Source organism: Microbacterium sp. NPDC087589, from assembly GCF_044743635.1.
GTDB lineage: Bacteria > Actinomycetota > Actinomycetes > Actinomycetales > Microbacteriaceae > Microbacterium.
This window is the reverse complement of sequence record NZ_JBIUWV010000003.1, coordinates 224863-336725: the sequence shown is the minus strand read 5'-3', so window position 1 is coordinate 336725 and position 111863 is coordinate 224863. Positions and strand designations below refer to the sequence as shown.

Here is a 111863-nt window from a genome sequence, read left to right as displayed (position 1 = left end):
ACCGCGCTTGTTGACGTCGGTGCGGTAGCCGTCGGGCAGCGACGAGATGAACTCATCCGCCCCGACCGCGCGGGCAGCCGCGCGGATCTCGTCGAGCGAGGCGTCGGGCTTTCCGAGCGCGATGTTGTCGGCGACCGTGCCGCTGAAGAGGTACGCCTCCTGCGTCACCATGACGATGGCGCGACGGAGATCCTTCGGGTGCAGGTTGCGCAGGTCGACGCCGTCGAGCGTCACCTCTCCGATCGACGGGTCGTAGAACCGGGAGATCAGCTTCGCCAGCGTGGACTTCCCTGCTCCGGTCGTGCCCACCAGAGCGATCGTCTGCCCTGCAGGGATGTCGAGTGAGAAGTTCGGCAGGATCGTCTTCTCGCCGTTGTAGCCGAACGTCACCTCGTCGAACTCGATGTGTCCACGCGACTCCCAGAGGTCCACCGGCTTCTCGGGATCCGGAACCGTCGGAACCTCCTCGAGCACGCCGGACACCTTCTCCAGCGCCGCTGTGGCGGACTGGTAGGAGTTGAGGAACATCGCGATCTCCTGCATCGGAGCGAAGAAGTTGCGCACGTACAGCACAGCCGACAGCAGCACGCCGACGGTGAGCGCCCCCTCGGACACACGGATGCCGCCCCAGAGCACGACGATGCCGAGAACCAGAGCTGCGACGCCCATCAGACCGGGCTCGAACGTGCCGAACAGCAGCATCGAGCGGCGATTGACGTCGCGGTACTCCCCCGCGATCTTCTGGAACGTCATGTCGTTGCGGGGCTCCTTGCGGAACGCCTTCACCGCGCGGATACCCGTCATCGTCTCGACGAACTGCACGATCACCTTGGCGCTGATCACGCGCGACTCTCGGTAGACGAGCTGCGAGCGCGAGTAGAACCAGCGCATCAGGAAGAACAGCGGCACGCCGCCGATCGCGAGAATGAGCCCGGACTGCCAGTCCCAGATGCACAGCGCGATGAACGTGAACAGGCCGAACAGCACGCCGGAGACGAGCTCGTTGAGCCCACCGTCGAGAAGCTCCTTGATCGAGTCGAGATCGCTGGTCTGGCGCGAGATGATGCGACCGGACGTGTACGACTCGTGGAACTCCAGGCTCAGGCGCTGCGTGTGGAGGAAGATCCGCTTGCGGAGGTCCAGCAACACCGCCTGAGTGAGCTTGGCCGCGATGATGACGTACCAGGCGATCATCGCCGCTGCGACAGCACCAGCGAGGAGGTAGATCCCGCCGATCATGAAGGTCGGCATCCAATCCGCGCGCTCGAGCACTGCGGGCAGGGCCCGGTCGAGCCCGATGCTGATCAGGATCGGGCCGGCGACCTGGAGCGCCGTCGAGATCACGAGCACGGTCGCAGCGAGCGCGATCTGCGCCTTCAGCGGGCGCACGAGCGAGCCCAGAAGTCGAAGCGACCGACGGCGGATGGCCCGGCTCTCCTCCTTGGTGTAGCTGGAGCGGTCTTCGTCTTGGGTTCCGGTGATCGCGGAGCTCATCGCTGCACCTCCTTCTCGGTGATGATGTCTTCGTCGGCGGCAGCCTCGCGGATCCCGTCGCGGACGGTGTCTTCGATCTCGGCCTGCTCATCGCGGATGATCGGGATCGCGCCCGTGCGCGCCGCCTCCTCTGCCTCGAGGCTGGAGATGACATGCCGGTAGTGCCTGCTCGTCTTGAGAAGCTCGCTGTGGGTGCCGACGGCAGTGACGCGGCCGGCTTCGAGCAGCGCCACCCGGTCGGCGAGGGCGACGGTCGACGGCCGGTGGGCCACGATCATGGCCGTGGTGTCGGCCAGCACGTGTCGCAGCGCTTCCTCGACGAGTGCCTCGGTGTCGACGTCGAGCGCCGACAGCGGGTCGTCGAGCACGAGAACCTTCGGGTTGGCGGCGACGGCCCTGGCGAGCGCCAGACGCTGTCGCTGTCCGCCGGAGAGACTCAGCCCTTCCTCGCCGATGACGGTCTCGACACCCTCGGGCAGCGAATCCACGAAGGCAGCCTGGGCGACGCCGAGCGCCTCGCGCAGCACGCGCTCGCCCTCCTCGCTGTGCACGTCGAGGTCGGCGCGCCCCAGCAGCACGTTCTCACGAACGGTCGCTGAGAACAGCGTGGCGTCTTCGAAGGCCATCGCGATGTGCTGGCGCAGCTCGGCGAGCGGCAGATCCCGCACGTCGACGCCGTCGAGCGTGACCCGACCGCCGGTGACGTCGTACAGACGCGTCGGCAGCGTGGTCAACGTGGTCTTGCCACTGCCGGTCAGCCCGACGAGTGCCATGGTCTCGCCCGGTCGCAGCACGAGGTCGATGCCGTCGAGCAGGTCGCGCTCGTGAGTTCCTGCGTCCTGGTACCGGAAGTGCGCCGCCTCGAAGGCCAGTTCGCCGCGGGGTTCCGCGATGTGCACCGGGTTCTCGGGGTCGGTGATGGAGTTCGTCTCGGAGTAGATGTCGAACACGCGATCGGTCGCGGTGCGCGCGTCGAGCATGAACGAGAACAGGAATCCGATCGACTCGATGGGCCAGCGGAGCACCACGGCCATGGCGAAAAACGCGAACAGTTCCGCCTGATCGATCTCGCCCTGCGAGATCAGCCAGATGCCGGACATCAGGCTGAGGCCGAAGGCGATCTGCGGCATGAGGTCGAGCCAGAACCAGATCGACGCGATCGCGCCTGCCTTGCTCATCTCGGTCTCGCGCAGTGTCTCGGCCTGACGGCTGAAGCGGCCGAGGGCGTGCTTGCCCCGACCGAAGGCCTTGAGCACGCGGATGCCGTGCACGCTCTCCTCGACGCTCGTCGCGAGGTCGCCGGCCTGGTCTTGGCTGCGGCGGGTGAGCGCACCGTAGCGCTTCTCGAAGAGGTAGCCACGGATCCACAGCGGGATCGCCGTGACGATGAAGATGACGCCCAGCAGCCAGTGCCAGCGGAACAGCAGCACCGAGCCGATGATGATGGTCAGCACGTTGACGACGAGCAGCACGAGGCCGAATGCCAGCCACCTGCGGATCAGACCGATGTCCTGCATCATGCGGCTCAGCAGCTGCCCCGACTGCCAGCGGTCGTGGAACGAGACCGGGAGCGTCTGCAGGCGCGAGTAGAGCTCGGTGCGCATCGTGTACTCGACCTGCGTCGCAGGGTAGAGCACGAACTGGCGGCGCAGCCAGACCATCAACGCTTCTCCGATCGCGAGACCGAACACGGCGAGCGCACCCCAGGCGATGGCGTCGATCGCACCGGTCTGCACCGGTCCGCGGATGATCTGCTCGAGCACGATGGGGATCATCAGGGCGATGATCGCGGCCACGAGCGCGCTGGCCGCGCCCCCGGCGAGCCGCCAGATCACGGGCTTCACGAAGGGCTTCAGGCGCCACAGCGCGGCCGGTGTGGAGAGGGAGGACGAGGAGGAGGCGTTCTGCGATGAAGGCGAGGAGGACATGTCTCTCAGACGAGTTTCGTGTGGGTAAGCGGTTGCTCAAGGGGGCGGACGCAGCAACGGACTCTCAGAGTCCGGCATCCGGTGAGGTCGTGCGTGTCGGAAAGTGGCTCTAGCGGAGCGGGCGCACCGGGGTCGAGCCGAGAGCGGCGATCTGCACAGCGGCGATCGATGTCATGGTGTCCTCCTCAGGGGCTCGGCTATGTCGTCCCGGTCGGTGCGACAGCCCACCAGCCTATTCCTGTGAACAAGCTGAGCGCAAGAGAGATTCCCGATTCCTCGACGTCGTCCTCCTCTGGCGACGTCGAGCGCAGTTCTCAGCGCCGAGCCGCAGTGCATCTGCGCGGGCAGACGACTCTTCGACTCACCCCCGCGCGGCTTCCCTCTTCAGCAGACTCGCCTTGACGTCGAGCCCCCACGCGAACCCGCCGAGCGTGCCGTCGGAGCGCAGCACGCGGTGGCACGGCACGAACAGGGCAGGAGCATTGCGGGCGCAGATCGAAGCCGCGGCACGCACCGCGCGGGGGTTGCCGAGCTGCGCCGCGAACGAGGTGTAGGTCAGCGGCTCCCCCGGCTCGATCTCGCGCAGCGCCGACCATCCGGCGAGCTGCAGCACCGTGCCGGTCTGCTTCACCGCGACCGCATCGATCGCAGAGAGGTCTCCTGCATAGAACGAGAGTGCCGCGGCTGCCGCATCGGTGTCGCGCTCGCGCACCTCCGTGGGTCGGCTCCTGGTCGAGAGGCGGCCCACGATCGTCGCCTGATCAGCCGTCCACCCCGAGGAAAGCACTCGCTGCTGCTCGTCGGCGAGGATGGTGAACGGTCCGTCCGGGGTCTCGATCGTCTGGATGATGGCGTTCATGAGGTCTCCTTCACAAGGGTGGTGGTCTGGGACGTGCGCGTCCGTCGCACGGGCCGGGCCGGTGCTGCACGCCAGAGGTGAGCACTGAGATAGCTGCGCCACGGAGCAGTGCGCTCCGCCCACGCGACAAGCGGCAGCGGATCGCCCGGGAGTCCGGACGCGGCGGCCCCTGCGCGCAGTGCGACGTCACCCGGGAGCAGCACATCGGGGTCGCCCAGAACGCGCATCCGCACGTAATCGGCCGTCCAGGGACCGATGCCCGGCATCGCGAGCAGCGCGGCTCGCTGCTCGACGCCGTCGTCTCCGACCGTGAGCGGAAGCGAGCCGTCGGCGAGAGCTGCAGCTGCACCGACGATCGCCCTGATGCGAGCCCCCGGCCCGCGCAGCACCTCGGCCCCTCGCTCGGCGATCGCCGACATCGTGGGGAACAGGAGCCCCTGCTCCGTACGCTCTCCCAGCGCCTCGGTCAGGGCCGTGAGGGCGGTGCGAGCGGCGACGACCGTGATCTGCTGACCGACCATCGCGCGGATCAGCATCTCATGCGGATCCGCCGAACCGGGCACGCGGATGCCGGGAGTGCGCGCGACGAGCGGAGCGACCTCCGGGTGTGCACTCAGCGCCTGATCGACCGCGAGAGGGTCGGCGTCGAGATCGAAGATCCGTCGCACGGTCGACACCAGCGGAGCGAGGTCGCCGAGCTGCGCGACGCGGGCGCGCAGGTGCAGTCGCTCCGTCGCATCCTGACTCACCTCGAACCACGCGGGTCCTCCCGCCATGCGCAGATGACGCGCGAACGACGTGGCCGTGGCTGCTTCGACCCCCGACACGGCACGGGCCGACATCCACTGGTGGACGCCCGACGCATCGAGAGGTCCGCGATACGGGAGCACGAGATCGATCGCGCCGGGAGCCGCCGATGCCGGCATCTTCCGACGTGCCCTGAGCTCGCCCGGCGTCAGGTTGAACACCTCGCGGATCGTGTCGTTGCACTGTCGGATGCTCGCGAAGCCCGCAGAGAACGCGACATCGGAGATCTGCATGTCCGTGCCGACGAGCAGCATCCGCGCCGTGTGAGCCCGATGCGCCCGTGCGAGGGCGAGCGGACCCGCACCGAGCTCGGTAGAGAGCAGCCGAGTGAGGTGCCGTGTCGAATAGCCGAGGCGCACGGCGAGGCCGGACACCCCTTCTCGTTCGACCACGCCCGATGCGATCAGACGCATCGCCCGAGCGGCCACGTCACTGCGCAGATCCCAGGCGGGTGAACCGGGGGCAGCCTCAGGGAGGCAGCGCTTGCAGGCGCGATACCCCGCCTCGTGGGCTGCGGCGCTGGTCGGATAGAAGGTGACGTTCTGCGGCTTCGGCGTGCGGGCGGGGCAGCTCGGTCGACAGTAGATGCCGGTGGAGCGCACCGCGGTCACGAACTGACCGTCGAAGCGAGTGTCACGTGCGCTGATCGCACGATATCGCTCGTCGAAGTCGGTCACGGGGAAGGTCATGGCTCCACTCTGTCACGCACCACCGACACCGGCTGGCGGAAATCGGACATCGCTGTGGAGCCCCGATCCTGCCCCTGCAGGCAGCGCGAGACCCCTCGCACCGACGTCGGTGCGAGGGGTCTCGAAGGCGCTTCGGCGCTGAGGCCGCGCGTCTCAGTGGAAGAAGTGACGCTCTCCGGTGAAGAACATCGTGACGCCGGCCTTGCGCGCGGCGTCGACGACCTCTTCGTCGCGCACCGAGCCACCGGGCTGCACGATCGCCTTCACGCCCGCGTCGATGAGCACCTGCGCGCCGTCGGCGAAGGGGAAGAACGCGTCGGATGCCGCGACCGACCCCGCTGCTCGGTCACCGGCGCGCTCGACGGCGAGCCGGCACGAGTCGACGCGGTTGACCTGGCCCATGCCGACGCCCACCGTGGCGTTGTCCTTCGCGAGGACGATCGCGTTCGACTTGACGGCGCGGCACGCCTTCCATGCGAAGATCAGGTTCTCCATCTCCTCGTCGCTGGGACGCTCGCCCGAGACGAGCTCCCAGTTCTTCGCGACCGACACGATGTCGTCGGGGAAGCGGTCTGCATCCTGCAGCAGAAGTCCTCCCGAGACCAGGCGCACGTCCATGCGCTCCTGCTGCCAGTCCTGCGGCAGCTGCAGCAGACGCAGGTTCTTCTTCGCCTTGAACACCTCGAGCGCTGCAGGCTCGAACGACGGCGCGACGATGACCTCGGTGAAGATGTCCTTGAGGTTCTCGGCCATCTTGAGCGTCACGGTGCCGTTCGCGGCGATCACGCCACCGTACGCAGACACGGGGTCGCACTCGTGCGCACGGATGTGGGCGCTCGCGATCGGGTCGAGGGCGTTGGGAGCGGTGGTCGCGATGCCGCACGGGTTCGCGTGCTTGATGATCGCGACCGCCGGCTTCACCATGTCGTAGGCGGCGCGCAGTGCTGCGTCCGCATCGACGTAGTTGTTGTACGACATCTCCTTGCCCTGCAGCTGCGTCGCCTGAGCGATGCCGTGGCCGCCGACGCGCGTGTAGATCGCGCCGCGCTGGTGCGAGTTCTCGCCGTAGCGCAGCGTGTTGAGCAGCTCGGCCTGGATCGTGAGGTGGGTGGGCAGGTCCTCGCCCTCACCGAGCGTGCCCTCGGCGAACCAGGAGGCCACCGCCGTGTCGTACGCGGCGGTGTGGGCGAAGGCGCGGGCCGCGAGTTCGCGACGCTGCGTCAGCGTGGTGCCGCCGTTCTCGATGGCGCTGATGATGCCCTGGTACGACTGCGGCGAGACGACGATCGCGACGTTCGCGTGGTTCTTCGCCGCAGCGCGAACCATGGCGGGCCCGCCGATATCGATCTGCTCGACGACGTCGTCGCCTTCGGCGCCAGAGGCGACCGTCTCGACGAAGGGGTAGAGGTTCACGACGACGAGCTCGAACGGCGCGATGTCGAGGTCGGCGAGCTGACGCTCGTGGTCCTCGAGGCGGAGGTCTGCGAGCAGGCCACCGTGGATCTTCGGGTGCAGGGTCTTCACGCGACCGTCGAGCATCTCGGCGACCCCGGTGACGGCGGCGACATCGGTCACCTCGAATCCTGCCTCGCGGATCGTGGACGCGGTCGAGCCGGTCGAGACGATCTGAACGCCTGAGCCGGCGAGCGCCTCGGCGAGCACGAGCAGATCGGTCTTGTCGCTCACCGAGACGAGCGCCCGGCGCACCGGGACGGTGTCGCGGTCTCGATACAGCGAATGGTCGTGGCGGGGTCCGGCCATGATGGGCTCCTTCGTGCGAGGGGGGCGTGCGTGGATCGGTTCAGGATGCGGGGGTCAGCGAGAGCTCGCCGGTCGCGATGCGACGCACCACGTCGATGAGCAGTCGGCGTTCGACGGGCTTGATGCGCTCGTGCAGGCTGTGCTCGGTGTCGCCTGCGACGACCGGCACCCTCTCCTGCGCGAGGATCGGCCCGGTGTCCACGCCGTCGTCGACGACGATCACGCTCGCGCCGGTCTCCGAGACGCCCGCGGCGAGCGCGTCGCGCACCCCGTGTGCGCCGGGGAACTCCGGCAGGTAGGCGGGATGCGTGTTGATCAGCCGGGGCGCGAGGTCAGCGACGAGAGCGGCGGGTAGCAGACGCATCAGACCGCTGAGCACGACGAGGTCCGCGTTCCAGACGGCGAGCTGACGGCCGAGCTCTTCGCCCCACGCCTCGCGTGACTCGTGCTCGTGCCATGGAACCGTGAAGCTCGGGATGCCGAACTCCTCGGCGTGGGCGAGGCCGTCGGCTTCGCGGTCGGCGCCGACGACCACCACCCGCGCAGGGAAATCGGGGTGGCGAGCAGCCTCGAGGAGGGCGCGAAGATTCGAGCCGGTGCCCGAGATGAGAACGGCGACCGTGAGCACGCGCCCAGTCTATCGGGGCTGGCGTCCGGGCCTGACCCGCGTGTCAGCCGACGGGATCCCCCGGGTCGCGCTTCGGCAGCCGGAGTCCCCCCGCGGCGTCGAGCGGGGCGGTGTCGTGGTCGGACGATGCGTCGGGCCAGCCGACCATCGCATCGCCGGACTCGCCCGAGACGGCGTCGGATGCCGTCATCTCGGCGACCCACCGGTCGGTGCGCTCTTCTGCCAGCTCGTCCCGGTTCCGGGGCGACAGCAGCAGGATCGCCGCGCCGAGCAGGACCTCTCCGCCCAGAGCGAGGGCGAACGGCAGCGCCGCAGGTCCGGCTTCGGCGAGCCGCCCGGGGCCCATCGACCCGCCCGCGAGCAGGGCGGCGACCGCGGCGACCGCGGCGGTCAGTACGCCGATGCCTGCGGCGATCACCGCACGAGGAGCCATTCCGAGAGGCGTTCCCTCCCAGACGAGGCGTGAGCGGACGGCCCATCCTGCGAACGCTCCGGCTCCGATCGGGAGGATGATCACGATGAGCATCCAGATCGACGTGCTCTCGGGAAGAAGGCCGAGCACGGGGATCCCCGGCACGACTCCGAGATGGGTGCCCGCGGGAGACACGGCAGTGCCGACTCCCACCGCGAACCCGGGGCCGGCGAGCCAAGAGGCGGCCCAGACGATGATGGTGGGCAGATAGACGAGATGCCCGAGCGTGATGACCCCGGCGCCGAGCGCGTCGACTCGAGCGGCCTGGAACAACGCCACCATCTCGCCGCCCCGTGCCGCGACGAGAACGGCGACGGCCACCGCTGAGACCGCGGTGACCCCCACGACCGCGAAGGCCGCACCGCGGACCGCGGCGCTCGGCACCGGCCCCCAGTCGCCCCACGAGTCGACGACATCGTGGACGCGGTCGAGGATGCCGCCGTCGCCGTCTTCCCAGGCGATGCGCAAAGACCCGCACACGGCGCCCACGAGATAGACGGCGGTCGGCAGCAGGATGCCCTCCGCGACGGACGTCTCGACCGCGGCGAGGTGCGAGGTCAGCGCGACTCCGGTTGCTATCGCCGCGAACGCGAGGGACCCCGAGAGCGTGCCGAGCAGCCACGCGCCGGCGCGGGCGGCACGGGCGCCGGAGCGAGCCGCGAACAGCAGAGTGAAGATGAGGAACGCGAGCGGAGCCACCGAGAGGGTGAAGGCGGCGGCGTCGGGCGCGATGCCTGTGGCGCGCAGCACCTCGGGCGACACTTCGATGCTCAGCGGCACGCCGTGGCCGAACTGCCACAGTGAGCCGGTGAGCGGCCAGAGGGCTCCCCAGTCGGCCGTGACTCCGAACGAGAGCGTCCAGAGCAGGGTGAGCGGCGCCAGCAGAACCACGAGACCGACCGCCGCAGCGATAGCGGCGTCGAAGGCGGCGAGGAGCGCGACGAGGAGGCGTTGCATATCGAATCGAGACTACGACGAGAACCCTGTCGTCGCCTGGGGGCGCGCGCTACTCGCGCGACACGATATCGTCTCCTGCGGAGGTTTCCCGATGACAACTGCCCCGTCCCCCACCCGCTCTACGGCCGAACCCACGAACGCCCTGGACCGCTTCTTCGAGATCAGCAAGCGCGGATCCACGATCGGCACCGAGATCCGAGGGGGTCTGGTGACGTTCGTCACCATGGCCTACATCGTGATCCTCAACCCGATCATCCTGTCCGGCTCGGCCGATGTCACAGGCGCGACCCTCGAATTCAGCGCCGTCGGCGCCGCGACCGCTCTGACCGCCGGCGTGATGACGATCCTGTTCGGTGTCATCACCCGCCTGCCCTTCGGCTTCGCGGCCGGCCTCGGCATCAACGCGTTCGTCGCGTTCTCGGTCGTCGGTCAGGTCACCTGGCCCGAGGCCATGGCGCTCGTCATGATCAACGGTCTCGTGATCGTGCTCCTCGCGGCCACCGGCCTTCGGAAGATGATCTTCGACGCTGTGCCTTTCCAGCTCAAGATCGCGATCACGGTCGGCATCGGCCTGTTCATCGCCTTCATCGGCTTCGTGAACTCCGGCTTCGTGACCGCGACCGGCAGTGCATCCCCGCCCGTGGGCCTCGGTGTCGGCGGGTCGGTCGCGACCGTCCCGACCGTTCTCTTCATCGTCACGCTCATCGTCACCGGCGTTCTGGTCGCCCGCAAGGTCAAGGGCGGGCTGCTCATCGGCCTCGTCTCCGGAACGGTCCTGGCCGTGATCGTCGAGGCGATCTGGCACCTCGGCGCCGCAGCCGACGACAACGCAGGGGGCTGGGGACTCACGGTTCCCACGCTCACCGGATCGCCGTTCGGCCTGCCCGACCTGAGCCTGATCGGCGCCGTCGACTTCAGCTTCGACTTCAGCAAGGTCAGCCTCGTCGCGATCGTGATGATCGTCTTCACCCTGGTCTTCTCGAACTTCTTCGACGCCATGGGCACCATGACCGGTCTCGCCAAGGAAGCCGATCTCGCGAACGAGAACGGCGACTTCCCCCGCATCAAGTCGGCGCTGGTCGTCGAAGGTGTCGGTGCGATCGTCGGTGGTGGCACGTCGTCGTCGTCGAGCACCGTGTTCATCGAGTCCGGAGCGGGTATCGGAGAGGGTGCGCGCACCGGATTCGCGAACCTGATCACCGGTGGCATGTTCCTGCTCGCGATGTTCCTCACACCGCTCACGTCGATCGTGCCGACCGAGATCGCCGCCGCAGCGCTGGTGATCGTCGGAGCGATGATGATGGCCCAGATCAAGTACATCGACCTCACCGAGTTCAGCGTGCTGCTGCCGGTGTTCCTGACCGTGACCGTGATGCCGCTGACCTACTCGATCGCCAACGGAATCGGCGCCGGCTTCGTCAGCTGGGTGCTCATCCAGGCGCTCTCGGGCAAGGCCCGCAAGATCAGTCCGCTGCTGTGGATCGTCGCGGCCGGCTTCGTGGTGTTCTTCGCGCGCGGACCCATCGAGGCACTGTTCGGCGTCGCCTGAGCGACCGATGAACAGCGGGGGGCGGATGCTGCGGCATCCGCCCCTCTGCAGTCCCTGAGCTCAGCGAATGGGGTGCAGCCCGTACGGTGGCGGAGCGTCCGCCGCCAGGAGCCGACGGTATCTCGACAAGCGGCTCTGGAACACGACGCTGACGACGATGAACGGCAACGGTGCGAGTAACCAGATCACACCGTACCCGCCGGTCACGCTCATGAGCACGGTCAGCGCCACCCACAGTCCGGCGAGAATCCACGAGGTGCCGGCGAACAGCCGGCCGCGGCGCAGGAACGCCGCGGCGGTCTGGGGCGAATCCACGCCCGATGGTGCCCGCACCACGACGTCGTCCGTCCAGCCGGCTCCGTTCCACCAACGCAGGAGCGACGGATTGAGCGAGATCGCGTACCAGCCAGCGGGAGGGCCCGACACAGGGATCACCGGGCACTCACCAGGCGAACCGCGAGTTGGGCCACTCGGTGATCTGCGCCCCGCTCAGCACACCCGTCAGCGTGTCTGCGCGTGACTGCGATGCCGGCGCCGTCAGCAGCACGCCGATCGCCGACACGATGACCCCGATGATGCCGATCACGAGCCCGACGACCGCTCCCACGCCGGTCACGCCCGTTCCGAGAGTCACGGCGACGCCTGCGACAGAGACGCAGTAGCCGATGGTCGCGAGAAGGTTCTCGGAGTACCACGAGTCCTGCGACGAGGCGCTGTCTCGCAGCACTCGGATGAGCGCGTCGATCGGTGCGAGGAGATCGGAGACCTGGTCGCGCTGTTCGTAGAACGCCTCCGAGTAGCGGTCGACGATGGGAGAATCCCAGGCGGCGTCTTTCAGTCCGTCCATCTCTGAGATGTCGGCGTCGGTCTCGAGCCCCGAGAACGCCGCACGGACTCCGTTCTCGAGACGCGTCGCCTCCTCTCGCAGCTGAGTCGGCATCCCCCACTTCGCGACCTCGTCGCGCATGAAGTTCACGGACTCGCGGAGGATCGTCAGCTGGATCGTGACCGTGGTGAAGGCGGCTTCGTAGGCGGCTTCCTTGGCCCAGTCCGGGTAGGGAACACCCATGAATTCGAGCTTGTCGGCGGCATCGCGCAGCACGCCGGGCAGAATCCTCTCGATGTCTGCGATGCCGGCGAGCGTGTCGTCGAGGACTCGGATGATCTCGCGCCCGAGCGCTTCAGGATGCATCAGGAGCCCGCTTTCGCCACGACGGCTTCGGTCTGCGCTTCAGCCTCTTCGTACGCAGATGCGACGCCCTCCAGGCGGTCTGCGACCGCCTGCATCGCCCTCGCGCCAGCGCTCACCTCGCGACGGAGGTGCCCCAGCTTCGCGACGTAGTCAGCTCTCACCTGAGCGAAACCCGGCTGATCCGAGAACGCCCATGGGTCGAGTGTCGAGCCGAGGTCGGCGTCTTCGGCGGTGAGCCGCGACGACCAGTCCGTCCACCTGGCCACGTCTGCGCGCAGGGCGCTGACGTCGACCGCGAAACCATCACCCATCAGCATCCTCCCGATCGAAAGCCGCATTCACCCTCGACATCACCGCCGCTTCCATCTCATCCAGAGTGGCTGTCGAATACCATTCCGCAGTGAAATGGACCGCGTCGAGGCAGCCCAAGCGCATGCTCACCGCGACGTCCGGAGCGGGGTAGGTGTGCAGATCGCCGAAGAGATCAGCGACGTGCAGATCCTTCGCGATCTGCAGCGGACTCTGCCCCTCGCGGTAGCGCGCCAGCATGTCAGGGGTGCCCTGCACCGCCGCCGATCTCGGCGTCCGCTCGATCGCCATCTGGATCGCATGCGTGACGGACGCCGCGAGCTCGAAGACTCCCGGCGAGGTGAGTCCCGACGCGATACGGATAGCCGAGATCCGCTTGCCGTCGACCGAAGAGACGTCGACCTTGGCGGTGCTGACCTGCGAGAGGCCCTTGATCACCTGGCTCTCGATGTCCGCCATGGTCTTGCGATAATCGGCGACGGATTCCGTATATCGTCGCTGCAGCGCTGCGAGCCTGTTGCGACGCTCCGAATCGTTCAGGTCCATCACGACGATCGCGCTCTCACTCTGCCCCGCAGAGGTCTCGGAGCCTCTGCTCAGTGGACGTGTAGATGTGGAGCACTTCGCCCAGCGCTGCGATCATCCGTTCGAGCTCTTCGCGACGGACCTCGCCGTCCTGTGCCCATGACTGCTGAGCGGTGCGGAAAGCCTCGGCAGCGTCACCCTCCCACAGCTGGAGAAGGAACTCCGATTCGGCGTCGAATGTCTGCAGCGACAGGTTCAGATCAGAGAGGTCCTCGATGAGACCATCGATCGCAAGCTGAATACCGTCGAAGTCGACCTCGATTGTCCCCGCCACGCTGTCGACGCTAGCAGATCGTCCACCGTCTGGAAGAAACCGCCTGCGTTCGGTCATGAAAGAAGGCCCCGGAGTGGAGTCCAGGGCCTTCTCTTCGAGTATACCGCTTAGAGCGACTCGACGATCGCGCGCATCAGATCGGCCGTCTCGGACGGCGTCTTGCCGACCTTGACTCCGGCGGCCTCGAGGGCCTCCTTCTTCGCCTGAGCGGTGCCTGCCGAGCCGGAGACGATGGCGCCTGCGTGACCCATGGTCTTTCCCTCGGGAGCCGTGAAGCCCGCGACGTAGCCGACGACCGGCTTGGTGACGTGCGCCTTGATGTACTCGGCCGCTCGCTCTTCGGCGTCGCCGCCGATCTCGCCGATCATCACGATCGCCTTGGTCTCGGGGTCAGCTTCGAACGCGGCAAGCGCGTCGATGTGCGTCGTGCCGATGACCGGGTCGCCGCCGATGCCGATGGCAGTCGAGAAGCCGAGGTCGCGCAGCTCGAACATCATCTGGTAGGTCAGGGTGCCCGACTTCGACACGAGGCCGATCGGGCCCTTGCCGGTGATGTTCGCGGGCGTGATGCCGACGAGCGCCTCACCGGGGGTGATGATGCCGGGGCAGTTCGGCCCGATGATGCGGGTCGTGTTGCCCTTGCTCTGCGCGTAAGCCCAGGCCTCGGCCGAGTCGCCGACCGGAACACCCTCGGTGATCACGACGAGCAGCGGGATCTCGGCATCGATGGCCTCGATCATCGCGTCCTTGGTGAAGGCGCCGGGCACGAACGCGATCGACACGTCGGCGCCGGTCTCCTTCATGGCCTCGGCCACGGAGGCGAAGACGGGGAGCTCGACGGCGTTGCCGTCCTTGTCGGTGTGCGAGACCGTGGTGCCGGCCTTGCGGGCGTTCACGCCACCGACGACCTGGGTGCCGGCCTTCAGCATGAGCGCCGTGTGCTTGGTGCCCTCGCCGCCGGTGATGCCCTGGACGATGACCTTGGAATCCTTGTTGAGGTAGATCGACATTTCTTTAGTCCTTGTGTCTCTCTGCGATCAGGCGTTGGCGAGTTCGGCGGCCTTGTCGGCGCCCTCGTCCATGGTGCTGGCGAGCGTGACGAGCGGGTGCGCGTACTCGGCGAGGATCGCGCGACCCTCGTCGACGCGGTTGCCGTCGAGGCGCACGACGAGCGGCTTGGAGGCTGCGCTGCCGAGGGTCTCGAGAGCGCCCTTGATGCCGTTGGCGACGGCGTCGCACGCCGTGATGCCGCCGAAGACGTTCACGAACACGCTCTTGACCTGCGGGTCGCCGAGGATGACGTCGAGGCCTGCGGCCATGACCTCGGCCGAGGCGCCACCACCGATGTCGAGGAAGTTGGCGGGCTTGACGCTGTTGTGGTTCTCACCGGCGTAGGCGACGACGTCGAGCGTCGACATGACGAGTCCTGCGCCGTTGCCGATGATCCCGACCTCGCCGTCGAGCTTCACGTAGTTGAGACCGCTCTTCTTGGCCTTGGCCTCGAGCGGGTCGGCTGCGTCCTTGTCTTCGAGCGCTTCGTGCTCGGGGTGACGGATCTCAGAGGCGTTGTCGTCGAGCGTGACCTTGCCGTCGAGAGCGATGATGTCGCCCTCTTCGGTGCGGACCAGCGGGTTGACCTCGACGAGAGTCGCGTCTTCGCCCTTGTACACGTCGAAGAGCTTGACGAAGACGTCGGACACCTTCTCGACGAGGTCTTCGGGGAAGTTGGCGGCGCGGGCGATCTCGACGGCCTTCGCCTTGTCGATGCCGGTCAGCGGGTTGACCTCGACGCGTGCGAGTGCCTCGGGACGCTCGACTGCGAGCTCCTCGATCTCCATGCCGCCCTCGACCGAGCAGAGGCTCAGGTAGGAGCGGTTGGCACGGTCGAGCAGCACGGAGAAGTAGTACTCCTCGGCGATGCGCGCACCCTGCGCGACCATGACGCGCTTGACGACGTGGCCCTTGATGTCGAGTCCGAGGATGGCCTTGGCCGCCTCGTATGCCTCTTCGGGGGTCTTCGCGACCTTGACTCCGCCGGCCTTGCCGCGACCACCGGTCTTGACCTGGGCCTTGACGACGACGACTCCGCCGATCTTCTCAGCGGCTGCCTTCACCTCCTCAGGGGTGTCGGCGACGATGCCGGCGAGGACCGGCACTCCGTACTTTTCGAAAACGTCTCGTGCCTGGTACTCGTACAGATCCACTGTGGTTCCTTCACTGGGCTGCTGTCTGGTAATTCTCTCGATGTCGAGACATCGACCAGTCGCCCAGCCTACTACCTCGAACTGAACGCCTGACGGACGCAAGCGGGCCCTGTCTCCCCATGACGACCACAGCCGTGTCGACCGAAGCCGAGGTCTAGGCTCGTCCCATGCACGAATCCGCAGAACTGCGCACCGGCGTCGTGGCCGCTGCACTCGAGCTCTTCGCATCACAGGGCTTCGACCAGACCTCCGTCGAGCAGATCGCGAAGGCCGCAGGGGTCTCGCGTTCGACGTTCTTCCGCCAGTTCGGCGGCAAAGAGGACGTCGTCTTCGCAGACCACGAGGTGCTGCTCGAGCAGCTGCGGACCTTCCTCGCCGAGGGACATGACGATCCCTGGGGCGCGGTGTGCGCGGCATCCGAGTCGGTCTTCGCCCACTTCGCGCACGACCCGGAGCTCGCGCGCCGCCGCTATCAGATCGTCCGCCAGGTGCCGGTGCTCCGCGAGCGCGAGATCATCACGGTCTTCCGCTACGAGCGCCTGTTCGACGACTACCTGCGCAGCTCGCTTCCCGGCATCGACCCTCTGGATGCCGTCGGATTCTCCGCGCTCGTCACCGCCGTGCACAACCACGTGCTCCGGCAGCTGCTGCGTGGCAAGAAGAAGGTGCCGCTCTCGACGCTGCAGACGGCGCTCGCCGACGTGCGCCGCCGCTACGGCGTGCCCTCTGAGGCTGCCACCGAGGCGCCGGACGACGTCGTCGTCGCGGTGTTCCCCCGTTCGATGCCGATCGCCGAGGTCACCCGACGCCTGCGCACGCAGCTCGACTGACCGCGTCTGACTCCACTCGAACGGAGTCGTGGAACCGAGTGTCGAGGAGTACGATACTTGGTGTCACGAAGGAGTCACCATGAGCACCGCAGCCTCCCCCCTGCCCGGCGAGCGTGTCTCGTCGTACGACATCACCGGACGACAGGACAGCGACTACTACGCCGTCTTCGCCGACATCCCCGAGGCCGATCGCGCTGCCTGGGATCGTGCCAAGGCGTACATCGACGAGGTCGGCCCGCAGATGGCGGATGCCTGGGACCGTGCCGAGTACCCGCTCGACGCCGCCCGCCGCATGGGCGAGATGGATCTGGTCGTCGACGGCATCGAGCATCCGTCCCTCACTCACCTCTCCCCTCTCGCTGCGGGGCTCGTCAACATGGAGATCTCCCGCGGCGACGGGTCGCTCGGCACCGTGCTCGCCGTGCAGGGAGGGCTCGCACTGCGCACTCTCGCGCTCTTCGGTTCACCCGAGCAGCAGGAGAAGTGGCTGACGGCGCTCGCCGACAGCTCAGTCTTCGGCTCCTTCGCACTCACCGAGCCCGACCACGGGTCGGACTCCGTCTCGCTCGAGACCGTCGCACGCCGCGATGGCGACGAATGGGTCATCCGCGGGGCGAAGAAGTGGATCGGCAACGGCGCCTCTGGCGGCATCACGTTCGTGTGGGCCCGCGTCGACGACGAGACTGCGGCCGAGCACGGCGCCGTGCGGTGTTTCCTCGTCGAACAGGACACCCCCGGATACACCGGGACACCGATCCGCGGCAAGGCATCTCTCCGCGCCATCCACCAGGCGCACATCGTGCTCGACGACGTGCGGGTGCCGCTGGACTCCGTGCTGCCGGGGACGAAGAGCTTCAAGGACGCCTCGGTCGTGCTCTACGCGACCCGTTCGGGCGTCGCCTGGTCGGCGCTCGGTCACGCCACCGCCTGCTATGAGGCCGCGCTCGCCTACTCGACGCAGCGCATCCAGTTCGGCAAGCCGCTGGCCAAGTTCCAGATGGTGCAGGAGCGTCTCACCCACATGCTCGAGGACCTCACCGCGATGCAGCTCTACTGCCGCCGCCTCGCAGACCTCGAGACCGCGGGCGAGCTGCGCCCCACGCAGGCGTCACTGGCGAAGTTCCACAACACGCGCGCGGCACGGCGCGTGGCGTCCATCGCCCGCGATCTGCTCGGCGGCAACGGCATCCTGCTCGAGAACGGCGTGATGCAGCACATGGCCGACATCGAGGCGATCCACACCTACGAAGGCACCGAGAGCGTGCAGGCCCTGCTGCTCGGACGCGACATCACCGGGATGAGCGCCTTCGCCTGACCTGACGGTCAGCGACCGCGGGGGTCAGTCGCAGCCGCAACCCCCGGCAGGCGTCTTGACCATGAAGCAGACGTCGCACACACCGTAGTCGCGCTCGCTCGTCTTCGTCGCACGCTCGGCCTTCGGCGCCGCCGCGACTCGAGGAGTCGTGGTGCGCTTCGCCTTGACCGGAGCGATAGGTCGGAACTCGCTCGGGTGCGTCACGAAGAAGTACGGGGCACGGCCCTCGCTCGGCCGCAGACGCAGGGGCGTCGAGCCGACGACGACGACCTCGTCTTCGGCGAAGCCGTTGGTGTAGGTCTTGCCGATGTGCAGCGAGGCTCCCTCGCCGCGGCGGATCGCCTCGATGTAGCGGCCTCGGTCGATGTAGGACGAGATGCCGACGGCATCCGTGATCGCCGTGATGAACTCATGGTTGTCTTCGGCGATGCGGTGCGCTCGGAGCGCCTCCGCGAGGGTTCGGTACGGACGGGAGTTGCCTGTGGGGGTCGGGCCCTGAACTTCATTCATTTCCTCAAGGATCTCACGCCCGGGCATGGAAGACTGGCCGAATGGCACGCGCGACGATCATCGGCTCCGGACCGAACGGCCTGGCGGCCGCCGTGACCCTCGCCCGTGCGGGCTACGAGGTGCGCGTCCTCGAAGCGGCGGACACCATCGGCGGCGGAGTCCGCACCGCCGAGTCGACCCTCTCCGGCTTCCACCACGATGTCTGCGCCGCGGTGCATCCGGCTGCACTCTCGTCGCCGTTCTTCCAGGCGTTCGGCCTCGCCGAGCGGGTCGACTGGATCCTTCCCGACATCTCCTACGCGCACCCGCTCGACGGCGGCAGAGCCGGCATCGCGTGGCGCGACATAGAGCGCACCGCGGCGGCGCTCGGCACCGACGAGCGCGCCTGGCTGTCGCTGCTGCGCCCGCTCAGCAGGCATGTCGAGGGTGTCGTCGACTTCACCGGCAACCAGATGCTCCGGGTTCCCCACGAGCCGATCACGGCTCTCCGATTCGCGCTGCGGATGCTCGAGCAGGGCACCCCCCTGGCCCGCCGCGCGTTCCGCACCGAGGAGGCCGCCGGCCTGATGGCGGGCGTCCTGGCGCACGCGAACACTCCTCTCCCCTCCCTCGCGGGCGCCGCCGCCGGGCTGCTGCTGGCCGCGCAGGCGCACGCCGGGGGATGGATGTACCCGCGAGGCGGCGCGCAGAATATCGCCGACAGCATGGTCGCCGACATCGAGGCGCATGGCGGAGCCGTCGAATCAGGCGCCCACATCGCAGACCTGGCATCCCTCGATTGGGGAGACCCCGCTCGCGGCGACCTTCTGATGCTGAACACGTCTCCCCGGCTCACCCTCACCCATCCCGACATCCCCGCGTCGTATGCGCGGGCGATCCGCAGCTATCGCTACGGCCCGGCCGCCGCGAAGGTCGACTTCGCTCTCGACGGACCGATTCCCTGGACCAACTCCGAGGTCGGGCAATCGCCCACCGTGCACATCGGCGGGTCGGCGGCCGAGATCTGGGAGAGCGAGAACGACGTCGCCCGAGGTCGCATCAACGATCGACCCTATGTGCTGTCCGTGCAACCGTCGGTCTTCGATCCGAGCCGAGCCCCCGAGGGCAAGGCGGTGCTGTGGGCGTACATCCATGTGCCGCTGGGTTCCGACCTCGACGCCACCGAACTCATCACCAGTCAGGTCGAACGGTTCGCGCCCGGATTCCGCGACCTCATCCTCGCGCACCACTCGGTGCCCGCGTCGTCGCGCGAGGCGGTGAATCCGTCCGAGATCGGCGGCGACATCCTGGGCGGTGCCTTCACCATCCCTCAGGCGCTGCGCAGACCAGTGCTCGGCACGGCCCCCTGGCGCATGCCGATGCACGGCGTGTATCTCGCTTCGGCATCGACCCCACCGGGGCCGGGGGTCAACGGCATGGCCGGATGGCACGCTGCCCGAACGGCGCTGAAGGATGCGGGCACCCGCGTCTCGCTCGGCGATCTGTTCGGCTGACAGTCCCGAAGTCCCCCTTCTGCCGCAGCGCCGCCGACGCCAGGATGGACCCATGCGCTACGAGATCCCCTCCCCGATGCTGGCGAAGGCGGCAGCATCCGTTCCGGACCCGGCGAAGTCCACCGGCGGGCTGCTGTTCGAGCCCAAGTGGGACGGATTCCGAGGGCTCATCGCCTGGGACGGTGACAGCGTAGAGATCGGCTCCCGCGGAGCGAAGCCGCTGACCAGGTACTTTCCCGAGCTCGTCGAAGCGATCCCTCGGCTGCTGCCTGGCCCATGCGTGCTCGACGGAGAGATCGTCGTCGCGACCGGGTCGGCGGGCGCTCAGCGACTCGACTGGGAGGCGCTGAGCCAGCGCATCCACCCGGCAGCCTCACGGGTCACCAGGCTGGCGGCGGAGACGCCGGCGATGTTCATCGCGTTCGATCTGCTGGCAGTCGACGACGAAGACCTGCTGAGCACCCCGTTCGCCGAGCGGCGCGAGCGCCTGGAACGGCTGATGGCCGGAGTCGGGCATCCCCTGCACATCACGCGCACCACGCGCGATCGTGACGCGGCCGTGCAATGGCTCGCCGAGTTCGAGGGGGCAGGACTCGACGGAGTGGTCGCCAAGCCGCTCGATCAGCCGTACGCGCCGGGCAAGCGCACACTCGTCAAGATCAAGCACGCCCGCACGGCCGACGTGGTCGCGCTCGGATACCGGGTGCACAGATCGGGATCGGGGGTCGGGTCGCTGCTCGTGGGCCTCTACGATTCCGACGGCATGTTGCGACAGGTCGGCGGCGTGGCCGCGTGGAGCGATGTGCGCCGCAGGGAACTCGTCGAGGAGCTCGCCCCGCTGGTGGAGCGCGACCAAGCGGGTGATGCCGTCACCGGAGAGGGCGAGCGCTCGCGCTTCAGCGGATCCAAGGACGTGTCCTTCGTGCGGTTGCGACCGGAGCTCGTGCTCGAGGTCCGCTACGACCAGCTCGAGGGTTCGCGATTCCGGCATACCGTGCAGTTCGAGCGCTGGCGGCCCGACCGGGACGCCCGCTCGTGCACGTACGACCAGCTCGACACCGTGACCGGATACGACCTGGCCGAGGTGATCGGCTGAACCTCACTCGTCGATCGGGTCGCCGTTCGCGTCCCAGTTGGCCTCGACCTTCTTGCTGGGCTGCACACGCGGTGGCTCCCCCGGCATCTTCGGGAACTCGGGCGGGAACGACAGCTCGCCCAGGCCCGCCTCCTCGTCGCGCTCCCACCACTCGAGGAGTGTGTCGATGCGCCCCGGGTTGTCGTGCATGCCCGCCCAGGGATCACCGACCTCGTCGAGTCGGCGCGGGATGCTGCGCACCGTGAACGCGGCGGGGTCGAGGCCGTCGAGTTCGCCCCAGTGCACCGGTGTCGAGACCGTGGCTCCGGGGAGCGCACGAGGACTGTAGGCACCGGCCATCGTGCGGTCCCGATTCGCCTGATTGAAGTCGATGAAGACCCGCTCCCCCCGTTCCTCCTTCCACCAGCTCATCGTCACCTGCTCGGGCGTCCGACGCTCCAGCTCTCGGCCGGCGGCGATCACGGCGTGCCGCACCTCGAGGAACTCGTGCGTCGGTTCGATCGGGGCGAACACGTGCAGCCCCCGGTTGCCACTGGTCTTCACGAATGCGTCGAGGCCGACCTCGCCGAGCACCTCTCGCAGCGCGTGCGCGGCGCGGACGGCATCGGCGAAACCCGTTCCCGGTTGCGGATCGAGGTCGATCCGCAGCTCCACCGGGTTGTCGGGGTCGGAGGCGAGCGACGCCCACGGGTGGAACACGATCGTGTTCATCTGCGCTGCCCAGACGATCGCGCTGGGTCGGTTGAGCACGATCTGCGGATGCCGTCGCCCACTGTTGTAGGTCACCGTGACGGCGTCGACATAGTCCGGCGTGCCCTTGGGCGGGTTCTTCGAGAAGAAGCCGTCGCTGCCGATCCCATCGCGGAAGCGCTCGAGCGAGACGGGACGGTTGCCGTTCGCCGCGAGGAACGGAGCGCTGACGCGCTGGAAGTACTCCGCGAGCTCGGCCTTCGTGATGCCGTCCTTCGGCCACACCACCCTGTTCGGGCTGGAGAGCATGACTTCGCGCTCCCCATCAGGATCGATGACGGTCAGGGGCACGCGTTCTGAGGCCATGCTCCGACCCTAGGGGGCGGGTGCGACGCGCGGAAGGCCGTCAGTCGTCGATGTCGATCGCCAGGATCAGCACGGAGGTGAGCGCGTCGCGCTCGACCACGACGCTGGGCCCGGCCGGGTCGATGATGACGCCGGCCATGTCGATGTGGCTGGACAGGATCTTCGCCAGCTGCAGAGGCTCGAACGGCAGCGGTCGGTCGCCACGACCGAGCGCGAGCACCTCGAGTGGATGCGAGAACAGCTGGAGGAACCGCTTGCCGTCAGGAGTCTGCGCCTCGGCGATGCCGACCTGTCCTCCGGGGTTGCCCTCATTGACAGCGACCCACATGCGCTTCGTCGCCAGCGCCTCGCCGACCTTCGAGGCGGTGTCCTGTTCGCGCGGGGCGGCGATGAGCGACTTGACGGTCATGTCGACATCCGCCTGATCGAGGGCCTTCTGCAGCAGCTCGGTCGGGAACACCACGCGGTGCGGGGCGGAGGCGTTGTCGACGATGAGGCCTGCGAAATCTCCGGAGACGACCTGCTGCAGAACCGAGGTGACGGGTTGGGCGACGGCCGAGGTCGCCGTAGGATCCTTCTCGAGCTGCACGGAGTCGCGCACCGCGGCGGCCGAGCTGAACGCCAGCATGAACTGCCGCTCGCCATCGCGCACCACCGCGACCGCGAGGGGCTTGCCCTCGCTGATCTGCGCACGAGCATCGCCGTTCACGCGGATGTACATGTGGCCCTGCAGCGCCTGGCGGAGAACACCGAGAAGCTGCTCGTTGGTCGCGCCCTGCTCGACCTCTTTGAGCGATTCGCGCAGCAGGACGTTGTCCTTCATGCCCGCGACGGTCTCGGTCTGCTCGGGCGGCAGAGCAGGTGCCAGTGGGAGCTTGCGCTCGGGCTCGGCCACGGGCGCAGCGGGAGCAGGCGCGGTGGTCGGTGCAGCGGTCGGCGCAGTGGTCGGTGCGGCTGCGGCGGGAGTCGCGTCAGGATCGGGCAGCTCGACCTCGGGTCCGGCCTGCGCGCCGACACCGCGGAACGCCTGCACGGAGATCCCGATGGTGGGCGTGACCTCGGTGGCTTCGGAGGGTGCCTCCGCGGCCTTCGGAGCGTCGACGGTGGATTCCGCGGTCTCGGTCTCGGTCTGGTCGGCGACGACATCGTCGTCGGCGGACTTCTTGCGGCGGGAGAACAGGGCCATATCAGCCAGCCTAACCCGCCACCGGGCTAGATCTTCTCGATCGGCGCGACCTTGATCAACAGCTTCTTCTGGCCGGCGGAATCGAAGCGCACGTGCGCGATGCGCTTGGCCCCCTCTCCCGTCACCGCGTCGACTCTTCCCTCACCGAAGTCCGAGTGGCGGATGCGATCGCCGGCGGTGAGCTCGAGATCGCCGTTGTCGCGCATCTTCGCCGTCACCCGGTTGGGGAACTTGTCCATCGCTGTCGACAACGGCTTGAGCGAGTCACGTCCTGGCAGCTGCTTCACGCCGAAGCGGTCGCTCGAGCCCGAGCCGCCGAACCCGCCACCCCGGCGAGCGTTGAGCGCGCGGGACTGCATGCCACCGCGGGAGTTGACGTCGCCCGGCGACTGGCGCCAGTCGATGAGCCCGGCGGGGATCTCCTGCAGGAAACGGCTGGGCATGGCGACCGAGACTTCTCCGAACTGCGCCCTGGTCATCGCCAGCGACAGGTGCAGACGCTTGCGTGCGCGGGTGATGCCCACGTAGAAGAGCCGACGTTCTTCCTGTGGGCCGCCCGGCTCGCCGGCCGAGATGCGGTGCGGGATGAGATCCTCTTCGACGCCGGTCACGAACACCGCGTCGTACTCGAGCCCCTTCGCGGTGTGCATCGTCATCAGGGACACCGAACCCGACTCGTCGTCGAGGTCGTCTGCGTCCGAGACGAGAGCGACCTCCGTCAGGAAGTCGACGATCGTCCCGTCGGGATTGTTCCTCGCGAAGTCCCGGGCGACCGCGACGAACTCGTCGAGGTTCTCGACACGCGCCTCATCCTGAGGGTCGCGGCTCGCGCGCAGCGCGTCGAGGTAGCCGCTCTTCGACAGCAGCACGCTGAGTCCGTCTGCGACGGCGGTGGGTGCGGGCACCTCGCCGGAGGCGGGGAGCATGATCTCGGTGGCTTCGGCCAGCACGGCGTCGAGCTGGGCGATGCCGGCCTGGATCTTCGGGCCGAAGCCCAGCTGCGCGGGCACGGACAGCGCCTGGCGGAAGGTGATGTCGTGCTCCTCGGCGAAGCGGGCGATCGCCGTCTCGGTGACATCGCCGATGCCGCGGCGGGGCTTGTTGAGGATGCGTCGCACCGCCATCTCGTCGGCGGGGTTCGCGACGGCGACCAGATAGGCGAGGGCGTCTTTGATCTCGGCACGCTCGTAGAACTTCGTGCCGCCCATGATCTTGTAGGGCACGGCCGAGCGGATGAAGATCTCTTCCAGGGCGCGGGACTGCGAGTTCGTGCGATAGAAGACCGCCATCTCGGAGTACGGCATCCCGGCACGGTGCAACGCCTCGACCTCGTCGGCCACGAACTGCGCCTCATCGTGCTGCGAGTACCCGGTGAAGCCGACGATCATGTCACCGTCGCCCTTGTCGCTCCAGAGCTTCTTGTCCTTGCGGTCGAAGTTGTTGCCGATCACGGCGTTCGCTGCGGAGAGGATGTTCTGGGTCGACCGGTAGTTCTGCTCGAGCAGCACGACGCGCGCACCGGGGAAGTCGCGCTCGAACTCGCTGATGTTGCGGATGTCGGCGCCGCGGAAGGCGTAGATCGACTGGTCGGAGTCACCCACCACGGTGAGCGAGGCTCCGCCCACCTGGGTCCCTGAGCCCGCCGAAGGGTCGGGTTCGAAGATCATCATGCCGTTGGAGGCATACGGGTCTGGGCTCTCGCCGGTCACCGGCCGCGTGAGCTCGTGGATGAGCGCGTATTGGGCGTGGTTCGTGTCCTGATACTCGTCGACGAGGACATGACGGAAACGACGACGGTAGGTGTCGGCGACCTGCGGGAACGCACGGAACAGGTGCACCGTCTGCCCGATCAGGTCGTCGAAGTCGAACGCGTTCGCCTTCTGCAGCTGACGTTGGTAGTCGGCGAACAGCTCGACGAAGATCCGCTCGGCCGGGTCGCTCATGTTCGCCTGACGCGCGTAGGCGTCGGCGTCCGACAGCTCGTTCTTGAGTTTCGAGATGCGGGACTGCACGGCACCGGGGGTGAGCCCGTAGGCGTCGGCCTCGTGCTGCTTGACCAGACGCTTGATCAGCGCGCGCGAGTCGCCCGAGTCGTAGATCGTGAACGACTTGGTGAACCCGAACTGCTGGGCCTCGCGCCGGAGGATCCGCACGCAGGCGGAGTGGAACGTCGAGATCCACATGCCCCGAGCGGCCTCGCCGACGATCGCCTCGACACGCTCGCGCATCTCACCGGCCGCCTTGTTGGTGAAGGTGATCGCGAGGATCTGGCTGGGCCAGGCCTCTCGTGCCCTCAGCAGAGAGGCGATGCGGCGGGTGAGCACGCTGGTCTTGCCCGAACCGGCGCCAGCCACGATCAGCAGCGCGGGTCCGCGATAGGTCACCGCCTCGAGCTGCTGCGGGTTGAGGCCGGCGAGGAGGTCGTCCTGTCCCTGCGCTCCGGTGGAGCGAGGGCCGACGGACCCGGGAACGATGAGGGGGGCTTCGGTCATGGCTCTACGAGTCTAGGCCGCGCCACCGACACTGCCGGCGGGACGGCGAGTGCGCAGAGACGATGAAGCGCCGACCGCGTTCGACGACTCCGCACGAAGACGGGCTGGTGCACGAGTCATCGTGCACCAGCCCGTCTTCGTGTCGATGCGTCGTATCAGGACGAGTGACGACGTCGGCGGGCGACCAGAGCGCCGGCGATGACGAGCATCAGCGCCAGGGCGATCATCGCAACCGGAACCTCGGAGCCGGTCGCAGCGAGCCCGCTCGGGGCAGTGACGCCGTTTCCGTCGCCCGGATTCGCGCCCGGGATCGCACCCGGGTTCTCACCAGGGTTCTCTCCCGGGGTCTCACCAGGGATCTCGCCCGGGATCTCTCCGGTCACGCCGGGGAGGGTGCCGACGCGCAGCGCCTTCGATGCGAAGCCGTCGGCGAACCACCAGACCGGCCGCTCGCCGTCGACCGACAGCGAGGCCGGAGCCGTCGCGAATCCCTCATTGTTGATGTCCGGCATTCCGGCGGGGCGGGCGAAGTGCGCGAGCCCCGGCTGAGCAGTGCCGTTCAGAGTGATCTGCGCCGACTGGCCCTGGCAGCCGTCATCGCAGACCGCCCACAGCACGTCGAGCACGCTGTCGTAGTCGAGTGCCATGACCCCGGTCAGCCCCGGGGCGATCTCCGAGACCACAGTCGCCTGGCCGTCGCCGCCGAGCGCGAACGCATACACGTGACCGTTGTCCTCGACCGCCACGAAGAAGAGACCGCCACCGTGGCCGGCATAGTCGGCAGGGTCATACGCCGTGCCGCTGTTGATGTCGAAGAGTGCGCCCTCGAGTGCGCTGTCGGGCACCCACTGCACCGCCTCCATGCCGAGGTTCGCTCCCACGTCCGGCAGCAGCGCGGTCAGATCCCACTCCTGCTCGGCGACGAGATCACCGGCGGAGGCCTCGGGATCGACCTTGAGGAGGATGTTCTGGTTCACGCCCTTGGCACTGTTGTCGCGCTCCGAGGCGACGTAGACCGCCCCCTCGCCGTCGACGGTGATGCCCTCGGTGTCGGGGCCGGCAGCGCCCGGATCCGAGGCATCCTTCTGGAACCGCACGCGCTTGCCTGATTCCCAACCGGGGATCTGCGAGAAGGAGCCGTCGGCGTGGGCCTCGAGCTTCCAGATGCGCCCATCGCCGTTGTCGACGGCCCAGAGGAACGATCCGTCGGCGGTCTCCTGCACATCGAGCCCCGAGCTGTCCTCGAGGAAGGTCGGAGCGGTGTCGAGCACCCGGACCTCGGCAGAGCCTGGCCACGGCGCGACCTCGATCTCTCCGGCACAGATGTTGGCCTCGCCCTTGGTGCTCTCCGCGGTGACGGCGAACGCTCCGGTCACGTCGGGGCAGCGCCCCCAGGTGGTCGCGGCGTGCCCTTCCCACGTGGTCGAATCAACGACCAGACCGTCGTCGAACAGGCGCACGGTGTCACCGCCTCCCAGGCCGAAGCCGAGATCGGCGCCCTCGATGACGAGATATCCGCCCGCACCGATCGTGGTGCCGGCCGGGATCGCGTAGGAGTGCGTGTCATCGTCGTCCTTCACGACGATGCCGGAGACGTCGAGGACGGATGCCGTCGGGTTGACGAGCTCGACCCAGTCGCCCGGCGAGCCGCCGTCGGACTCGACCTCGTTGATCCGCACCGCGTTGCCGCACGCGTTGGCCTGTCCCTTGGTCGACTCGGCGATGTCGATGAAGTCTCCGCTGCCGTCCGCGCAGCGGGCGAGGACGCCTGCCGCGTGTGCGTCGTACACGTGCTCATCGACGACGTTGAGGTTCGCGTCGCGCACCGTGGCCGTGTCGCCGTTGCCCAGGCCGAAGACGAAGTCCGTCGGCTGATCGAAGACGAAGTACGCACCCGGTTCGAGAACGGTTCCCGCCGGCAACGGCGTCGTTTCCGCGGCGTGACCGACCGGATCGCCGTCCATGAGCGTCCACCCTGAGATGTCGACCGCCGTGCTGCCGGAGTTCATGACCTCGACCCAGTCGGTCGCATCACCGTTGGACTCGATCTCGTTGATCACCACATCGGGCATCACGCAGGAGTTCGAGCCGCCCATGGTCGGGTGGGCCAGCACGAAGGCGCCCTCGCCGTCGGGGCAGCGCGCGAGAGTCGCCGCGATGGAGTCGCCGTCGATCGCGGCGTGCCCCTCCCAGGGAAGAGTGTCGTCGATCAGCGCGCCGCCGGCGTCGAACAACCGGATGCGGTCGGCGCTGCCGATCCCGATCGGATCGCGGAACGCGGTCTCGGCGCCGTCCACGAGGCCGATCGTGCCCTCCTCGACCACGAGGAACGCGCCTGCGGCGATCTGCGTTCCTGGCAGGAACTGCCAGCGGTGGTCGTCGGAGTTGTCGCGGATCTCATAGCCCGAGATGTCGAGTGCGGCGTCTCCGGAGTTGTAGAACTCGACCCAGTCCGCGGGCTGCGAATCGACCTCGTTGATGACTATCGAGCCGCCGAGAGGGGTGTCCGAGGCGAACACGTTGGCCGTGCCCTTCGTGGACTCGCTGGTCTCCGCCCACTCGACCGTGCCTGCGACCTCGCGGGCACCCCACGTGACCGCGGCGTGAGCAGTCCAGGAAGTCTCGTCGACGAGCGTCGCGCTCGGGTCGAACAGACGAACCTGGTCGTCCTTTCCGAGACCGAAGGTGAACCCGTCGACGCCGGAGCCCGCTTCATCGAGCACGAGGTGAGCGCCGGGTTCGACGAGCGTCCCTTCGGGGAACACATACGACTCGTCGTCGCCGTTGTCTCTGACGACGAAGCCGCTCAGATCGACGACGACGTCGGAGGTGTTGACGAACTCGATCCAGTCTCCGGGAACGCCCCCGCTGGATTCGACTTCGTTGATCCGGATGCCGAGTTCGGCTCCGGTCGCGGCGAGGGGCACGGCGAGCAGAGCGGCTGCGCTGAGCGCGCAGACCGTCGTGACCGCAGCCGCGGAATGCAGGCGGGACATGGGGCTCCTGGGGGAATCAGACGGGTACGACTCCACATCAGCGATGCCGCATGGCCGACGGACGACCCGCGGGTGCACGGATGGTGAACGCCCGGTGGCGGTTCACCGTCGGCCCGAAGCGCGGCCGCCCGACGGACGGGATCGCCTCCCGCGGCCAGCACCGACCCGGCAGACGCCCAGCCGCCGATGCGAGAATCGGGCGGTGCGCACGATCCTCAACATCATCTGGCTGATCTTCGCCGGCCTCGGTCTCTTCCTCGGCTACATGCTGGCGGGCATCCTGCTGTGCATCCCGATCGTGACGATCCCCTGGGCCATCGCCTCGTTCCGCATCGCCCGCTACGCGATCTGGCCGTTCGGACGGGAGATCGTCAGCAAGCCGACCTCCGGAGTCGGCTCGTTCCTCGGCAACGTGCTCTGGGTGATCCTCGCGGGCTGGTGGCTGGCCATCGGCCACATCGTCTCGGGCCTTCTGCTCTGCGTCACGATCATCGGCATCCCGATGGGCATCGCCGACTTCAAGATGGTGCCCGTCTCGCTGATGCCGCTCGGCAAGGAGATCGTGTCGCGTCGAGGCGCGTTCGACCGCACCCTCTGAGCGAAGGCCTCAACTGCGGAAGAAGCTGACGCCGAGATCGGGGTGGTCGACGAACACCCCATCGACGCCGGTGCGGGCGATCACGTCCCACTCCGCCTCGTAGTCGCCGTAGGCGTTCTTGCCGCCCGCTCCGCGGAACTCCGCCGAGAGGAAGGCGTTCTCGGGTCGGCACGTCCACGTGAAGACCGTGAGTCCTCGGGCATGAGCGTCGGCGACGATCGTGTTTCCGGCGGCGAGCAGCATCCGCTTGTTCACGCTGATGCCGTCGACCTGACCGACCAGTCCGTCGAGGCCGTGCGGAGTGACCGTGGCCCTGTAGGTCAGCGCCTGTGTGCCCCGCGCGACCAGAAGGTCGTAGGGGCGCCCCGAGGCCTCGATCAGGTAGATGTAGGAGGCGGCGATCCCCCGCGCCTTGAGCTCGCCGAGGATCGTCGACTCGAAGCACTCGATGATGAGCGGAAGCTCGCCGTCGGCCCACCCGGCGGCTCGCAGATCGCGCTCGATCAGTGGCGCCAGATCGAGGCCGATGCTCGCGAAGTAGGTCGCGTGCTTGACCTCGAGGACGACGCCGATCTCCCGCCCGTGCTCGATCGACCCGTCGCGCACGATGTCGAGCACGTCGGTGAGCCGCAGGATGGCCTGCGAGCCGTTGAAGGTCGCGCTCGAGAGCCGCACTTCGGGCAGCCGTTCGCGGCTGCGCAGCGTCGACAGCTCATCCCACGTGAAGTCCTCGGTGAACCATCCGGTTAATGCCTGGCCGTCGACGCGCTTGGTCGTCTTGCGATCCGCGAACTCCGGATGATCGGCGACGTCGGTGGTGCCGGAGATCTCGTTCTCGTGCCGCACGATGAGCACGCCGTCCTTCGTGGCGACGACGTCGGGCTCGACCGCATCCACCCCCATCGCGAGAGCGAGCTCGTACGACGAGCGACTGTGTTCCGGACGGTAGCCGGGCGCACCGCGATGCCCGATCACGAGAGGCGATTTCCTGGGCACGCTCTCAGCGTAGGACACCCTGATGACCCTGTATTCCGGGTATCGTGGAGGAAAGCGACCTACAACCACTTTGGAGTAAGGCCCACCATGAGCAACTTCGCCTTCAACAACCCGGCGTTCCAGCAGCAGGACCCGCGAAACGTCGCGACCTACCCGGGTGCCCCGCAGGGCGCTCAGGGTGCGCAGGCCGCGTCGTTCCAGCACGGCACGATGGATGCCGCCGCGAACGCGCAGCTGGAGGGCATGTACGCCGCTCCCCCGGCCGGCGCTATCGAGACCGACCGCATGTCCGTCGAGGACACCGTCTGGAAGACCGCCGGACTTTTCGCCATCCTGCTCGTCACCGCGGCCGTCGGCTGGGTGTGGACGCTCGGCGGCCTGGAGCGCAACCCCTACCAGGGTGTCTCGATGATGCCGTGGATCATCGGCGCACTCGGCGGTTTCGTTCTCGCCATGGTGATCACGTTCACCTCCCGCAAGAAGGTCCGCCCCGCACTGATCTTCGCCTACGCGGCCTTCGAGGGTCTCTTCGTCGGTGGCATCTCGGCGTTCTTCGAGGCCATCTGGCCCGGCATCGTCATCCAGGCGACCCTCGCGACCGTCTCGGTCGTCGGAGTCACCCTGGCGCTCTTCGCGAGCGGCAAGATCCGCGCCTCGAAGAAGGCCACCAAGATCTTCATGATCGCCATGGTCGGCTACCTCGTCTTCTCGCTCCTCAACCTCGTCCTGATGTGGACAGGCGTCCTGCCCCAGGGCCAGGCCTTCGGTCTGTACAGCGCGGAGATCATGGGCATCCCGCTCGGCCTGATCATCGGCGTCCTCGTCGTCATCATGGCGGCCTACTCGCTGGTGCTGGACTTCGACCAGATCCAGCAGGGCGTCCGCAACGGCGCTCCCCGCAAGTACGGCTGGCTCGGCGCCTTCGGCATCATGGTCACAGTCGTCTGGCTCTACGTCGAGATCCTGCGGATGATCGCGATCATCCGCGGCAGCAACTGACGCGAATCACTGAAAGAGGCCCGTCTCCCTGGGGAGGCGGGCCTCTTCGCATACCTGAGGGTCTCAGCGCAAGGGGTTGGCTGATAATCAGCTGGGAGGGCACCATGGATCACACGAGCCCTGGCACCCCGGGGCTCACGAAACAAAGGAGCTGAACATGAGCTTTCTCGGATTCCTTCTTCTCGGCCTCATCGCCGGAGCAATCGCGAAGCTGATCCTGCCCGGAAAGCAGGGCGGCGGATGGCTCATCACGCTGCTGCTCGGCGTCGTTGGCGCACTGCTGGGTGGCTGGCTCGGTTCCGCCATCTTTAACGTCGACATGGGCGGATTCTTCGATATCCGTTCCTGGCTCCTCGCCATCGGCGGCTCGATCGTCGTGCTGCTGATCTACGGTCTGATCGTCGGACGCGGCAGCAAGGCCCGCAGCTGACACACCGCAATACCTGAACCGCCCTCCTCTCCAGCGTCGCTGGCGAGGAGGGCGGTTCTCTGCATACCGGTATCGTGCTCAGCGCTCGTCGGCCTTCGCCCGCAGCAGAGCCCGCTCTCGATCGTTGCCCGCGAGCGACGCGGCCACGGCGAACTCGCTGCGAGCTTCGTCGTCACGCCCGAGCCGCAGCAGCAGCTCGGCCCGTGTGGCGGGAAGCAGGTGGTATCCGGCCAGGGCGCCCGAGGATGCGAGCCGGTCGATGATCTGCAGAGCGGAAGCCGGCCCCGTCGCCATCGCGACGGCCGCCGCACGATTGAGCTCGACGACCGGCGACGGCGCGATGCGGCCGAGCGCCTCATACAGGACGACGATGCGATCCCAGTCTGTCTCGTCGATCGATGCGGCGACCGCGTGACATTCGGCGATGGCGGCCTGAAGACCGTAGGACCCACGACCTGTGCCGAGAGCATCCGCGGTGCCCAAGGCCGCGCGCCCGCGAGCGATGCGGCCGCGGTCCCAGCGACGTCGGTCCTGATCGGCGAGCAGCACGGGGTCGCCGTGCGTGTCCACCCGGGCGGGGAACCGTGCGGCGGTGAGCTCCATGAGGGCGACGAGGCTGTGCGCGTCACGCTCGCGCGGCATCAGAGCCGCCAGCACGCGTGCGAGCCGGATCGCCTCGAGGCTCAGCTCAGATCGCATCCAGTCGGGCCCACTGCTGGCCGCGTGGCCCTCGTTGAAGATCAGGTACAGCACGCCCAGGATCGCCCCCAGCCGCGCCGTGTGCTCTTCGCGCGGCGGCATCTCAAAGGGTACGTTCGCCGCGGCGAGGGTCTTCTTGGCCCGCACGATGCGCTGCTGCACGGTCGCCGTCGGCACGAGGAAGGCCCGGGCGATCTCCTCGGTCGACAGGCCACCCACGACGCGCAGGGTCAGGGCGACCTGAGCCTCGCGTGAGAGCACCGGGTGGCACGAGATGAAGATCAGGCGGAGCACGTCATCGTCGACGGCATCCGGATCCCATGGCGGTGCGTCCGCCGCCTCTGCCTGCTCCCGCTCGAGGTCGTGGCCGAGCACGGCCATTCGAGCGTCCAGCCGTTCTCGCCGGCGCCAGCCATCGATCGCCTTGCGCTTCGCGACTGCCGTGAGCCACGCTGCCCCGTTGCGCGGCACTCCGTCGACAGGCCACTGCTGCAGGGCATCCAGCAGAGCCTCCTGAGCGAGGTCCTCTGCGAGGCCGAAGTCACCGACCACACGCGTGAGCGTCGCGACGATCTTCGCCGACTCGATGCGCCACACGGCGGCGACGGCTCGCCGCGCACCCTCGTCGGGTGCGGAGCGAGCCGCCTCGCGGTGCCGAGAGTCGGTCATCTCACTGCTGGGCGCGCTGCGCCTGCTCCTCGCGCCAGCCGGCTTCCTTCTCGATCCACTCGTTGTCGGCCGGGAAGTCCGACTCATCGGTCACGCGGCGCACCTCGAGGAACGAGCCCCTGCCGAGCGGCGCCCGGCTCGCCCATTCTGCCGCCTCTTCGCGGCTGGACACCTCGAGGATCCAGAAGCCGTTGAACAGCTCCTTCGTCTCTCCGTAGGGGCCGTCGGTGATGAGCGGCGTCTCGGCGCTGAAGTCGACGACGAACCCCTCGGCAGCGTCACTGAGCCCCTCGCCGGCAGCCAGCACGCCTGCCTTGATCATCGACTCGTTGTACTTGCCCATCGCCTCGATGACCTGCTCGAACGGCATCTCCTTGTACGCCTCGACGGCCTCGTCGTTCGAGCGCATGATCAGCATGTACTTCATGGTGTTCTCCTCGGTGGTGGGGCCGCCTGTCGACCCTCTCAATGAAGACGTCGAACGCGGATGCGTCAGATCGACATCCACGCCGAAAAAAGTTCTGAGTCTGTCTCGAGACGATCAGCCGAGTTCCTCGACGGCCCTGCGGATCGCGTCGGCCGAGGCCTGCAGGAGGGCTTCCTCGTGGTCGCTCATCGGCGTCTCTGCCAGCGGAACAGCGCCGGCCGCGCCGACGACAGACGGCACCGAGAGCGCCACTCCGTGGATGCCGTACTCACCGTCGAGCACCGTCGCGACCGGAAGCACGGCGCGCTCATCGTGCAGCACGGCCTCGGCGATGCGGGCGCAGCTGACGCCGATCGCGAGGTTCGTCGCCCCCTTGCCGCGGATGACCGCGTAGGCGGCGTCGCGCACCTCGATCGCGATGCGGTCGAGCTCCTCGGTGGTGAACGGCTCATCGGCGGGCCAGTCGAGGATCGGCACCGACCCGATCGTCGCGTTCGACCAGAGCGGGAACTCGGTGTCGCCGTGCTCGCCGACGATGTCGGCGTGCACGCTCGCGGTGCTCACGTTCGCGCGATGCGCGAGGCGCCAGCGCAGACGTGAGGTGTCGAGCACCGTGCCCGATCCGAACACCCGATGCGGCGGAAGCCCCGAGACGCGCTGCGCGACGACGGTCATCACGTCGGCGGGGTTCGTGACGATGATGAACACCGCGTCCGGAGCGCGCTCGACGAGCTGCGGCATCAGCGTCTGGAGCAGCCGTGCGTTGATGCCCGAGAGCTCCATGCGGGTCTGCCCTGGCTGCTGTTTCGCCCCCGCGGTCACCACGATCACGTCGCTGCCCTCGACGACGGTGAGATCGGAGCCGCCGCTCACCGCCGCCGACGTGAACTGCGTGCCGTGCGCGAGATCGAGCACCTCGGCGTCGACCTTGTCGGTGGAGATGTCGTAGAGCGCGACCTCGGCGGCACTCCCCCGAATCAGCGCGGCATAGGCCACGCTCACCCCCACGCTGCCCGCACCGATAACCGTGATCTTCGTCCGCGCCTTGGTCATACGCTCATCCTGCCCGAAATACCGCGAACGGGCACGGACCGTGATGGTCCGTGCCCGTTCGACGTCACCTGCGTGGGAGTTCCTTCGTCACTCCCACTCGCCCGCTGGCGCGGTCGAGTGCCACCAGTGCCTACGCGAGTGGGAGTTCCTTCGTCACTCCCACTCGATGGTCCCCGGCGGCTTCGACGTCACGTCGAGCACGACGCGGTTGACGTCGCGGACGCCGTTGGTGATGCGGTTAGAGATCTTCGAGAGCACGTCGTACGGCAGCCGAGTCCAGTCGGCCGTCATGGCGTCTTCACTCGACACCGGACGCAGCACGATCGGGTGTCCGTAGGTGCGACCGTCGCCCTGCACGCCCACCGAGCGCACATCCGCGAGCAGCACGACGGGGCACTGCCAGATGTCCTGGTCGAGGCCCGCCTTCGTGAGCTCCTCACGCGCGATCGCATCGGCCTCGCGCAGGATCTCGAGGCGATCCTGCGTGACCTCGCCGATGATGCGGATGCCGAGGCCGGGCCCGGGGAACGGCTGGCGGCCGACGATCGCCTCGGGGATGCCGAGCTCGCGGCCGATCGCGCGGACCTCGTCCTTGAACAGGGCGCGCAGCGGCTCGATGAGCTCGAAGTCGAGGTCGTCGGGGAGCCCGCCGACGTTGTGGTGCGACTTGATGTTGGCCGTGCCTGCGCCGCCACCGGACTCGACGACGTCGGGGTAGAGCGTGCCCTGCACGAGGAACTTGACGGGTGCGCCACCCGAGGCCTTCGCCTCGGCGACCAGGTCGAGCTGCACCTTCTCGAAGGCGCGGATGAATTCGCGACCGATGATCTTGCGCTTCTCCTCGGGGTCGGTGACGCCCGCGAGGTGACCGAGGAAGACGTCTGCCGCGTCGACCGTGATCAGACGCACGCCCGTGGACTCGACGTAGTCCTTCTCGACCTGCTCGCGCTCTCCCTTGCGCAGGAGGCCGTGGTCGACGAAGACCGCCGTCAGCTGGTCGCCGATCGCCTTGTGCACGAGGGCGGTCGAGACCGCCGAGTCCACGCCGCCCGAGAGCGCCGAAATGACGCGTGCATCACCCACCTGCTCGCGGATGCGCTCGACCTGCTCGGCGATCACGTTGTCGCTGTTCCAGTCGGAGGCGAGTCCGGCACCCTTGTGCAGGAAGTTCTCGATCACGCGCTGGCCGTGGTCGGAGTGCTTGACCTCGGGGTGCCACTGCACGCCGTAGAAGCCGCGCTCCTCGTTCGCGAACGCCGCGACCTTGGTGGCGTCGGTCGTGGCGAGCACGTCGAAGCCCTCGGGCGCCTTGGCGACCTGGTCGCCGTGGCTCATCCAGACGTTCTGCTCGGCCGGCTGCCCGGCGAGCAGCGTACCGCCGTCGCCAGAGATGACGGCATCCGTCGCGCCGTACTCGCGGAGACCGGTGTTCGCGACCTCGCCACCCAGAGTCTGCGCCATGTACTGGAAGCCGTAGCAGATGCCGAGCGTGGGCACACCCAGATCGAAGACGGCGGGGTCGAGGCGGGGAGCGCCCTCCTCGTACACCGACGACGGACCACCCGAGAGGATGATCGCGACCGGGTTCTTCTCGGCGATCTCGGCGGCCGTGGCGGTGTGCGGCACGATCTCGCTGTAGACACCCGCCTCACGCACTCGGCGGGCGATCAGCTGAGCGTACTGCGCGCCGAAATCGACGACGAGTGCGGGGCGCTGCTGGGTCTCGGACTGCTCGGTCAACGGGCACCTTCCGTAACGGGGGTGGAGGCCTCAGCGGCCTCACGGGTGGCGAGATAGGTCTTCACTTCACGGGCGACGATGGCCTCCATGAAGAAGGACAGCAGCGGGATGACTCCGCCGAGCGCGAGCAGGATGAACCGCGGGAACGGCCAGCGCATCAGGCTCCACACGCGGAAGCACGCGAACAGGTACACGACGTAGAACCAGCCGTGGGCGACGAGGATGAACAGCGACACGTTGAATCCGTCGCCGAGGGAGGTCATCTCGCAGGAGTTCGTCCAGGGTGCGAAGAGCGACCACCACTGGCAGTCCGCCCCGGCGAGGACGCCGGCGAACCACACGGGCCCACCCGACCCGCCGACGAACAGTTCGAGATGGATCGGCGTGTACTTCAGCACCATCTCGGTGACCAGCAGGAGCAGCATGACTCCGGTGATGATCGACGCGATCTGGTAGAACTTCAGCGCACCACGGATCGCCGGAAAGCTGGCGACTTTCGGTTCGGGCATGACTCCAGTCTAGCCGGGGAGAATCCGCGTCGATTCCGGCTCAGGGAGCCGGCGGGCGTGCCACGAGCAGCTCGCCCGCGCCGGTCGCATCGAGTGCTCCGGCAGCGTCCGGCACGAGGAGCGAGGAGCCTGCACGAAGCCTGCGCCCGTCGATCGTGACCTCTCCGTCGCTCATGATCACGATCGCGAAACCGCGTCCGATCACGGTCGAGCCGTCGACGGGTATCCGCTCGAGTCGGAAGTACTCGTCGGCAGCCGCGGGAAACACGGATCCTGACTCGGGGGCCCTGCCTACGAGCATCCCGAGCTCCTCGCGTGATCTCGCCGCCCTGTTCACCGCGGCGAGCGCGAGGGCGAACCCGAGGCCGAGGTGCCCGACAGCTGCGCCGTCGATCGCGAAGTCGCCCCATTCGAGCAGGATCGACAGGTCCTCCGGCTGCTGCAGCTCGAGCAGCAGCACACCGGCCCCGATCGCATGCAGCTCGCCCGGCGGCACCCAGACGACGTCTCCTGCAGCCACCTCGACCTCGTGCAGCAGGCCGAGCAGCGTCGTCGCGTCCTGTCGCTCGACGAGTGCGGCGAGATCAGCCGCCTCGAGGTCCTGACGCAGGCCGACGTGCACCGTCCCACCCTGCAGGATGTACCAGGCCTCGGCCTTTCCATGCGCGCGGCCGAGATGCGTCGCCGCGAAGTCGTCGTGCGGATGCGCATGCACGGGCAGCCGTTGTCCGGCGTCCAGCAGCTTCACGAGCAGTCGTGTGTCGGCACCCCACCGCGCGACGTGATCGCCACCCAGCCAGGTGGCCGGATCCTGTTCGACGGCGTCACGCAGCACGCGTCCGTCGGGGAGCGTGGTGAGACCGAGCTCGGGGTCGCCGTGGACGGTGGTCGTCGAGCCGATCCAGTCCTCGGGCTCCCGAGGCGCGTCACCGTGCTCTCCTCGGAACGCACTGATGCGCGCGCCGCCGCGGTAGAAGCGCTCGGCCGGACGATTCGACGGCAGCAGGATGGGGTTCATGCGTGCTCCTTCGATCGCACGGCTCCCGCGAGGAAGCCGCCGACGAACGTGTCTCCGAGACCGACAGTGGTGGGGGATGCGACATCGAGCGAGAATGCCGCGACACCCACGGCATCCGGCAGAGCGGCCTCGACCGCGGCGACGAGTGCCTCTCCTCCCCCGTGCCGGGGCATCGCAGCCGTGTCCTCGACGTCGGCTGCCCTCAGTGCGTCGCCGACGCGGTATCGGGTGGCGGCGACGCGAACGGCGCTGTCGAGGGCGGCGCGGTGCCGACCGGCTTCCGGCCCTGTCGCGATCGCCCAGTACCGGGTGTGCACGACCAGCGCCCGCGCCGGGATGATCATGTGCGCCTCACGGAGGGCGCGGATGACGTCGGCCGGATCGAGGAGGTTCACCGCTCGCCCCAGATACTCCTGCAGCTCGTCTTCGTTCATGCCGTAGACGTCGATCTGCGGGAGCAGGCGCGCACGGACCGTGGCGGCGAAGTCGCGCGAGTAGAACCCTGCGTCCTCGTAGTAGACGAGCGAGTCAGCCGGAAGGCTCTGCATCGCCCGCTGCACTTCGGCCAGTCGGAGTTCGAGCAGGTCGTGATCCTGCATGGTGTTGAACCCCGAGACCAGGAAGACGCCCGCGTCGGTGAGAGCGGACGCGAGATCGGCGGAGAGCAGCATCCGCCTGTTCGGTGGATCGTTGGCGAAGATCAGTCGGTTCGGTGCGGGCGAGAGCACGTCACCGTCTGTGAGCCGCACGTGGGCACCGACCGGGTACTGCACGATGAGGTGCGGATCGAGCGTGTCCTCGGTCGCCGACGAGACGTACGAGATCGACTCCGGCAGCAGCCGGCGCACGTTGTCGTCGATGCTGACGAGGTGCTGGACGCTCGGGATGCCGAGCGCATCGAGCACGAGGCCTGCCCGCACACCGGTGCCCCCGAGCGTGATCGAGTACGCGAAGTGCGACACGAAATCCTCGATCACCTGGGACGATGCGACGAATCGCTCCGCACCGGTTCCCGAGGCGACGAACGCCAGCACTGCGACCAGCAGTGAGCGTTCGTCGGTGATCGGCGCCATGGTGGTGAGTTCGTGCCGCCGCACGCCGTGCGCGTGCGCCAGTCTGTCGAACACCGTCGAATCCCACGAGAGCTCGTAGTCGACGGTGCCGCCGAGTCCGAGTACGAGCGTTCTGTCCACGTCGCCGATCACCCTTCCGAAGTCGAGGTTCAGTACAGCGATGCCTTGCCGTCTGCGCCGAACAGGTCGATCTTCTCAGCAGCCGTGGCCTTCATGGCCTCGAGCGCCATCGGCTGGATCGCGTTCGGCTCGCGCAGACGCTCATCGGTGCCGAGGATCTCGCGCATGCGGTTGTGGTAGGAGACCTTGATGTCGCTGGAGATGTTGATCTTGTTGACGCCCAGCTCGACCGCGCGGCGGAGTTCGGCATCCGGATTCGACGAGCCGCCGTGCAGCACCAGAGGGATGCCGATCGCCGCCTTGATCTCTTCGAGCAGATCGTGGCGCAGCTCGGGGTTCTTGTCGCTCGGGTACAGGCCGTGCGAGGTGCCGATCGCGATGGCGAGGCTGTCGACCCCGGTCTCCTCGACGAAGCGCACCGCGTCGGCCGGGTTCGTATAGATGATCTCGGCCGCGCCCGACTCGCCGTAGCTGTCGTTCGCGCCGATGGTGCCGAGCTCGCCCTCGACCTGGATGCCCACGGCGTGCGCTGCGTCGACGACCTTGCGGGTCAGCGCCACGTTCTCGTCGAACGGCAGCAGCGAGGCGTCGATCATGACCGAGGTGAAGCCGGCCCTGATCGCGGTGATGATCTGCTCATAGCTGCCGCCGTGGTCCCAGTGGATGGCGACAGGCACGCTCGAGCGGTGTGCCCGGGAGTGCATCGCCGCGATCAGATCGGTGGTGATGTGAGACACCTCATCGGGGTGGATGGCGATGATGACCGGGGCGGCCTTCTCCTCGCTGATGTCCATGACGCCGTTGAACATCGCCCAGTCGCTGATGTTGAACGCCGGAATGGCGAAGTTGTTCTCGTTGGCGACATCGAGGATGGATTTGCCGGTGTAGAGCACGTGTTTCTCCTGTTTCGTGGTGGTGGTGTGTCCGACGGACGACGTCAGCTCTTCACGGACCCCGCCGTGAGACCGCTGATGAAGTACCGCTGGAAGATGAGGAAGAGGATGAGCACGGGGATCGACCCGAGCACGCTCATCGCCATGATCTGGTTCCACTCGTACGAGTGCTGGCCCATGAGCAGCTGGATGCCGATCGGCACGGTGCGCATGTCGATGGTCCGCGTCAGAGTGAGTGCGAACAGATACTCGTTCCACGCGATCATGAACGTGTAGATGCCGACCGAGACGATGCCGGGCACCGAGATCGGCACCAGGATCCGCCAGAGCGCGGTCATGGACCCGGCGCCGTCGACGCGGACGGCCTCGTCGAGCTCCTTCGGCAGCGTGTTGAAGTAGCCGGTCATCATGATGATCGCGTAGGGAAGCGTGAACACCATGTAGGTGAGGATCAGGCCGAGATACGAGTTGTACAGCCCGAGCGCGACCATGAGTCCGAAGTACGGGATCAACAGCGTGATCGGCGGAACAGCCTGCACGCTCACGATCACCACGTTCAGGATGCGCTTGCCGCGGAACTCGAACCGGCTGAACGCGTATGCCGCCTGGATCGCCACCATCAGGGTGAGGATCGTGACCGACCCGGCCACGATGTAGCTGTTCAGGAAGAACCGCATGGTCTCGGGGTTCGTGAAGATCGCGATGTAGGCGTCGAACGAGAAGGTGTCGGTGATCAGCCGCGGGGGCAGCTCGAAGATCTGGGTGTTCGACTTGAACGAGCTCGACAGCATCCACAGCACGGGGCCGGCGGCGAAGACCGCGCCGATGATGAGACCGATGGTCAAGCCGGTCTTCGCGACACGGCGCTGATTGACGGCGGTGAGAGCCATGATCAGTCCCTCGCTTTCTGGTGACGGACGTAGAACACGGCGAGCACCATCGACATCAGCAGGACCAGCACCGCGGAGGTCGCCGCGAGCGAGAAGTCGTACTTGGCGAAGGCGAGCTTGTAGGTGAAGGTGCTGAGGACCTCTGTGACATCGATCGGTCCGCCACCCGTGGTCATCCAGATGAGGGCGAACTGCTGCGAGGTCCAGATCAGGTCGAGCAGCACGAGGCTGATGATGATGGGGCGCAGCTGCGGGATGGTCACGTTCCAGAACCGCTGCACGCTGTTCGCGCCGTCGACTGTCGCGGCCTCGTGCAGTTCGGCGGGGACCCCCTGGAGCCCTGCGAGCAGGCTCACCATGAAGAAGGGGTAGCCGGCCCAGATGTTGATGAAGATGATGGTGCCCAGTGCGAGCTGCGGAGAGGCGAGCCACTCGATGTCGGTGTTGAGCAGGAAGTTCACGACGCCGTTCGGGGCGAGGAGCATGCGCCAGAGCACGGCGATCACCGCGACCGTGAAGAGCCACGGCAGGACGTAGAGGGCTCGGAAGATCGAACGCGAGAACCGTCCGAGCAGGGGGCTGTTGAGCATCATCGCGAACGCGAGCCCGAGCACGAGGTGGGCCGCGACACTCGTCACCGTGAAGAGGATGGTGTTGCCCGTCGCCTTCCAGAACCCGGGATCCGAGAGGATCTCGACGTAGTTCCGGATCCCGACGAACTCGGGCGACTTGTTCAGGATCACGTTGTCCTGGAACGAGTACCCGATCACCATCACGATCGGGATGATCATCAGCACGAACAGCAGGATGATCGTCGGCGAGAGGAACCCGTACGACTCCGTGGTCTTGCGCAGCTGTCGGCGTCGCCGCGACAGCGCGACCCCTGTGACGATCACCTCGGTGTCGTCGGACATCTTCAGGCTCATGGGAACCGGTGCTCCTTGGTTGGTCGGGTGCCGCACCGCACTCGTCGCGATGCGGCACCCCGTTCAGGTGGGGAGACGGAGGATCAGAACTCGCCGACCCACTCCTCCTGTGCCTTCTGGAGCGCGTCGTCGATCGACTGCTGCCCGTCGAAGGCCGACTGCAACTGCTCTCCGAGCTGACGCATCAGCTCCTCGGCGACGGGGAGCCCGGTGAACTCGTTCGCGGGGTAGCCGGCCTGATAGATCTCGAAGGCCTGTGCGAACAGCTCATCGTCTTCGACGAATGCGGGAACCGATGTCGAGTTGCCGGGGAAGGCGTTGGCCATCGTCGAGAGCTCGGAGTTGGTCTGCTCGCTCATCAGGAATTCGACCAGCTTGAACGCGGCCTCCTTGTGCTCCGAGTTCTCGGCCACGCCGATGCCCCAGGATGCGTAGGGAATGCCCCGCTCGCCGTCGTAGCCGTCTTCTGCCGGCAGCGCCGAGATCGAGAACTGCAGGTCGGGGTTCGTCTCGCGGATCAGGTTGATGTGCGCCAGCGAGTCGATCATCATTCCGACGCGGCCGTTCGTGAACTCCTCGACCTTGTCCTGCTCCTTCATCGTGAAGGACCCCGAAGCGATCGACCCGTCGTCCCACATGCTGCCGATGAAATCGACCGCAGAGGTCACGTCGTCGTTCGTCAGATCGGGCTGCCCGTCCTTCAGCATCGAGCCGCCCGAGGCCCAGACCCACGACATGACGTCGTTCTGCACGCCGTTCGGCGCCTCCAGAGAGAGCGGGAGGACCCAGCCTGAGACGTCGCCGCCGAGCGCCGAGACCTTCGACGCCGCATCCGCGAACTCCGTGCGGGTGGTGGGCGGAGCAGTGACGCCCGCCTCTGCCAGCAGGGTGTCGTTCGTGAACATCGGGTAGACGAAGTTCACGACCGGGATCATGTAGGTGCTGCCATCGACCTGGATCTGGCTGGCCAGCTCGCTGTCGTCGTAGTCGTATTCCTCCATGAGAGCGCTCAGGTCGGAGATGACTCCCTGAGAGGCGAAGTCGTTGACCCACGCGCCGTCGAGGCCGACGACGTCGGGCATGGTGCCGGATGCGGCTCCGGCGAAGAGCTGCTCCTTGGTCGATGCGTACGGTCCGCTCACGAGCTCGACCGTGATGCCGGGGTTCGCGTCTTCGAACTCGTCGATGAGCGCCCGGAACTCGCCGTCGGGGAGTTCCGGCTCCCACCACTGCGCGAATTCGATCGTGACGTCTCCGCCATCCCCGCCGTCGGTTCCGCTGTCGCCCGCCGCGCACCCAGCCACGGCCAGGACTGTCACGGCTGCTGTTGCGGCGCCGGCGAATGTGAGAATGCGTCGCCCTCGTCCCACTGTGATCATCACTTCTCCTCTTCGAGATCGTGCCGCATACGTGCTTCGATGCTTGTTCATGCGGTTTTGAGCAATGTTATGCCGTCATTTGCGGGAACGTCAAGCACTTCTTTGCGCTATTCGATGGATGTACTCACAGGTTTTCCCCCACATCGTTGTCCTGGCGGGCGCTGCAGGCGAGATCACCACCGCATCCGATCTGCGGTTTTCTGCTGAACTGTGCCGACTTTCTCGCTTCTATGTGCTAGAGATGTGTGCATGGAAGCAACAGCACCGTCGCCCAAGCGTCGCCTCCCGGCGGGCCGGAAGGCGGATCTCGCCTCTTATGTCGAGCAGGTGGGAGAGGTGACCGTCGGCGGCCTCGCCGAACACTTCCACGTCTCCATCGACACGATCCGCCGCGATCTCGACCAGCTCGACCGCGAAGGCGTCGTCATCCGCACGCACGGAGGAGCCGTCAGTGCGGAGGGGCAGCTGAAGGACCGAGCGCTCGACGTCCGCCTGCGGATGCAGACCGAGGAGAAGGAGACGATCGCGCGCCTCGCCGCGGGGCTCATCGACGACGGAGCGGTCGTGATGCTCAACGCCGGAACGACCACACTGGCCCTTGCGCGGGCGCTCCGCAACCATCGGGACCTCACGATCGCCACGAACAACCTGCGCATCCCCGCCGAGATCTCCCCCTCCGCCTTCCGTGACCTCTACGTGTTCGGCGGCGCCGTGCGGGCGATCACCCAGGCCACCACCGGACCCGTCACGTTCATGATGACGCCGGGAGGACCGGAGGTCGACATCCGCTGCGATCTGGCGCTGATCGCCGTGGGTGCCATCGACGAGGCCGGCTTCTCGACGTCGAACATGGGCGACGCGAACATGATGGCCGAGATGATCCAGCGTGCCGACCGCACCGCCATCCTCGCCGACTCGTCGAAGTTCGACCGACGACTGTTCGCCCAGGTCACGACCCTCGATCGGGCCGACTACCTGGTCACGGACGCCCCGCCCTCGCCGGACTTCGCCGCAGCGCTCGCCCAGGCGGAAGTCGAGATCGTCACGCCCTGACGCGGCGCCGTCGCAGCGAACGACGAAGGCCGCCGGGATCGCTCCCGACGGCCTTCGTGTGGGTCAGGCGGGTGCACCGCCCGGCGAGGTCAGAACCAGCCGTTGATGAGATCCCACAGCCAGTCGATGATGCCGCCGATGATGCCGCCGATACCGCCTGCACGGTTGACGGTGACCGTCGCGGTCGCCTCATCTCCGTCTGCCTGCGACACTGCGACCGTGTACTTGCCAGGCTGCGTGCTCTTGGGCACCGTCACGGAGGTCGAGAAGGTGCCGTCGGCCTTGACCTGGACGGAGCCGACCTCGACGGCCGATCCCCTCTTCGGTCGCAGCTCGACGGTCACGGTCTCACCCGGCAGGTAACCCTCACCCGTGACCGTGAGCTTCTTGCCCGCGGCCACCTTCGACGAGCCGAGGTCGATCGAGCCGGCGAACTCGACCGGTTCTTCGCCCGCGATCGTGAACGGCACCTGCACAGTCGTGCCCGTCCCGGCGACGGCGACGGTGAGCAGCTGCTCTCCGAAGACGCCCGACGGAACGGTGAAGCCGAGCGCCGCGCGCCCCGCCTCATCGGTCGTGTCGACGATCGTCGGGTCGACCGCACCCGCGGCGAGCTGCGTTCCGCCGAGCGACAGCGTCACCTCGCCCGGCGCCTGCTCCCCCGCACTGAACGCCAGAGACGAGAGCGCGACGGTCACCTGGTCGCCGGCGCTGTAGCCGTCGGCATCCGGGGCGCTGACCGAGACACCCACCGCGCGCTGCGCGAGGTCGGGAGTCGCAGTCTGGTTCGCGTCGAACCAGTCGACCATCGACTGCAGATCGATCTTGCCGGTGTCGCGCTTGCCCTCGCCCTCACGGAAGGTGAAGAAGTTGTCTCCACCCGCTGCCAGGAACGAGTTCGCGGCGACCGTGTAGTTCGCTGCCGGATCGATGGGTGCGCCGTCGAGCGTGATCGAGGTGATCCTCGAGCCCTGGGCCGCGGCGGGGTCGTAGGTGTAGACGAGCCCCTTCGACACGCCGAGCTTGAGGAACGGTCGAGCCGAACCGGCCGGCTGCCACTGCTCTTCGAGCACTCCCTTCAGCTGCTCTCCTGTGAGCGACAGCGTCACCAGCGTGTTGGCGAACGGCTGCACCGTCGCCGCCTCGCGGTAGGTGACGTTGCCGTTCGGGTCGTTCGCGTTCGACGAGGCGTACGTCAGGTTCGCTCGGATGCCTCCCGGGTTCATCAGCGCGATGTCCGCACCGGTGGACCACTTCTGCACGTCGGCGACGAAATTGCCGATGGTGGACTCGCCACCGCGGTTCTCCGAGCCGTTCGTCTGACGAGCGCGGTTGAAGTCGGCGGTGATGTCTCCGACCTTGACCGCGCCGAGCACGTCTGCCTCGGCCTTGGCCTTCGCGACGATGTCGGCGACCTCCGGAACCGCCGGGTACAGCGCGGTTCCACCGGAGGTGAGGGGCTTGATCTCATTGGTGATCGAGATCAGGTCCTTCGTCTTCGGGTCGACCTGGAGGTTCATGAGACCGAGGTTCTCGCCGTACTGACCCGCCGAGATGACCGGGCGGCCGTCGATGACGTGGTTGTACGCGAGGTGGGTGTGAGCCGACACGATCGCGTCGACGTCTTCATCGACCCCGTAGACGATCTCGCCCAGAGGCGAGTCCGGAGTGATGCTCGACAGCTCGGCGCTGGATGCGCCCTCATGGACGAGGAGGATGACGACATCCGCCTCTCCGTTGGCTGCGTCTCCGTCGCGGAGGTCGTCGGCCACGGCGTTCACCGAGTCGACGATGCTGCGCACCTCGAGATCAGCGATGCCCTCGGGGGACACGAGCGAGTCGAGGTCCTCGGTGACTGCGCCGACGAAGCCCACGCGCACGCCGTCGAGTTCCTTCACCCAGGCCGGTGCGAGCGCAGGCTCACCGGTCTCGGTGACGAACACGTTCGACGAGATGTACTCCCAGTCCGCGCGGTCCTGGACGCGGTCCCGCAGGTCTTCCCAGCCCTGGTCGAACTCGTGGTTGCCCGCAGCACTGACGTCGAGACCGGCGGCGTTGAGCGCGTCGATCGTGGGGTTGTCATCGTTGATGAACGAGGTGAACGTCGAGGCGCCGATCAGGTCGCCGACACCGGCGAAGATCGTGTTCGGGTTCTCCGCGCGGAACTGCTGCACCGCTCCCGCGACGACCGCCGCGCCTGCGGCAGCGCCGTCGGCTTCGATGCGCCCGTGGAAGTCGTTCATCGTCACGACGTCGATGCTCACCGGCGGGATCTCCGACGAGACTCCGACGATGATCGGGTCGTGGTCGCTGGAGCGGAACGGCGTGCCCGCCTCAGTGGCGCCGAACGCATAGCCGCGATCGCTCCACTCAGGAGAGTTGATGCTCCACATCCCTGCGCCCGTGATGGACTCCGCCAGCGACGGCGAGGCGAGCACGTGGTCGAGCGAGCCGAGCTCGCCGTCGAACGTGTACGTGTGCTCGCCCGGCGCCTTGTCGCGCGCGACGTCGCTCCAGCCCTCGCTCGTGAAGACCTCGATCGGGTCTTCCATCGAGTAGGCGTTGAAGTCGCCGATCAGCAGGATGTCGCTGCTTCCCGTGGTCTCCTCGATCTCCTCGGTGAATCCCTTGAGCGAATCGGCCTGCGCCACACGATCGGCGTTGAAGAAGCCCTGCCCGTCTGCAGGCTCAGTGCCGCCGCCCTCCGGGGCCGACTTGGACTTGAAGTGGTTCGCCACCACGGTGACGATGCGGCCGTCGATGTCGAACGCCTGTGCGATCGGCTCGCGGGCGTTGTTCCACACGCTCTCGTCGGTCACGGTCAGGCTGTCGCCGACCGTCTCGACAGCATCCTTCTTGTAGATGATCGCGTTGGTGATGAAGTCGGTCGTGGTCGAGTCGTTCAGCTCGTCGGGGGTGCGGACGTAGTCCCACTCCTCGCTGCCGATCGCCTCGTTGAGTCCATCGACCAGGTCGGCCAGTGCCTCGTCGAGTGTTCCGCCGAGTTTGATCGAGTTCTCGATCTCCATCAGCGACACGATCTCGGCGTCCAGCCCGTTGATCGCCGCGACGATCTTCGACTTCTGGATCTCGAACTGGGCCGAGTTCGCCGCTCCCCGGGCGTTCGCGTTCTCGCTCTTCAGCGTCGTGAAGTAGTTGAAGACGTTGAACGATGCCACCTGCACATCGCCGCCCACGACCGGAGCCGAGTCGGCGCGGGGGGTCGTCGCCTCGAAGCCCACCTTCAAGTCAGCGGCCGAGGTGCTGTCGATCGGCACGACCGGCTGCAGACGCCAGTCGTCGAAGCCGTATTGGAGCACGTACCCGTTGTCGCTGAAGTCGACGGTGTCGCCGTTGCGGACGACGAGGTCCTTGGTGAAGTACGGCTGGTCATTCGGGTGGCCGCTGTTCGAGACCTGGATCGACCATCCGTCGTCGAGCAGGATGCGGTTGGCCCGATTGGCCGCCGCGATCGCGGAGGCCTCGGCGCCGGGGCGCGCGGTCTCGGTGCTCTTGACGTTCAGGTCAGCGCCGGCGTTCAACCAGAGCGTGCCGAAGTTGTAGAGCTGGTGGCTGGAGGCGACCCGGTAGGTGCCTGCGGGCGCCACGTACATGTTCTCGTACTGCTCGCGGTCGGTGCCGACAGTGGCGTCGGGAAGAGGTGTGACCTCGGGAACGCCCACCGCTGCCTGCACCACCGAGATGCCGGCGAGCGATGCCGGGTTGAGCTGCGTCTGACCGAAGTACTCGCTGACCGAGCCGGTGATCGAGACGAGGTCACCGATCGCGAGCGTGGGAGCGAGCGCATTGAGGAAGACGAAGACGCCGTCGGATACTCCCGGCGTGGCGTCGTTCGCCCCGCCGGAGCCCTGGGTCTGGATGACGATGCCCTTGTAGCCGCCGGTGCGGTAGTCGGCCGTGACGACACCCTCGACCGTGACGGTCTGGCCGTTCAGCGGCGAGACATCGGTCGTGCCCTGCACATCGGCGATGGACACCTCAGTCGGCTCGGGGTCGGGCTCAGGGTCGGGATCGGTGCCTGGATCCGTGCCGGCGTTCTGCGGCGTGATGGTCGGCGACAGGCTGAAGTCGGCCTTGTTGTCGTCGGTGTCCTTGCCGCCGGCGCGGTTGAGCGACTTGACGTCGGTGTTCCCTGCAGGCGGCGTCGCCGCGGCGGTCTCGAACGTGTTCGAGGTGCCGTAGCCGAGCACGTCGATGACGCCGTCGACGCCCGTGACCGAGCCGGGAGTCAGCGTGATCGCTGCCGTGCCCTCGACGAGTGCGAGCGTGCCGTTCGTGCCGCTCGGGTTGAGAGTGCTCACGGTGTCGGCCGCAGGCAATGCGGCGCCGTTGGCTCCGTTGCTGCCTGCCTGCACGAGATAGTGGCCGCCGGCGGGGATGACGCCGGTCAGCGGTGCGACGCCGTTGGAGGCCGCCGTGCCCGTCGCGGATCGGTACTGCAGCGAGAGTCCGTCGAGAGTGACGGGCGTCGCCGTCGGGTTGTAGAGCTCGATGAACTTGTTCATGAACGCCGCACCGGCACTGCCTCCGGAGAGGTACGCCTCGTTGATCACGACCCCGGTTCCCGAGACGTCTGCGGCGGCTGGCGCGGCGATCAGGGCGCTGGCGCCCAGTGCGGCGACGCAGGTGGCGGCGAGAACGCCGAGACGCCCCCGACTTCTGCGGTCTGACCCGGGAACCTGGCGGTTCGCGGCGTCGGGAGCGGACATCATCTGTGTTGTCTCCTCGGGTGTGGTCTGGCGGCGGCTCTCGTGAAACCGCGGCTGTGCGAGCTCTCAGCTGACGCACATGTGAGCGAGCATACGGAGGCCTTCGGACAACCTCAACGGAGTTTTCCGATTGGTAACCAACCCCTCACCGAACGTCCGAAGGCGCCCCTGACGAAGGTGGAACATCGTGTGAGCACGCGCTCAGATGCGCGCACTTCGCCGCGCGAATGCGGGTCGAGTCAGGCGGGATCGCCGGCAGCGGCCAGGGCGTCTTCGAACTCCTCGACCTCTCGCTCCCACTGGTCCTTCGCGAGTCGATACCAGAGGTAGAACGCGAACCCGGCGAAGATCGCCCACTCTGCGGCGTAGAAGATGTTGAGCCAGTTCACCGGCGACTGCTCGTCGGGCGCCGGGGAGGAGATGTCCGTGAGACCCGCCGTCGCGGCGACCGAGGCCAGGTAGGGACGATAGACATCGAGCTCGTCGATGTCGTGCCAGTGACTCAGGAGCGCAGCGGTCGACATCCGGTCCATGCGCTGCGGATCATCCTTCGGCGGCAGGGACGGTCCCTCGTCCGAGATGACCCGTCCGATGATCGATGCGTCCGCGTCACCCTCGTTCAGCTCCACCACGGCCTCCTCGGCGACCGCCCGGTCAGCGGTCCAGCCGATGGCGACCGCTATCGACGCGCGCTCCGCGACCCGCAGCTGACCGGTCACCCAGTAGCCTTCGGCGCCGTCGTTGAATCGGCTCGACACGATGAGGAAGTCATCGGGGATCCAGGTCCCCGCCGTCTCGATCTTCTGCCCGACGAGCGGTTCGGGCAGATACTGCCCGGGCTCGACGACGTCGGTCAGCGGACGCACCTGCTCGGTCGCGCCGGCAGGGGGCGGATCCGTCTCGATCGCCCGCTCGAGCTGCCATTGGCCGAGCCACGCGAACACGCCCGCGACCACCAGGCACAGCACGAGCATCCCGATCCAGCGCCCCCGGAGCATGACCTCGCGAAGGGTAGGCGGGAACAGAGCAGCAGAAGTCACGGCGGTCGTGCGCGCCTCAGGCCTCGTACGGTGCGAGGACGACCTCGACCCGCTGGAACTCCTTGAGGTCGGAGTATCCCGTGGTGGCCATCGACTTGCGGAGCGCCCCGATCAGGTTCGACGTGCCGTCGGCGACGGGGGCAGGACCGTAGAGGATCTCCTCGAGCGTGCCGATGCCGCCGACCTCGACGCGGCGGCCGCGCGGGAGCTTCGGGTGGTGCGCTTCGGGACCCCAGTGGAAGCCGCGACCGGGTGCGTCCGTGGCGCGGGCGAGCGCGACGCCGAGCATGACCGCGTCTGCACCCATCGCGAGAGCCTTGACGATGTCGCCGGACGTGCCGACGCCGCCGTCTGCGATCACGTGCACGTAGCGTCCGCCCGACTCGTCGAGGTAATCACGACGAGCGGCGGCGACGTCCGAGACGGCCGTGGCCATCGGAGCATGGATGCCGAGAGTGGCCCGGGTGGTCGATGCCGCTCCCCCGCCGAATCCGACGAGGACGCCGGCTGCTCCCGTGCGCATCAGATGCAGTGCCGCGGTGTAGGTGGCGGCGCCGCCCACGATGACGGGAACGTCGAGGTCGTAGATGAACTTCTTGAGGTTGAGCGGTTCGTCGACGCTCGAGACGTGCTCGGCAGACACCGTGGTACCGCGGATGACGAACAGATCGACGCCGGCCGCGGCGACGGTGTCGTAGAACTCCTGCGTGCGCTGCGGAGTCAGGGATCCTGCGACGGTCACGCCGGCCTCGCGGATCTCGGCGAGGCGCTGCGTGATGAGCGCCGGCTTGATCGGCTCGGAGTAGAGCTGCTGCATGCGCGCGGTCGCCTCGCCCTCGCCGAGGGCGGCGATCTCGGCCAGAAGCGGCTCGGGGTTCTCGTAGCGGGTCCACAAGCCCTCGAGATCGAGGACGCCGAGTCCGCCGAGCTGTCCGAGCATGATCGCCGTCTGAGGGCTCACGACGGAGTCCATCGGCGCGCCGAGCACCGGGATGCCGAAGCCGAAGGCGTCGATGGTCCAGGCGGTCGACACGTCCTCCGGGTTGCGGGTGCGCCTCGAGGGCACCACCGCGATGTCATCGAACGTGTACGCGCGACGCGCACGCTTGCCTCGGCCGAGCTCGATCTCCATGGTCACCACCCCAGACTACCGGGCGCACGCGATGACACCGACGGCTGGGAGACTGAGAAGGAACTCGGGAGGCAATATGTCGGATTCCTTGGAGGTCGCCGTCATCGGCGGCGGCGTGATGGGCCTCGCGACCGCATGGGAGCTCACCCGGCGAGGGATGAAGCCCGTGGTCTTCGACCGTTTCGCCCGCGGACACCACCAGGGCGCATCGCACGGAGCGACCCGCAACTTCAACAACGCCTATGAGGAAGAGCATTACCTCGACCTGCTCGTGTGCGCGCGCGAGGGGTGGGATGCCCTCGGGCAGGCCGACGGCGAGCCGCTGCTGCGTCTGCACGGCCTGGTCACCCACGGCGATGTCGATATCGCCGCGATCGGGCGGCGTCTGATCGAGCGCGGCATCCACGCCGAGATCCTGACGGCCGGCGAGGCATCGACGCGCTGGTCGGGCATGCGCTTCGGCGATGACGTGCTGTTCTCCCGCGACGCAGGCGTCGCCCGTGCATCCGCCGCGCTGGGCGAGCTCGAGCGCCGCGTCGTCGCGGCGGGAGGCGAGGTGCGCTGGGAGACCCCCGTGACGCGCGTCGAGGAGAGCGACGAGGGCGTCGACATCGTGCTGTCCGAGAGACGGATGCGGGCAGACGTCGTCGTCGTCACGGTCGGCGCCTGGACCGAGCGGATGCTGCCGGGCATCCGACTGCCGCGCTTGAAGGTCACCGAGGAATTCCCCGGGCACTTCCTGCCCGTGGACGGATCCGCCTGGCCATCCTTCAACCACTACGTCGACACCGACCGCTATCCGGCCACGGTGTACGGCATGCCGACGCCCGGCGAGGGCGTCAAGGTCGGCTTCCACCGCGTGGGCGACGTCGTCGACCCGGACGCACGCCCGCACGCCGTCACGCATGCGCAGGCTCTCGCGGACTACGTGCGCGAGTGGATGCCCGGTCTCGATCCGGGATCCGCGGTGCCCGTCAGCTGCACCTACACCTCGACGGACGACAGCACCTTCGTGCTCGATCGGCGGGGTCGGATCGTGGTGGGTGCGGGCTTCTCGGGGCACGGCTTCAAGTTCGCACCGGGAGTGGGATCCGCTCTCGCGGACCTCGCGCTCGATCCGTCCGCTCTCGCGGCAGCGCCTTTCCGCCTGCCCTGAGTCAGCGCGCCCGCGTCACGCGACGCTCGTCCCACACCGGAACGTCGGACTCATAGACCTCGCCGTCCGACCCGAACACGAGGAACCGGTCGAACGAGCGCGCGAACCAGCGGTCGTGGGTGACCGCGAGCACGGTTCCCTCGAAGCGCTGCAGCGCGTCTTCGAGCGCCTCGGCGGACTCGATGTCGAGGTTGTCCGTCGGCTCGTCGAGCAACAGCAGGGTCGCGCCCGAGAGCTCGAGCAGCAGCACCTGGAAGCGCGCCTGCTGTCCGCCCGAGAGCGACTCGAAGGTCTGCTGCGCCTGACGCACGAGCCCGTAGCGGTCGAGCGCCGAGCTGGCTGCGTCCCTCGGCATCCCCGCCCGCCGTTCGTCTCCTCGGTGCAGGATCTCGAGCAGAGTGCGGCCGACGAACTCCGGATGCGCATGCGTCTGAGCGAACAGCCCCGGCACGACGCGCGCACCGAGCATGGCCCGGCCGCTGTGCTCGACCGGCGAGAGCTGCTCGCCAGTAGAGGTCACGTGACCCAGAGTCGGGTCCGGGTCACTGCCGCCGCGGGCCAGCAGGCGCAGGAAGTGCGATTTGCCCGAGCCGTTGGACCCGAGTACGGCGACGCGATCGCCGTACCAGACCTCCGCATCGAAGGGGCGCATCAGACCGCTGAGCTCCAGCCCGTGCGCGACCACCGCACGCTTGCCCGTGCGCGCCCCTCGCAGTCGCATGTCGAAGTCCTGAGCCGGTGGCCGCTCCTCCGGCGGCCCCACCTCCTCGAACTTGCGCAGACGGGTCTGTGCCGCCTGATACCGCGACGCGAATCCGTCGTTCGCCGACGCTTTCACCTTGAGGTTCGCGACGAGGGTGCGCAGCTTCTCGTGCTGCTCGTCCCACCGGCGGCGGAGTTCGTCGAGCCGGTCCATACGGTCGCTGCGAGCCTGGTGGTAGGTCGCGAATCCCCCGCCGTGCACCCATGCCGAAGCGCCGGCTCCGCCGGGTTCGAGGGTGATCAGACGGTCGACCGCCCGCGCCAGCAACTCACGGTCGTGCGAGACGAGCAGCACGGTCTTCGGCGTCTGTCTGAGTTGCTCCTCGAGCCAGCGCTTCGTAGGCACGTCGAGGTAGTTGTCGGGCTCATCGAGCAACAGCACCTCATCGGGGCCGCGCAGGAGCGCCTCGAGAGCGAGTCGCTTCTGCTCGCCGCCCGACAGTGTCGTGAGCTCGCGGAACCGCGCTCGCTCGTACGGGACGCCCAGCGCTGCGACCGTGCACTGATCCCAGACGGTCTCGTGCTCGTACCCGCCCGCATCCGCGTACTCGGCGATCGCCGTCGCATACGCCATCTGGGTGTCGTGCTCATCTCGCTCGATCAGCGCGTCCTCCGCCGCCTCGAGAGCCTGCGCCGCCTGGCGGATGCGCCGAGGTGCCACCCGGACGAGCAGCCCGTGAACGGTCTGACCCGGCTCGCCGTGGCCGACGAACTGGTCCATCACGCCGAGCCCACCGTCGATGGTCACGACACCGGCATCCGCGGCCTGATCGCCGCGGATGATGCGGAGCAGTGTCGTCTTTCCCGCGCCGTTGGGTCCGATGAGAGCGCTCGTCGAACCGGCTCCGACGCGGAACGTCGTCTCGTCGAGCAGCGGTCTGCCGTCAGGAAGGGTCAACGAGACCCCTGCAACATCTATGTATCCCACCGTGCGTGGCCGTCCTTCCGCCCGCCTGGCGAGCCGACCAGGCTATCAGGATCCGACGTGCACGGCGATCACACTCAGAGGCCGACGACCTGGATCACCTCGGTGCGCGGGGCCGCCGGCAGAAGCATCCGGAACTCGGTACCGACGCCCTCCCTGCTCGTCACGTCCATGGTGCCGCCGTGCGCGAGCACGATGGCACGGGTGATCGTCAGGCCGAGGCCGACTCCCGGCACCGCGTTGCGGGTCGCGGTCGACGCGCGGAAGAACCGTGTGAAGAGCATCCCCTGCTCGTCTTCGGGGATGCCGACGCCCGTGTCGCGCACGGCGATCTCGATGCCGCCGTCCACCGGGCGGACACTCGCCGTGACGCGACCTCGGGCGGCGGTGAACTTGATCGCGTTCGAGAGCAGGTTGTCGAGCGCCTGACCGATCCGGCCGGCATCCACCGACAGCAGGACAGGGCCATCCGGCACCTCTGCGACGAGCTCGATCCCCTCGCGCTGCGCGTGCGGTCCGGACGAGGCGACGGCGCTGCGCGTGAGCTCGGCGACGTCGACCTCACGGCGCTCGAGCGGGAATCTGCCGGACTCGACCTGGGCCGTGAAGAGCAGGTCGCCCACCAGGCTCAGCAGTCGCTGCGCGTTGCGCTCGATGATGTCGACGAACTCCTGCTGATCCGTCGTGAGGGGCTGGGCCGGATCGTTCTGCAGGAGGTCGAGGAATCCGATGATCGCGCTCAACGGTGTCCGCAGCTCGTGGGAGATCATCCCGACGAATTCGTCCTTCATTCGGGCGACCTCGACCGCCCGTGTCTCATCGGTGATCACCAGCAGGTAGCCGTGCCGCGAACCGTCGGAGTCCTGATACGGGGTGACGGTGACGCGCGCGGGAACTGTCGACCCACCAGCGGTCGCCACATCGATGTTCGAGTCCACCGGCAGTCCGGCATCCGCATCGGCGAACAGGGTCCGGAGCCCTGGGTGCACCTGATCGGCCGTGTGCCGCGCGCCCTCCGGCGCGAATTGCGCGAGCACGGTGGCTTCGAAGAACCGGTCGACACGGACGTGCTCCAGCGCCTCCGGCACAGACATGCCCAGCAGACGCACGGCACCCGGATTCCATGCGGTGATCGTGCCGTCGTTGTCCGTGGCGATCACGGCCTGCCCGGTGATCGAGTTCCACAGGCTCGTGAAGGACTCGGACAGCGAACGGTACTGCTGCTCGCGCGCGCTCAGCTGTTCGAGGATGACCTGGTTCGCCGCGAGGGCTGCCGTGCGCTCGACGACGAGCGCCTCCGCCTGCGACGTGCGCTGTCGCTGCAGCCGCGACAGCTCGTTCACGATGGCGCCGACCGTCGCGAACACCAGCGGACTGATGACTCCGCGCAACCACGCGATGGGATCCTCGGGCGGGTCGATGAAGTTCGGCATCAGGAGCGCGATCGACGTGAACACCCCGACGATGAGGACCTGCCTGCGTCCCGGAGCAGCCGCGACCCAGATCACCGGAAGGAGGACGAAGGCGGAGAAGAGCGACGCCGTTCCGCCGGTGCCCGTCCTGATCGCCCCGAGACCCAGGATGTCGATCATGGGGATGAGCATCACGACCCAGCCCTCGTACACACCACGCATCGAGAGCACTGCGGCGAGCGCCGTCACTGCGGCGATGATGACGAGCCCGAAGACCGCGAAGGCCGGGTTGGTCACGGAAACCCCCGGAACGGTCCACATGAGCACGGCTGCCACGGCGACCGCGATCGCGGTCGGACTCTGCTTCATCAGCGGGGTCGGGTTGTCGAAGTAGCGGCGCCATCCGGTTTCCATCGACTGCTGCACGGAGCTCGTCGGCGTCATCGTGTCACATCTCTCAGGAGCGCTCGCAGATCCGCACCGATGATCGGCTTGGGGAGTGCGGCGTCGGCGTCGGGATAGTCGGCGACGTCGAGCACTGAGCTCACGATGAGGAAGCAGTCCGGGAGACGGACCCTGATGAGACGCGCCAACTCCGCGCCGCTGATGCCGGGGAGCAGCAGATCGAGCACGGCGACGACGGGAGAGATCGTCGCGAACGCTGCGATCGCGGATTCGGCATCAGCCGCCACGAAGACGTCGAACCCCTCGCGGTCGAGATAGCGCTTCAGCAGCGCCGCCTGATCTGCGCTGTCCTCGACCACGAGGGCCAGCGGCCGCCCGGTCATCGCAGGAACAGCTCTCGCACGATCACGACGACGACGACGATTCCCAGGGCGAGGAGCGCCTGCGGGATCAGGAGCTTCTCGCGACGCGCGTCGGCGGTGATCTCCTCCTCCTCCGCCGCTCTCGAAGGCGCTTCGGTCATGAGTCGACCCGTCCGATCTTCTCGGTCTTGATCCATGCGGCGTCAGCGTGGCGCCACTCCTTGATGTACGAGTCCACGGTGATGGCGCAGAGCAGCGAGCCATATCCGCAGATGTAGAGCAGGAGGCCCGCGAAGAAGCGTCCTCCTGGCAACCGCTCGACCGCGCGGGCGAGCCAGATGCCGAGCATCGAGATCGGGCCCCACAGATAGAAGACGACCGCCCAGGTGAACCGGGTCTCATCCGTGACGGCGAGACCGAGATCGTTCAGCCCCGCCTCGAACAGCCAGGGGAACAGGGCGATCGCCATGAGGATCAGCGCGCCGAGGCCCGGGAACATCAGCGCCTCGCGCCAGGATTGCCGGCCGATGCGCCCGTCGAGCTGAACCGCATAGAGCATCGAGAACAGATAGATGCAGGCCGCGGAGATCCACATGAAGCGGAAGACGAACTCCGCGATCTCGCTGTGCAGGATGAGCAGCACGAGCAGAGCGCTGGCGGCGAGGATCATGAACGCCGGCAGCAGCAGGATGGTGAACCACGCGAGGCCGAACGCGAAGCTGCCCAGGTTGTGCACCCTGCTGGGTCGGAACCACAGATGGCGGTAGATGGACGTGAGCTGCACGTTGCCTCTGGCCCACCGCAGCCGCTGCTTCCAGAGACTGTCGATCGTCCGGGGCTCCTCGGCCAGCACGACCGCGTGGGGCTCGAAGACCATGCGGCGTCCTGCCAGCTGGCCCTCGAACGTCGTCATCGTGTCCTCGGCGAGCGTGCCGGTCGGGATCCGACCGCCGATGGCCTCGAGGTTCGCCCGCGAATGCAGCTGCGCGCCGCCGGCCAGGCATGCGATCGCTCCCCCGACGTTCTGGGTGCGCCGGGCCGAGAGCTGTCCGATCACGTACTCGATCGCGATGAACCGGGTGAGGTAATTGCGGTCGCGACTGCCCTCGGCGATGTAGGCGGTGACGGCCCCGACCTTCTCGTCGGCCAGGTGCCGACTCATCTTGCGCAGAGAGTCCCGCGCGAAGATGACGTCGGCGTCCATGATCAGGACCGCTTCGGTCCATTCGTCCGCGAGCACGATGTCGAGCCCGTGATTGAGGGTGTGCGCCTTGCCCTCTCCGCCCTTGTCGCGGCGCAGGTGCACCACTCTCCCGGGGAACGCGGCAGCCTTCGCTGCGACCACCTCCGGGGTGTCGTCGGTCGAGGCATCGTCGATCACGAAGATGCGCAGGCGGTCAGCAGGGTATTCGAGCTGCATCAGGCGTTCGATCGCCTGCCCCAGAACCAGCCCCTCGTTCCAGGCCGGGATCAGCACGGCGACGCGCGGATGATGGGGCGCGGCCCGGCTGTAGTGGTTCCGGAACGCATGGATCGGAAGGACCAGGAACTGGAGGCCTGTGTTGATCACCGGAAGGGTCCCGACGAGCACGCACACGAGGAGGAGCACGACGACGACGGTCTCGAGCCAGCTCAGATCGACCATCAGCGAGCCCTCCATCCGTCGAGGATCTCGGCCACGCGCGAATAGCGCCCGACGTCGGAGGCCAGATGGCTGTCGGTGGATGCGACGATCTCAGCGCCGGCGCTGTGCAACGCGTCGAGGAGCGGGATGCCGGGGCACCCCCACTTCTCGTTCACCTCGACGATCGTGTCGGTCTCGGCCGCCGTCTTCGCCCAGGCCGAGACGCGCTCGGCACCGAGGTCGTCCTCGGAGAGCCCGATCTTCGGCAGGATCGAGAAGCAGTGCGCCAGCTGGTTGCCCGGATGGCGACGCATGGCCTCGATCAGCGCGGAGACCAGCTGATCGAGCGCGTGCTCCGGGGCCCAACCGCCCTCGATCCGCTCTCGCACGGTGCTCGGGCCGAGCGGTCCGTCGACGTCGGGGAACTGATGGTCGGCGATCAGGATGCGGTCGATCCCGGTGGGCAGATCGGGGATGTCGAGATCGCCCGATGCATCGAGGATCTTCGCCTCGACACCGGTCAGCACGGTGAGTCCGTCCGGCACCTGCAACGCCCTCACCGCGGCGAGATACTCGGGCACCCACGACGTCGAGCGGCGCACATGATCGACCAGGCGCACGGTCGTGAGCCCCGCCGCCGTGGCCGCCGCGACGTTCTCGGCGAGGGTCGAGACCGCGTCGTCCGAGAACGTCGAGTGCACGTGGTGATCGCCTCGGAGCAGCCCGTGGGTCACAGTTCCTCCTGATGCCCCGCGTGCGCCGAGACGAGGACTTCGTCGACCTCGAGGATCACGTCCTCGAGGAAACGCACCGTGGCGACCTCGCGGAAGGGGATCTTCGCCGGGATCTCACGACCGAGGAACAGGTCGGCGACGAGCGAGGGGATGTCGACCCCTGCGGCGATGGTGAGCGGAAGCGCACCGGGGAACCGCGGATTCACCTCGAGGAGGACGGCCCGGCCGCTCCGGTCGCGCCGGAGCTGCACGTTGGCGACGCCCACGAGCCCGATGGCGCGTGCGATCGACGCCGCGGCGCTCTCGAGCTCGTCGTCGTGCACCGTGCGTCCGGCGATCGCGACACCCGAGTCGACCCTGGCACGGGTCCGGGGCACAGCAGCCACCACCGAGCCCGAGGCGTCTGCGATGACGTCGACCGAGTACTCCTCGCCGGGGAGGAAGTCCTGCACGATGAGTCCTTCGTCGTCGGGCAGTGCTTCGAGCGACGCCCGATCGGGGACGAGTCGCACGCCTCGGCTGCCCGCGCCCTGGCGTGGCTTGGCGAAGGCCGGGAACTCCCAGTCGACCGCCAGTGCGTCGGGACCCGCGAGCACGGTTCGCGGGGTGAGTCCCGTCGCCTCGCAGCGCTCAGCGAGCAGCAGCTTGTCGAGCGCCACGGACAGCGTGTCCTGCGACGGCGCGGCGAGCACTGCCGGGGCGAGCTCGTCGCGTCGGCCGGCGAGGGCCGCGAGCTCGACATCGACCGTGGAGATCACGAGATCGAGCTGATCCTCCTCGACCATGCGGGCGATCGTCGAGACGAAGTCCTCGTCGCGTCCCGGTGGCACGAGCCGCCGGTGCGTCGGCGGCACGAGGTAGATCCCGCTGGCCCAGCCGTCCATGTCGGCTGCGAAGACCTCGAGGTCGGATCGGCCAAGGAGCGAGCGGATCACAGCCACGCCGGCGGGGCCTCCTGCACCGGTCACCAGCACGCGCGCAGCCATCAGCTCTCCTTCCGAGTGAGCTCGTGGGCGCCGATGAACTCGGCGGTCTCGCGCACGACCTCGAGCGGCTCCACGGCGGCTCCACCTCCGAAGCGCGACCAGTATCGAGCGGTGGCTGTCACGAATTCGGGCTCGAGATAGTCGCGGGTCGCCGTCTGCGAGCCGAAGCACTCGAGCAGCCTCAGCTTCTGGCCGAGGTACTGGTCGATGCGCACGAAGCGCGTGGGGCGGAAGTCGATCGTCGCCGAGGGGCTCTGATAGCAGGCGACTGTGCCCACCCGGCGGGTCGCGGCGATCGTCGCCTCGCTCACCGCACGGTGGTCTTGGTGGCGATCGTTCGACGAGTGCGTGTACACGATGGTCGGCTGCACCTCCTGCACGACCTCCTCGATCAGCCGCACCGTGGTGCCGCCGCCGGAGATCTCGGTGTCGATGAGGTCTTTGACGAACAGCCGCGCGCCGAGGATCTCGGCCGACGCGAGCGACTCATGCTGTCGGCTGTCGGCGTCTCCGCCGCGTGCACCTCTCGACAGGGTGAGGATGGTGATGGCATCACCGGCCTGGGCGTGCGCAGAGAGGATCCCACCCACGCCGATCTCGACATCGTCGGGGTGCGCGCCGATGGCGAGCACGACCTCCTTGGTGCGGCCGGCCTCACGTCGCGCTCGGCCTTCTGTCGCGAGCCGCAGGACAGCTTCGACGAGCTTCAGGTTGTCGAGCGGCTTGGTGAGGAACTCGTCGGCCTGCGCGCGCAGGGCCGACACCGCGTACTCGACCGAGACGTGCGCGGTCATCACGATCACAGGCAGCAGCGGATCGTCGCGACGCAGCTCTGCGAGCAGCTCGAGGCCGTCGAGACCGGGCATCTCGATGTCGGTGACGACCACGTCAGGGGTGAACGTCTCGAGTCGCTCGACAGCGGAGCGGCCGTCGTGTTCGACCACGACCTCGCAGCCCGCGCGTCTCTCGAGCACGGTCTTCACGAGCAGGGCGACGTCGGCGTCGTCGTCGACGACGAGGACGCGGGGAGCATCCTGAGGCATATATGCGGCTCTCATTGGGGAAGTCCCCTGCCGGTCACTGTCCGGAGTGTCTCTCTGCGCCCTTCGCGCCGGGAGCTCGAGGGGAAGTCGAGCGGGTTTCTCTAAATACTGGCATACCAACACACTCGAACGAGGATGCAGCACGACAGAGGGCCGGATGCTGTCGCATCCGGCCCTCTGTCGATCACTGTCTCAGCGCTTGTAGTTCGGCGCCTCGACGACGATCTGCACGTCGTGCGGGTGCGACTCCTTGAGCCCGGCCGGAGTGATGCGCACGAACTTGCCGCGCTGCTTGAGCTCCTCGATCGTGCGGGCGCCGACATAGAACATCGACTGACGCAGTCCGCCGACGAGCTGGTAGGCGACGGCACCGACCGGACCGCGATACGGCACCTGACCCTCGATGCCCTCGGGGATCAGCTTGTCGTCGCTCGGTACATCGGCCTGGAAGTAGCGGTCCTTCGAGTACGAGGTCTGCTTGCCGCGGGTCTGCATGGCTCCGAGCGAGCCCATGCCGCGATACTGCTTGAACTGCTTGCCCGACTGGAACACGATCTCGCCCGGCGACTCGTCCGTGCCGGCGAGCAGCGAGCCGAGCATCACGGCGTCGGCACCGGCGACGAGGGCCTTGGCGATGTCGCCCGAGTACTGCAGCCCACCGTCGGCGATCACGGGCACACCGGCGGGGCGTGCCGCAAGCGATGCCTCGTACACCGCGGTGACCTGCGGCACGCCGACACCGGCGACGACGCGAGTGGTGCAGATCGAGCCGGGCCCCACGCCCACCTTGACGGCGTCGACGCCCGCGTCGACGAGCGCCTGGGCGCCCTCGCGAGTCGCGACGTTGCCGCCGATCACGTCGATGTGCGCGAAGCTCTCGTCGGCCTTGAGCCGCTTGACGAGATCGATCACACCCTGGGACTGGCCGTTGGCCGTGTCGACCACGAGCACATCGACGCCGGCATCGCGCAGCGCCTCCGCGCGCTCCCAGGCGTCTCCGAAGAAGCCGATGGCGGCACCGACGCGCAGGCGACCCTGGTCGTCCTTCGTGGCCAGCGGGTACTTCTCGCTCTTGTCGAAGTCCTTGATGGTGATGAGGCCAGCGAGCTTGCCGTCCTCATCGATGAGCGGCAGCTTCTCGACACGGTGATGTGCGAAGAGGGCGATGACCTCGCCCGCGGCCACGCCCACCGGTGCGGTGACGAGTCCCTCGGACGTCATGACGTCCTTCACGAAGGTGGTCTGGCGCTCGAAGCCCGACACGAAGCGCATGTCGCGATTCGTGATGATACCCACGAGGCGTCCGTCGGCGTCGACGACCGGAAGGCCGGAGATGCGGTACTTGGCGCAGAGCGCGTCGACCTCTTCGACGGTCGCATCGGGCGACGTCGTGATCGGGTCGGTGATCATGCCCGATTCGCTGCGCTTGACGCGGTCGACGTGCGCGGCCTGATCGGCGATCGAGAGATTGCGATGCAGGATGCCGATGCCGCCCTCTCGTGCCATCGCGATGGCCATCCGAGACTCGGTGACGGTGTCCATCGCGCTGGACAGCAGCGGTGTCGCGACCGAGATCCGGCGAGTGATCCGCGACGAGGTGTCGGCCTCGCTGGGGATGACGTCGGTGTGCCCCGGGAGGAGCAGCACATCGTCGTACGTGAGTCCGACGAAGCCGAAGGGGTCGTGCTGGTCCATGGATTGTCCTCCTGCGGGCGCGATCTGGGGGCGAGGGTGTACCAATTCTAAGCGCCGGGAGGCTGAGGAAATTCCCGTGCTCACTGTTCTCTCGATCCATCCGGCGCCCCCGCATCTCCGAACGATTTCTGTGCGGCGTGCACGTGGCTGCGCGTCTTCGTGGTAGGAACGACTGCACCGTGAGCAGATCGTGGTCTGGTTGAAACAGAACCGACACATTACGCTCATACCGTCGTACATCAAGGTTGATGAACCACACAGCCTTGGCCTGCGCACCGAAACAGGAGGCTCTGTGAGTCCAATGACCTCGACAATGAGGCGAGCAGCTCCCGTGGTGATCGCCCTACTCGGCTTTCTCCTCGCGGCGACCATGGTGCTCTTCGGCGCACCCGGAGCGGCAAGTGCGGCAGTACCCGATACGCCCGGCGCGGACCAGGAGGAGACGGACTTCTACTTCGCCGGAGTGATCAAGTTCGACGACGTCGCCGTTCCCGACGTGACGATCTCCGTCGAAGGCGGCGGCTTCGAGGCTGAGACCGTCACCAACGCCGAGGGCGCCTGGCGTCTGTACGTGCCCGAGAAGGACGAGTACACGCTGACCGTGGACGAGAGCACCCTTCCGGACGGAGTCATCGTCGATGCCTCGCTGCTCCCCGAGGGGACGCAGCCGATCCAGGGCACCACTGCCTCGTTCGACGCCGAGTTCGGTCTCACCGGATCGAAGATCCTCAACCTGTTCCTCGGTGAGGGCGAGCGACAGACGACCTCCTTCGTGGATCAGCTGGTGGAGCGCATCATCAACGGCCTGAACTTCGGGCTGCTGCTCGCGCTGGCGGCGATCGGAGTCTCCCTGATCTTCGGCACCACGGGCCTCACCAACTTCGCTCACGCCGAGATGGTCACCTTCGGCGCCATCGTCGCGGTCATCTTCGGCACGTTCGTCGGTCTACCCATGTGGCTCACGATCCCGATCGTGTTGCTCCTCGGAGCCGCCCTCGGCTGGGGATTGGACGCGGGATTGTGGCGCCCCCTTCGTCACCGAGGGATCGGCATGGTGCCGCTGATGATCGTCAGCATCGGACTGTCGCTGTTCCTCCGGTACCTGTTCCAGTTCTTCCTCGGAGGATCGACGACGCAGCTGCCAGGATCGGATTCTGCGAAGATCCAGATCCTCGGACCGATCAAGCTGTCCACCGTCGACATGATGTCGATGGGAATCAGCATCGTCGTCATCATCGCTGTCGCCTTCTGGCTGCTCCGCACTCGAGTCGGCAAGGCCACCAGGGCGATCTCCGACAACCCGGGCCTCGCTGCGGCATCGGGAATCAACGTCGACCGAGTCATCCGCACCGTGTGGATCCTGTCCGCATCTCTGGCTGGACTGGCCGGCGTGCTGTGGGGCTACTTCCGCCCCGGCGTCAAGTGGGACATGGGCGTGCACATCCTTCTGCTGATGTTCGCCGCAGTGACTCTGGGCGGACTCGGCACCGCGTTCGGCGCACTCATCGGAGCGCTCATCGTCGGCATCCTGGTCGAGGTCTCCACTCTGTGGTTGCCCTCTGACCTCAAGTACGTCGGAGCACTCGTCGTGCTCATCCTCATCCTGCTGGTCAGACCGCAGGGCATCCTCGGTCGTCGCGAGAGAATCGGTTAGGGGCAGGAATGGACTGGGGCGGAATCCTCAACAACACCGCGGGCTGGTTGTTCAGCCCGACAACGATCGCCTACGCGCTCGCTGCCACCGGCCTGGCCGTGCACTTCGGGTACTCGGGTCTTCTCAACTTCGGCATGGCCGGCTTCATGGCCATCGGCGCATACAGCTACGCCATCTCGATCCTGTCGTTCGGCCTCCCCTGGTGGATGGGCATCATCGTCGGCATGATCGGGGCCTCGATCTTCGCGGTGATCCTCGGCATACCCACGCTGCGTCTGCGGGCGGACTATCTCGCCATCGTGACCATCGCGGCGGCCGAGATCGTGCGTCTGCTGTTCACGACCACGGCCTTCGACGAGTTCACGAACTCCGCTGACGGTCTGGGCGGATATCACGCAGGCTTCCGAGCGGCCAACCCGTTCCCGGAGGGCACTTATGGCTTCGGTCCGTGGACGTACACCGCCGATGCCCTGTGGGTGCGGGTGTTCGGACTCGGGCTGCTGGCCATCGCCGTGCTGATGGTGTGGGCGCTCATGCGCAGCCCCTGGGGCCGCGTGCTGAAGGGCATCCGTGAAGACGAGGACGCCGTGCGCTCGCTCGGCAAGAACGTCTTCAGCTACAAGATGCAGGCGCTCGTGATCGGCGGCATCTTCGGATCGCTCGGCGGACTCGTGTTCGCGCTGCCGAGTGCCGTGGTCCCTGCGACCTACACGACGAGCCTCACCTTCTTCATCTGGACGATCCTGCTGCTCGGCGGAGCCGCGACCGTGTTCGGTCCGGCGCTCGGCTCGGTCATCTTCTGGGTCATCATGGCGTTCCTCGACGGCGTGCTTCCGGCACTCGCGGCCGAAGGGATCCTGCCGATCTCGTCGATCCAGGCGGGCACGCTGCGCTACGTCCTCGTCGGACTCGCGCTGATGCTTCTCGTGATCTTCCGTCCCCAGGGCATCCTGGGCAACAAGAGGGAGCTGACCTTTGTCAAATAACTCGCCAGCCGATGCGACGCCCGAGACCGGCAGCGTCCGTCGCCCGAAGACGGGAGGGCTCGCCACTGGTCCTGCCGCCCCCGGGGTGCCGAAGGTCGACCCGATCCTGGTCGCCGACGGCGTGACGCGGAGGTTCGGCGGCCTGACGGCCGTCGATATCGACCACGTGGAGATTCCGCGCGGGGCCATCACGGCTCTGATCGGCCCCAACGGCGCCGGCAAGACCACGCTCTTCAACCTGCTCTGCGGTTTCGACAAACCGAACTCGGGCACCTGGTCGTTCGATGGGACCGATCTGAGTGGCGTGCCGTCGTTCAAGGTCGCTCGTATGGGTCAGGTGCGCACGTTCCAGCTCACGAAGTCGCTGTCACTGCTCACGGTGCTCGAGAACATGAAGCTGGGGGCGCCCCATCAGAAGGGCGAGCGTTTCCTGCAGAGCATGTTCCCCTTCTTCTGGCGTCAGCAGGAGGGCGAGATCGAGGAGAAGGCCAAGGGCCTCCTGGCGCGGTTCAAGCTGGATGCGAAGGCGGAGGATTACGCCGCGTCGCTGTCAGGCGGTCAGCGCAAGCTCCTCGAGATGGCCAGAGCGCTCATGAACGACCCGACTCTGGTGATGCTCGACGAGCCCATGGCGGGGGTCAACCCGGCGTTGACCCAGTCCCTGCTCGACCACATCCTCGACCTCAAGGGCCTGGGCATGACGGTTCTCTTCGTCGAGCACGACATGCACATGGTCCGCCACATCGCCGACTGGGTGATCGTCATGGCAGAGGGACGCGTGGTCGCGGAAGGACCGCCGGAAAATGTCATGCAGGACAAAGCGGTGATCGACGCCTACCTGGGCGCTCATCAGGACGTCGACCTCGGTGAGGTCACCGGACGCATCGCGGTCGTCAGCGAGGAGGCGGCGCGTATGCGCGCCGAGATCGCCGACGAGTCCGAGGCCGAGCTCGAGGCAGAAGAGGAGAGCAAGTGAGCACCGCATCCAGGGCCGCCGACTCGACGGAAGCCGCACGCACCGACCGGGTCGTCGTCGAGGTCTCGAACCTCACCGCCGGCTATCTGCCCGGCATCAACATCATCAACAAGGCGAACCTGATCGCCCACAAGGGCGAGCTGATCGGGATCATCGGCCCGAACGGCGCCGGGAAGTCGACGCTGCTGAAGGCCATCTTCGGAATGGTGGAAGTACGCGAGGGCGACATCACCGTGAACGGCGAGAGCATCGTCGGGCTGAAGTCCGACAAGCTGGTCTCCCGAGGCGTGGGGTTCGTGCCGCAGACGAACAACGTGTTCCCTTCGCTCACGATCGAGGAGAACCTCCAGATGGGGCTGTACCAGAACCCCAAGGTGTTCTCCGAGCGGCTGGAGTTCGTCACCGGCATCTTCGCCGAGCTCGGCCAGCGCCTGAAGCAGCGAGCAGGCTCGCTCTCCGGTGGTGAGCGGCAGATGGTGGCGATGGGGCGGGCGCTCATGATGGATCCGGCGGTGCTGCTGCTGGATGAGCCGTCTGCAGGTCTCTCCCCGGTGCGTCAGGACGACGCCTTCATTCGCGTCTCTGACATCAACAAGGCCGGTGTCACGACGATCATGGTCGAACAGAACGCTCGACGCTGCCTGCAGATCTGTGACCGCGGCTACGTGCTCGATCAGGGCCACGACGCCCACACGGGAACAGGACGCGAACTGCTGAACGACCCCAAGGTCATCGGTCTCTACCTCGGCACTCTCGGCCAGGACGACTGAGCAACCTCTGAAGGCAGTCAGACGCCCCGGGACCCGTGAGGATCCCGGGGCGTCCTCTGTGTCACGCCGTGGCGTCTCTCTGCACCCCGGCCGCTGGTCTCCCCCGGCCGCTTGTCCTAGTGCGCCCTGCGGGGCCCGCGTGCGTCACGCAGGCCACTGCTCCCGGCACAGAGAGGGCCCCGGGCGGAATCGCCCGGGGCCCTCTCTGCGCACGCGTGTCAGTCGATACGCGTGTGCATGTTGTCGGCCCCGTACTGGAAGACACCGATGGTGGCTTCGGTCGGGTCGCCGGCGTCATCGAATGCGACTCCGCCGGAGTAACCGTCGTAGTCTGCCGTGCCACCGTCGAGGATGATGTCGGCGCATGCGGCGAACGTGTCGCACTTCTCGCCGTCACCCGAACCGCCCGAGACCTCCTGCAGCTTCCCTGCGATCTCGGCCGGGTCGCTCGAGTTCGCGGCCAGTGAGGCGAGCGAGAGCAGCACGACAGCGTCGTACGACTCGGCGGCGTAGTTGAAGTCGACGAGTTCTGCACCGTCGCCCTGCTCCAGCCACTGCGCCTTCAGCCGGTCCTGGAAGTCGTCGGCGAGCACCGGCCCGGGCTGTGTGCCCTTCGATCCCTCGATCGGCACCGACATGTCGGTTCCCCACTGCGAGATGTTGCCGTCGACGAAGTAGAAGTTCGAGCCGTCGAAACCGCTGTTGACGAACGACGGAACGATCGTGGAGGTCTCCTCGAAGCCGATCACGGCGATCGAATCAGGGTTCTGCGCCAGGATCGACGAGACCTGTGCGCTGAAGTTCGTGTCTCCGGCGTTGTACGACTCGCTGGCGACGACCTCGCCACCGCTGGCGGTGAACGTCTCGTTCACGACGGCCTCGAGGCCGGTGCCGTAGGCGTCGTTGAGGTAGATGATGCCGAGAGAGGCGGCGCCGTCTTCAGCGATCAGGTTGCCGAGCACCTCGCCCTGGAGAAGATCGCTCGGGGCGGTGCGCCAGTAGAGTCCGTCGTCGTCCCACGTCGTGAAGTCCGGCGAGGTGTTCGCCGGCGAGAAGGTGATGACACCGGCGCCGACAGCCTGGTCGAGGAAGAGCTTGGTCACACCCGACGACGCGGCACCGATGAGCGCCTGCACGTCGGAACCGAGGAGACGCGGGACCGTGGTCTCGTACGCCTTGTTGTCGGGGTCACCCGAATCGCCGTACTCGACCTCGACGGTGATGCCCTTGGCAGCCTCGTTGACCTCCGCGGTCGCGAGTCCGACGCCGGCTTCCTCGGGCGGGCCGAGGTAGCTGAGCGCGCCGGTCTGCGGGAGCACGGTGCCGATGCTGAGTGTGAGATCCTCTCGTTCCGCCGGATCGGGCGCCGAGGATTCCGTCGAACCTGTGTCCCCGGAACATCCGGCGAGGATGAGTGCGGCGGCACCGATGACGGCGACAGTGCCGAATCGCTTGCGCGCACGCGAGCCAATGAGAATGCTCATGTTGCTCCTTATGTTCAGACGACGGAGCTCAGAGCGCTCTGCCGTTCTCACAAAGGTAATCGTGCGGATGCTTCGCGATTGTTGCGATGCGTTAACGGTGTGAAACAGTCCGGTCTCGGATGGATAACGGCATCCGTCGCTGACGCTTGGCCGCGAGCAGCAGGTCGACGACGAAAACGGCTATCGCGATCCAGACGATCACGAAACCGAACCAGCGCTCGAGCGGCATCGGCTCGCCGAGCACCACCGCGCCGATGATGAACTGCATGACGGGCGTGACGAACTGGATCATCCCGATGATGGTCAGGTTGATGCGTCGGGTGCCGGCGGCGAACAGCAGCAGCGGCACCGCCGTCGCCACTCCCGCGAAGGCGAGAAGCACCGCATGCCAGACGCCGTAGGCGCCCATCGTGATTCCTTCAGGCGTGGCGGCGACGAGGATCAGCTGCACGACGGCGATCGGGATCAGCCAGAACGACTCGAGAGTGAGACCGCTGATCGCATCGACCGCGGGGCCGATCTTCTTCTTGATGAGTCCGTAGACGCCGAACGAGGCCGTCAGCGAAAGAGCGATCCACGGGAACGAGCCGTAGAAGAGCACGATCACGATCACAGCGACCGCGGCGATGCCGATCGCGGCCCACTGCAGCCGGCGGATGCGCTCCTTGAGCACGAACACGCCGAGCAGCACCGTGGTGATCGGGTTGATGAAGTACCCGAGGCTGGTCTCGACGACATGCCCCGAGAGGGTGCCGATGAGGAACACCTGCCAGTTGACGTAGATCAGGACACCGGCGAGAGCGGTCCATGCCAGCAGCCTCGGCTGTCGGACGATCGCACCGAACGCGGCCCAGCCGCGCGTCACGGTGAGAAGCAGCAGACAGAAGACGAGCGACAGCAGCACCCGCCACGCGACGACCTCCCACGGCCCCGTCGGCACGAGCAGCAAGAAGTAGAGGGGCAGCACGCCCCAGAGCAGGTACGCACCCCCTGCGTACGCGACTCCCGCAGTCTGAGCGGCTCGGGATGCGGCGTTCGTCGGGGTCACCGCACAACACTATGCCCGTCGTCGAGCGGTATCGCTCCCGCAGCGGTCGTCGACCGGACATTGGCAGGAATCGATGCCGCGGTGGCGCATATCCCCGGCCTTTCCCGGCCACATGGACACGGTGCCGGGACGCAGGAAGGCCCGGATGCGTGATGCATCCGGGCCTTCCGAAGACGTTGTCTCAGCGGACGACGACTGCGAGCACGTCGCGAGCCGACAGGACGAGGTACTCGTCTGCGCCGAACTTCACCTCGGTGCCGCCGTACTTGCTGTAGAGCACACGGTCGCCCACGGCGACGTCGAGCGGAACGCGGTTGCCGTTGTCATCGATGCGGCCGGGGCCCACGGCCACGACCTCGCCCTCCTGGGGCTTCTCCTTGGCGGTGTCGGGGATGACCAGGCCACTCGCGGTGGTCTGCTCTGCCTCGACCTGCTGGATGACGATGCGATCCTCGAGCGGCTTGATGGAAACCGACACGGTCTACCTCTTCTTTCTTGACGCTGACAGGAAGACTTTTCGCACTCTCAACCCGAGAGTGCTAATTCAGTCTAGGCGCTCCGCTGGCACTCACGCAATGCGAGTGCCAATGGAGCGAACGTGCCGCCGCCTAAGCTGGACGCGTGGAGATCTCCGAGCTGCGCGCCCTGCTCACCCCCGAAGGCTTGAAGGCGCTGGACCGCCTCGGCCCGGTCGATGAGATCGCCGACGTCGCTCGCATCGTCTCTCGGCTGCGCGCCGCCGGGCACTCCCCCGAACTGGTCTCGGCCGTAGTGGGCCAGGCGCGTCTGCGCGCCAAGGCGAAGGGCAAGTTCGGCGACTTCGCATCGCGGATGCTGTTCACCCGCGCCGGGCTCGAGCAGGCCACTCGACTGGGCGTCGCCGCACGGCATGCGCAGCGGCTGCGTCGGGCCGGCATCACCCGCGTGTCCGACCTCGGCTGCGGCATCGGCGGCGACTCGCTCGCCTTCGCCGGTGCCGGACTCGACGTGATCGCCGTCGATGCCGACGAGGTGACAGCGGCGATCGCCGCCTACAACCTCGCGCCCTTCGGAGACAGCGCCGTCGTGACGCACGGCACCGCCGAGGCCCACGTGCCGGTCGACGGCGACGAGACCCAGGCCATCTGGATGGACCCGGCCCGCCGCACCGCGGGGCATGGCGAGACGCGGCGTGTGTCGTCCGATGACTACTCTCCCTCGCTCGACTGGGCCTTCGATGTGGCCTCCCGCACCTCGACCGGCATCAAGCTCGGTCCCGGGCACGACCGGGACTCGCTCCCCGTCGACGCCGAGGCGCAGTGGGTGAGCGCAGAGGGCAGCGTCGTCGAGCTGGTGCTGTGGACGAGAGCGCTGGCTCGCGACGGCATCCGCCGCTCCGCCCTCGTGATTCGCGGCGAGCGCTCGCACGAGCTCACCGCGGGAGCGGATGCCGAGGATGCGCCCGTGCGTGAGCTCGGCGACTTCCTGCACGAGCCGGACGGCGCGGTGATCCGGGCGCGCCTGATCGGCGACGTCGCGCGCAGTCTCGACGCGGGGATGCTCGATGAGCGAATCGCCTACCTCACCTCCGACACGGCGCTCACGAGTCCGTTCGTGCAGTCGTTCCGGGTGCGCGAGACGATGCCCGCCAATCCCAAGGCCATCAGCGCCGTCCTCAAGGCCAACGATGTCGGCTCGCTCGAGATCAAGAAGCGCGGCATGGACATCGATCCCGCGACCTTCCGCAAGAAGCTGACGCTGCGCGGCGATCGGTCGGCGACGCTCATCCTCACCCGGGTGGGCGATCAGCGTCGCGCAATCCTGGCCGATCGGGTGCCTGCGCCCCAGTAGCGTCAGGCCGCGTGCGGGGCTGGCCGCTAGCCGTCGGAGTCGTCGGCTGGGATGTCGACCTGGATCGGATCCTGCTTCTCGCCGCCGAGCTCGAGGGTCTCGCCCGGGCCCATCGTCTGCTCCGAGGCGTCTGCTGTGCTGTCGCCGGAGACGACGAGGTAGGGCGTGCCGTTGAGCGTGTACGCGAGGCGCACGCTCCATCCCTCAGCGCCGGTCCCCGTCTCGTCGACGGTGACCCCTCGGGTTTCGATGCCGTCGCCGGAGAACTGCTCGTCTCCCGGCGCGCGGCAGTCGACGCTCTCGACGGCGTCGATGATCAGACAGTCCTGGATGTCATCGTTCTCGAATCGCTGCGCGCGCCAGACGGGGGCGTCGCGGAAGTAGCCGACGACCGAGAACGAATACTCCTCGAAGCCCTCATCGACCAGCTGCTCGGCCCGCTCCCGCTCGTCGCCCTGAAACTGCGACAGCCAGGAGTTCTGGTCCGAGCGCCAGCGCTGGATGATCCCGACGACCTCGCCGTTCATCGTCCGTGCAGCAGATGCCCAGATATCCTCCGGACTCTCCGTACCGTCCCCGGGTGCGGTGATGTTCGCGCTGAGGCCGATGGCGTTCCCGTTCTCGATCTCGGACGCCGGCTGACACTGATCCGCCGATTTGCCTGCGGCATCGAGCGTGATGCAGATCGTCGCGCCCTCTTCCTTGGTGGCATACCAGAGGAGGACATCCTCGTCCTGGCCGATCGCCCGCAGGCTTCCCGGGTCGAACTCGCCCTCCGCCTGCAGTTCGGCGCGTCGCTGCTGCTGCTCGGAGGTCAGCGCCACGGCATCACCTGGTTGACCGAACAGCGCCCATCCAGCGCCGAGGCCGACCACGAGAAGCGCTGCGGATGCGGCGATGGCCGCCTTCCAGTGTCGTCGGAGCGCTGTACGAAGCCCCCTGGCCCCGAGGGGCTGCTGCCCACCGGCTTCCTCAGAGTCGGGGCTCCCGGCGGGGCTCTCGGGGAGATGCCCGACCGGTGGGCCGGTGACGACTGACTCGACATGCAGGGGCAGCGAGTCCTCAGCCGAACGCGGCATGTCGACCGCATCGGCGCCCTGGCCCGCCGCAGGGGCGGCGCGGACCGTCACGGCCGGCTCGACGCGCATGGACTCGAGCTCCCGCAGCCTGGCCGCATCGTCCTCGGTCAGGCCACCGTCGCGCCCATATGCTCTGACCTGCAGGGCGCGCAGCTCGGCAGACTCACTCTCGTGCAGCATCGTCGCTCTCCCAGCCCCTCGTGACGGTGAGGTACTGCTGACCGTAGCCGAACTGGTACTCGTAGCGGGTCGTCTCACCGTCGTGTGCGATGTCGAGCACGAGCGTCCGATCCGCGTCGGCGAGCATCAGGCTGTCGTCGCATGCCATCGGAGGGTCCGGCATGGACCCGTCATAGACGAGACAGTATCGCTGGGTGGAGGAATCCACGCCTGTCCAGATCGGCACCTGGTCGTCGTAGCCCACGACCTGGATCGTGCGCCGATCCAGCTCGGTCTGCTCGGCCAGCATCGTCGCGGCGTCCGCCTCCTCGACGCTCGCGAACATCGAGGTCGACTGCGGCGAGGTGATGTAGCTGCGGGTGATCACGGCGGGCTCACCGTCCCCGGTGAGGAACATCTGCGCCTGCACATCGTAATTCTGGTTCTGCCCCACGGGCTTCGTGAGCGTCACATTCACTCCCAGGACCATCGCCTGCTCCCGCGTCGTGCACGCCGGAGCCGTCACATCTTCGTAGCCGAGCACCAGGCACACGTCCGCGCTCTCGTTCTTCGTCGCGAACCAGATCACGACGTCCTCCTCTTGCGCCATGGCGCGCACAGAACCCGCGTCGAAGCCGCCGGATGCGACGATCGTGCCCTGCCACTCCTCCTGCTGCGCAGTGAGCTGCATGGGGGCAGGACCCCGATCGGCGAAGATCAGCCACCCCAGCACGAGGCCGGCGACGGCGAAGACCACGGTGATCACGACCGCGAGCCGCCAGTGCTGTCGCAGAGCAGCGTACGCGGAGTCGACATGGGGCGTCACGGTGGCGCCGGCCGCCCCAGACACCGAGACCTCGTCTCCCCCGACGTCGACGCCGCCGGACGCGGCGGGGACGGTGTGTGCGTGTCGCGGCTCCGCGGCCTCTGGCAGAGGTGGCTCCGCCCCGCGCACGCTGCCCGCCTCCAACTCGCGCAGCCGCGCGGCCTCCGCCTCACTCAGCGCACCGGAACGACCGTAGGCCCGCGCCTGAAGAGCCCGCAGCTCGACGGATTCATCCGCGTCGAGCATCCGCTATCCGAGTCTCTCGAACTGCATCCCCGCCCAGACGAGCCAGCCGAGGCTGTAGACCGTCGCGCACAGACCGAGCACGAGCGCCCAGCGCGCGATGGCGCGACTCTCGACGGGGCGGCGCAGCGACATGATCGACGCGACCACGGCGACGATGGCTATCGGTATGCCCCATCCGACGAAGAACGAGGAGACCAGGGCGACGATGGCGGCCATCAGCGCCCAGGGGGCGAGGCGGGTGTCGTCGACGGCAGACGCATCGGTCGAAGGCGCCCACTCACTGCCGCGCCCGATGTCATCGGCGACAGGACCCGTGACGACCACCGGTTCGACTCCGACCGGCCCCGTCGGCAACTTCGTGTATCCCTCGCGACGCGACCCGGGGATTCGCGCCGAACCCGCCGGATGCTCGACCTCGCCGCTCGGGCGCTCGATGCTCGTCGGAGGCAGCGCGGCGTTCGGCCGTGGGTCTGCACCCGCCGGATCGGGCGTGCGTGGCACGTCGCTCATCACATCACCGCGACGCGCTCGTCGACCTGGATCTCGGTGACCGGAAGCGTGGAGTCGGCTCCGAACGCGAGCGTCGACGGGCGTCGACCGGACGAGATCAGCTCCGCGGCGAGAGCCGCGATCATCGCCCCGTTGTCTGTGCAGAGCGAGAGGGGCGGGATGCGCACGGTCACGCCCGCCTTCTCGGCCCTGGCGAGAGCGACCTCGCGGAGACGTCGGTTCGCGATGACCCCGCCGCCCAGCAGCAGTCGCGGCACGCCGAGGTCTGCGCACGCGGCCAGCGCCTTGGTCACGAGCACGTCGACCACAGCCTCACGGAAGCTCGCGGCCACGTCGGCGACAGGGACCGGCACGCCCTCGGCCTCGCAGCGCTCGACCCAGCGTGCGACCGCCGTCTTGAGCCCGGAGAACGAGAAGTCGTAGCGGTGCTTCGCGAGGTCTGAGGCGCGAGACAGTCCGCGTGGGAACCGGATCGCGTTCGGGTCGCCGTCGAGCGCCGCCCGATCGATCTCGGGGCCACCGGGGTACGGCAGCGACAGCAGACGCGCGACCTTGTCGAACGCCTCCCCCGCGGCGTCGTCCATGGTCTCGCCCAGCATCTCGACGTCGGTCGTGAGGTCTCGCACGTGCAGCAGCGACGTGTGCCCTCCCGACACGAGCAGCGCGATCGTCGGGTACTCGAGAGGCTCGGAGTCGGGAGTCAGGATGTCGGCCGCGATGTGGCCCACGAGGTGATTGACCGCATAGAGCGGCTTGTCGAGGGACACGGCAAGACCCTTCGCGGCGCCGACGCCGACCATGAGCGCACCCGCGAGACCCGGCCCGCTGGTCACGGCGACGGCGTCGAGGTCATCGAGCCGTACCCCGGCCTCGGCCAACGCTGCGTCGATCGACGGCTGCAGGGCTTCGAGATGGGCTCGGGCGGCGACCTCGGGCACGACGCCCCCGTAGCGGGCGTGCTCGTCCATGCTCGACGCGATCGTGTTCGACAGCAGGGTGCGTCCGCGGACGATCCCGATGCCCGTCTCGTCGCAGCTCGTCTCGATGCCCAGCACCAGAGGCTCAGTCATGCGGTGGCCTCCTTCGCGGCATCCGCCGTGGATTCGTCAGGATGCGAGGAACGCGGATGCTGCATCACGAGGCGCATCACGATCGCATCGACGTCGTCGGGCTGGTAGTAGCGAGGGCGGCGGCCGATCTCCTCGAACCCCTCGGAGAGGTAGAGCCGCTCAGCACCGGGATTGTCGGCACGCACCTCGAGGAACACCTCTCGGGCTCCGCGTTCGGCTGCGGCAGCGAGGAGCGACCGCAGCAGCGCGCGCCCGCGACCGGCGCCCCGGTGCTCCGCATCGAGGGCGATGGTCTGGATGTCGGCGTCGCGCGACCCCTGCAGGGCGCGGACGCCGCCGTAGCCGACGATGACGCCGTCGTGCTCGTCGACCAGATATCGGCCGTGCGGACTTGCGAGTTCGAGCGCCATGGCATGGGAGCTCCACGCGTCGGTCGGGAACGAGCGATGCTCTATCGCCATGATGGCGTCGAGGTCGTCGGGCGTCGCTGCGCGCAGAGTCATCGCCCCACCTTCTTCGGCGCTCCGGGCACGGTGACATCGGGCTGCCGCAGATACAGCGGCTCGGCCCCCGCGAGCGTGCGCCGTGCGGCCACCGCCCGGGCGCCCACACGGGCGAGGTCGACGGCCGACAGCGTCTCGACATCGAAGCGGCGGATGCGGTCGAGGTGCTCATCCGCATCGGCCCGCGCGACCAGCACTGTGTCGGCGACGATGTTCGGGATGCCGTCGGCATCCGTCCCCTCGAAGACCGTGATCGCGACCTCTCGCCGGCGGGCATCCGTGACGATGGCGAACTGGCCGGTGACAGTGTCTCGCTCGATCGCGGTGAGCGCCGCGGCGAAGTGGCTCGGCACCGCGACGACCGGGATGCCGCGGCCCATCGCGAACGTGCGGGCGGTCGCGATGCCGATGCGGAGTCCGGTGAAGGGGCCCGGTCCCATGCCCGCCACCACGTGGTCGATCGATCCGTTTCCGGTCTCGTCGAGAGCTCGCACGAGCAGCTCGCCGATGACCTCCGCATGACCGAGAGGGTCGGCGGCCGAAGCATCGGACAGACGCGTGCCGTCGTCGTCTATGAGGGCGACGGCGGTGCCCAGGGAGGTGTCGACGGCGAGGATCACCTCTCCAGGGTAGTCGCCGTTCAGCCGGTGATCGCTGAGCGTCCTCCGCGCGTGATCGACACATGCCGGGGGGCATCCGCGTCGAGCTCGGAGGGGTCGAGATCGTCGTCGCCGCCGACCGGGCGCTCCAGCTCGATGTCCCACCAGGTCTCGGCCAGGTCCTCAGCCATTCCGCGTCCCCACTCGATCACGACCACCGATCGCGCGAGGTCGAGGTCGAGGTCGTCGAGTTCGGCGCCCGAGCCGAGACGGTAGGCGTCGACGTGCACCAGCGGGGCGCGACCGACCAGAGAGGGGTGGGTGCGCGCGATCACGAACGTCGGGCTCTGCACGGGCCCGCGCACTCCGAGACCCTCCGCGAGCCCTCTCGTGAACGTCGTCTTGCCGGCGCCGAGGGGCCCGGTGAGGATCAGCAGATCTCCGGCTTCGAGGTGCTCGCCGATGCGGAAGCCGAGTTGCTCCATGGCATCCGACGTCTCGATCTCGAGGCGTCCGAGGAAGGCCGGGTCGACGCTCATGCCGACCTCCGGGGCACGCGCGGGCCGATGCGCGTGACGATCTCGTAGTCGATGGTCGAGGCGGCGTTGGCCCACTCGGCCGCCGAGGGCACCCCGAGGGTCGGGTCACCGAAAAGCACGACCTCGTCTCCGATCGACACCGGGGCATCGCCGACGTCGACGACGAACTGGTCCATGGCGATCCGGCCCACGTTGGTGTACCGACGTCCGCCGATCGACACCGGCAGGCGTCCCGAGGCGTGGCGCGGCACCCCGTCGGCGTAGCCCAGAGGCACCAGCACCAGCGTCGTGTCGCGTGAAGTGCGGTGGTCGTATCCGTACGACACCCCGGCTCCCGCCGGCACCCGGCGGACGGCGGCGATCGCACCGCGGAGAGTCATCGCCGGGCGGAGTCCGAGTTCGGCCGAGGAGCGGTCCTCGAACGGGGAGAGCCCGTAGATGCCGATGCCGATGCGCACCGCGTCCAGTCGCATCTCAGGCAGGTCGATCGCGGCCGCGGTCGCCGCGATATGCCGGATCTCGGGGTGGATGCCGAAGGAGGCCGCCGCGGCGACCGCCTCCTCGAACCTGGCCAGGGCCTCGCGGTCGTCATGGGGCGAGGTGTTCGAGAGGTGGCTGAAGAGACCGATGATGCGCAGTCGTCCGATGCGCTCGAGGCGCGCGGCCTCGGCGAGCACGCGCCGCCAGTCAGCCGGTGCGATGCCGTTGCGCGAGAGCCCCGTCTCGAACTTCAGGTGCACGCCCACCGGGCGGTCGACCGACGCAACCGCGCCGGCCGCCTCGAGCTGGTCGAACGACGAGATGCCCACCTCGATGTCGTGCGCTGCCGCCTGGTCGAACCGCTCGCCCGGCGCGTGCAGCCACGCGACGATCGGAGCCGTGATGCCCTGACGCCGCAGTTCGAGAGCCTCGGTGATCTCGGCGACCCCCAGGCGGGTCGCGCCGCCGGCGAGGGCCGCGACGGCTACGGCTGCCGCGCCGTGTCCGTAGGCGTTCGCCTTGACCACGGCGATGATCTGCACGCCGGTGAGACGACGGAAGTGGCGTACGTTGTCGCTGATGGCATCCAGCTCGATGCGGGCCTCGCGGAACGGAACGGTCACAGGGGCTCTCCTTCGGCGACGACGAACGCGGCGGCGAGTCCTGCGTCGTGGGTGAGGGTCAGATGAAGTCGGGTGATGCCGCGCTCGGCGACGACGTCGGCGGTCGACCCGGAGAGCACGAAGTGCGGGCGACCCGAAGCCTCGGAGGCGATCTCGATCTCGATCCAGTGCACCCCGTCAGACCCGCCGAGGGTCTTGATCAGGGCTTCCTTCGCGGCATATCTCGCGGCCAGCGAGGGAAGGCGCAGCGCCCGCTCCCCCGGCGCGAACAGTCGCTCCAGCAGCCGCGGCGTGCGCTCCATCGTGCGCTCGAACCGCGGGATGTCCACGAGGTCGATGCCGGTCCCGATGATCACCCGTTCAGCCTAGTCGCGGCATCCGCCTCCTCCGGCTCCTGCCCCTCGGACGCCCCCTCCGCCCGCCCCCGTCCCCTCCTGCCTGTGCCGTGCCCGCTCTGTCCTGCCGCCAGCCCGTGCCGCTCGTGCCGTGCGTCCCTGCCTCCCTGTCCCGGATGGCTGCCCAGTCCCCGCCTGGCTGCCCAAAAACGCCCGTACCTCCCGCCCACCGGGGAAACACCAGCCGCCCAGACAGATCGCCTGCTCGCCCTCGGCAGCCACCGACCCCGGATGGCTGACCATCGCCCGCTGGGCGGCCCAGCAACGTCCACACCGCCCGCCAGGCGGGGAACCGTCGGCCATCCGGCCGGGCTGACGCTTCCTGCACAACGCGCATCTCGAGGAGATCGATCCCCAACCGGCGGTAACTGCGACCTCGCCCCGCGTGCTCGCGAGAGGATCGGCCGATGCCCACGCCACTCGCCCTCGTCGAACTCCACGGCGGAATCACCCGCGGATCACGACTCGCCGCGTTCGGCTGCACGCGCAAGGACCTCTCGATCGCGGTGCGTCGCGGTGAGCTGATGCGCATCCGCGCCGGAGTGTTCGCCTCACCGACGTGCGCGTCGAATGTGCGCACGGCGGCCCTGCACGGCGGCGCACTGACATGTTCAGGCGCGCTCCGGCTGCACGGTGTCTGGGTGCTCGAGGACGACGAGGACCCCCACGTGTGGCTGGGTCAGGCTGGGCGCACGCACCCTCACCAGGACTGCCTCTGCGTCGAGCACTACCGCGCAGGGCCGATGCATCTGGGGGCGGCTCCCGTCGAGGCGGCGCTGGTGCATTCATACGGATGCCATGGCGATGAGTTCTTCTTCGCCGCATTCGAGTCTGCGTGGGCGCAGCGTCTGATCGGAGCAGCGGCACGGCGTCGCATCCGCGCCATGCTCCCTGCGAGCGCGCGATGGCTCGTCGACATCGCGCGCCATGATGCAGACAGCGGGCTCGAGTCCATCGTCAGGCTGAGACTGCATCTCCTCGGCATCCAGGTCTCGACGCAGGTCATCATCGACGGTGTCGGCCGAGTCGACTTCGTGCTCGAAGGGCGCGTCATCCTCGAGGCGGACGGCAAAGGCAACCACGATGGCCACTCAGAACGTCACCGAGACCTGAGACGGGATGCCGAAGCATCCCGTCTTGGATACGAGACGCTCCGCTTCGACTACGCCATGATCATCCACGACTGGGACGTTGTGGCCGGCGCCATCGCGAGCGCGCTGGCGCGTTCACGTTCCTGAGCCGGATGGCTGAGGATCCCCCGGTTGGCTGGCACAGCAACCGGCATGCGCCAGCCAACCGGATCTTCTCCAGCCATCCGGCTCAGAGAACGGGAGACGGAAACGACCCCGACCCGAAGGATTACTCGACGGTGACGGACTTGGCGAGGTTGCGCGGCTGGTCGACGTCGAGGCCCTTGGCCGTGGCGAGGGCCATGGCGAAGATCTGCAGCGGGACGACGGCGAGCAGCGGCTCGAACATCGCTCCAGCGAGCGGGATGCGGATGACTTCGTCGGCGAACGGCAGAACCGCCGCGTCTCCCTCTTCGGCCACGACGATCACGCGGGCACCGCGGGCACGGATCTCCTGGATGTTGGAGACGACCTTGGAGTGGACCACGGCCGAGTGACGGGGCGACGGCACCAGGACGAAGACCGGCTGCCCTGGTTCGATCAGGGCGATCGGACCGTGCTTGAGCTCGCCGGCGGCGAAGCCCTCGGCGTGGATGTACGAGATCTCCTTGAGCTTGAGCGCGCCCTCGAGCGCGATCGGGAAGCCGACATGGCGACCGAGGAAGAGCACCGAGCGGGTGTCGGCCATCCAGCCGGCGAGCTGAGTGACGTGCTCCTGCTCGCTCTCGAGGACCTTGGCGATCTTCTCGGGGAGGGCAGTGAGCTCGGCGACGTCGACGGATGCATCCTGCACCGATCCGCGCACGCGCCCCATGTGCAGACCGAGCAGCAGCAGAGCGGTGATCTGCGCCGAGAACGCCTTGGTCGACGCGACCGCGACCTCGGGGCCGGCGTGCGTGTAGACGACGGCGTCGGACTCGCGCGGGATGGTCGCGCCCTGGGTGTTGCAGATCGAGAGGGTGCGCGCTCCGCGCTCTCGCGCGTACTTGACCGCCATCAGCGTGTCCATGGTCTCGCCGGACTGGCTGATCGAGATGACGAGCGTGTCATCGCCGATCACCGGGTCGCGGTAGCGGAACTCGTGAGCCAGCTCGACGTCGACGGGGATCCGCGCCCACTGCTCGATCGCATACTTGCCGACCAGTGCCGAATACGCGGCCGTGCCGCACGCGGTGATGATGATGCGGTTGATGCCGAGGAACAGCTCATCGAGTCCATCGAGCTCGGGGATGACGACCTGATCGCCCTGGATGCGGCCGCGGATCGTGTTGGCGACCGCCTCGGGCTGCTCGGCGACCTCTTTGGCCATGAAGCTGGACCATCCGCCCTTCTCCGCAGCGGCGGCGTCCCACGACACGTCGAACGGCTCGGCCTCGACCGGCGTGCCGGCGAAGTCTGTGACCGCGACGGCATCCGGGGTGATCGAGACGATCTGGTCCTGGCCGATGGCGAGCGCCTTGCGGGTGTGCTCGATGAATGCGGCGACGTCGGAGCCCAGGAAGTTCTCGCCCTCGCCGAGGCCGATCACGAGAGGCGAGTTGCGTCGTGCGCCGACGACGAGTCCGGGGTGGTCCTGGTGCATCGCGAGCAGGGTGAACGCGCCCTCGAGGCGGTTAACCACGGCGCGGAACGCACCCTGCAGGTCGCCGCCGTTGTTGCGGTACTCGCGACCGAGCAGCGCTGCCGCCACCTCGGTGTCGGTCTCGCTGCGAAATGCCACGCCGTCGGCGAGCAGCTCGTCGCGCAGCGAGGCGAAGTTCTCGATGATGCCGTTGTGGATCACTGCGAGCTTGTCGTCATCCGCGAGATGCGGGTGCGCGTTCTCGTCGGTGGGACCACCGTGGGTGGCCCAGCGGGTGTGTCCGATGCCGGTGTTGCCGTCGGCGAGAGCTGCGTCCTCGAGCGAGTCGCGCAGCATCGCGAGCTTTCCCGCCTTCTTGCGCATGCCCAGCGAGCCGTCGCCGTCGATGACCGCGACACCTGCCGAGTCATAGCCGCGGTACTCGAGACGGGCGAGCCCTGCGAGCAGGATGTCCTGGCTGGGGCGCGGGCCCACGTATCCGACGATTCCACACATGTCGTCAAGAGTAAGGCGGGGTTTTTGCGAAGGTTCCGAACGAAACCCCCGGGCCTGCTCAGAGCTTGCGAAGAAGCACGCTCTCGACGCTGTGGTCGACGCCCTTGTTGAGCACGAGGCGCGCTCTGTGCTTGGTCGGCATCACGTTCTCGACCAGGTTCGGCATGTTGATCTCGTTCCAGTAGCCGAGCGCCGTCGTGATCGCCTCCTCATCCGTGAGATGGGCGAAGACGTTGAAGTACGACGAAGGATTCGAGAAGGCCCCCTGGCGCAGCGCGAGGAACCGGTCGACGTACCACTTCTCGATGTGCGAGGTGTCGGCGTCGACGAAGATCGAGAAGTCGAAGAGGTCGCTGACGGCCACATCGTTGGGTGCGGGTGGCGGCTGCAGGACGTTCAGCCCTTCGACGATCACGACATCCGGACGCCGGACGACCACGTGAGCATCGGGGACGATGTCGTAGCGCATGTGCGAGTAGAACGGCGCCCGCACCTCGGCGGCCCCGCTCTTCACCTCGGTGAGGAACTCGAGCAGCGCGCGCCGATCGTAGGACTCGGGAAAGCCCTTGCGCTCCATCAGGCCTCGGCGCTCGAGCTCAGCGTTCGAGTGCAGGAACCCGTCTGTCGTGACGAGTTCGACCCGAGGTGTGCCCGGCCACCGGCTCATCAGCTCGCGCAACAGACGAGCGATGGTCGATTTGCCGACGGCGACTGAGCCTGCGACTCCGACCACGAACGGTGTCGTCGAGTCGTCTTCCTGCAGGAACGAGCTCGTCGCGGCTCCCAGGCGCTTCGTGGCCGTCGCGTAGAGGCTGAGCAGCCGGCTCAGCGGCAGATAGACCTCGCGCACCTCGGCGAGGTCGAGGCGGTCTCCGATGCCGCGGAGTTCGACGACCTCGGTCTCGGTGAGCGGCTGATCGAGGCCCGCGGCCAATCGCGCCCATTCGTCGCGTCCGATCTCGCGATACGGAGACAGAGGCAGCGTGGGGTCGGCGGTGGTCACGGATACATCGTAACGGCGCACGAGTAGTCTCTATCCGTGCGCCTCGGAGTCCTCGACATCGGTTCCAACACCGTCCATATGCTCGCCGCCGATGTTCGCCCCGGCGGTCGGCCGCTGGCGACCACCAGCGACCGCACCGTCCTGCGGCTGATGCGGTACCTCACGGATGACGGCTCGATATCGGAAGAGGGCGTGCGCGCGCTCGAGGAGGCTGTGTCTCAGGCGCGCAAGGTCGCGGATGCTGAGCGGGTCGACGAGCTGCTCGCCACCGCGACGAGCGCGGTGCGCGATGCCCGGAACGGAGCCGAGGTGATCGCCCGTATCGAGGCTGCCCTCGGCCAGCCGCTGCAGGTGCTCGACGGCGAGACCGAGGCCGAGCTCACCTTCCTCGCCGTGCGGCGCTGGTTCGGCTGGTCTGCGGGACAGCTGCTGCTCCTCGACATCGGCGGCGGTTCGCTCGAGGTAGCTGCGGGTGGAGATGAGCTGCCGGATGCCGCGGCATCCGTCCCGCTCGGAGCCGGCCGGATGACCGTGCAGTTTCTGCCTCACGACCCTCCCGGCGAAGACGACGTCGAACGTCTTCGGGAGCACGCGACCGCGACGCTCGCCGAAGTGCTCCCCCGGTTCACCGCGCTTCCGCGCCCCGATCACGTGGTCGGCTCGTCGAAGGCGATCCGATCCCTGGCCAGACTCGCCGGCTACCCGGTGCCAGGGTGGTCGGGGATTCAGCGCATGGTCTTGCCCCGCGCGTCTCTGGGATCGTGGATCCCTCGGCTCGCCCGCCTGCCCGCCTCCGCGCGTCAGGAGCTGCCAGGCATCACCGCGGATCGCACGTTCCAGATCGTCGCCGCGGCGGTCTCGCTGCACACCGCCATGACCGCGCTCGATGTCGACGAACTCGAAGTGTCTCCGTGGGCACTGCGCGAGGGCGTGCTGCTGCGGTACATCGAGCAGTTGAACTGGAACGCGCCGCGCGACTGACCCGAGGTCGGTGCCGCACGGCGCGTTCGACGGTTCAGAGTGAGAGTCGCTCGCGCACCACGGCGACCAGCCGATCGGCGTACGCCTGAGCGGATTCTGCATCCGCAGCCTCGACCATGACCCTGACGAGGGCCTCGGTTCCCGACTTGCGGAGCAGCACGCGGCCGGTCTCGCCGAGTTCGGCGGCGACCTCGCGCACGGCCTCCTGCACGACGGCGTCGGACTCGAGCGCGTCCTTGTCGACGTCGCGCACGTTGACGAGCACCTGCGGGTACACCGTCATCACGCTCGCGAGCTCGGCGATCGTCTTGTTCTGACGCGCCATCTCGGCGACCAGGTGCAGCCCTGTGAGGAGTCCGTCGCCGGTGGTGGCGAACTCGCTCATGATGACGTGGCCCGACTGCTCGCCGCCGAGGGCGTAGCCGCCCCGGTCCATGTCCTCGAGGACATAGCGGTCGCCGACCGCGGTCTGGCGCACGGTGATGCCGTGCTCGCGCATGGCGACGTGCAGGCCGAGGTTGCTCATCACGGTCGCGACGAGCGTGTCATCGGTCAGGTGACCACGCTGCTTCATCGACACCGCGAGGATCGCCATGATCTGGTCACCGTCGATGACGTTGCCCTGCGCATCGACAGCCAGGCACCGATCGGCGTCGCCGTCGTGGGCGATTCCGATGTCGGCGCCGAGGCGGACGACAGCCTCGGCGAGCTGGTCGAGGTGGGTCGACCCGACGCCGTCGTTGATGTTCCAGCCGTCGGGGTCGGCACCGATCACGGTGACGTCGGCACCCGCATCGCGGAAGGTCTCGGGAGACACACCTGATGCGGCGCCGTGTGCGCAGTCGAGCACGACCTTGATGTCGTTCAGGCGGTTCGGCAGCGAGCCGAGCAGGTGCACGACGTAGCGGTCTTCGGCGTCGGAGAATCGGTCGATCCTGCCTACGCCCGCTCCGGTGGGGCGCAGCTTCTCGCCCGCCATCGCCTCTTCGATGCGCTGCTCGACGACGTCGGGCAGCTTCACACCGCCGCGGGCGAAGATCTTGATGCCGTTGTCGGGGGCCGCGTTGTGCGACGCGGAGATCATCACACCGAAGTCGGCGTCACGGTCAGCGACGAGGAACGCGAGCGCTGGGGTCGGAATGACCCCGGCCTCGAGCACGTCGACGCCGGAGGAGGCGAGTCCTGCGGCGACTGCTGCAGTGAGGAAGTGGCCGGAGACGCGGGGGTCGCGGGCCACCACTGCAGTGAGTCGCTTGCCTTCGGCTTTGCGAGCCTCCGCAGTACGGCCCTGGCCCAGGACGACAGCAGTCGCCTGGGCCAGGGTGAGCGCGAGGTCGGCGGTGAGGATGCCATTGGCGAGTCCTCGCACACCGTCCGTGCCAAAGATCGGCATCGGAGCGGTTGACCTTAACGCTTCGAGTACTGAGGCGCCTTACGGGCCTTCTTGAGTCCAGCCTTCTTGCGCTCCTTGACGCGAGCGTCGCGCGAGAGGAAGCCGGCCTTCTTCAGGGTCGGACGGTTGTTCTCCTCGTCGATGCCGTTGAGCGAACGAGCGATGCCGAGACGCAGCGCGCCGGCCTGGCCCGAGGGGCCACCACCGGAGATGCGCGCGATGACGTCGTAGCCGCCGGCGAGGTTGAGGATCGTGAACGGGTCGTTGATCAGCTGCTGGTGCAGCTTGTTCGGGAAGTAGTCCTCGAGCGTGCGGCCGTTGACCGTGATCGTTCCCGAGCCGGGGACGAGACGCACGCGGGCGATGGCCTGCTTGCGACGGCCGACAGCGGCACCCGGGACGCTGAGCACGGGGCGGGGAGCCGCCTCGACTGCGTCGGTCTCGGGAGTCGAGGTCGAGAAGTTCTGGGGGTTTTCGGTGGTGTCCTGGATGTCAGCCACGAGTATGTCCTTAAGTCTTTACGGCGCTTACTGGGCGACCTGGTCGAGGGTGTACGTCTGCGGCTGCTGTGCGGCGTGCGGGTGCTCGGCACCGACGTACACCTTGAGCTTCGACAGCTGCTGACGGCCCAGGCTGTTCTTGGGGAGCATGCCACGGATGGCCTTCTCGACAGCGCGGATCGGGTTCTTCTCGAGGAGCTCGGCGTAGGTGACCGACTTCAGTCCGCCCGGGTAACCCGAGTGGCGGTAGGCCAGCTTCTTCTGGAGCTTCTGACCGGTGAGCGCGACCTTGTCGGCGTTCACGATGATGACGAAGTCACCCGAGTCGATGTGGTTGGCGAAGGTGGGCTTGTGCTTGCCACGCAGGAGCGTAGCGGCGTGCGAGGCCAGGCGGCCGAGAACGACGTCAGTGGCGTCGATGACGACCCAGTCACGCTGGACCTCGCCGGCCTTCGGGGAGTAAGTGCGCGTCACGATAGTGCTGCTTTCTTGTTCGAACGGAGAAGTTCGTGAATCCCACTCCGGGGTGGTTCTTCCCTACAGGGATGAACACGCCAGTGGAGGGCTCACGTTCGTTAGTACTCGGCAGTCGAGTACCAAAGTGACAGCTTACGTCATTCCCGACGTTCTCCCAAACCGACTCGGTCGGCGGTCAGTCGAACTGCGTCGTCACCAGGATCGGACGATGGTCGCTCATCCCCTGCGGGAGTGTCGTGACCCGCTGGATCTCGAAGCCGACCGAGGTGGCGAAATCGTAGTGACCACGGAACACGCGGTAGCGGGTGTAGGTGTGGTCATCGCTCAGCGTCAGCGCGTAGCCGTGCTCGCGAATGGTCTGGCCGAGGTTCTCCTTGAACACCGGGTAGTTGTAGTCGCCGACCATCAGCTGAGGCAGCCCCTCGCCGAGGGCTGCGAGCTCAGTGAGGGCAGCCCGGATCTGATGCCGACGCAGGGAGTTCAGCGCGGTCAACGGCGCCGCATGGAAGGACGCGGCGATGAACTCGCGCCCGGCGTCGATGTCTCTCAGCCGCGCGCCCAGCACCCGCTCGTGCGCGGGTTTGGCGATACGGTCGTGCAGCGACTTCTTGAGTTCGATCGTCTTGATCCCCTGGAGGTGGAACTCGCTGGCTCGGTAGAACATCGCGAGCCCGAGACGATTGCCCTGGGTCGCATCGGCGAGTACGAGATCACCGACATTCTCGGGCAGACCTGCGACATCGCACTCCTGCAGGCACAGGATGTCAGGATCGTGCGCCGACACCAGCGCCGCCAGCTCTCCTGCGGCGCGGTGCTTCTGCAGATTGTACGAGATCACCTTCATCGCACTTCACGGTAGTGGCTCAGTCTTGGATTCCGGTGGAAATCGCCCGTCCGTTCGGTGAACCCGTGTCGTCGCGGTGTCCTCGCACCTCAGGCATCACTCGTCGTATCCCCATCGGATGCCCAGAACTCCGGGGCCGAAGCCGTGCCGCGCGAGATGCACCGAGCCGCTGCGCACCGAGCGCATCGTCGAGACGTACTCGTCATCCGTCTCCACGTACTCCTCGCACCAGCTGGGCAGGGCGGCTGGATGGAAACGCACCCAGACGAGGCTCTCGCGGGCCTGCCGCGACGTGGCGTGCCAGGCGGACTGCCGCGGCGGGTATCCCGGTGGGAAGGTCTCGGTGAACTCGAACAGGGTCGTGCCGCCGGCGACGATCGGTTCATCGAGCGCGATCACCACACCCGACAGCAGGCGGCGCGGATGCAGATACTCGCGGTCGATCCGTCCGCCCACGACATCCGAGATCACCGACATCACATCGGTCTCCATCGGGGCGACGTCGATGAGCGGCACCTCCGAGATCGTGCCCCTCGTCGACTGCACGAGCGAGCGCATGATGGTCTTGGCCACCGCACCGTCCGCACCGACGAACACCGTCACGTGTGTCGACAGGTCGCGAAGCGCGTCCTGCGGCGCTGCACGGAGCGCCTGCAGCGTCTCCTCGGTCTCGCGCTGCTCGCGTTCCTCGTCGAAGGGCAGGCGAGGCGGCGCGATGGGTCCGAGACGCGCAGAAGGAAGCAGCAGACCGCCGAGGTGTCCCCTGTGCAGACCGAGGCGGTCTTCGATTCCCTCGACGACGCTGAGCGACTGCGCGCCTTCGGGCTGGCGATCGCCCGAGCGCCAATAGCTCAAGGTCGCCATGGAGACCGGGTTGCCGTCGTCCTTCAGCTGGCTCTGCAGACGCGCGAGAGTGACCCCGCGCTCAGAGATCGCTGCTCGCAGCGCAGCGGCGAACGCTCCGCTGCGGTCGTCTCCGCGATTCGTCACCGCTCCCCCGAGGGTCCGACATCGCCCGGGAAGAGCGCGTCTCTGGCGAGTTGTCGTTGGCGTCGGCTGCGCGGGGCGTCGGACCAGCCGATGATGAGCGCGAGCACGATCACGATCGCCGCGGCCCAGAGCACCGATGGCGCGTCCATCGTCGTCCACTCGGCCCAGACGGCGCCGACACCCACGACCACGGCTCCGGCGCCCAGGGCCGAGAGTCCCAGCTGCAGGCGCACCATAGCCCGATTGCCCGAGAGCAGAGACTCGACGAGACCCACGTCGATGCGGCGAGCAGCGCCGTCGGACACCCAGCGACTCAGCGCGATCTCCCTCGCGAACTGCAGGGCGACTCCGCCGACCCAGGCGAGGATGCCGAGCGCGGCGCACACGGCGATCGCCGCGCCGCTGCTCAGGCTCAACAGGTCGATGCCGTTCTCGATCGGCTCGTCCCAGTAGACCGGGTCGCAGGTGCGGCACTGCTGGCGCATGAAGACCGAGAGCATGAACGCGGCCAACGAGATGAACGTCGCCGTGAGCAGCACCGTGGCGATCCGACGGAGGAGCCGAGCGCTGGGGGCTGTGAGCCAGCGAGGGACGACCGCGGCGATCGCGGCAGCTCGACGTTCGGCATCGGCCTGCTGCGCTCGCGGCACGCCCCTCTTCCAGCGCCCTCACTGCGTGCCCATGCGTGCGGAATCGCGCTCTACGACCCGTCGCCCGTGGCGACGGAGCATCTCGGCGCCGAAGGAGAGCACCGCGATGACGAAGAGAGCGACCCAGCTCACGGCATCCTCACGCAGGTCTTCCGTGAACAGGACGCCCAGTGCGAAGATGCCGCCGAGGCCCGCGAGACAGCAGAGCAGCACCAGCCCGGTGGTCTGCAGGTGAGCGGCGGGCGCCGCCTTCAGCTCGAGCGCAGTGACCGCTGCGGCACGGCGCTCGGATCGGCACCCGCATTCGATTCCACCGCACGCAGGGCGGCGTAGCGCTCGGCGACGAAGACGAAGGGCACACCGATCGCGAGCACTGCGGCGACGAGCAGGATCACGCCCATGCTCGCGCGGAACAGCGGGTCGAGATCGACCTGCCAGTACAGCGACGACAGCGCCTCCTCCCCCACGATGCCGATCACGACGATGGCGAGAAAGGTGTAGAGCGAGCCGACGATCAGGCCGACGCAGGTGTCGAGGAGCGCCCGCCAGAATGCCCAGCCTGCCGACGAGACCTCGACGAACGTCGCGTCGCGCTCCGTCATGCTGTCGTGGAGTCGCGGCGAGCGCGTGTCTGCTCCGCCCGGGTCGAGAGCAGCTCGTCGGCCGGATAGCCCACCTCGGTGAGCGTCAGGCCACGGGCCGCCAGCACCTTGAACTCGCTGGTGCGGGTGAGCGCGTCTCGCAGCACGACCAGGTCGTCGACGTCGAGCCGCCCCTCCCCCACCGCGACGCATGCACCCACCAGTGCGCGCACCATGCTGTGGCAGAACGCGTCGGCCTTCACCTCGGCGACGAGCACACCCTCGGTGTCGCGCGACCATCGGTAGTCGAGGAGAGTCCGGATAGTCGTCGCCTCCTCACGAGGCTTGCAGTATGCCGCGAAGTCGTGGAGGCCGATGAGCGTCCGCGCGGCGGCATCCATCGCGTGTGCGTCCAACTCTCCCCGGTGCGCCGTGGTGTCATGGCGTCGAAGAGGGTCGTACCCTGTGGTCGAGTCGGCGAGGCGATAGCGATAGCGCCGCCACACTGCCGAGAACCGGGCGTCGAATCCGTCGGGGGCGATCGAGCTGCGGGTCACCGTCGCGTCGGGGTACGCGCTGAGCACACCGCGCATGCGCCGTGCGATCGACGCGGCTGGGTCTTGCGGGGCCCGACCCTGACGCGATTCGATGCGCGACCACTGCGCCTCGTCGAGGTCGACGTGCGCCACCTGCCCCAGAGCGTGCACTCCGGCATCCGTCCGTCCGGCGACGACGAACTGCACGTCGGAGCCGACGATGCGAGCGAGTGCGGCCTCGAGAGTCCCCTGAACTGTGCGCAGGGTCGGCTGCTTCGCCCACCCGCGGAAGTGGGTGCCGTCGTAGGCGATGTCGAGCCGGATGCGCACGGATAAAGCCTAGGGCGTTGCCGCGCGCGATCCGGCTCTGACCGGGTGATGGGGTTCAGATGCCGCCGTCGATCGAGCGGATGACATCACCCGGCTCGTCCGGCACCATGACCTGGGTGTCGCGGTTCAGGCTCTCGCCGCGGAAGAACCGCTTCGAACGCGGGAAGAGGTACCAGAGGAACATGAGCACGAGACCGAAGGCGAGCGAGCCGATGCCGATCACAAACGTGCCGCCGATGCCGAAGAGCACCGTGTAGCCGTAGTCCACATCCCACATGTCGATCGCCGACTGCACGAAGGCCCCCGTCAGCATGAGGCCGCCGAGCAGCGGGAAGAGGCCCTTGAAGAAGAAGTCCCGGGCCGAGGTCGTGAGGTCCTTGCGGAAGTACCAGACGCAGGCGAAGCCGGTGATCGCGTAGTAGAACGCGATGGCCAGGCCGAGCGACAGGATCGAGTCCTGAAGGATGTTGTCGCTGATCAGAGTCATGCCGATGTAGTACGCCGAGGCGACGACGCCCATGACGATCGTCGAGAACGACGGCGTCTTGTAGGTCGGGTGCACGGCCTTGAACTTCGCGGGCAGAGCACGGTAGACGCCCATTGCGAGAGTGCCGCGTGCGGTGGGCAGGATCGTCGTCTGCGTAGACGAGACGGCCGAGATGATCACGGCGACGACCAGCATCCAGCCGAAGGGTCCGAGCAGGCCATCCTTGATCGCGAGGAAGAAGTCGTCGGCGTTGGCCTCGTTGCCGAGTCCGGTTCCGGTGTCGCCGAGGCCCGCGTACATCATGGCGGCGATCGTGACACCCACGTAGGTGAACAGCAGGATGACGGTGGTCAGCAGAGCCGCGCGACCCGGGATCCTTTTCGGGTCCTTGGTCTCCTCGTTCAGAGCGAGACAGGTGTCCCAGCCCCAGTAGATGAAGAGGGCGAGCAGGATCGACTCGGTGAAGCCCGACCAGGAGGTGAATCCGAACGGGTTGAGCCATTCCATGTCGAAGGGAGTCGGGTTCGGTGCGGTGCCGGCGAAGAACTGCCAGAGGGCGGCCACCACGAAGATCGCCAGAGCGAGGTACTGGATGGCGAGCAGGACGTTCTGGATGCGCTCGCCGATCTCGACACCTCGCCAGCTCACCCATGTCATGGCGGCGATGAAGAGCACGGCCACGAGGATGATGCGCCAGTCGTTGTTCTCGAGGTCGAAGCCGATCAGAGACCAGAAGTAGACCGAGGCGATCTGGGCGAGATTCGCGAGCACGACCATTCCGGCGACCGCGACGCCCCAGCCGCCCATCCAGCCGACCCAGGGCCCGAAGGCCTTGGTGCCCCACGTGAAGGTGGTGCCGCAGTCGGGAACGGCGTTGTTCAGCTCACGGTAGGCGAAGGCGATCAGCAGCATCGGCACGAACGCGATGATGAACGCGATCGGCGCCTGTGCTCCGACGGCGAGCACCACGAAGCCGAGCGTGGCCACCAGCGAGTAGACCGGTGCGGTGGATGCGAGTCCGATGACGGTGGACCCCCACAACCCCAGCGAACCTGTTGCGAGCCCCTTGCCGTCGGGGCGTTCGAGATGGATCGGCGTCGTAGCTGACATGCTCAGAACATACGGCCACCACGTATATCGCGTCAATCGTTTTCTCCTACCGACGGATTTCGTGGCGACCAGTAGTCCCCTACGACGGAATCCGTCGACCTAATCGCGATCGATCATTCCGTCGGCGTGGTCGGCGACCCACTCGACGAGCGGCAGCATCCGCTCCATGAGATCGCGACCGAGCGGAGTCAGGCTGTACTCGACGTGCGGTGGCACTGTCGGGAAGGATTCCCGACGCACGAGTCCGTCGTCAGCCAGGGTGCGCAGCGTGGAGGCGAGCATCTTCTCGCTGATGCCTCCGACCTCTCGGCGCAGCTCGCCCCAACGGCGGGTGCCGTCGGAGAGCGACGAGAGGACCAGCACACCCCACTTGCTCATCACGTGGTCGAGGATCACTCGCGTGCTGCATCCGGGCTCGAAGATCTGCGGAGTCGCCTCCCGGATCTGCGCATAACTAACCGTCATGTACGTACCTTACTTCAAAGTGGGTACCCGCAGCCTGGAATGTTCACCACCGATGGCGAGGTTGTCGCTCCTGTCACCTACGAAAGGACACCCCATGACCATCCTCGTCACCGGCGCGACCGGCAACCTCGGACGCCTCGTCATCGCCAGCCTCCTCGAGCGCGGCGCCGACCCGCAGTCGATCATCGCCGGAGCACGCGACGTGACCAAGGCTGAGGATCTCGGCGTGCGGGTCGCACGACTGGACTACTCCGACCCCTCCTCCGTCACTGCGGCGCTCGAGGGCGTCGACAGCGTCCTGCTGATCTCGAGCTCGGAGGTCGGCCAGCGCGTCGCCCAGCACCAGGCCGTCATCGACGCCGCCCAGGCTGCCGGGGTCACAAAGTTCGTCTACACCAGCGCCCCCCGGGCGACGACGAGCGATCTCGTGCTCGCCCCCGAGCACAAGGCGACCGAAGAGCTCATCGCCGCGTCCGGTCTTCCCTCAGTGATCCTGCGCAACAACTGGTACACCGAGAACTACGCCGCCGACGTCGCCCGCGCAGCCGAGACCGGCGTGCTCGCGTCCGGAGCCGGCGACGGACGTGTCGCCTCCGCGAGCCGCAAGGACTTCGCCGAAGCCGCAGCCGTCGTGCTGCTCGAAGACGGTCACATCGGCCAGGTGTACGAGCTCGGCGGCGACGTCGCATGGGGCTACGCGGATCTCGCCGGCGCGATCGCCGAGGTCACGGGCCGCGACGTCGAGTATCAGCCGCTGACCCCCGACGAGCAGCTCGCCGGCCTCCAGGCGGCCGGTCTCGACGAGGGCACGGCAGGATTCGTCGTCGCTCTCGACGCCGGCATCTCCGCGGGCGCCCTCGCCGACACCGACGGCACCCTCGCCCGGCTCATCGGTCGTCCGACCACACCCCTCGTCGACGGCCTCCGCACGATCGCCTGATCGTCCGACGACTGCCGAGAGGCGCCGATCCTCACCCAGGATCGGCGCCTCCTCGTGCTCACGACCTCAGTCCGACGATGCCTCTCGCGGATGGACGTACGCGATCGTGAGCACGATCTCGACGGGCTCGAGCCCGTCTTCCGCGAGGACCTTCCCGATGGCCTCGCGGACGTTTCGGAGCAGCTCGAGGGCACTGGCTGAATACTCGATCCCGAGTGATGCCTCGACCTCGACCCCGACGTCACCCACTCGGACGGCCACGAGAGGCTCATCGATCCGGCTGATGCCGACCGCCACGGCTCCCGCTCCGACGAGGTTCGACACCAGCGAGCCCGCTCGATAGACGCTGCGCACGCCAGGCGTCGCCAGCACCGCCGCCTCTATCCGCTCGGCGAGTCCAGGCAGGGCCGTCGTGCTCATGATGCCTCCTCCGCAGCACTGCTGATCTGTTGGATGTCCCGCACAGTGACGTCGATCGAGGTCACGGTGAGGTCCGTCTGCCGACGCAGACGCTCGGCGATCTCGGCGCGAAGGCGTTCGACCGCTGTCGGGATCGTCTCGCCGTAGACGACATTGACCTCGACCGCGATCCGGATCGGCTCGCCCACGACGGCGACGTCTCCGTCGAGAGTCGATCGACCGACCAGGATGCCCGGCACGGCGTTCTCCGCCGAGCGGATGAGTCCACGAACCGCCCCCTCGGTGATGCCGAAGTCGACGGACGGGTCGGGGTCGTCGAACGGGATGCGGCGTCCGGCTCGGGCATCCAGCGCGATCCCCGAGAGGATGCGGTCGACCCAGCTGTCGTCGACCTCCGGGCTCGCCGCGGCATCCGCTTCTATCAGCTGTCCGCCCAGACCGCGGAGCCGTTCGAGGGCGTCGAGTGCGAGCTGGCACCCGGGCGAGCCCTCGATCGACGGGTCGAGCGGAAGCCTGTCGGCCTCGAGGTAGTCGCTCAGCTCTTCGAGGGTGTGTCCGTCGAGGTCACCCGGCTCGAGTCCGAGCTGACGCACGTCGGGAGTCTCCTGCTCTTCAGTCATCGCCAGGCCTCCATTCGCACGATCATGAACTTTCGGGCTCGAGCGAGAAGACCACGCGCCGTCGACACCGAGATGTCGAGCTCCGTGGCGATCTCGTCGTACGAGTAACCGCCCATCTCCCTCAGCACCCAGCATTCACGCTGAGCAGCGGGCAGTTCCTGCAGCGCCGCACCGAGAGCCTCGATCCCGGCGCGGGCTTCGACGATACGCGCCGGCGCACCCTGCGACGGCGCCTCCTGCTCCATGTCATCGACATCGAGCATCGGCCTCAGAGCGCGTATGCGGTCGACCGCCTTGCGGCTCACGATGCGCATCAGCCAGCTCTTGACCTTCGCCGGGTCGTCGAGCTCGGAGAACCGCTGCCATGCGGTCACGAACGTCTCCTGGACGATGTCGTCGGCATCGGCAGAGGCGTTCAGCATCCGCTGCGTGTAGGCACGCATCATCGGCGTGTACCTGCGCACCAGCACGGCGAACGCCGCGACGTCTCCGTCCATCGCCCGACCGGCGACGATTCGGTCGTCGGCCTGCTCGAGAGCAGAGCGAAATCTTTCCCCACCCATGCGTCGACTCCCTCTTCCCTTCCCCGTGAGAGGTTCGGAGCGGACCCGCCATCGGATCGGATCGGCGATCCGATGGCGTGGTCACGAGATGCTGATCCGATAGTTGGTAGGCACCTCGTGGGGCTACAGGACACGCGTCTCCGCGCCGGCGTCGGTGGCGAGCGCGTCGTCGCTCGCGTCGTCGTCGTCTGCGGGGATGTGCACGTCGTTGATGGTGACGTTGACCTCGACGGCCTGCTTGCCGACGAACTCGCTCATCGCGACGGAGATCGCGGCGCGCACATCATCGGCTACCTTCTGCAACGACACCGGGTACTCGGCGACGATCGTCACATCGACCGCGACCTGGGTGTCGCCGACCTCGACGCTGACACCCTGTGTGAGGTCGGTGGAGTTCAGGGCGTCACGGATGGCGCCGACGGCACGAGCCGCCCCGCCGCCGAGGGCGTAGACGCCGGGCACCTCACGAGCCGCGATGCCGGCGATCTTGGCGACGACGCCGTTCTCGATGATCGTCGCGCCCGTCGAGGCGACGGACGAACCTGCCGCCGGGGCGACCTGGACCTTGGGCTGCTGTGCGTTCGAGGCGTTCGCCATCATGTGCTCCTTCATCAGTGTGTGGGATCCCCAGCGGGGATGGCCGCAGTGCAGCGACACCACTAAGACGGATGCCGGAAGCAGATCGTCACAGATTCGTCTGGGAATCTCTTCACAGTGCACTCTTAGGTTAAGAGTGCAATATTGCACTCTATGAGCGAGAGTGCAGATTCACTGCGAGAGCAACGCAGGCGTGAGACGACGCGGGCGCTCACCGATGCGGCGCGCCGCCTGACGACCGAGCGCGGCTTCGCCGGGTTCACGGTCGAGGAGCTCTGCGCGGAGGTGGGCGTTTCGCGGCGCACGTTCTTCAACTACTTCGAGAGCAAAGAGAGCGCGGTCTTCGGGTTCGCCGCGATCGACTCCCGACAGGAGGCCCTCGAAACCGAGTTCGTCGCCCAGACCGGCGAGCTGCTCGACGACTTCATCCGGCTGACGATCGCCCGATTCGAGCTCTTCAATCCGCTGGACGACGCGCCCGCCATGTTCGCCGTGATCGAGCAGGAGCCTCGGCTACTCAAGGCCGCGTTCGAACAGCTGGCGAAGAACGAGCGTCGCGACATGGATCTCGTCGTGCGGCGAAGCGGCGAAGGTGCCGATGCCGAGCTGCGCGCAGAGGTCATGGTCCACACCGTCGGCGCGCTGGTGCGCCTGTGCATGGACCAGCTGCTGCACCATCACTCCACCGAGTCCTTCAGCGACCTCGTCAGCCGACGCCTCGAGATCGCTCGCGCCGTGTTCGCACCATCACAGAAAGCCGACTGAATGTCCGCCACCGCCACCGCCACCGCGGATGCGCCCTTCCTGCTCACGAAGCGCCGCATCTGGATCATCTTCAGCGCCTTGATCGCCGGAATGCTGCTCTCGAGCCTCGACCAGACGATCGTCTCGACCGCCATGCCGACCATTGTCGGACAGCTCGGCGGCGTCGATCACCAGGTGTGGATCACCACCGCGTACCTGTTGGCGACCACGATCGTCATGCCCATCTACGGCAAGTTCGGCGACGTCCTCGGAAGACGCAACCTGTTCCTGGTCGCGATCGCCCTTTTCACCCTCGCCTCCGTCGGGTGCGCCTTCGCCACCGACTTCTGGATGTTCGTCACCTTCCGCGCGCTGCAGGGGCTCGGCGGCGGCGGGCTGATGATCCTGTCGCAGGCGATCATCGCCGACATCGTGCCCGCGAACGAGCGCGGCAAGTACATGGGTCCGCTCGGCGCCGTCTTCGGCCTGTCGGCTGTCGCCGGTCCCCTGCTCGGCGGGTTCTTCGTCGACCACATGACGTGGCAGTGGGCGTTCTACATCAACATCCCGGTCGGCATCGCCGCCTTCATCATCGCCCTGGTCGCTCTGAAACTGCCGAGCAAGAAGGCGCAGAAGCCGATCGACATCTTCGGCGTGATATTCCTCTCGATCGCGACGACCTGCCTGATCTTCTTCACCGACTTCGGCGGCGACAAGGCGTTCGGCTGGGATTCGCTCGCGACCTGGGCCTGGGGCGCCGGACTCGTCGTGGCGGCGACCGCCTTCGTGATCACCGAGGCGAAGGTGCAGGATCCGATCATCCCGCTGAGCCTCTTCCGCAACCCGATCTTCGTCAACGCCACCGCGATCGGGCTCGTGCTCGGCATCGGCATGTTCGCCGCGATCGGCTTCGTGCCCACGTTCCTGCAGATGTCGTCCGGCACCTCCGCCGCGGCATCCGGTCTGCTGATGATCCCGATGATGGTGGGCCTGATCGGAACCTCGATCTTCTCGGGCATCGCGATCTCGAAGACCGGCAAGTACAAGGTCTACCCGATCGTCGGCACGATCCTGACCGGCATCGCGATGGTGGCGATGACCACGCTCTCGGCTGAGACGCCGATCTGGCTGATCTGCGCCTTCCTGTTCGTGTTCGGCGCCGGACTCGGCCTGATCATGCAGGTGGTCGTCCTGGTCGTGCAGAACGCCGTCCCCGCCGGCGAGATCGGCACCGCGACCAGCACGAACAACTACTTCCGCGAGGTCGGCGCGTCACTCGGCACCGCGGTGTTCGGCACGATCTTCACCACCCGTCTGACCGAGAACCTGCTCGGCGTCTTCGCCGACGCCGGGGCCTCGCCTGAGGATGCATCCCAGGCTGCGTCGACCATCGACCCTGCCACGCTCAACGCCTTGCCCGACGAAGTCCGCGACGGAATCGTCACGGCGTACGCGGATGCTCTCGCACCGGTGTTCTGGTTCCTGGTGCCGTTCATCGTGCTGGCCCTCGTGCTGTCGCTGTTCCTCAAGCAGATCCCGCTGTCGGATCAGGCCGGGCTCGTCGCCCGAGGAGAGGCGATCAGCGGCGAGGAGGCCGAGCGTTTGGAAACCGAGCAGCGAGGCACGATCGTTCGGACCGCCGCCGCTTCGGATGGCGAGGCCCACGTCGCTGTCGACCGCGACGCACCCCCGACCAGCCGCTGACATTCCTCGCGCAGCACACGGGCCCGCTCCGCACGTCGAGGAGCGGGCCCGCAGTGCGTGGCCTGTGACCGGCTAGGGAAGGTCGGCGACCGGAGGGTCGGCGACCTCGAGCTCGTCTGGGTGATCCGCGTTGTCACCGTCGGCCTTTTGGTCCTCGCCCGGCATCGCGGGGTCGACGTCTGGGTCCGGGTCGTTCGTCACGAAATCGGCATCCACGCCGACCGCCTCGATCCCGGAACCCGTCTCCGGTGCTGCCTGAGGGTCTGCCATGATCGCTCCTATCGTCGGGGGACTGGACGATCAGTCTGACCGTCGCGATCCCGGAGACGGCATCCCCTTGACATCGTCGCCAACACTTCTGATAGACCCCCGATACGACAAAACCCCCGGGAATCCCGGGGGTTTCATTCTGTAGCAGGAGCGGGGCTTGAACCCGCGACCTCACGATTATGAGTCGTGCGCTCTGACCAGCTGAGCTACCCTGCCACACCGCATCCGCATCGCAGATACGAACGCTGTGAGCCCCGAGTCAGGATTGAACTGACGACCCCTTCCTTACCATGGAAGTGCTCTGCCACTGAGCTATCGGGGCGTGCTGCCCCTCGCGGGGCAACCACACGAGAATACCATCACTGTGGCGTCCTCATGAAATCGAGGTGTCAATACGAGGTGCGGCCTGCATTCTCGCGCAACCACGGCAGCGGGTCGATGGTGCCGCCGTTGATGATGATCTCGAAGTGCAGGTGCGCGCCGTACGAACGGCCCGTGTTTCCCGTGTGACCGACGATGTCGCCGACCTTCACGGTCTCCCCGGCCGTGACCTGCAGCGAGCCGTACTGCATGTGCGAGTAGTGGCTCGTGACGATCTGTCCGTCGATCACGTGGTCGATGTAGACGGTCACGCCGTAGGCGCCACCCTGCTCGGTGGCGATGCGCACGACGCCGTCGGCGATCGCCTGGATGGGGGCGCCCTCACCGGGAACGAAGTCGATGCCCTCGTGCAGACGGCCCCAGCGCATGCCGTACCCCGAGCTCATGCCCACGCCGACCTTGAAGGGCCACTGGATGGCCGCCTCGGCGTCGTTGGTGAAGACCTCGTTGGAGTAGTTGATGCCCTCTTCGGACGCCACCTGGATCAGGGAGACGGTCGAGAAGCTGTCGGAGCGCGCGAGCGACTCGTTCTGCACATCGGAGGACGTGACGAAGGCCTGGATCTCATCGTCGGCTTTGTCCGCCGACTTGGAGGCCGATGCGGCGACGAGAGACGTGGCCGCGAGCGACGGAGAGCCCTGCACTGCGGCGACGGCCTCAGCAGGAAGAGTCATGCCGACGGCGAGGAGTCCGGCGAGGCTCATGACTCCGACGGTCGCGCCGACTGTGAGGAACTTGCGGGCCGACGGGCGACGACGGGCGACGTGCTCGACAGGCGTCTCTTCAGCTGCTGCGGCGTCAGGCTCGACGGTCGGGTCGGACGCGCTCTTCGGCGCGGCGCGGCGGAATGCGCGGGCTGCGGTCTCGAAGGCGTCGTCGGAGCTCGATCGGTGACCGGCGTCGTCCCGATCGGCCTGCAGAGGCTCTGGTTGAGCGTCCTCGACCATCACGGGCATCGCTGCAGGTTCGACGACAGGTTCCGCGACCGGCTCGACGACGACCTCGGGGGCCTCAGTCGGCTCGACCGCGACGACATCTGCGGAGTCGGATGCTGCTGACGCTGCGGCGACCGCAGTCGCGGCGATCAACACCTCTGCGGTATTCAGTCGCTGGCGCGCGGCGCGGCGCGAAGTCGGGGTCTCGAAGGCGACGGACGCGGAGTCGGCAACGGGTGCAGCTTCGGAGACGGCTTCCGTCACTCCTGCCGCAGAGGCCTCGAAGGCCGCAGTGCGGAGACGGCTGGACCGGCGCGTGGGCGCAGAGGCAGCCTGGGGATTCTCGAAGGGCAAGTCAGATTCTCTCGGGTTTAAAACGTCAAGCTCGGGGGCGCTTACGACCTTCACCGATTCGGGCCGATGAAAGTAACGATCGGATAAACCCTAGCCTGATCCACCTGTGAATGCCATGAATCGTTCACGTTTCATCTCGAAGAATATCGATCACCCGTCGGTGGACCTCGATTCCACCCGCGATGAGCATGGGTCTCGTCGAGTCTCGATCGATCAACGAGACGGCTCCCCCGGCCTCGGTGACGAGCAGGGCGCCAGCCGCATGATCCCACGGCTTCAGGCCGCGCTCGAAGTAGCCGTCGAGTCGCCCGGCGGCTACGAACGCGAGGTCCAGCGCGGCCGAACCGGCACGACGGAGGTCTCTGGCCATGGGCATGATCCTGCGCACCGTGGCGAGGTCGCCGTCGTGCGTCGCCGGGTCATACCCGAAGCCGGTGGCCAGCAGCGCACCCGCCGGCGTCTCGGTCGTGACCGACAGCCTCGACTCTCCCAGAAAGGCACCATGCCCCGTCGCAGCGGTGAACATCTCTGCGGATGCCGGGGCGTAGACGGCCGCGGCGAGCGCATCCCACTCCCCCGCGACGGCGCTTCCGCGCACCGCTGCGATGCTCACCGCGTAGGAAGGGATCCCGTAGGCGTAGTTCACTGTGCCGTCGATCGGATCGACGACCCAGGTGATTCCGCTCTCACCCCGCTCGGCCTCCGACTCCTCACCGAGGAAGCCGTCGTCGGGTCGAGCGCCCCGCAGCCGCTCACGGATGAGCAGCTCGACCTCGCGGTCGGCGTCCGTCACGATGTCTGCGAGCGTCGACTTCGTCGCGGCGAGGTGCACGCCTTCGGCGCGACGTGTGCGTGCCAGGTCGCCGGCCTCGCGCGCGATGTCGGAGGCGAGGTCGGCGAGCTCGAGTTCGAGGCTCACTGCGGCGGGAACGGCGGGGCGGGCGGCGCTGCCGGGTAGGCAGCAGGGGCATCGGGTGCCTGTGGCACCGGAGGCGCTGACTGTGTCTGCGAATGCGGCTCCGGGGCGGCCGGGAAAGGCGCGACCGGGAACGGCTGCGGGGCCGGAGGAGCCGGCAGCGCCTGCTGCGGGGCCTGCGCCTGCTGAACCGACGGGTGACCCGTGTAATAGGCGTTCCAGTCCGGCGAACCGTCGGGCAACACCGGCAGCGGGGTGCGACCGTCTGCGTATGTCGGCCAGGCGGGAGCGGCTGCGACGCCGTGACCGACGTCGGCACGGGCGCTCGCAGGCTTGCGAGGAGCGAACAGCGCGTTCAGCAGGGGGATCAGAGTGGTTCCCACCGCCGCGAGAATCGTGAGCGCGACGACGATGCGCCAGTAGAGCTCGCCGTAGTCGAACGTGTTCGGGAACGTGAGGAAGAAGATCAGCATGGCCACGAGACCGCCGAGGAACACGATCGTCGCGATGTAGATGATGCGGGTGAACGTCGTCACGTGCCGCTGCGCGGCCGGGGTGAACAGTCGCACATGCAGCAGGGCGAGCTGGAGGATCCCCACGACCAGGAGCAGCTGGAAGAAGCGCTCGGCGCCGGTGAAGAACTGATCGTCCTCTGGCAGCCAGATCTTGACAGCCCCGACCAGCAGAGCGACGATCCAGCTGACCATGCTCGACAGGGCGAGCCAGTCGGGACGGTTAGGTGCGAGCCCCGCCTCGAGGATCGCGATGCCCGCGAAAGCGGCGAGCAGAAGGATGGTGAGGAAAGCTCGGCCGATCAACCCGTCCTGATCGCCGATCAGCACCCAGACGACGCAGACGAGCGCGGCGGCGATGAGCGCGCCGATGGCGATCCAGATCGCCCCTCTGATGAGAAGGGACATGTTCTTCTTCTCGACCAGCGCAGGGGGCTGCTGGGTGATCTCCGGCTGCGTCATCGCGTTCCTCTCGTTGGGCGGCGTTGCGTTCATCCTTGCACGCGACGCCGCGAGGGCAGCGGTGGCAGCGCGATCCGTGGATACATCGGGGCGAATCGGATCCGGTGCAGCGATCAACGTGTGCGCGCGGAGGCGGCGGCGAAGGCTGCGATCCGCGCCTGGGCGTCCGGCGTCGCCATGGCTGCACCGATCGACCTCGCCTCTTCGCTCAGCTGCTCTACGAACGTTCGCTCGGGCTGCGAGCGAACGAGTCGCTTCGCGTTTCCATAGGCCTCTGCGGCCCCGGCCAGCCAGAAGCGGGCGACCTCCTCGGCCCGAGCTCGGACCAGATCGGCTTCGCCCGCGGAGTCCGCGCCCTCGACGGCCTCTGCCACGAGACCCCACTCGACGGCTTCTGCGGCGGACAGCAGGCGGTCCTGCAACACCAGCTGCAACGCCCGACGCTGCCCGACTGCCCGAGCGAGCTGAGCCGAGACGGAGAGGTCGGGGGTCAGCCCGATGTTCGCGTAGAGACTGCCGAGGCGCGATCGCGAGCCGACGACGGCGTAGTCGCTGCTGAGCAGAATCCCGAGCCCACCGCCCGCAGTCGTGCCGTGCGCTGCGGCGACGACGGGCAGCGTGGACTCGGTCAGCGAGCGGATGCCGGAGTTGATGACTTCCGCGAGCGCGGTGATGTCATCGGCGGACCCCATGGTCGTCGCCATGTCGATCACGTCGCCGCCCGCGCAGAACGCCGGGCCGGCCGCATCGATCAGGATCGCCTTGACGTCTGACCTCGACGTGACCTCTGCGGTCGCATCTCGCCAGGCGTGCGCGAGATCTGCGTTGAAGGCGTTGAGTCTTGCGGGGCGGTTCAGCGTGAGTCTGGCCAGTCCCCCGTCGACGGCGAACAGGATGGCGTCGTTCATGGCTTCTCCTTCGAGCGCAGGACGTTGGCCACCAGGCTAACCGCGATCAGCGCTCGTCCCGCACCCGCTTGGTGAAAGCCTCCATACGGCGTCGTGTGCCGTCGAGGCGCATGTCCACCTGTCCGGGTGCCAGCACTTCGTTGGGGGCGAGGGGGTGGGCGAGCCTCACGTTCTCGTGGCACGAGAGATCAGCGCAGATGTAGGTTCCCACCGAATCTCCACGCATCCCGGCCTCGCCGGCACGTCGGGCCGCGAACAGCGCGACCTGGTTTCCGGGCTGCATCGTGTGGCAGATGTTGCACATGCCCGAACGCCCGCGGCCGGGGTCGGAGACTCGCAGGACGACTCCGGATATCTCCCCCTCATGCTGGGTGAGGATGTAGCCGCGTCGCCCCGCGCTGGGGTCTCTCCACGCGAAGAAGTCCAGGTAGTCCCAGTCGATGAGGACGAAGTCGTGCGGCATCTCCATGACTCGCAGCTCGTCCGCGTCCGCATTGACGAAGGAGGCACGGACGTCTGCTTCGGTGAGCGCTCGCATCGCTCCAGTCTATGAACCCGGCGAAGCGTCGGCGCGCTCCCGGGTCAGTCGGCCGCCCGCTGCATCGCGTCATCGGCCTCAGCGACGATCTCCCGCATCGCCGCGGCGGCGGCCTCCCCATCACTGTTCGCCACGGCGAACACGACGTCCCGATGCCACTGCACCGCGTTCTGGTTGGCGACGTGCGGCATGAGGTCGTGCGCCGTCCTCCCTCTGAGCACGGCCTCGACCGTCCCGCCGAGCGCGGCGAGCATCCGGTTGCCGGAGGAATCCAGCAGAAGCCGGTGCAGCCTGATGTCCGCAGTGAGGTAGCGCTCCCGGTCGGCCTCGTGATCTTCCTGACCCATCGCGACCGCGAGCGAGACGAGCTCCACCTTCTGCTCCGACGTCGCCGAGACCGCGGCGAGACGAGCGGCGAGCGGTTCGATGACGGATCGCAGCTGACTGAGTTCGCGAAGCTGCTCGTCACGGCCCGGGCCGGCGAGACGCCACGCGATGACCTCGGGGGCATAGACGTTCCAGTCGGCTCGGGGTCGCACCTCGACGCCGGACTTGCGGCGGACCCAGACGAGTCCGAAGGACTCCAGAACGCGAACGGCCTCACGCGCGGCCGAGCGGGACACGCCTCTCTCGCTAGCCAGCTCGACCGTGAGCATCCGCGAGCCCGGCGGGTGCTCGCCGTCGACGATCGCCCTGCCGAGCTCGGCGACGAGCGAGTCGTGCACAGGACTTCCGACGCCGGAGACGGTCATATGTCGAGTATGCCCGTCTCCGGCTCCTCAGACGGTGCATCTCACACTCATGTTTCGATTATGTTGCGCATGACGTGGTATGCGTGCTTATTATGTACGGCATACGGTCGTAAACCACGCCCGGATCAAGGAAGCTCATGGCACTCTTCACCCCCGCCACCGACGCGCTCATGGCGGCAGTCACCGACACTGCCCTGCCCGACCGCCCCGCCGGTCAGCTCATCGCCGCCGCAGTGATCGGCATCGCCGTGATCATCGTGCTGATCACCTGGGTGAAGCTGCACCCCTTCCTCTCGCTCACGATCGGCGCACTCGCCACCGGCGCGATCGCGGGCATGGACATCGGCGCATCCGTCACCAGCTTCTCGACCGGCTTCGGCACGACCATGGGTGGCGTCGGCATCCTGATCGCGCTCGGCGCGATCTACGGCAAGCTCCTCGCCGACTCGGGCGGCGCCGATCGCATCGTCGACACCCTCGTCAGCCGGGCCAGCGCCCGCTCGCTGCCCTGGGTCATGGGACTCATCGGCGCCGTGATCGGCCTTCCGATGTTCTTCGAGGTCGGCCTCGTGCTCCTCGTGCCTGTCATCATCCTCGTCGCCCGCCGCTCGGGTGCGCCGCTCATGCGCATCGCGATCCCGACGCTCGCCGGCCTCTCGGCCATGCATGGCCTCGTGCCGCCGCACCCCGGCCCGCTCGCGGCGATCGACGCGCTGGGAGCGAACCTCGGCCTCACTCTCGCCTTCGGCGTGATCGTCGCGATCCCCGCCGTGATCATCTCGGGCCCGCTCTTCGCACGCTTCGCCGAGCGCTGGGTCGATGTGCCGGTGCCCGAGCTGTTCGTCACCGACGAGGACGAGGGCGTCGAGCAGCGTCGTCGCCCGTCGTTCGGCGCCACGCTCTTCAGCATCCTGCTGCCGGTGTTCCTGATGCTCGCGAAGGCCGTCGCCGACATCTCGGCCGCAGGGTCGAACGCCCCTTGGAAGGTCGTTCTCGACTTCCTCGGCACCCCGGTCATCGCCCTGCTCATCGCTGTGCTCGCCGGCTTCTTCATCCTCGGACGCGGCGCCGGATTCGACCGCACGAAGATCAACGACATCGTGGGCTCGTCGCTCGGCCCGATCGCAGGCATTCTGCTGATCGTCGGCGCCGGCGGCGGTTTCAAGCAGGTGCTGGTCGACACCGGCATCGGTAACGTGATCGCCGAGTTCGTCTCCGGATCCTCTGTCTCGGTGCTGATCCTCGCCTGGTTGGTGGCCGTGGTGATCCGCATCGCCACCGGATCGGCGACCGTCGCGACCATCACCGCCGCAGGCATCCTGCAGCCGCTCACCGAGACCCTCGACTCCCCCATGGTCGCGCTGCTCGTGCTCGCGATCGGCTCGGGCTCGGTGTTCCTCTCGCACGTCAACGACGCAGGCTTCTGGCTCATCAAGGAGTACTTCGGCCTCAGCATCCCGCAGACTCTGAAGTCATGGACAGTACTCGAATGCCTCATCTCGGTCACCGGCCTTGCCGGGGTCCTCGTCCTGAGCAACTTCGTCTGAGCGCGCCATGATGTCCGTCAACGCACCCGTCCTCGTCTTCATGGGCGTCGCCAGCACCGGAAAGTCGACAGTCGCGGCCATGCTCGCCGGCCGCCTCGGCTGGGCCTTCGAAGAGGGCGACGATCTGCACCCCGAGGCGAACGTCGCCAAGATGGCGGCTGGCCATGCGCTCAACGACGACGACCGCTGGCCCTGGCTCGACCGCATCGCCGAGTGGATCGACGAGCGCATCGAAGCGGGCGAGCCCGGCATCGTCACGTGCTCGGCCCTGCGCCGCAGCTACCGCGATGTGCTTCGCCGAGATGCGGTCACGTTCGTGCACTTCACCGGCTCGCGCGAGCTCATCCTCGATCGGATGCTGCGCCGCGAGGGGCACTTCATGCCGACGACTCTGCTCGACTCACAGTTCGCCACCCTGGAGCCGCTGGAAGACGACGAGCGGGCGATCGAGATAGACATCGCCCTCACGCCCGCCGAGCAGGCAGCGCAGATCGCCTCACGGCTGCGCCTGCACCCCGACTACTGAGACCATTCCTCGTCGACGTTCGGCAGCGCTCAGCGTGTCACTCGACGAGCAGTCCCAGCGCGGTGATCCCGTCGACCACGAGGTCGTGATCATCCGCTGACGGAAGCCCCGACACCGTCGCGACGGCGACGACGCCCACACCTTCGACACGGATAGGAACCGCGCCTCCGGCGACCGCATACGTGACGGGGTCGAGCCATCCAGGCTCGAACATGTCGCGCCCGCCGCTGGCGACACGTGCTTCGAGCAGCGCGGTGCTGGTCTCGAACCGCAGGGCGGTCGCGGCCTTCTTCTGCACCCAGGCGTCGTTGTCGGCCGTCGCGCCCGGCAGCGATGCGTGGAACAGGACGCCCGAAGCGGAGCGCACATCGACCGCGACCGGAGCTCCCTGCGCCAGCGCCCGCTCTGCGATGGACCTCCCGAGCCACCACGCGTCCGCGCGATCGAACCGACGCAGGAACAGTTCGACGTGCTCTTTCTCCAGCTGTGCGAGCCTCGTCTGGTCAGTCATCGACAGTGCCTCTTTCGTAGACGGTTCGTCTGAGATCGTAACCGTCGCACATCGCTGCTCACGAAGCGCGCGCCGCACGCTGAGCACCCCGAGCACGATGGGCTCCCCTCCGTTGGGGGGAATCGGTCAGCCGAGCTCGCCCGATCCGTACGGTCGCACCGGTTGCTGCTTCTGGAACTCGTACTCGCCTCCCTGGCGTCCGCCGAAGGGACGCCCATGGTCGGCGAACTCCTCCCGGTAGTACGCCAGACGCCAGGGCCCGATCTCGATGCGAGATCCGGTGCGCAGGATCCTGGCGTTCTCCGAGCTGTGCGGGAGATTCGGTCGGCCGCCGCCGGTCGCCGCGTATGAGTACAGGACGTACTCGTCATCGTCGTTGTGACGGACTTCGGCGTGGCGGGCTTCGAGCCCCTCCAACCGCAGGTCGGCGTCTGGCCCGGAACCGATGACCGTCCGCCCCGGGAGCAGGTCGAACTCTCGCGGCCTGCTGAAGTTCCAGTCGCCTGAGCCGACCGCGAAGATCAGCCGAGGGCGCCCCGAGCCGGGCAGGTAATGGGTCGTCGTTACTCGCCGCCGAACTCTTCGGGCCACCGTGGGGACGAGCGGGAACGGCGTCGAGGGAGGGACGGGGAGGCGGAAACCGCTGCCGCGTTCCCGATGCTGCGCTTCGGACAGGAGCGTCGAGAGATGCCCCAGCTTGATATGCGAGGAGCCGGCGATCGTCCGACCCACGGGTCCCGACTTCACATCCCCGAGCTGAACGAGAGTCCCCCGCGGTCCTTCCACACGTACGCGGATTCCGCGTCGCGCGAGCCCATCGGCGAGCGGCACGAGCTGGGTCAGGTCACGACGGCTCATACTGCCGAGTCCCGAGGTGGATTCCAGCGTGACGACGACCTCCTGGCCCTCAGCTCTCACGCTGAAGCGCGTCGGAGGGCCGCCGTCCGGGTTGGCCTGCTCGACGTGCAGGTCGATGTCGAGGCGAATCATCGGAGAAGCTCGTCCTCAGACCGAGCCGGTGCCACCGGACGCGCTGTCGCTGGTCGTCACCCGGAGGGTGCCGTTGAACTTCCAGGTCGCTCGCGGCGCGTCCGGCCCGATATCGCGAGGCACCTCGACGGTCATGTCGTCGAAGGTGTAGTTGACGGCGGCTCCACGACCGGTGAGGTAGGCCCACATCTCCCGCCCGAGATCCGTCCAATCGGTGATCGATGCGCCGGTCGGCCCCGAGGCCGAGTCGAACAGCTCTGTCGGTTCATTCGGATCGCTCATGGCGTGCTCCTTTGCTGAGACCATGTCCTGTGGATCAGATTATGCGCCCGCTGCACCGACGTGTCCAGCGATTTCTGAACACTGTCTAGCAATTCTGTCGTGACCGCCTCTGCTCGCTGCAGCGCGGGTGGCGATCGACCCGCTTCTCAGCGCGGATCCGAGGCGCCGGCGTGTGCGCGCAGTGACTCGGTGATCTGTCGGAGATACCTCGTGATCACGTCCTGCTCCTGTGGCGTGAAGGAGTCCAGCTCCGCATCGACACCCATGATCATGGGGATCAGACGCCCCATCGCCCTGTCGCGCGACTCGGGCCGCGGAGCGACGAGGATGCCTCGACGGTCGTTCGGGCGAGGCTCTCGAGAGACATGCCCGAGCGCGACGAGGCGGTCGACGGCAGTGGTGGTCGCTCCCGCAGAGAGCCCCACTCTCCGAGCGAGCTCGGTCGGAGCCAACGGTCCGCTCATGATCAGGTGCTCCATGACCTGGAGGTCGGTGGGATTGACCCCCAACTCAGCGGCGAGGGAGGACTCGAACAGCTCGCTGAGTTCGAGGAATTCCCGCAGCAGAGCCGTCGCCGGTCGGGCAGGCGCGAACGCAGCTCTCTCGGCCTCCGGTGCCGGCCCCTCGCTCGCTTGCATGCCCTCCACGATATCGCCACTCTCTTTCGATAGTCATATAATTTGATTGTCGAACTACTATCCAAGATGGGGAAATCCTCGTGAGTGCATTGACTCGTTTCCTGACGTCCGCCAAGACGTCCTGGATCATCCTCGTCGTGACCGCCGCCGCAGCAGCCGGACTCTTCGCGCTCGCGGGCAGCGAGGATTCCGAAACCTCCCCGTCCGTGGGGCTCCCCTCATCGGCGGAGTCCGTCAAGGTCGACGAGCTTCTGGAGGAGTTCTCGAGTGCGGAGGCGACCTCGGCGCTCGTCGTCTTCGCCGCCGAAGACGGCGCACTGGACGCGGACGCGCTCGCTCTCATCGATGAGAAGGCCTTCGGCGAGCTGGCGGATCTCTCGCGCAACGGCGCCGTGCCGCCGGCGCAGATCTCGGAGGACGGAACGGTCGCACTGGTCATCGTGCCGCTCGAGCCGGAGCCGGACGTCGCCGAACAGTCGGCCCGTGCACAGGAGATCCGCGACATCTCCGCCGCAGAGCTCGATGGGGTACGCGTCTATCTCACCGGTGCAGAGGGCTTCGAGGTCGACATCGCCGCCGTCTTCGACGGGGCGGACTTCACCCTGCTGCTCACCACCGTCATCGTCGTCGCGGTGCTTCTTCTGATCACCTACCGGAGCCCCTGGCTGTGGATCGTCCCCCTGGTCGTCATCGGCCTGGCAGACGCCCTCGCCGGGATCGTCGCGCGACAGGTGGCGAGCGCCGTGGGCATACAGCTCGACGCGTCGATCACCGGCATCCTGTCGGTGCTCGTCTTCGGCGCGGGAACGAACTATGCGCTCCTGCTGATCGCCCGATACCGTGACGAACTGCGGTTGCACGAAGATCGCAGGGAAGCGATGCAACGGGCTCTTCGCGGCGCGGGCCCCGCCATCATCGCCAGCGGATCGACCGTCGCTCTCGCGCTCCTCACGCTGCTCCTCGCAGAGATCGCCGGCAACCGTGCGCTGGGGCTGGCGTGCGCCGTGGGGATCCTCGTCGCCATGTTCTTCGCCCTCTTCGTGCTCCCCGCTGCCCTCGTGCTGTTCGGTCGCGGTCTCTTCTGGCCTTACATTCCGCGGTTCAATTCGCCCGACGCCATCTCACGCAGCGTCTGGGGCAAGCTCGGTCGCGGAGTGTCCAAGCGGCCGGTCCTGGTCGCATCCGTCGGCTTCGTGGTGCTCGGCGCCATGGCCAGCGGCCTGTTGTTCGTGCAGACCGGGCTGTCGCAGAATGACCGTTTCCTGCAGAAGCCCGAGGCTGTGCAGGGCCAGGAGGTTCTCGCCGACGCATTCTCGGCCGGAACCACCTCCCCCGCGATCGTCGTCGTTCCTCTCGATGACGCCGACGCGGCCATTGCCGCCCTCGGAGATCTCGACGGAGTCGATTCGGCGACCATGGGAGAGACCACGGATGAGCTGGCGCGGATCGATGTCACCCTCGACGCCAGCGCCGAGACCGAGGCGGCGTTCGCGGCAGTGGAACGGATGCGCGACGCTCTCGATGTCGTCGGATCCGGCGAGGGCCTCGTCGGCGGCCTCGACTCCCAGGCGCTCGACGTCGCCGATGCGCAGGCTCGAGACCAGGCTCTCCTCATCCCCCTCATCCTTGCGCTGGTCTTCGTCGTCCTCGTCCTTCTCCTTCGAGCGTTCGTCGCACCGCTGCTGCTCCTGATCGCCGTCGTGGCCAGCTTCTTCTCGGCCATCGGGCTGAGCTGGTGGCTGTTCCAGTCACCGCTCTTCGGGTTCCCCGCCATCGACACGAACGTGCTGCTGTTCAGCTTCCTGTTCCTCGTCGCGCTCGGTGTCGACTACAGCATCTTCCTCGTCACCCGGGCGAAGGAGGAGGCCACGCACCTCGGGACCACACAGGGCATGATTCGCGCTCTCGCAGCGACGGGCGCGGTGATCACCAGCGCCGGCATCCTGCTCGCCGCGGTGTTCGCCGTGCTCGGAGTCCTGCCACTCATCACGCTGACGCAGATCGGCATCATCGTGTGCATCGGCGTGCTGATCGACACACTCCTCGTGCGAACCGTCATCGTCCCGGCGCTCGCCTTCATCACCAAGGACACCTTCTGGTGGCCTCGTCGTCCGCCGCTCTCCGACGCCGAGGCCACCCGGCAGGGGGCTGACGCGCTCTCCGCCGAGCAGAAGCCTGACGTCGTGAGCGTCGGCGTCGGGTAAGACGGGGCGGATCCTCGCTGAGACAGGACAGCGGGCGAGGACCCCGCGAACGTAGAAATGAGAAACGCCCCCGCAGTGCGGGGGCGTTTCTCATCGTGTGCGAAGTGTTCTGCGTCGACCTCGCGTGACCGAGGAACTTCTCTGGTGGAGTGTTCTCGGTTCTGCGGAAGGCCTTGAGGCTACAGGGGTCATACGCACCATGTACGCGGGCGAATCCTCCGACGCGAGAACGCTATTCCTCCCGACCATCGCGCGCCTCGGAAAATTGTCTTTTGATCTGGCCTTTCCACCGCTTGTGAGGCCCCACGCGATGCACTGGCACCGGCATCTCCCCGAGCGGCTTCCGCAGTGGCCCGCGGACTCTACTAGCGAGCGAACACCACCGCGTCATCCAGCCCATACCCCCGCTGGACTGAGCGGATGAACGCGGGGCCACTCCCCCAACCAGTCCTCTCCGCGTCAGGGAGAGGTGGCGTCGCCCATGGGGCGGATGCGATGAGCGAGTCGGAGAGCGCCGCGCATCTGACGATGAGCTCGTCGATGAGAGGGATGGGACGCAGCACGACGCCGAGTCCAAGATCAGGCATCGCGGAGCTGGTCTCGAACAACGTCCACCGGTCCGTTGCCTTCAGCTGAGCAGCGAGCGCACGGAACTTCTCGGCGGGTTCTCCCTCCACTGTCGCGAGGCGCTCCACTTCTCCGTCTTTCTCGTGCGCGGCGATGCCGAAAGGCTGATGGTGGATGGTATTGCCTAGCACGGAGATGATCTCCCGTATCCCACGGTTGTCTGAGTCTTCAACCAGCTTTCTGGTGGCTGGCGGTAGCTGCGCTCGGAATGACTTTCTGGAGAAGGATGCTTCCGATTCGGGAACTGGCGTGGTGAGCTGCGCGTTGAGTGCTCGAGCCGCAGCATCGAGCACACCTTGAAGTGCAACGACAGCTCGTTCGACAAGCTCGTCGGGAGCTTCGAACCCAATCAGTCCGTTCGGGTGCAACGAGGTGACGAGCAGACGGTCCCGCGCAGCGAGCGCGCGTTCCAGCCGGATAAGCATGGCGCGCAGCATCGAGAGAGCCTCGTCTCCGGCCCGGGTCTCCATCACGTCGTTGAACTGGGCGTCGACGCGGGGAAGCATCGCTGTCACCTGAACCCGCTCCGCCATCCAGCTGGTGATGAACTGAGCATCCTCCGGCCCGACCAACACGCGGCTACGCAGCCGCTGATGCAACCCGATGACTGCGAGGGCATCCGACACCGTGCACGCGCTGCGCATCGTTTTGCGGTGGAGTGCGAACTCGTTGTCGGTGACGTAAAGGTCGGCCTCCAGAGAAATCGCAGCTTGCGCGTCGAGCTCGCGGGCGCGCGCCGCGACGGGATCCAGGCCGTGGTGTTCGGCCAAGTTGAATACCGACTCGGTGTTCTTCTGTGCGAACGGGATCGCACGGCGCACCACTCCGTTCTCGAGCTTCTCGATAACCCCACCCCATCCGTTGTCTGCTGGGGTCTCCGCAGGTGTCACGACGGCGTAGTCTCCGGACGCGAGAACCTGGTGCTGCTCTCGGCGTCGGAGTATGAGGAGGCTCGCATCAGAACGGCGGAGGAGGTCAAAGTAACCATCGACGTCGGGAGCCAAGGCGACGAGGGGGTCGATGACGACGCGCAAGGTCGGCAAGTCCGCGTGCAGGTCGAATGCGCGTCGCTCGTTCCGATGTGCTCGCGCCGGTTTCCGTAGCCGTTCCCGGACGTTCATGCTCGACGCAAGATGCAATCAGGGAGCGCTGCGGGATGGGACCGTTGCGCGATCTCCTCTCTCAGTACCCACTCGAGTATGCGGCGCAGCGCGGTGAACTCCAGAGGCGAGGTGTTGCTAATGGGTGCGCCGGCCCGCGAGAGGAGTGGTGAGTCCGCGTCCATGGCCTTGGTGCCCGCGTGCACGAATGTGCTGCGCGCGTCGTAACAGGCAAGGAGTCGACGTCGCAGCACAGCGGGTTCTCGGGGCACAATCACCTCCATCGGGGTGGGCGTCCTCACTTCCTCCATCCCCAGAAAAGAGGACGACT

Annotated in this window: 108 protein-coding genes and 2 tRNA genes (2 of these 110 only partly in view); 23 read left to right on the top strand and 87 right to left on the bottom strand. The window is 67.5% G+C overall.

What is annotated here, in order from left to right; all coding sequences use genetic code 11:
* From ACIOU8_RS09785 to ACIOU8_RS09755, 7 genes are all read right to left on the bottom strand, one after another.
* Nucleotides 1–1494, bottom strand: the 5' portion of a protein-coding gene (locus ACIOU8_RS09785; protein ID WP_400788594.1) for an ABC transporter ATP-binding protein. It extends 321 nt beyond the left edge of the window; 1494 of the gene's 1815 nt are visible here — the first part of the coding sequence; it begins with the start codon at nucleotides 1492–1494; the stop codon falls past the left edge of the window.
* Nucleotides 1491–3422, bottom strand: coding sequence for an ABC transporter ATP-binding protein (locus ACIOU8_RS09780; RefSeq protein ID WP_400788592.1), 1932 nt, complete (start codon nucleotides 3420–3422; stop codon nucleotides 1491–1493). Before ACIOU8_RS09780 ends, ACIOU8_RS09785 begins: the two co-directional genes overlap by 4 nt.
* A 361-nt stretch (nucleotides 3423–3783) precedes the next feature.
* Nucleotides 3784–4281 (bottom strand): methylated-DNA--[protein]-cysteine S-methyltransferase, encoded by a 498-nt coding sequence (locus ACIOU8_RS09775; protein WP_400788590.1) that lies wholly within the window; start codon nucleotides 4279–4281, stop codon nucleotides 3784–3786.
* Nucleotides 4278–5777 (bottom strand): DNA-3-methyladenine glycosylase 2 family protein, encoded by a 1500-nt coding sequence (locus ACIOU8_RS09770; protein ID WP_400788587.1) that lies wholly within the window; start codon nucleotides 5775–5777, stop codon nucleotides 4278–4280. Before ACIOU8_RS09770 ends, ACIOU8_RS09775 begins: the two co-directional genes overlap by 4 nt.
* Nucleotides 5778–5930: 153 nt before the next feature.
* Nucleotides 5931–7538, bottom strand: a complete 1608-nt coding sequence (gene purH / locus ACIOU8_RS09765; protein ID WP_400788585.1) for a bifunctional phosphoribosylaminoimidazolecarboxamide formyltransferase/IMP cyclohydrolase — start codon at nucleotides 7536–7538, stop codon at nucleotides 5931–5933.
* Nucleotides 7539–7578: 40 nt separating this feature from the next.
* Entirely contained in the window at nucleotides 7579–8166 is a 588-nt protein-coding gene (purN, locus tag ACIOU8_RS09760; RefSeq protein ID WP_400788583.1) for a phosphoribosylglycinamide formyltransferase, read from the bottom strand.
* Between the two features lie 43 nt (nucleotides 8167–8209).
* Nucleotides 8210–9595: a DUF6350 family protein gene (locus ACIOU8_RS09755; RefSeq protein WP_400788580.1), complete on the bottom strand. Its 1386-nt coding sequence runs from the start codon at nucleotides 9593–9595 to the stop codon at nucleotides 8210–8212.
* A 91-nt stretch (nucleotides 9596–9686) separates the two neighbouring features.
* Here ACIOU8_RS09755 and ACIOU8_RS09750 point away from each other — a divergent pair, with 91 nt between their 5' ends.
* Entirely contained in the window at nucleotides 9687–11144 is a 1458-nt protein-coding gene (locus ACIOU8_RS09750; RefSeq protein ID WP_400788578.1) for an NCS2 family permease, read from the top strand.
* Nucleotides 11145–11204: 60 nt separating this feature from the next.
* Here ACIOU8_RS09750 and ACIOU8_RS09745 read toward each other — a convergent pair whose 3' ends face one another.
* The 7 genes from ACIOU8_RS09745 to sucC all read right to left on the bottom strand — a co-directional run bounded on the left by ACIOU8_RS09745 (nucleotide 11205) and on the right by sucC (nucleotide 15708).
* Nucleotides 11205–11579, bottom strand: a complete 375-nt coding sequence (locus ACIOU8_RS09745; RefSeq protein WP_400788576.1) for a DUF2510 domain-containing protein — start codon at nucleotides 11577–11579, stop codon at nucleotides 11205–11207.
* 7 nt (nucleotides 11580–11586) lie between these two features.
* Nucleotides 11587–12336: a hypothetical protein gene (locus ACIOU8_RS09740; protein WP_400788574.1), complete on the bottom strand. Its 750-nt coding sequence runs from the start codon at nucleotides 12334–12336 to the stop codon at nucleotides 11587–11589.
* On the bottom strand, nucleotides 12336–12647 hold the full coding sequence (locus ACIOU8_RS09735; RefSeq protein WP_400788572.1) for a hypothetical protein: 312 nt from the start codon (nucleotides 12645–12647) through the stop codon (nucleotides 12336–12338). The genes ACIOU8_RS09740 and ACIOU8_RS09735 overlap by 1 nt, the downstream gene beginning before the upstream one ends.
* Nucleotides 12640–13191 carry a hypothetical protein gene (locus ACIOU8_RS09730; RefSeq protein WP_400788569.1) on the bottom strand — a complete coding sequence of 184 codons (552 nt, stop codon included), beginning with the start codon at nucleotides 13189–13191 and terminating at the stop codon, nucleotides 12640–12642. Before ACIOU8_RS09730 ends, ACIOU8_RS09735 begins: the two co-directional genes overlap by 8 nt.
* Before the next feature lie 16 nt (nucleotides 13192–13207).
* Entirely contained in the window at nucleotides 13208–13504 is a 297-nt protein-coding gene (locus ACIOU8_RS09725; RefSeq protein ID WP_400788566.1) for a WXG100 family type VII secretion target, read from the bottom strand.
* Between the two features lie 107 nt (nucleotides 13505–13611).
* The gene (gene sucD / locus ACIOU8_RS09720; protein WP_400788564.1) at nucleotides 13612–14514 is read right to left on the bottom strand and encodes a succinate--CoA ligase subunit alpha; all 903 of its coding nucleotides are present in this window, start codon (nucleotides 14512–14514) and stop codon (nucleotides 13612–13614) included.
* 27 nt (nucleotides 14515–14541) lie between these two features.
* Nucleotides 14542–15708 (bottom strand): ADP-forming succinate--CoA ligase subunit beta, encoded by a 1167-nt coding sequence (gene sucC, locus ACIOU8_RS09715; protein ID WP_400788562.1) that lies wholly within the window; start codon nucleotides 15706–15708, stop codon nucleotides 14542–14544.
* Nucleotides 15709–15875: 167 nt separating this feature from the next.
* On the opposite strand from sucC, the gene ACIOU8_RS09710 reads away from it, so the two are divergent.
* Complete coding sequence (locus ACIOU8_RS09710) at nucleotides 15876–16538, top strand: TetR/AcrR family transcriptional regulator (protein WP_400788560.1); 663 nt, start codon at nucleotides 15876–15878, stop codon at nucleotides 16536–16538.
* A 79-nt stretch (nucleotides 16539–16617) separates the two neighbouring features.
* Nucleotides 16618–17853, top strand: a complete 1236-nt coding sequence (locus tag ACIOU8_RS09705) for an acyl-CoA dehydrogenase family protein (protein ID WP_400788557.1) — start codon at nucleotides 16618–16620, stop codon at nucleotides 17851–17853.
* Between the two features lie 24 nt (nucleotides 17854–17877).
* Here the strand turns inward: ACIOU8_RS09705 and ACIOU8_RS09700 are convergent, their stop codons facing one another.
* Nucleotides 17878–18363, bottom strand: coding sequence for a hypothetical protein (locus ACIOU8_RS09700; protein ID WP_400788555.1), 486 nt, complete (start codon nucleotides 18361–18363; stop codon nucleotides 17878–17880).
* Between the two features lie 41 nt (nucleotides 18364–18404).
* On the opposite strand from ACIOU8_RS09700, the gene ACIOU8_RS09695 reads away from it, so the two are divergent.
* On the top strand, nucleotides 18405–19856 hold the full coding sequence (locus tag ACIOU8_RS09695; protein WP_400788553.1) for a phytoene desaturase family protein: 1452 nt from the start codon (nucleotides 18405–18407) through the stop codon (nucleotides 19854–19856).
* A 52-nt stretch (nucleotides 19857–19908) separates the two neighbouring features.
* Nucleotides 19909–20952 carry an ATP-dependent DNA ligase gene (locus tag ACIOU8_RS09690; protein ID WP_400788551.1) on the top strand — a complete coding sequence of 348 codons (1044 nt, stop codon included), beginning with the start codon at nucleotides 19909–19911 and terminating at the stop codon, nucleotides 20950–20952.
* A 3-nt stretch (nucleotides 20953–20955) separates the two neighbouring features.
* Here ACIOU8_RS09690 and ligD read toward each other — a convergent pair whose 3' ends face one another.
* The 4 genes from ligD to ACIOU8_RS09670 all read right to left on the bottom strand — a co-directional run bounded on the left by ligD (nucleotide 20956) and on the right by ACIOU8_RS09670 (nucleotide 28682).
* On the bottom strand, nucleotides 20956–22008 hold the full coding sequence (gene ligD, locus ACIOU8_RS09685) for a non-homologous end-joining DNA ligase (RefSeq protein ID WP_400788549.1): 1053 nt from the start codon (nucleotides 22006–22008) through the stop codon (nucleotides 20956–20958).
* Nucleotides 22009–22048: 40 nt separating this feature from the next.
* The gene (locus ACIOU8_RS09680; protein ID WP_400788546.1) at nucleotides 22049–23194 is read right to left on the bottom strand and encodes an SseB family protein; all 1146 of its coding nucleotides are present in this window, start codon (nucleotides 23192–23194) and stop codon (nucleotides 22049–22051) included.
* 26 nt (nucleotides 23195–23220) lie between these two features.
* Nucleotides 23221–25686: an ATP-dependent helicase gene (locus ACIOU8_RS09675; RefSeq protein ID WP_400788543.1), complete on the bottom strand. Its 2466-nt coding sequence runs from the start codon at nucleotides 25684–25686 to the stop codon at nucleotides 23221–23223.
* A gap of 155 nt (nucleotides 25687–25841) precedes the next feature.
* Nucleotides 25842–28682 (bottom strand): lamin tail domain-containing protein, encoded by a 2841-nt coding sequence (locus ACIOU8_RS09670; protein WP_400788541.1) that lies wholly within the window; start codon nucleotides 28680–28682, stop codon nucleotides 25842–25844.
* A gap of 202 nt (nucleotides 28683–28884) precedes the next feature.
* Here ACIOU8_RS09670 and ACIOU8_RS09665 point away from each other — a divergent pair, with 202 nt between their 5' ends.
* A complete protein-coding gene (locus ACIOU8_RS09665) occupies nucleotides 28885–29280 on the top strand; it encodes a YccF domain-containing protein (RefSeq protein ID WP_241794654.1) in 396 nt (131 codons plus the stop codon).
* Between the two features lie 9 nt (nucleotides 29281–29289).
* Here ACIOU8_RS09665 and ACIOU8_RS09660 read toward each other — a convergent pair whose 3' ends face one another.
* Entirely contained in the window at nucleotides 29290–30276 is a 987-nt protein-coding gene (locus tag ACIOU8_RS09660) for a glycerophosphodiester phosphodiesterase family protein (protein ID WP_400788538.1), read from the bottom strand.
* A gap of 87 nt (nucleotides 30277–30363) precedes the next feature.
* Between ACIOU8_RS09660 and ACIOU8_RS09655 the strand changes: the two genes are divergently transcribed.
* Both ACIOU8_RS09655 and ACIOU8_RS09650 read left to right on the top strand, forming a co-directional pair.
* Nucleotides 30364–31275 carry a Bax inhibitor-1/YccA family protein gene (locus ACIOU8_RS09655; protein WP_290159652.1) on the top strand — a complete coding sequence of 304 codons (912 nt, stop codon included), beginning with the start codon at nucleotides 30364–30366 and terminating at the stop codon, nucleotides 31273–31275.
* Nucleotides 31276–31432: 157 nt separating this feature from the next.
* Nucleotides 31433–31705, top strand: coding sequence for a GlsB/YeaQ/YmgE family stress response membrane protein (locus tag ACIOU8_RS09650; protein ID WP_400788535.1), 273 nt, complete (start codon nucleotides 31433–31435; stop codon nucleotides 31703–31705).
* 78 nt (nucleotides 31706–31783) lie between these two features.
* Here ACIOU8_RS09650 and ACIOU8_RS09645 read toward each other — a convergent pair whose 3' ends face one another.
* From ACIOU8_RS09645 to ACIOU8_RS09595, 11 genes are all read right to left on the bottom strand, one after another.
* Nucleotides 31784–33073, bottom strand: coding sequence for an RNA polymerase sigma factor (locus ACIOU8_RS09645; RefSeq protein WP_400788533.1), 1290 nt, complete (start codon nucleotides 33071–33073; stop codon nucleotides 31784–31786).
* A gap of 1 nt (nucleotide 33074) precedes the next feature.
* Nucleotides 33075–33500, bottom strand: a complete 426-nt coding sequence (locus tag ACIOU8_RS09640; protein WP_400788531.1) for a YciI family protein — start codon at nucleotides 33498–33500, stop codon at nucleotides 33075–33077.
* Nucleotides 33501–33614: 114 nt separating this feature from the next.
* Nucleotides 33615–34553: an L-lactate dehydrogenase gene (locus ACIOU8_RS09635; protein WP_400788528.1), complete on the bottom strand. Its 939-nt coding sequence runs from the start codon at nucleotides 34551–34553 to the stop codon at nucleotides 33615–33617.
* Nucleotides 34554–34706: 153 nt separating this feature from the next.
* A complete protein-coding gene (guaA, locus tag ACIOU8_RS09630; RefSeq protein ID WP_290159661.1) occupies nucleotides 34707–36293 on the bottom strand; it encodes a glutamine-hydrolyzing GMP synthase in 1587 nt (528 codons plus the stop codon).
* The gene (locus ACIOU8_RS09625) at nucleotides 36290–36802 is read right to left on the bottom strand and encodes a DUF3817 domain-containing protein (protein ID WP_400788524.1); all 513 of its coding nucleotides are present in this window, start codon (nucleotides 36800–36802) and stop codon (nucleotides 36290–36292) included. The genes guaA and ACIOU8_RS09625 overlap by 4 nt, the downstream gene beginning before the upstream one ends.
* Before the next feature lie 40 nt (nucleotides 36803–36842).
* Entirely contained in the window at nucleotides 36843–37820 is a 978-nt protein-coding gene (locus ACIOU8_RS09620) for a class I mannose-6-phosphate isomerase (RefSeq protein WP_400788522.1), read from the bottom strand.
* The gene (locus ACIOU8_RS09615; protein WP_400788519.1) at nucleotides 37817–39013 is read right to left on the bottom strand and encodes an ADP-dependent glucokinase/phosphofructokinase; all 1197 of its coding nucleotides are present in this window, start codon (nucleotides 39011–39013) and stop codon (nucleotides 37817–37819) included. The genes ACIOU8_RS09620 and ACIOU8_RS09615 overlap by 4 nt, the downstream gene beginning before the upstream one ends.
* A 29-nt stretch (nucleotides 39014–39042) precedes the next feature.
* Nucleotides 39043–39906 (bottom strand): ketose-bisphosphate aldolase, encoded by an 864-nt coding sequence (locus ACIOU8_RS09610; RefSeq protein ID WP_400788517.1) that lies wholly within the window; start codon nucleotides 39904–39906, stop codon nucleotides 39043–39045.
* A 44-nt stretch (nucleotides 39907–39950) separates the two neighbouring features.
* On the bottom strand, nucleotides 39951–40796 hold the full coding sequence (locus ACIOU8_RS09605; protein WP_363571778.1) for a carbohydrate ABC transporter permease: 846 nt from the start codon (nucleotides 40794–40796) through the stop codon (nucleotides 39951–39953).
* A gap of 2 nt (nucleotides 40797–40798) precedes the next feature.
* Complete coding sequence (locus tag ACIOU8_RS09600; RefSeq protein ID WP_400788514.1) at nucleotides 40799–41722, bottom strand: carbohydrate ABC transporter permease; 924 nt, start codon at nucleotides 41720–41722, stop codon at nucleotides 40799–40801.
* 83 nt (nucleotides 41723–41805) lie between these two features.
* Nucleotides 41806–43101: an ABC transporter substrate-binding protein gene (locus ACIOU8_RS09595; protein WP_400788512.1), complete on the bottom strand. Its 1296-nt coding sequence runs from the start codon at nucleotides 43099–43101 to the stop codon at nucleotides 41806–41808.
* 249 nt (nucleotides 43102–43350) lie between these two features.
* Here ACIOU8_RS09595 and ACIOU8_RS09590 point away from each other — a divergent pair, with 249 nt between their 5' ends.
* Nucleotides 43351–44154, top strand: coding sequence for a DeoR/GlpR family DNA-binding transcription regulator (locus ACIOU8_RS09590; protein WP_400788510.1), 804 nt, complete (start codon nucleotides 43351–43353; stop codon nucleotides 44152–44154).
* 89 nt (nucleotides 44155–44243) lie between these two features.
* On the opposite strand, the gene ACIOU8_RS09585 is transcribed toward ACIOU8_RS09590, so the two are convergent.
* From ACIOU8_RS09585 to ACIOU8_RS09575, 3 genes are all read right to left on the bottom strand, one after another.
* Nucleotides 44244–48887, bottom strand: coding sequence for an ExeM/NucH family extracellular endonuclease (locus tag ACIOU8_RS09585; RefSeq protein ID WP_400788508.1), 4644 nt, complete (start codon nucleotides 48885–48887; stop codon nucleotides 44244–44246).
* 236 nt (nucleotides 48888–49123) lie between these two features.
* Nucleotides 49124–49882, bottom strand: coding sequence for an SURF1 family protein (locus ACIOU8_RS09580; protein ID WP_400788800.1), 759 nt, complete (start codon nucleotides 49880–49882; stop codon nucleotides 49124–49126).
* Nucleotides 49883–49940: 58 nt separating this feature from the next.
* Nucleotides 49941–51056 (bottom strand): GuaB3 family IMP dehydrogenase-related protein, encoded by a 1116-nt coding sequence (locus ACIOU8_RS09575; RefSeq protein WP_400788798.1) that lies wholly within the window; start codon nucleotides 51054–51056, stop codon nucleotides 49941–49943.
* A gap of 76 nt (nucleotides 51057–51132) precedes the next feature.
* Here ACIOU8_RS09575 and ACIOU8_RS09570 point away from each other — a divergent pair, with 76 nt between their 5' ends.
* Nucleotides 51133–52212, top strand: a complete 1080-nt coding sequence (locus ACIOU8_RS09570; RefSeq protein WP_400788506.1) for an FAD-dependent oxidoreductase — start codon at nucleotides 51133–51135, stop codon at nucleotides 52210–52212.
* Between the two features lies 1 nt (nucleotide 52213).
* Here ACIOU8_RS09570 and ACIOU8_RS09565 read toward each other — a convergent pair whose 3' ends face one another.
* The 9 genes from ACIOU8_RS09565 to guaB form a co-directional block, all read right to left on the bottom strand.
* Nucleotides 52214–53902, bottom strand: coding sequence for an ABC-F family ATP-binding cassette domain-containing protein (locus ACIOU8_RS09565; RefSeq protein ID WP_400788503.1), 1689 nt, complete (start codon nucleotides 53900–53902; stop codon nucleotides 52214–52216).
* A gap of 74 nt (nucleotides 53903–53976) precedes the next feature.
* Entirely contained in the window at nucleotides 53977–55755 is a 1779-nt protein-coding gene (locus ACIOU8_RS09560; protein WP_400788501.1) for a sensor histidine kinase, read from the bottom strand.
* A complete protein-coding gene (locus tag ACIOU8_RS09555; RefSeq protein WP_400788499.1) occupies nucleotides 55752–56099 on the bottom strand; it encodes a response regulator in 348 nt (115 codons plus the stop codon). The genes ACIOU8_RS09560 and ACIOU8_RS09555 overlap by 4 nt, the downstream gene beginning before the upstream one ends.
* Entirely contained in the window at nucleotides 56096–56239 is a 144-nt protein-coding gene (locus ACIOU8_RS09550; protein WP_400788497.1) for a hypothetical protein, read from the bottom strand. The genes ACIOU8_RS09555 and ACIOU8_RS09550 overlap by 4 nt, the downstream gene beginning before the upstream one ends.
* Nucleotides 56236–57723: a glycosyltransferase gene (locus ACIOU8_RS09545; protein WP_400788795.1), complete on the bottom strand. Its 1488-nt coding sequence runs from the start codon at nucleotides 57721–57723 to the stop codon at nucleotides 56236–56238. The genes ACIOU8_RS09550 and ACIOU8_RS09545 overlap by 4 nt, the downstream gene beginning before the upstream one ends.
* On the bottom strand, nucleotides 57723–58436 hold the full coding sequence (locus tag ACIOU8_RS09540; protein ID WP_400788494.1) for a PHP domain-containing protein: 714 nt from the start codon (nucleotides 58434–58436) through the stop codon (nucleotides 57723–57725). Before ACIOU8_RS09540 ends, ACIOU8_RS09545 begins: the two co-directional genes overlap by 1 nt.
* Nucleotides 58433–59422, bottom strand: coding sequence for an ATP-grasp domain-containing protein (locus ACIOU8_RS09535; RefSeq protein ID WP_400788492.1), 990 nt, complete (start codon nucleotides 59420–59422; stop codon nucleotides 58433–58435). Before ACIOU8_RS09535 ends, ACIOU8_RS09540 begins: the two co-directional genes overlap by 4 nt.
* Entirely contained in the window at nucleotides 59422–60465 is a 1044-nt protein-coding gene (locus tag ACIOU8_RS09530) for a response regulator (protein ID WP_400788792.1), read from the bottom strand. The genes ACIOU8_RS09535 and ACIOU8_RS09530 overlap by 1 nt, the downstream gene beginning before the upstream one ends.
* A 192-nt stretch (nucleotides 60466–60657) precedes the next feature.
* Entirely contained in the window at nucleotides 60658–62160 is a 1503-nt protein-coding gene (guaB, locus tag ACIOU8_RS09525) for an IMP dehydrogenase (RefSeq protein ID WP_400788490.1), read from the bottom strand.
* Between the two features lie 301 nt (nucleotides 62161–62461).
* On the opposite strand from guaB, the gene ACIOU8_RS09520 reads away from it, so the two are divergent.
* The 4 genes from ACIOU8_RS09520 to ACIOU8_RS09505 are packed head-to-tail and all read left to right on the top strand — an operon-like array spanning nucleotide 62462 to nucleotide 66546.
* The gene (locus ACIOU8_RS09520; RefSeq protein WP_400788488.1) at nucleotides 62462–63814 is read left to right on the top strand and encodes a branched-chain amino acid ABC transporter permease; all 1353 of its coding nucleotides are present in this window, start codon (nucleotides 62462–62464) and stop codon (nucleotides 63812–63814) included.
* Between the two features lie 8 nt (nucleotides 63815–63822).
* Nucleotides 63823–64800, top strand: a complete 978-nt coding sequence (locus ACIOU8_RS09515) for a branched-chain amino acid ABC transporter permease (RefSeq protein WP_400788485.1) — start codon at nucleotides 63823–63825, stop codon at nucleotides 64798–64800.
* Nucleotides 64790–65776: an ABC transporter ATP-binding protein gene (locus ACIOU8_RS09510; RefSeq protein ID WP_400788483.1), complete on the top strand. Its 987-nt coding sequence runs from the start codon at nucleotides 64790–64792 to the stop codon at nucleotides 65774–65776. Before ACIOU8_RS09515 ends, ACIOU8_RS09510 begins: the two co-directional genes overlap by 11 nt.
* A complete protein-coding gene (locus ACIOU8_RS09505) occupies nucleotides 65773–66546 on the top strand; it encodes an ABC transporter ATP-binding protein (RefSeq protein WP_400788481.1) in 774 nt (257 codons plus the stop codon). Before ACIOU8_RS09510 ends, ACIOU8_RS09505 begins: the two co-directional genes overlap by 4 nt.
* A gap of 218 nt (nucleotides 66547–66764) precedes the next feature.
* Here the strand turns inward: ACIOU8_RS09505 and ACIOU8_RS09500 are convergent, their stop codons facing one another.
* The 3 genes from ACIOU8_RS09500 to groES all read right to left on the bottom strand — a co-directional run bounded on the left by ACIOU8_RS09500 (nucleotide 66765) and on the right by groES (nucleotide 69556).
* Nucleotides 66765–68030, bottom strand: coding sequence for an ABC transporter substrate-binding protein (locus ACIOU8_RS09500; RefSeq protein ID WP_400788479.1), 1266 nt, complete (start codon nucleotides 68028–68030; stop codon nucleotides 66765–66767).
* Between the two features lie 91 nt (nucleotides 68031–68121).
* Nucleotides 68122–69078, bottom strand: a complete 957-nt coding sequence (gene rarD, locus ACIOU8_RS09495; protein ID WP_400788477.1) for an EamA family transporter RarD — start codon at nucleotides 69076–69078, stop codon at nucleotides 68122–68124.
* A 181-nt stretch (nucleotides 69079–69259) separates the two neighbouring features.
* The gene (gene groES, locus ACIOU8_RS09490) at nucleotides 69260–69556 is read right to left on the bottom strand and encodes a co-chaperone GroES (protein WP_067242196.1); all 297 of its coding nucleotides are present in this window, start codon (nucleotides 69554–69556) and stop codon (nucleotides 69260–69262) included.
* A gap of 143 nt (nucleotides 69557–69699) precedes the next feature.
* On the opposite strand from groES, the gene ACIOU8_RS09485 reads away from it, so the two are divergent.
* A complete protein-coding gene (locus tag ACIOU8_RS09485) occupies nucleotides 69700–70908 on the top strand; it encodes an SAM-dependent methyltransferase (RefSeq protein ID WP_400788475.1) in 1209 nt (402 codons plus the stop codon).
* 26 nt (nucleotides 70909–70934) lie between these two features.
* Here ACIOU8_RS09485 and ACIOU8_RS09480 read toward each other — a convergent pair whose 3' ends face one another.
* From ACIOU8_RS09480 to ACIOU8_RS09440, 9 genes are read right to left on the bottom strand one after another with little or no spacing between them, the layout of a single operon-like run.
* A complete protein-coding gene (locus ACIOU8_RS09480) occupies nucleotides 70935–72167 on the bottom strand; it encodes a hypothetical protein (RefSeq protein WP_400788473.1) in 1233 nt (410 codons plus the stop codon).
* Nucleotides 72151–73218, bottom strand: a complete 1068-nt coding sequence (locus ACIOU8_RS09475; protein ID WP_400788471.1) for a hypothetical protein — start codon at nucleotides 73216–73218, stop codon at nucleotides 72151–72153. The genes ACIOU8_RS09480 and ACIOU8_RS09475 overlap by 17 nt, the downstream gene beginning before the upstream one ends.
* Nucleotides 73219–73221: 3 nt before the next feature.
* A complete protein-coding gene (locus tag ACIOU8_RS09470; RefSeq protein ID WP_400788469.1) occupies nucleotides 73222–73728 on the bottom strand; it encodes a hypothetical protein in 507 nt (168 codons plus the stop codon).
* Nucleotides 73728–74798, bottom strand: a complete 1071-nt coding sequence (tsaD, locus tag ACIOU8_RS09465; protein WP_400788467.1) for a tRNA (adenosine(37)-N6)-threonylcarbamoyltransferase complex transferase subunit TsaD — start codon at nucleotides 74796–74798, stop codon at nucleotides 73728–73730. Before tsaD ends, ACIOU8_RS09470 begins: the two co-directional genes overlap by 1 nt.
* Nucleotides 74795–75301 (bottom strand): ribosomal protein S18-alanine N-acetyltransferase, encoded by a 507-nt coding sequence (gene rimI / locus ACIOU8_RS09460; protein WP_400788465.1) that lies wholly within the window; start codon nucleotides 75299–75301, stop codon nucleotides 74795–74797. Before rimI ends, tsaD begins: the two co-directional genes overlap by 4 nt.
* Nucleotides 75298–75921, bottom strand: a complete 624-nt coding sequence (tsaB, locus tag ACIOU8_RS09455; RefSeq protein ID WP_400788463.1) for a tRNA (adenosine(37)-N6)-threonylcarbamoyltransferase complex dimerization subunit type 1 TsaB — start codon at nucleotides 75919–75921, stop codon at nucleotides 75298–75300. The genes rimI and tsaB overlap by 4 nt, the downstream gene beginning before the upstream one ends.
* Before the next feature lie 20 nt (nucleotides 75922–75941).
* Nucleotides 75942–76439 carry a tRNA (adenosine(37)-N6)-threonylcarbamoyltransferase complex ATPase subunit type 1 TsaE gene (gene tsaE / locus ACIOU8_RS09450; RefSeq protein ID WP_400788462.1) on the bottom strand — a complete coding sequence of 166 codons (498 nt, stop codon included), beginning with the start codon at nucleotides 76437–76439 and terminating at the stop codon, nucleotides 75942–75944.
* Nucleotides 76436–77542, bottom strand: a complete 1107-nt coding sequence (alr, locus tag ACIOU8_RS09445; protein ID WP_400788460.1) for an alanine racemase — start codon at nucleotides 77540–77542, stop codon at nucleotides 76436–76438. The genes tsaE and alr overlap by 4 nt, the downstream gene beginning before the upstream one ends.
* Complete coding sequence (locus ACIOU8_RS09440; RefSeq protein ID WP_042539168.1) at nucleotides 77539–77898, bottom strand: holo-ACP synthase; 360 nt, start codon at nucleotides 77896–77898, stop codon at nucleotides 77539–77541. The genes alr and ACIOU8_RS09440 overlap by 4 nt, the downstream gene beginning before the upstream one ends.
* Nucleotides 77899–78344: 446 nt before the next feature.
* Here ACIOU8_RS09440 and ACIOU8_RS09435 point away from each other — a divergent pair, with 446 nt between their 5' ends.
* On the top strand, nucleotides 78345–79175 hold the full coding sequence (locus tag ACIOU8_RS09435; protein ID WP_400788457.1) for a DUF559 domain-containing protein: 831 nt from the start codon (nucleotides 78345–78347) through the stop codon (nucleotides 79173–79175).
* Nucleotides 79176–79296: 121 nt separating this feature from the next.
* Here the strand turns inward: ACIOU8_RS09435 and glmS are convergent, their stop codons facing one another.
* Complete coding sequence (gene glmS, locus ACIOU8_RS09430) at nucleotides 79297–81144, bottom strand: glutamine--fructose-6-phosphate transaminase (isomerizing) (protein ID WP_400788455.1); 1848 nt, start codon at nucleotides 81142–81144, stop codon at nucleotides 79297–79299.
* Between the two features lie 58 nt (nucleotides 81145–81202).
* Complete coding sequence (gene coaA / locus ACIOU8_RS09425) at nucleotides 81203–82147, bottom strand: type I pantothenate kinase (protein WP_140036354.1); 945 nt, start codon at nucleotides 82145–82147, stop codon at nucleotides 81203–81205.
* A 36-nt stretch (nucleotides 82148–82183) separates the two neighbouring features.
* On the opposite strand from coaA, the gene ACIOU8_RS09420 reads away from it, so the two are divergent.
* Entirely contained in the window at nucleotides 82184–83128 is a 945-nt protein-coding gene (locus ACIOU8_RS09420) for a Ppx/GppA phosphatase family protein (protein WP_400788453.1), read from the top strand.
* Between the two features lie 34 nt (nucleotides 83129–83162).
* Here ACIOU8_RS09420 and glmM read toward each other — a convergent pair whose 3' ends face one another.
* The 11 genes from glmM to ACIOU8_RS09365 all read right to left on the bottom strand — a co-directional run bounded on the left by glmM (nucleotide 83163) and on the right by ACIOU8_RS09365 (nucleotide 91491).
* Nucleotides 83163–84521, bottom strand: coding sequence for a phosphoglucosamine mutase (glmM, locus tag ACIOU8_RS09415; protein ID WP_400788451.1), 1359 nt, complete (start codon nucleotides 84519–84521; stop codon nucleotides 83163–83165).
* A 14-nt stretch (nucleotides 84522–84535) separates the two neighbouring features.
* A complete protein-coding gene (rpsI, locus tag ACIOU8_RS09410; protein WP_042539158.1) occupies nucleotides 84536–85021 on the bottom strand; it encodes a 30S ribosomal protein S9 in 486 nt (161 codons plus the stop codon).
* 27 nt (nucleotides 85022–85048) lie between these two features.
* Entirely contained in the window at nucleotides 85049–85495 is a 447-nt protein-coding gene (gene rplM / locus ACIOU8_RS09405; RefSeq protein WP_042539156.1) for a 50S ribosomal protein L13, read from the bottom strand.
* 178 nt (nucleotides 85496–85673) lie between these two features.
* Entirely contained in the window at nucleotides 85674–86342 is a 669-nt protein-coding gene (locus ACIOU8_RS09400; protein ID WP_400788446.1) for an endonuclease/exonuclease/phosphatase family protein, read from the bottom strand.
* A gap of 96 nt (nucleotides 86343–86438) precedes the next feature.
* Nucleotides 86439–87332, bottom strand: coding sequence for a hypothetical protein (locus ACIOU8_RS09395; RefSeq protein ID WP_400788445.1), 894 nt, complete (start codon nucleotides 87330–87332; stop codon nucleotides 86439–86441).
* Entirely contained in the window at nucleotides 87329–87982 is a 654-nt protein-coding gene (locus ACIOU8_RS09390) for a hypothetical protein (RefSeq protein ID WP_400788443.1), read from the bottom strand. Before ACIOU8_RS09390 ends, ACIOU8_RS09395 begins: the two co-directional genes overlap by 4 nt.
* Before the next feature lie 18 nt (nucleotides 87983–88000).
* Nucleotides 88001–88195 (bottom strand): hypothetical protein, encoded by a 195-nt coding sequence (locus ACIOU8_RS09385; protein WP_400788441.1) that lies wholly within the window; start codon nucleotides 88193–88195, stop codon nucleotides 88001–88003.
* Between the two features lie 38 nt (nucleotides 88196–88233).
* Nucleotides 88234–88584: a hypothetical protein gene (locus ACIOU8_RS09380; RefSeq protein ID WP_400788438.1), complete on the bottom strand. Its 351-nt coding sequence runs from the start codon at nucleotides 88582–88584 to the stop codon at nucleotides 88234–88236.
* Nucleotides 88581–89429: a tRNA pseudouridine(38-40) synthase TruA gene (gene truA / locus ACIOU8_RS09375; RefSeq protein ID WP_400788435.1), complete on the bottom strand. Its 849-nt coding sequence runs from the start codon at nucleotides 89427–89429 to the stop codon at nucleotides 88581–88583. The genes ACIOU8_RS09380 and truA overlap by 4 nt, the downstream gene beginning before the upstream one ends.
* 55 nt (nucleotides 89430–89484) lie before the next feature.
* Nucleotides 89485–91026: an APC family permease gene (locus ACIOU8_RS09370; RefSeq protein WP_400788433.1), complete on the bottom strand. Its 1542-nt coding sequence runs from the start codon at nucleotides 91024–91026 to the stop codon at nucleotides 89485–89487.
* 99 nt (nucleotides 91027–91125) lie between these two features.
* Nucleotides 91126–91491 carry a helix-turn-helix domain-containing protein gene (locus ACIOU8_RS09365; RefSeq protein ID WP_290159738.1) on the bottom strand — a complete coding sequence of 122 codons (366 nt, stop codon included), beginning with the start codon at nucleotides 91489–91491 and terminating at the stop codon, nucleotides 91126–91128.
* Between the two features lie 94 nt (nucleotides 91492–91585).
* Here ACIOU8_RS09365 and ACIOU8_RS09360 point away from each other — a divergent pair, with 94 nt between their 5' ends.
* On the top strand, nucleotides 91586–92431 hold the full coding sequence (locus ACIOU8_RS09360; protein WP_400788429.1) for an SDR family oxidoreductase: 846 nt from the start codon (nucleotides 91586–91588) through the stop codon (nucleotides 92429–92431).
* A gap of 66 nt (nucleotides 92432–92497) precedes the next feature.
* On the opposite strand, the gene ACIOU8_RS09355 is transcribed toward ACIOU8_RS09360, so the two are convergent.
* The 4 genes from ACIOU8_RS09355 to ACIOU8_RS09340 all read right to left on the bottom strand — a co-directional run bounded on the left by ACIOU8_RS09355 (nucleotide 92498) and on the right by ACIOU8_RS09340 (nucleotide 94631).
* On the bottom strand, nucleotides 92498–92851 hold the full coding sequence (locus tag ACIOU8_RS09355) for a hypothetical protein (RefSeq protein ID WP_400788427.1): 354 nt from the start codon (nucleotides 92849–92851) through the stop codon (nucleotides 92498–92500).
* Nucleotides 92848–93471 carry an Asp23/Gls24 family envelope stress response protein gene (locus tag ACIOU8_RS09350; protein WP_400788426.1) on the bottom strand — a complete coding sequence of 208 codons (624 nt, stop codon included), beginning with the start codon at nucleotides 93469–93471 and terminating at the stop codon, nucleotides 92848–92850. Before ACIOU8_RS09350 ends, ACIOU8_RS09355 begins: the two co-directional genes overlap by 4 nt.
* Nucleotides 93468–94034: an RNA polymerase sigma factor gene (locus tag ACIOU8_RS09345; RefSeq protein WP_400788424.1), complete on the bottom strand. Its 567-nt coding sequence runs from the start codon at nucleotides 94032–94034 to the stop codon at nucleotides 93468–93470. Before ACIOU8_RS09345 ends, ACIOU8_RS09350 begins: the two co-directional genes overlap by 4 nt.
* Nucleotides 94035–94157: 123 nt before the next feature.
* A complete protein-coding gene (locus tag ACIOU8_RS09340; RefSeq protein ID WP_400788422.1) occupies nucleotides 94158–94631 on the bottom strand; it encodes an Asp23/Gls24 family envelope stress response protein in 474 nt (157 codons plus the stop codon).
* A 153-nt stretch (nucleotides 94632–94784) separates the two neighbouring features.
* Between ACIOU8_RS09340 and ACIOU8_RS09335 the strand changes: the two genes are divergently transcribed.
* Both ACIOU8_RS09335 and ACIOU8_RS09330 read left to right on the top strand, forming a co-directional pair.
* Nucleotides 94785–95396 carry a TetR/AcrR family transcriptional regulator gene (locus tag ACIOU8_RS09335; RefSeq protein WP_400788419.1) on the top strand — a complete coding sequence of 204 codons (612 nt, stop codon included), beginning with the start codon at nucleotides 94785–94787 and terminating at the stop codon, nucleotides 95394–95396.
* Nucleotides 95397–97079 carry an MDR family MFS transporter gene (locus ACIOU8_RS09330; RefSeq protein WP_400788418.1) on the top strand — a complete coding sequence of 561 codons (1683 nt, stop codon included), beginning with the start codon at nucleotides 95397–95399 and terminating at the stop codon, nucleotides 97077–97079. It abuts the gene before it with no gap.
* Nucleotides 97080–97151: 72 nt separating this feature from the next.
* Here ACIOU8_RS09330 and ACIOU8_RS09325 read toward each other — a convergent pair whose 3' ends face one another.
* The 9 genes from ACIOU8_RS09325 to ACIOU8_RS09285 all read right to left on the bottom strand — a co-directional run bounded on the left by ACIOU8_RS09325 (nucleotide 97152) and on the right by ACIOU8_RS09285 (nucleotide 103107).
* Complete coding sequence (locus tag ACIOU8_RS09325) at nucleotides 97152–97349, bottom strand: hypothetical protein (protein WP_400788416.1); 198 nt, start codon at nucleotides 97347–97349, stop codon at nucleotides 97152–97154.
* Between the two features lie 142 nt (nucleotides 97350–97491).
* Nucleotides 97492–97565: transfer RNA gene (locus tag ACIOU8_RS09320), tRNA-Met, on the bottom strand.
* Between the two features lie 34 nt (nucleotides 97566–97599).
* A tRNA-Thr gene (locus tag ACIOU8_RS09315) sits at nucleotides 97600–97671 on the bottom strand.
* A 67-nt stretch (nucleotides 97672–97738) separates the two neighbouring features.
* Nucleotides 97739–99019, bottom strand: coding sequence for a M23 family metallopeptidase (locus ACIOU8_RS09310; RefSeq protein ID WP_400788414.1), 1281 nt, complete (start codon nucleotides 99017–99019; stop codon nucleotides 97739–97741).
* A 124-nt stretch (nucleotides 99020–99143) separates the two neighbouring features.
* Entirely contained in the window at nucleotides 99144–99938 is a 795-nt protein-coding gene (locus tag ACIOU8_RS09305; protein ID WP_400788411.1) for an inositol monophosphatase family protein, read from the bottom strand.
* Complete coding sequence (locus ACIOU8_RS09300) at nucleotides 99935–100909, bottom strand: hypothetical protein (RefSeq protein WP_400788409.1); 975 nt, start codon at nucleotides 100907–100909, stop codon at nucleotides 99935–99937. The genes ACIOU8_RS09305 and ACIOU8_RS09300 overlap by 4 nt, the downstream gene beginning before the upstream one ends.
* 113 nt (nucleotides 100910–101022) lie before the next feature.
* Nucleotides 101023–101817 carry an enoyl-CoA hydratase/isomerase family protein gene (locus ACIOU8_RS09295; RefSeq protein WP_400788407.1) on the bottom strand — a complete coding sequence of 265 codons (795 nt, stop codon included), beginning with the start codon at nucleotides 101815–101817 and terminating at the stop codon, nucleotides 101023–101025.
* A gap of 46 nt (nucleotides 101818–101863) precedes the next feature.
* Nucleotides 101864–102355 (bottom strand): FBP domain-containing protein, encoded by a 492-nt coding sequence (locus tag ACIOU8_RS09290; protein ID WP_400788405.1) that lies wholly within the window; start codon nucleotides 102353–102355, stop codon nucleotides 101864–101866.
* Between the two features lie 44 nt (nucleotides 102356–102399).
* Nucleotides 102400–103107, bottom strand: a complete 708-nt coding sequence (locus ACIOU8_RS09285; protein ID WP_400788403.1) for a FadR/GntR family transcriptional regulator — start codon at nucleotides 103105–103107, stop codon at nucleotides 102400–102402.
* 137 nt (nucleotides 103108–103244) lie between these two features.
* On the opposite strand from ACIOU8_RS09285, the gene ACIOU8_RS09280 reads away from it, so the two are divergent.
* Together ACIOU8_RS09280 and ACIOU8_RS09275 are read left to right on the top strand one after the other, a co-directional pair.
* A complete protein-coding gene (locus ACIOU8_RS09280; protein WP_400788401.1) occupies nucleotides 103245–104654 on the top strand; it encodes a GntP family permease in 1410 nt (469 codons plus the stop codon).
* A gap of 10 nt (nucleotides 104655–104664) precedes the next feature.
* Nucleotides 104665–105180, top strand: coding sequence for a gluconokinase (locus ACIOU8_RS09275; RefSeq protein WP_400788789.1), 516 nt, complete (start codon nucleotides 104665–104667; stop codon nucleotides 105178–105180).
* A 37-nt stretch (nucleotides 105181–105217) separates the two neighbouring features.
* Here the strand turns inward: ACIOU8_RS09275 and ACIOU8_RS09270 are convergent, their stop codons facing one another.
* The 4 genes from ACIOU8_RS09270 to ACIOU8_RS09255 all read right to left on the bottom strand — a co-directional run bounded on the left by ACIOU8_RS09270 (nucleotide 105218) and on the right by ACIOU8_RS09255 (nucleotide 107601).
* Nucleotides 105218–105691 carry a heme-binding protein gene (locus tag ACIOU8_RS09270; protein ID WP_400788399.1) on the bottom strand — a complete coding sequence of 158 codons (474 nt, stop codon included), beginning with the start codon at nucleotides 105689–105691 and terminating at the stop codon, nucleotides 105218–105220.
* A 126-nt stretch (nucleotides 105692–105817) separates the two neighbouring features.
* The gene (locus ACIOU8_RS09265; protein ID WP_400788397.1) at nucleotides 105818–106681 is read right to left on the bottom strand and encodes a hypothetical protein; all 864 of its coding nucleotides are present in this window, start codon (nucleotides 106679–106681) and stop codon (nucleotides 105818–105820) included.
* Between the two features lie 15 nt (nucleotides 106682–106696).
* The gene (locus ACIOU8_RS09260) at nucleotides 106697–106963 is read right to left on the bottom strand and encodes a hypothetical protein (RefSeq protein WP_140036329.1); all 267 of its coding nucleotides are present in this window, start codon (nucleotides 106961–106963) and stop codon (nucleotides 106697–106699) included.
* 146 nt (nucleotides 106964–107109) lie between these two features.
* Nucleotides 107110–107601 (bottom strand): MarR family winged helix-turn-helix transcriptional regulator, encoded by a 492-nt coding sequence (locus tag ACIOU8_RS09255; protein ID WP_400788395.1) that lies wholly within the window; start codon nucleotides 107599–107601, stop codon nucleotides 107110–107112.
* Nucleotides 107602–107681: 80 nt separating this feature from the next.
* On the opposite strand from ACIOU8_RS09255, the gene ACIOU8_RS09250 reads away from it, so the two are divergent.
* Entirely contained in the window at nucleotides 107682–109805 is a 2124-nt protein-coding gene (locus ACIOU8_RS09250; protein WP_400788393.1) for an MMPL family transporter, read from the top strand.
* Between the two features lie 365 nt (nucleotides 109806–110170).
* Here the strand turns inward: ACIOU8_RS09250 and ACIOU8_RS09245 are convergent, their stop codons facing one another.
* Entirely contained in the window at nucleotides 110171–111466 is a 1296-nt protein-coding gene (locus tag ACIOU8_RS09245) for a hypothetical protein (protein ID WP_400788390.1), read from the bottom strand.
* Nucleotides 111467–111549: 83 nt separating this feature from the next.
* A protein-coding gene (locus ACIOU8_RS09240) for a hypothetical protein (RefSeq protein WP_400788387.1) crosses the window boundary here: on the bottom strand, nucleotides 111550–111863 show its end. 808 nt of this gene lie beyond the right edge of the window; only the last 314 of its 1122 coding nucleotides appear in the window; its start codon lies beyond the right edge, outside the window; it ends in the stop codon at nucleotides 111550–111552.

What these genes read in the sequence shown, in the direction of transcription:
- ACIOU8_RS09780 (WP_400788592.1), bottom strand. Translation starts at nt 3,422, where the DNA reads ATGTCCTCCTCGCCTTCATCGCAGAACGCCTCCTCCTCGTCCTCCCTC.
- ACIOU8_RS09775 (WP_400788590.1), bottom strand. Translation starts at nt 4,281, where the DNA reads ATGAACGCCATCATCCAGACGATCGAGACCCCGGACGGACCGTTCACC.
- ACIOU8_RS09770 (WP_400788587.1), bottom strand. Translation starts at nt 5,777, where the DNA reads ATGACCTTCCCCGTGACCGACTTCGACGAGCGATATCGTGCGATCAGC.
- purH (WP_400788585.1), bottom strand. Translation starts at nt 7,538, where the DNA reads ATGGCCGGACCCCGCCACGACCATTCGCTGTATCGAGACCGCGACACC.
- ACIOU8_RS09755 (WP_400788580.1), bottom strand. Translation starts at nt 9,595, where the DNA reads ATGCAACGCCTCCTCGTCGCGCTCCTCGCCGCCTTCGACGCCGCTATC.
- ACIOU8_RS09750 (WP_400788578.1), top strand. Translation starts at nt 9,687, where the DNA reads ATGACAACTGCCCCGTCCCCCACCCGCTCTACGGCCGAACCCACGAAC.
- ACIOU8_RS09740 (WP_400788574.1), bottom strand. Translation starts at nt 12,336, where the DNA reads ATGCATCCTGAAGCGCTCGGGCGCGAGATCATCCGAGTCCTCGACGAC.
- ACIOU8_RS09735 (WP_400788572.1), bottom strand. Translation starts at nt 12,647, where the DNA reads ATGGGTGATGGTTTCGCGGTCGACGTCAGCGCCCTGCGCGCAGACGTG.
- ACIOU8_RS09730 (WP_400788569.1), bottom strand. Translation starts at nt 13,191, where the DNA reads ATGGACCTGAACGATTCGGAGCGTCGCAACAGGCTCGCAGCGCTGCAG.
- sucD (WP_400788564.1), bottom strand. Translation starts at nt 14,514, where the DNA reads ATGTCGATCTACCTCAACAAGGATTCCAAGGTCATCGTCCAGGGCATC.
- ACIOU8_RS09710 (WP_400788560.1), top strand. Translation starts at nt 15,876, where the DNA reads ATGCACGAATCCGCAGAACTGCGCACCGGCGTCGTGGCCGCTGCACTC.
- ACIOU8_RS09705 (WP_400788557.1), top strand. Translation starts at nt 16,618, where the DNA reads ATGAGCACCGCAGCCTCCCCCCTGCCCGGCGAGCGTGTCTCGTCGTAC.
- ACIOU8_RS09700 (WP_400788555.1), bottom strand. Translation starts at nt 18,363, where the DNA reads ATGAATGAAGTTCAGGGCCCGACCCCCACAGGCAACTCCCGTCCGTAC.
- ACIOU8_RS09695 (WP_400788553.1), top strand. Translation starts at nt 18,405, where the DNA reads ATGGCACGCGCGACGATCATCGGCTCCGGACCGAACGGCCTGGCGGCC.
- ACIOU8_RS09690 (WP_400788551.1), top strand. Translation starts at nt 19,909, where the DNA reads ATGCGCTACGAGATCCCCTCCCCGATGCTGGCGAAGGCGGCAGCATCC.
- ligD (WP_400788549.1), bottom strand. Translation starts at nt 22,008, where the DNA reads ATGGCCTCAGAACGCGTGCCCCTGACCGTCATCGATCCTGATGGGGAG.
- ACIOU8_RS09680 (WP_400788546.1), bottom strand. Translation starts at nt 23,194, where the DNA reads ATGGCCCTGTTCTCCCGCCGCAAGAAGTCCGCCGACGACGATGTCGTC.
- ACIOU8_RS09675 (WP_400788543.1), bottom strand. Translation starts at nt 25,686, where the DNA reads ATGACCGAAGCCCCCCTCATCGTTCCCGGGTCCGTCGGCCCTCGCTCC.
- ACIOU8_RS09670 (WP_400788541.1), bottom strand. Translation starts at nt 28,682, where the DNA reads ATGTCCCGCCTGCATTCCGCGGCTGCGGTCACGACGGTCTGCGCGCTC.
- ACIOU8_RS09655 (WP_290159652.1), top strand. Translation starts at nt 30,364, where the DNA reads ATGAGCAACTTCGCCTTCAACAACCCGGCGTTCCAGCAGCAGGACCCG.
- ACIOU8_RS09650 (WP_400788535.1), top strand. Translation starts at nt 31,433, where the DNA reads ATGAGCTTTCTCGGATTCCTTCTTCTCGGCCTCATCGCCGGAGCAATC.
- ACIOU8_RS09645 (WP_400788533.1), bottom strand. Translation starts at nt 33,073, where the DNA reads ATGACCGACTCTCGGCACCGCGAGGCGGCTCGCTCCGCACCCGACGAG.
- ACIOU8_RS09640 (WP_400788531.1), bottom strand. Translation starts at nt 33,500, where the DNA reads ATGAAGTACATGCTGATCATGCGCTCGAACGACGAGGCCGTCGAGGCG.
- ACIOU8_RS09635 (WP_400788528.1), bottom strand. Translation starts at nt 34,553, where the DNA reads ATGACCAAGGCGCGGACGAAGATCACGGTTATCGGTGCGGGCAGCGTG.
- ACIOU8_RS09625 (WP_400788524.1), bottom strand. Translation starts at nt 36,802, where the DNA reads ATGCCCGAACCGAAAGTCGCCAGCTTTCCGGCGATCCGTGGTGCGCTG.
- ACIOU8_RS09620 (WP_400788522.1), bottom strand. Translation starts at nt 37,820, where the DNA reads ATGAACCCCATCCTGCTGCCGTCGAATCGTCCGGCCGAGCGCTTCTAC.
- ACIOU8_RS09605 (WP_363571778.1), bottom strand. Translation starts at nt 40,796, where the DNA reads ATGGCTCTCACCGCCGTCAATCAGCGCCGTGTCGCGAAGACCGGCTTG.
- ACIOU8_RS09600 (WP_400788514.1), bottom strand. Translation starts at nt 41,722, where the DNA reads ATGAGCCTGAAGATGTCCGACGACACCGAGGTGATCGTCACAGGGGTC.
- ACIOU8_RS09595 (WP_400788512.1), bottom strand. Translation starts at nt 43,101, where the DNA reads ATGATCACAGTGGGACGAGGGCGACGCATTCTCACATTCGCCGGCGCC.
- ACIOU8_RS09590 (WP_400788510.1), top strand. Translation starts at nt 43,351, where the DNA reads ATGGAAGCAACAGCACCGTCGCCCAAGCGTCGCCTCCCGGCGGGCCGG.
- ACIOU8_RS09585 (WP_400788508.1), bottom strand. Translation starts at nt 48,887, where the DNA reads ATGATGTCCGCTCCCGACGCCGCGAACCGCCAGGTTCCCGGGTCAGAC.
- ACIOU8_RS09580 (WP_400788800.1), bottom strand. Translation starts at nt 49,882, where the DNA reads ATGCTCCGGGGGCGCTGGATCGGGATGCTCGTGCTGTGCCTGGTGGTC.
- ACIOU8_RS09575 (WP_400788798.1), bottom strand. Translation starts at nt 51,056, where the DNA reads ATGGAGATCGAGCTCGGCCGAGGCAAGCGTGCGCGTCGCGCGTACACG.
- ACIOU8_RS09570 (WP_400788506.1), top strand. Translation starts at nt 51,133, where the DNA reads ATGTCGGATTCCTTGGAGGTCGCCGTCATCGGCGGCGGCGTGATGGGC.
- ACIOU8_RS09560 (WP_400788501.1), bottom strand. Translation starts at nt 55,755, where the DNA reads ATGACGCCGACGAGCTCCGTGCAGCAGTCGATGGAAACCGGATGGCGC.
- ACIOU8_RS09555 (WP_400788499.1), bottom strand. Translation starts at nt 56,099, where the DNA reads ATGACCGGGCGGCCGCTGGCCCTCGTGGTCGAGGACAGCGCAGATCAG.
- ACIOU8_RS09550 (WP_400788497.1), bottom strand. Translation starts at nt 56,239, where the DNA reads ATGACCGAAGCGCCTTCGAGAGCGGCGGAGGAGGAGGAGATCACCGCC.
- ACIOU8_RS09545 (WP_400788795.1), bottom strand. Translation starts at nt 57,723, where the DNA reads ATGGTCGATCTGAGCTGGCTCGAGACCGTCGTCGTCGTGCTCCTCCTC.
- ACIOU8_RS09535 (WP_400788492.1), bottom strand. Translation starts at nt 59,422, where the DNA reads ATGGCTGCGCGCGTGCTGGTGACCGGTGCAGGAGGCCCCGCCGGCGTG.
- ACIOU8_RS09530 (WP_400788792.1), bottom strand. Translation starts at nt 60,465, where the DNA reads ATGCCTCAGGATGCTCCCCGCGTCCTCGTCGTCGACGACGACGCCGAC.
- guaB (WP_400788490.1), bottom strand. Translation starts at nt 62,160, where the DNA reads ATGGACCAGCACGACCCCTTCGGCTTCGTCGGACTCACGTACGACGAT.
- ACIOU8_RS09520 (WP_400788488.1), top strand. Translation starts at nt 62,462, where the DNA reads ATGACCTCGACAATGAGGCGAGCAGCTCCCGTGGTGATCGCCCTACTC.
- ACIOU8_RS09515 (WP_400788485.1), top strand. Translation starts at nt 63,823, where the DNA reads ATGGACTGGGGCGGAATCCTCAACAACACCGCGGGCTGGTTGTTCAGC.
- ACIOU8_RS09500 (WP_400788479.1), bottom strand. Translation starts at nt 68,030, where the DNA reads ATGAGCATTCTCATTGGCTCGCGTGCGCGCAAGCGATTCGGCACTGTC.
- ACIOU8_RS09480 (WP_400788473.1), bottom strand. Translation starts at nt 72,167, where the DNA reads ATGCTGCACGAGAGTGAGTCTGCCGAGCTGCGCGCCCTGCAGGTCAGA.
- ACIOU8_RS09475 (WP_400788471.1), bottom strand. Translation starts at nt 73,218, where the DNA reads ATGCTCGACGCGGATGAATCCGTCGAGCTGCGGGCTCTTCAGGCGCGG.
- ACIOU8_RS09470 (WP_400788469.1), bottom strand. Translation starts at nt 73,728, where the DNA reads ATGAGCGACGTGCCACGCACGCCCGATCCGGCGGGTGCAGACCCACGG.
- tsaD (WP_400788467.1), bottom strand. Translation starts at nt 74,798, where the DNA reads ATGACTGAGCCTCTGGTGCTGGGCATCGAGACGAGCTGCGACGAGACG.
- rimI (WP_400788465.1), bottom strand. Translation starts at nt 75,301, where the DNA reads ATGACTCTGCGCGCAGCGACGCCCGACGACCTCGACGCCATCATGGCG.
- tsaE (WP_400788462.1), bottom strand. Translation starts at nt 76,439, where the DNA reads ATGAGCGTCGACCCGGCCTTCCTCGGACGCCTCGAGATCGAGACGTCG.
- ACIOU8_RS09435 (WP_400788457.1), top strand. Translation starts at nt 78,345, where the DNA reads ATGCCCACGCCACTCGCCCTCGTCGAACTCCACGGCGGAATCACCCGC.
- glmS (WP_400788455.1), bottom strand. Translation starts at nt 81,144, where the DNA reads ATGTGTGGAATCGTCGGATACGTGGGCCCGCGCCCCAGCCAGGACATC.
- glmM (WP_400788451.1), bottom strand. Translation starts at nt 84,521, where the DNA reads ATGCCGATCTTTGGCACGGACGGTGTGCGAGGACTCGCCAATGGCATC.
- ACIOU8_RS09400 (WP_400788446.1), bottom strand. Translation starts at nt 86,342, where the DNA reads ATGAAGGTGATCTCGTACAATCTGCAGAAGCACCGCGCCGCAGGAGAG.
- ACIOU8_RS09380 (WP_400788438.1), bottom strand. Translation starts at nt 88,584, where the DNA reads ATGACGGAGCGCGACGCGACGTTCGTCGAGGTCTCGTCGGCAGGCTGG.
- ACIOU8_RS09370 (WP_400788433.1), bottom strand. Translation starts at nt 91,026, where the DNA reads ATGTCAGCTACGACGCCGATCCATCTCGAACGCCCCGACGGCAAGGGG.
- ACIOU8_RS09365 (WP_290159738.1), bottom strand. Translation starts at nt 91,491, where the DNA reads ATGACGGTTAGTTATGCGCAGATCCGGGAGGCGACTCCGCAGATCTTC.
- ACIOU8_RS09360 (WP_400788429.1), top strand. Translation starts at nt 91,586, where the DNA reads ATGACCATCCTCGTCACCGGCGCGACCGGCAACCTCGGACGCCTCGTC.
- ACIOU8_RS09355 (WP_400788427.1), bottom strand. Translation starts at nt 92,851, where the DNA reads ATGAGCACGACGGCCCTGCCTGGACTCGCCGAGCGGATAGAGGCGGCG.
- ACIOU8_RS09350 (WP_400788426.1), bottom strand. Translation starts at nt 93,471, where the DNA reads ATGACTGAAGAGCAGGAGACTCCCGACGTGCGTCAGCTCGGACTCGAG.
- ACIOU8_RS09345 (WP_400788424.1), bottom strand. Translation starts at nt 94,034, where the DNA reads ATGGGTGGGGAAAGATTTCGCTCTGCTCTCGAGCAGGCCGACGACCGA.
- ACIOU8_RS09340 (WP_400788422.1), bottom strand. Translation starts at nt 94,631, where the DNA reads ATGGCGAACGCCTCGAACGCACAGCAGCCCAAGGTCCAGGTCGCCCCG.
- ACIOU8_RS09335 (WP_400788419.1), top strand. Translation starts at nt 94,785, where the DNA reads ATGAGCGAGAGTGCAGATTCACTGCGAGAGCAACGCAGGCGTGAGACG.
- ACIOU8_RS09330 (WP_400788418.1), top strand. Translation starts at nt 95,397, where the DNA reads ATGTCCGCCACCGCCACCGCCACCGCGGATGCGCCCTTCCTGCTCACG.
- ACIOU8_RS09325 (WP_400788416.1), bottom strand. Translation starts at nt 97,349, where the DNA reads ATGGCAGACCCTCAGGCAGCACCGGAGACGGGTTCCGGGATCGAGGCG.
- ACIOU8_RS09300 (WP_400788409.1), bottom strand. Translation starts at nt 100,909, where the DNA reads ATGACGCAGCCGGAGATCACCCAGCAGCCCCCTGCGCTGGTCGAGAAG.
- ACIOU8_RS09295 (WP_400788407.1), bottom strand. Translation starts at nt 101,817, where the DNA reads ATGAACGACGCCATCCTGTTCGCCGTCGACGGGGGACTGGCCAGACTC.
- ACIOU8_RS09290 (WP_400788405.1), bottom strand. Translation starts at nt 102,355, where the DNA reads ATGCGAGCGCTCACCGAAGCAGACGTCCGTGCCTCCTTCGTCAATGCG.
- ACIOU8_RS09285 (WP_400788403.1), bottom strand. Translation starts at nt 103,107, where the DNA reads ATGACCGTCTCCGGCGTCGGAAGTCCTGTGCACGACTCGCTCGTCGCC.
- ACIOU8_RS09280 (WP_400788401.1), top strand. Translation starts at nt 103,245, where the DNA reads ATGGCACTCTTCACCCCCGCCACCGACGCGCTCATGGCGGCAGTCACC.
- ACIOU8_RS09275 (WP_400788789.1), top strand. Translation starts at nt 104,665, where the DNA reads ATGTCCGTCAACGCACCCGTCCTCGTCTTCATGGGCGTCGCCAGCACC.
- ACIOU8_RS09270 (WP_400788399.1), bottom strand. Translation starts at nt 105,691, where the DNA reads ATGACTGACCAGACGAGGCTCGCACAGCTGGAGAAAGAGCACGTCGAA.
- ACIOU8_RS09265 (WP_400788397.1), bottom strand. Translation starts at nt 106,681, where the DNA reads ATGATTCGCCTCGACATCGACCTGCACGTCGAGCAGGCCAACCCGGAC.
- ACIOU8_RS09260 (WP_140036329.1), bottom strand. Translation starts at nt 106,963, where the DNA reads ATGAGCGATCCGAATGAACCGACAGAGCTGTTCGACTCGGCCTCGGGG.
- ACIOU8_RS09255 (WP_400788395.1), bottom strand. Translation starts at nt 107,601, where the DNA reads ATGCAAGCGAGCGAGGGGCCGGCACCGGAGGCCGAGAGAGCTGCGTTC.